The following is a 115,343-nucleotide window of genomic DNA, read 5'->3' on the forward strand; positions in this document are numbered from 1 at the left end:
GTACGACAATGGAAAACGATCGCTGGGGTAGAAGAATTCGTGCATTTCGAAAACTAAAAAGAATTCAGCAGGTCGAATTTGCGAAAAAAATTGGTATCTCTACTTCTATTTTAGGTAAAATTGAACGTGGAGACCGTTTGCCAACAGAAGAACAGTTACAAATCATAGCGGCAGCGCTTGATATAAATATGGACGAATTAAAAGGTGGAGAATAAGCTCCGACCATAATACTATTAACCAAACAGAGACGGCATTAGAATTAAGAACATTACTTAATACTGTAGTACAAGAATTTGAAGAACGAGAAGCAGCAGAAAAAGCTATCCATATTATTTAACAAATCTCCGAGTCGTCGCCTTTGAAGTGACGGCTTTTTTCTTTAGGAGCTAAAGGATTATGAAGTATTTACTAGTAAATGATGATAAAGACGTGAATCGTCAAGCAAAATTGTGTACAATAAGTACATTATGGACTGCATAGCGGAACAAAAAATGAGGAGTGAATATCGTGTCTGAAGAATTAAATGACCAAATTTTGGTGAGACGCCAAAAGATGGCTTCTATTAGAGAAAACGGCTTAGATCCATTCGGTGCCCGTTTTGAACGTACGCATTTATCAAACGAAATTAAAGAACAGTATGTGGATTTTACTAAAGAACAATTAGAAGAAGATTTACATGAAGTTGTAATCGCGGGTCGTATTATGACAAAACGCGGTAAAGGTAAAGCTGGTTTCGCGCATATTCAAGATTTAGGTGGACAAGTACAAATTTATGTTCGAAAAGATGCTATTGGTGAAGAAGCATACGAATTGTTTAAGCAAGCAGACCTAGGAGACATCGTAGGTATTCGCGGTAATGTTTTCCGCACTCAGGTAGGAGAACTTTCTGTTAAAGCATTAGAATTTACTTTCCTAACTAAATCATTACGCCCAATGCCAGAGAAATTCCATGGCTTAAAAGATGTAGAGCAACGTTATCGTCAACGTTACTTAGATTTAATGACAAGTGAAGAAAGTAAACAAACTTTCATTACTCGTTCAAAAATTATTCAGGCCATCCGCCGTTACTTAGATGGCAATGGTTACCTTGAAGTAGAAACACCAATGCTACACACAATTGCGGGTGGAGCAGCAGCTCGTCCATTCATTACGCATCATAATTCATTAGATATGGAATTATATATGCGTATCGCTATTGAACTACACCTAAAGCGATTAATCGTTGGTGGGCTTGAAAAAGTATATGAAATTGGTCGTGTATTCCGTAATGAAGGTATGTCAACGCGCCATAACCCAGAATTCACTATGATTGAATTATACGAAGCATACGCTGACTACCGTGATATCATGGCTCTTACAGAGAATTTAATATCTCACGTAGCACAAGAAGTTTTAGGTACAACTGATGTTCAATATGGCGATGATGTTATAAGTTTAGCGCCGGGTTGGACTCGTCTGCACATGGTAGATGCAGTTAAAGAAGCAACGGGTGTAGACTTCTGGGCTCCGATGTCAAAAGAAGAAGCGCGAGCACATGCAAAAGAACACGGTGTTGAAATTAAAGATTCTATGGAAGTAGGTCATATTATTAATGAATTCTTCGAACAAAAAATAGAAGAAACATTAGTTCAGCCTACATTTATCTATGGTCATCCAGTGGAAATTTCTCCATTAGCTAAGAAGAACCCTGAAGACGAGCGATTCACAGATCGTTTTGAATTATTCATTGTACGTCGTGAGCATGCAAATGCCTTTACTGAATTAAATGATCCAATTGATCAACGTGAACGCTTTGAAGCACAGCTTGCTGAAAAAGAAGCAGGTAATGATGAAGCGCACGAAATGGATGATGACTTCATTGAAGCATTAGAATATGGTATGCCGCCAACAGGTGGATTAGGTATCGGTATCGATCGCTTAATCATGTTGTTAACGAATTCACAAACTATACGTGATGTATTATTATTCCCTACAATGCGTCCGCGTGATTAAATACTAAGGTTTTCTTATAAAAAGACTCTAGTTAGTACTAGAGTCTTTTTTTATTTGCGTTCTATTAGAGTGGTTAGCTTTTTGTTTGAAAATTACTAAGAAGTTCATTACAATAGAAGACAAGCTATTTTTGTAAGTACCTAATGCTAACTAATAAATAAGGTTTTAATTTTTTTAAAAAAGGGGTTGCGTTGGAATTAATATAGTGATATATTAATTGAGTTGCTAATTTAGCTAACAAAACGATTTGAAGATAACTTAAAAAAGTTGTTGACACTGAGTGGATGATTTGATAAGATATAAAAGTTGCTGACAAACAAGCAACTACGACAATTTCGAAACAACGATTTGAAAATAACTCAAAAAAGTTGTTGACAACGAAATGTTATTACGATATAATGTTAAATGTCGCTAATGAAGTGGCGAACATAATGAACCTTGAAAACTGAACATGCAAGACGTTAATCAATAAATGTTTTGGACATCAACTTGTTGGTGGATCAAAACAAAAATAGATATCATCTTCGGATGATACGCTAGCAAAGCTAATGAGCTTTCAAACTACTTTTATGGAGAGTTTGATCCTGGCTCAGGACGAACGCTGGCGGCGTGCCTAATACATGCAAGTCGAGCGAATGATGAAGAAGCTTGCTTCTTCTGATTTAGCGGCGGACGGGTGAGTAACACGTGGGCAACCTACCTAGTAGATTGGGATAACTCCGGGAAACCGGGGCTAATACCGAATAATCCATTTTGTCACATGGCAAAATGCTGAAAGGCGGTTTCGGCTGTCACTACTAGATGGGCCCGCGGTGCATTAGCTAGTTGGTGGGGTAATGGCCTACCAAGGCAACGATGCATAGCCGACCTGAGAGGGTGATCGGCCACATTGGGACTGAGACACGGCCCAAACTCCTACGGGAGGCAGCAGTAGGGAATCTTCCACAATGGACGAAAGTCTGATGGAGCAACGCCGCGTGAGTGATGAAGGTTTTCGGATCGTAAAACTCTGTTGTAAGGGAAGAACAAGTACGTTAGTAACTGAACGTACCTTGACGGTACCTTATTAGAAAGCCACGGCTAACTACGTGCCAGCAGCCGCGGTAATACGTAGGTGGCAAGCGTTGTCCGGATTTATTGGGCGTAAAGCGCGCGCAGGTGGTTTCTTAAGTCTGATGTGAAAGCCCACGGCTCAACCGTGGAGGGTCATTGGAAACTGGGAGACTTGAGTGCAGAAGAGGAAAGTGGAATTCCAAGTGTAGCGGTGAAATGCGTAGAGATTTGGAGGAACACCAGTGGCGAAGGCGACTTTCTGGTCTGTAACTGACACTGAGGCGCGAAAGCGTGGGGAGCAAACAGGATTAGATACCCTGGTAGTCCACGCCGTAAACGATGAGTGCTAAGTGTTAGGGGGTTTCCGCCCCTTAGTGCTGCAGCTAACGCATTAAGCACTCCGCCTGGGGAGTACGGCCGCAAGGTTGAAACTCAAAGGAATTGACGGGGGCCCGCACAAGCGGTGGAGCATGTGGTTTAATTCGAAGCAACGCGAAGAACCTTACCAGGTCTTGACATCCCAATGACCGCTCTAGAGATAGAGTTTTCCCTTCGGGGACATTGGTGACAGGTGGTGCATGGTTGTCGTCAGCTCGTGTCGTGAGATGTTGGGTTAAGTCCCGCAACGAGCGCAACCCTTGATCTTAGTTGCCATCATTTAGTTGGGCACTCTAAGGTGACTGCCGGTGACAAACCGGAGGAAGGTGGGGATGACGTCAAATCATCATGCCCCTTATGACCTGGGCTACACACGTGCTACAATGGACGATACAAAGAGTCGCTAACTCGCGAGGGTATGCTAATCTCATAAAATCGTTCTCAGTTCGGATTGTAGGCTGCAACTCGCCTACATGAAGCCGGAATCGCTAGTAATCGTGGATCAGCATGCCACGGTGAATACGTTCCCGGGCCTTGTACACACCGCCCGTCACACCACGAGAGTTTGTAACACCCGAAGTCGGTGAGGTAACCTTTATGGGGCCAGCCGCCGAAGGTGGGATAGATGATTGGGGTGAAGTCGTAACAAGGTAGCCGTATCGGAAGGTGCGGCTGGATCACCTCCTTTCTAAGGATAATTACGGAAACAGATCTTGGATCTGTCGATTAACGTCTTGCGTTCAGTTTTGAAGGCTCATTGTAAAATGATCTTCAAAACCTTGTTCTTTGAAAACTGGATAAAACGACATTGAAGCAAATTAAGTAACACATTTTTTATTATTAAGTTTTTTAGGCTTAATAACTAACTTTTAGGTTAAGTTATTAAGGGCGCATGGCGGATGCCTTGGCACTAGGAGCCGAAGAAGGACGGCACTAACACCGATATGCTTCGGGGAGCTGTAAGTGAGCTTTGATCCGGAGATTTCCGAATGGGGGAACCCACTGTTCGTAATGGAGCAGTATCTTGACGTGAATACATAGCGTCTTGATGGCAGACCCAGGGAACTGAAACATCTAAGTACCTGGAGGAAGAGAAAGAAAAATCGATTCCCTGAGTAGCGGCGAGCGAAACGGGAATAGCCCAAACCAAGAGGCTTGCCTCTTGGGGTTGTAGGACACTCTATATGGAGTTACAAAGGAATGAGTTAAACGAAGCGGTCTGGAAAGGCCCGCCAGAGCAGGTAACAGCCCTGTAGTTGAAAGTTCATTCTCTCTTGAGTGTATCCTGAGTACGGCGGAACACGTGAAATTCCGTCGGAATCTGGGAGGACCATCTCCCAAGGCTAAATACTACCTAGTGACCGATAGTGAACCAGTACCGTGAGGGAAAGGTGAAAAGCACCCCGGAAGGGGAGTGAAATAGATCCTGAAACCATGTGCCTACAAGTAGTTAGAGCCCGTTAATGGGTGATAGCGTGCCTTTTGTAGAATGAACCGGCGAGTTACGATTACATGCGAGGTTAAGTTTTAGAAGACGGAGCCGTAGCGAAAGCGAGTCTGAATAGGGCGAATGAGTATGTGGTTGTAGACCCGAAACCAGGTGATCTACCCATGTCCAGGGTGAAGGTAAGGTAACACTTACTGGAGGCCCGAACCCACGTACGTTGAAAAGTGCGGGGATGAGGTGTGGGTAGCGGAGAAATTCCAATCGAACCTGGAGATAGCTGGTTCTCTCCGAAATAGCTTTAGGGCTAGCCTCGTGATAGAGAATCCTGGAGGTAGAGCACTGTTTGAACTAGGGGTCCATCCCGGATTACCGAATTCAGACAAACTCCGAATGCCAGTGATTTATGCACGGGAGTCAGACTGCGAGTGATAAGATCCGTAGTCAAAAGGGAAACAGCCCAGACCACCAGCTAAGGTCCCAAAGTAATTGTTAAGTGGAAAAGGATGTGACGTTGCTTAGACAACCAGGATGTTGGCTCAGAAGCAGCCATCATTTAAAGAGTGCGTAATAGCTCACTGGTCGAGTGACGCTGCGCCGAAAATGTATCGGGGCTAAACAATTCACCGAAGCTGTGGATGGACATCTTAGATGTCCGTGGTAGGAGAGCGTTCTAAGTGCTGTGAAGTCAGACCGGAAGGACTGGTGGAGCGCTTAGAAGTGAGAATGCCGGTATGAGTAGCGAAAGACGGGTGAGAATCCCGTCCACCGAATGACTAAGGTTTCCTGAGGAAGGCTCGTCCGCTCAGGGTTAGTCGGGACCTAAGCCGAGGCCGATAGGCGTAGGCGATGGACAACAGGTTGATATTCCTGTACCACCTATTTACCATTTGAGCAATGGGGGGACGCAGTAGGATAGGGTAAGCATGCTGTTGGTTATGCATGTTCAAGCAGTGAGGCGTGAAATGAGGCAAATCCCATTTCTATAACGTTGAGCTGTGATGACGAGGACGTATGTCCGGAGTTCCTGATTTCACACTGCCAAGAAAAGCCTCTAGCGAGGTAAAAGGTGCCCGTACCGCAAACCGACACAGGTAGTCGAGGAGAGAATCCTAAGGTGTGCGAGAGAACTCTCGTTAAGGAACTCGGCAAAATGACCCCGTAACTTCGGGAGAAGGGGTGCTCTAGTAGGGTGAAAGCCCGAGAGAGCCGCAGTGAATAGGCCCAGGCGACTGTTTAGCAAAAACACAGGTCTCTGCAAAACCGTAAGGTGACGTATAGGGGCTGACGCCTGCCCGGTGCTGGAAGGTTAAGAGGAGTGCTTAGCGCAAGCGAAGGTGCGAATTGAAGCCCCAGTAAACGGCGGCCGTAACTATAACGGTCCTAAGGTAGCGAAATTCCTTGTCGGGTAAGTTCCGACCCGCACGAAAGGCGTAACGATCTGGGCACTGTCTCAACGAGAGACTCGGTGAAATTATAGTACCTGTGAAGATGCAGGTTACCCGCGACAGGACGGAAAGACCCCGTGGAGCTTTACTGTAGCCTGATATTGAATTTTGATACATCTTGTACAGGATAGGTAGGAGCCAGAGATTCCGGAGCGCCAGCTTCGGAGGAGGCGTTGGTGGGATACTACCCTAGATGTATTGAACTTCTAACCCATGCCCCTTAGCGGGGTAGGAGACAGTGTCAGGCGGGCAGTTTGACTGGGGCGGTCGCCTCCTAAAGAGTAACGGAGGCGCCCAAAGGTTCCCTCAGAATGGTTGGAAATCATTCGTAGAGTGTAAAGGCATAAGGGAGCTTGACTGCGAGACCTACAAGTCGAGCAGGGTCGAAAGACGGGCTTAGTGATCCGGTGGTTCCGCATGGAAGGGCCATCGCTCAACGGATAAAAGCTACCCCGGGGATAACAGGCTTATCTCCCCCAAGAGTCCACATCGACGGGGAGGTTTGGCACCTCGATGTCGGCTCATCGCATCCTGGGGCTGTAGTCGGTCCCAAGGGTTGGGCTGTTCGCCCATTAAAGCGGTACGCGAGCTGGGTTCAGAACGTCGTGAGACAGTTCGGTCCCTATCCGTCGTGGGCGTAGGAAATTTGAGAGGAGCTGTCCTTAGTACGAGAGGACCGGGATGGACACACCGCTGGTGTACCAGTTGTTCTGCCAAGGGCATCGCTGGGTAGCTATGTGTGGACGGGATAAGTGCTGAAAGCATCTAAGCATGAAGCCCCCCTCAAGATGAGATTTCCCATTACGCAAGTAAGTAAGATCCCTCAAAGACGATGAGGTAGATAGGTTCGAGGTGGAAGTGTGGCGACATACGGAGCTGACGAATACTAATAGATCGAGGACTTAACCAAATTTTACTTAACTAACTTCAATGTAATTTATCCAGTTTTGAGAGAACAAGAAAAACTTTTTAAAAAAGTTAAAAAAACACTTGCTTTTAAAGAAGCGAAGTGATATAATAATTCTTGTCTTAAAAATAGTCTAGTGACGATAGCAAAGAGGTCACACCCGTTCCCATGCCGAACACGGAAGTTAAGCTCTTTAGCGCCGATGGTAGTTGGGGGTTTCCCCCTGTGAGAGTAGGACGTTGCTAGGCGAACAATATGGAGGATTAGCTCAGCTGGGAGAGCACCTGCCTTACAAGCAGGGGGTCGGCGGTTCGATCCCGTCATCCTCCACCATTTTTAATAAACATTGCCGGTGTAGCTCAGTTGGTAGAGCAACTGACTTGTAATCAGTAGGTCGAGGGTTCGACTCCTTTCGCCGGCACCATTCATTTCATATGAGCCATTAGCTCAGTTGGTAGAGCATCTGACTTTTAATCAGAGGGTCGTAGGTTCGAATCCTACATGGCTCACCATTTTAAAAAAACATTATATGCGGGTGTGGCGGAACTGGCAGACGCACTAGACTTAGGATCTAGCGCCGCAAGGCGTGGGGGTTCGACTCCCTTCACCCGCACCATAATTTTTAAGTTTATCAGCATATTGCGGAAGTAGTTCAGTGGTAGAACACCACCTTGCCAAGGTGGGGGTCGCGAGTTCGAACCTCGTCTTCCGCTCCAAAATATGCCGGGGTGGCGGAACTGGCAGACGCACAGGACTTAAAATCCTGCGGTAGGTGACTACCGTACCGGTTCGATTCCGGTCCTCGGCACCATTTCTTTTAATTTAATACAAGTGATAATATATGCGCCCGTAGCTCAATTGGATAGAGCGTCTGACTACGGATCAGAAGGTTGTGGATTCGACTTCTGCCGGGCGCGCCATTAACGGGAAGTAGCTCAGCTTGGTAGAGCACTTGGTTTGGGACCAAGGGGTCGCAGGTTCGAATCCTGTCTTCCCGACCATTATTACTTATACCCACACGGGGCCTTAGCTCAGCTGGGAGAGCGCCTGCCTTGCACGCAGGAGGTCAGCGGTTCGATCCCGCTAGGCTCCACCATATATATCTTATGAACCTTGAAAACTGAACATGCAAGACGTTAATCAATAAATGTTTTTGAACATCAACTCTGTTGGTGGATCAAAACAAAAATAGATATCATCTTTGGATGATACGCTAGCAAAGCTAATGAGCTTTCAAACTACTTTTATGGAGAGTTTGATCCTGGCTCAGGACGAACGCTGGCGGCGTGCCTAATACATGCAAGTCGAGCGAATGATGAAGAAGCTTGCTTCTTCTGATTTAGCGGCGGACGGGTGAGTAACACGTGGGCAACCTACCTAGTAGATTGGGATAACTCCGGGAAACCGGGGCTAATACCGAATAATCCATTTTGTCACATGGCAAAATGCTGAAAGGCGGTTTCGGCTGTCACTACTAGATGGGCCCGCGGTGCATTAGCTAGTTGGTGGGGTAATGGCCTACCAAGGCAACGATGCATAGCCGACCTGAGAGGGTGATCGGCCACATTGGGACTGAGACACGGCCCAAACTCCTACGGGAGGCAGCAGTAGGGAATCTTCCACAATGGACGAAAGTCTGATGGAGCAACGCCGCGTGAGTGATGAAGGTTTTCGGATCGTAAAACTCTGTTGTAAGGGAAGAACAAGTACGTTAGTAACTGAACGTACCTTGACGGTACCTTATTAGAAAGCCACGGCTAACTACGTGCCAGCAGCCGCGGTAATACGTAGGTGGCAAGCGTTGTCCGGATTTATTGGGCGTAAAGCGCGCGCAGGTGGTTTCTTAAGTCTGATGTGAAAGCCCACGGCTCAACCGTGGAGGGTCATTGGAAACTGGGAGACTTGAGTGCAGAAGAGGAAAGTGGAATTCCAAGTGTAGCGGTGAAATGCGTAGAGATTTGGAGGAACACCAGTGGCGAAGGCGACTTTCTGGTCTGTAACTGACACTGAGGCGCGAAAGCGTGGGGAGCAAACAGGATTAGATACCCTGGTAGTCCACGCCGTAAACGATGAGTGCTAAGTGTTAGGGGGTTTCCGCCCCTTAGTGCTGCAGCTAACGCATTAAGCACTCCGCCTGGGGAGTACGGCCGCAAGGTTGAAACTCAAAGGAATTGACGGGGGCCCGCACAAGCGGTGGAGCATGTGGTTTAATTCGAAGCAACGCGAAGAACCTTACCAGGTCTTGACATCCCAATGACCGCTCTAGAGATAGAGTTTTCCCTTCGGGGACATTGGTGACAGGTGGTGCATGGTTGTCGTCAGCTCGTGTCGTGAGATGTTGGGTTAAGTCCCGCAACGAGCGCAACCCTTGATCTTAGTTGCCATCATTTAGTTGGGCACTCTAAGGTGACTGCCGGTGACAAACCGGAGGAAGGTGGGGATGACGTCAAATCATCATGCCCCTTATGACCTGGGCTACACACGTGCTACAATGGACGATACAAAGAGTCGCTAACTCGCGAGGGTATGCTAATCTCATAAAATCGTTCTCAGTTCGGATTGTAGGCTGCAACTCGCCTACATGAAGCCGGAATCGCTAGTAATCGTGGATCAGCATGCCACGGTGAATACGTTCCCGGGCCTTGTACACACCGCCCGTCACACCACGAGAGTTTGTAACACCCGAAGTCGGTGAGGTAACCTTTATGGGGCCAGCCGCCGAAGGTGGGATAGATGATTGGGGTGAAGTCGTAACAAGGTAGCCGTATCGGAAGGTGCGGCTGGATCACCTCCTTTCTAAGGATAATTACGGAAACAGATCTTGGATCTGTCGATTAACGTCTTGCGTTCAGTTTTGAAGGTTTATAAAAACCTTATATTTTTCCGAAAAAGGGGCCTATAGCTCAGCTGGTTAGAGCGCACGCCTGATAAGCGTGAGGTCGATGGTTCGAGTCCATTTAGGCCCACCATTTTTCTTTTTTGGGGCCTTAGCTCAGCTGGGAGAGCGCCTGCCTTGCACGCAGGAGGTCAGCGGTTCGATCCCGCTAGGCTCCACCAATATTGTTCTTTGAAAACTGGATAAAACGACATTGAAGCAAATTAAGTAACACATTTTTTATTATTAAGTTTTTTAGGCTTAATAACTAACTTTTAGGTTAAGTTATTAAGGGCGCATGGCGGATGCCTTGGCACTAGGAGCCGAAGAAGGACGGCACTAACACCGATATGCTTCGGGGAGCTGTAAGTGAGCTTTGATCCGGAGATTTCCGAATGGGGGAACCCACTGTTCGTAATGGAGCAGTATCTTGACGTGAATACATAGCGTCTTGATGGCAGACCCAGGGAACTGAAACATCTAAGTACCTGGAGGAAGAGAAAGAAAAATCGATTCCCTGAGTAGCGGCGAGCGAAACGGGAATAGCCCAAACCAAGAGGCTTGCCTCTTGGGGTTGTAGGACACTCTATATGGAGTTACAAAGGAATGAGTTAAACGAAGCGGTCTGGAAAGGCCCGCCAGAGCAGGTAACAGCCCTGTAGTTGAAAGTTCATTCTCTCTTGAGTGTATCCTGAGTACGGCGGAACACGTGAAATTCCGTCGGAATCTGGGAGGACCATCTCCCAAGGCTAAATACTACCTAGTGACCGATAGTGAACCAGTACCGTGAGGGAAAGGTGAAAAGCACCCCGGAAGGGGAGTGAAATAGATCCTGAAACCATGTGCCTACAAGTAGTTAGAGCCCGTTAATGGGTGATAGCGTGCCTTTTGTAGAATGAACCGGCGAGTTACGATTACATGCGAGGTTAAGTTTTAGAAGACGGAGCCGTAGCGAAAGCGAGTCTGAATAGGGCGAATGAGTATGTGGTTGTAGACCCGAAACCAGGTGATCTACCCATGTCCAGGGTGAAGGTAAGGTAACACTTACTGGAGGCCCGAACCCACGTACGTTGAAAAGTGCGGGGATGAGGTGTGGGTAGCGGAGAAATTCCAATCGAACCTGGAGATAGCTGGTTCTCTCCGAAATAGCTTTAGGGCTAGCCTCGTGATAGAGAATCCTGGAGGTAGAGCACTGTTTGAACTAGGGGTCCATCCCGGATTACCGAATTCAGACAAACTCCGAATGCCAGTGATTTATGCACGGGAGTCAGACTGCGAGTGATAAGATCCGTAGTCAAAAGGGAAACAGCCCAGACCACCAGCTAAGGTCCCAAAGTAATTGTTAAGTGGAAAAGGATGTGACGTTGCTTAGACAACCAGGATGTTGGCTCAGAAGCAGCCATCATTTAAAGAGTGCGTAATAGCTCACTGGTCGAGTGACGCTGCGCCGAAAATGTATCGGGGCTAAACAATTCACCGAAGCTGTGGATGGACATCTTAGATGTCCGTGGTAGGAGAGCGTTCTAAGTGCTGTGAAGTCAGACCGGAAGGACTGGTGGAGCGCTTAGAAGTGAGAATGCCGGTATGAGTAGCGAAAGACGGGTGAGAATCCCGTCCACCGAATGACTAAGGTTTCCTGAGGAAGGCTCGTCCGCTCAGGGTTAGTCGGGACCTAAGCCGAGGCCGATAGGCGTAGGCGATGGACAACAGGTTGATATTCCTGTACCACCTATTTACCATTTGAGCAATGGGGGGACGCAGTAGGATAGGGTAAGCATGCTGTTGGTTATGCATGTTCAAGCAGTGAGGCGTGAAATGAGGCAAATCCCATTTCTATAACGTTGAGCTGTGATGACGAGGACGTATGTCCGGAGTTCCTGATTTCACACTGCCAAGAAAAGCCTCTAGCGAGGTAAAAGGTGCCCGTACCGCAAACCGACACAGGTAGTCGAGGAGAGAATCCTAAGGTGTGCGAGAGAACTCTCGTTAAGGAACTCGGCAAAATGACCCCGTAACTTCGGGAGAAGGGGTGCTCTAGTAGGGTGAAAGCCCGAGAGAGCCGCAGTGAATAGGCCCAGGCGACTGTTTAGCAAAAACACAGGTCTCTGCAAAACCGTAAGGTGACGTATAGGGGCTGACGCCTGCCCGGTGCTGGAAGGTTAAGAGGAGTGCTTAGCGCAAGCGAAGGTGCGAATTGAAGCCCCAGTAAACGGCGGCCGTAACTATAACGGTCCTAAGGTAGCGAAATTCCTTGTCGGGTAAGTTCCGACCCGCACGAAAGGCGTAACGATCTGGGCACTGTCTCAACGAGAGACTCGGTGAAATTATAGTACCTGTGAAGATGCAGGTTACCCGCGACAGGACGGAAAGACCCCGTGGAGCTTTACTGTAGCCTGATATTGAATTTTGATACATCTTGTACAGGATAGGTAGGAGCCAGAGATTCCGGAGCGCCAGCTTCGGAGGAGGCGTTGGTGGGATACTACCCTAGATGTATTGAACTTCTAACCCATGCCCCTTAGCGGGGTAGGAGACAGTGTCAGGCGGGCAGTTTGACTGGGGCGGTCGCCTCCTAAAGAGTAACGGAGGCGCCCAAAGGTTCCCTCAGAATGGTTGGAAATCATTCGTAGAGTGTAAAGGCATAAGGGAGCTTGACTGCGAGACCTACAAGTCGAGCAGGGTCGAAAGACGGGCTTAGTGATCCGGTGGTTCCGCATGGAAGGGCCATCGCTCAACGGATAAAAGCTACCCCGGGGATAACAGGCTTATCTCCCCCAAGAGTCCACATCGACGGGGAGGTTTGGCACCTCGATGTCGGCTCATCGCATCCTGGGGCTGTAGTCGGTCCCAAGGGTTGGGCTGTTCGCCCATTAAAGCGGTACGCGAGCTGGGTTCAGAACGTCGTGAGACAGTTCGGTCCCTATCCGTCGTGGGCGTAGGAAATTTGAGAGGAGCTGTCCTTAGTACGAGAGGACCGGGATGGACACACCGCTGGTGTACCAGTTGTTCTGCCAAGGGCATCGCTGGGTAGCTATGTGTGGACGGGATAAGTGCTGAAAGCATCTAAGCATGAAGCCCCCCTCAAGATGAGATTTCCCATTACGCAAGTAAGTAAGATCCCTCAAAGACGATGAGGTAGATAGGTTCGAGGTGGAAGTGTGGCGACATACGGAGCTGACGAATACTAATAGATCGAGGACTTAACCAAATTTTACTTAACTAACTTCAATGTAATTTATCCAGTTTTGAGAGAACAAGTTCTCTAAATAGTCTAGTGATGATGGCAAAGAGGTCACACCCGTTCCCATGCCGAACACGGAAGTTAAGCTCTTTAGCGCCGATGGTAGTTGGGGGTTTCCCCCTGTGAGAGTAGGACGTTGCTAGGCACATTAAAGCACAGCTGATTTAATCAGTTGTGCTTTTTTATATAGAAAATAGTTATAATAAATGTGGAAATCAAGGGTTATATTATGACTATTGTATTTAAAGGTTATAACAATCGATATGGGGAGTTATTTGGCAAGTATTAATTCACTGAAGAACCGATGAAATTTCCTTAATCGTCATTAGTCTCATTTGAGTTGTGTAAAACGGAAATAGATTTGCATCCAATTATTGCAATTTATAATGGGGGAATAGTAAGCTTCTTTGTTTTGCATAATATATTGGGTGTAAAGCCATACTTAAATAACTCCAAAATAATTTTATTTGGCTCTTGATCAACTGATATCTGTATCTTAGAAAAGGTTATGCAAAAAGTATACTATCTCAATTATAGATGTATATTAAAAAAATATAACTTATTCAATAGTTCTAGCAGTTAATGTTGGAAAAATAGTTGCACTGGAATTTTAAAGGAAAGTGGAATTTGTGTATAAAGGCATAAGAATTCTAATTGAAAATAGTCCATCAATGGTTATGAGATTTTCATTGTAATAGCCTTTAGGAGCATAATTGATATATGTTGGTAGTCTTACATTAGATTCTGATTAAAACGCTTTAAAACGCTTAAATAGGGCTTTTATGATAGTTAGAGTTACTGTAATAAAATATAGGTATATTTAAGTGCAAAAAAATTAAAACTTTTTTCCTTAAATAGCTTGAAATGTTTTAATATGCTGTTATAATAATATTTGTGTTCCACAAAAGTAACATCTAAAGAAGCGATAATATTATTGTTCCGAAGTAGCTCAGTGGTAGAGCAATCGGCTGTTAACCGATCGGTCGTAGGTTCGAGTCCTACCTTCGGAGCCATTTTTTTGTCTATGCTTCCATAGCTCAGCAGGTAGAGTGCTTCCATGGTAAGGAAGAGGTCACCGGTTCGAGCCCGGTTGGAAGCTTTCTATTATTTATCAAGAAGTAGAAATATATTGAATTTTGTTTAGTAAGATGAAATTTTTAATATTTTTTAAATAAAGTATTGCTTTTTTATTTAAAGGATGTTAATATAATTCTTGTCCTGTTTTAAGCAGTACAGCATTAATGGCCCCTTGGTCAAGCGGTTAAGACACCGCCCTTTCACGGCGGTAACACGGGTTCGAATCCCGTAGGGGTCACCATTTTTAAAAATTATTTTAGATATCCATGGAGGATTAGCTCAGCTGGGAGAGCACCTGCCTTACAAGCAGGGGGTCGGCGGTTCGATCCCGTCATCCTCCACCATATTTTTTTGTCGGAGGGGTAGCGAAGAGGCTAAACGCGGCGGACTGTAAATCCGCTCCTTCGGGTTCGGCGGTTCGAATCCGTCCCCCTCCACCATTTTTTATATAAAACATTCATTATTCATTGTTGGGGTATAGCCAAGCGGTAAGGCAACGGATTTTGATTCCGTCATGCCCTGGTTCGAATCCAGGTACCCCAGCCATTTTTAATTTTATGAGCCATTAGCTCAGTTGGTAGAGCATCTGACTTTTAATCAGAGGGTCGTAGGTTCGAATCCTACATGGCTCACTTTCATATAAAATTTCAACCTCTTTCTACACTTTGTAGAAAGAGGTTTTTTGTAGTTAATAGTATAAAAAATAAGGGATACCCCCTATACTCTCTAAGGAGCATTTTTAGTAGAGTGCGTAACTTTGTACAACTACTGATAAATTCAATTTAAAGGATAGTGCATTATCTACTTTAGTTACAAAGTGGTTCTATATTTAAGTGTTTGATTTTTTGTATAAATATTCAGAATTTTGTGGGGTTGAGCCAACATGATTGTAGCATTTACAATATAGGTAATTCACAAAGGGGGAATAAAATAATGCATAAATTAAATATTTCATTAATAGGTGTACCAATGGATCTTGGTCAAACACGTCGTGGGGTTGATATGGGGCCAAGTGCAATCCGATATGCGGGCGCTGTAGAAAGATTAGAAGCAATGGGTTATGAAGTGATAGATGAGGGGGATATTCAGATTGGGGTATCTGAGCGTGAAGTATCAGCCGATACAAATTTACGAAATTTATCAGCTGTAACTGAAGCCAGTACAAATCTTGCGAATAAAGTACATGATGTCGTTTCACAAAATCACTTTCCACTTGTACTAGGTGGGGACCATAGTATTGCAATAGGTACACTTGCAGGACTATCAGATCATTATGAGAACCTAGGAGTTATTTGGTATGACGCGCATGCCGATTTGAATACAGGTGATACTTCACCATCGGGTAATATTCATGGTATGCCACTAGCTGTAAGTATTGGGCTCGGCCATGAAAAACTTGTAAACATTCGTGACTATGCTCCAAAAGTGAAACCTGAAAATATAGTTATTATTGGTGCTCGCTCGGTGGATCCAGGTGAACGTGAATTAATAAAAGAAAAAGGTATCAAAGTGTACACGATGCATGAAATTGACAGAGTGGGGATGACTAAAGTTATTCAAGATGCAATTATTTACTTAAGAGGAAAATGTGTTGATGGATTGCATTTGTCATTGGATCTAGATGGAATCGATCCGCTTTATACGCCGGGTGTTGGGACACCTGTTCTAGGCGGTATTACATATCGTGAGAGCCATTTAGCGATGGAGATGTTATATGAATCAGAAATGATTACCTCCGCTGAATTTGTAGAAGTAAATCCAATCCTAGATGAGAGAAACAAAACAGCAGATGTAGCAGTTGCTTTAATGGGATCGTTATTAGGCGAAAAATTAATGTAATGTAAAGGGACGGGAATACCCGTCCTTTTATAATTGCCGAAAAGTGTAGGGTTTTTGAAAAATGGGAACTTATTGATAAGTAATTAAGTCTTGAATAGAAGAGTTTATTATGAATTTGGATCATTTTTACTTACATATTTGTTATAATTATGGAAGGAAGGTTTTTTGTAGTTATAAAAAAACTTTCGAAAAAATGAAACTTACACTATAAGCGACTCGTATATAGAATAGCAGCCGCATGGGCGGAGGGAAATCACGATGGACGCATTAATCAACAAGAGAATAAAACAAGTGCTGAAAGGCGATCAAAGTGCGTATTCTGATATTGTGAGCCTCTACCAGCAAAAGCTGTACCAAGTTTGTTATCGCATGCTTGGCAATCGACATGAAGCGGAAGATATAGCGCAGGAGGCATTTGTTCGTGCGTATATTAATCTTCACACTTTTGATTTGAATCGAAAATTTTCGACTTGGCTGTACCGTATAGCGACGAATTTATGTATAGACCGTATAAGGAAGAAGAAACCGGACTATTACTTAGATGCGCAAGTTGCTGGAACGGACGGTCTAGATATGTATTCTCAAATTTCCTCCTCAGATAGGCTACCTGAGGAAGAAGTAGAAAGAATGGAGCTGCAGGAGCGAATTCAATATGAAATTAGCCAGTTGCCAGACAAATATCGAACAGTCATTGTCTTAAAGTATATAGAGGAATTGCCATTGCAGGAGATTAGCGAGATTTTGGATATGCCACTTGGGACAGTCAAAACTCGAATTCACAGAGGGCGTGAAGCTCTGAGAAAGCAATTAGGCAATCTGTAGGAGGGATTTCACTATGAATGCGTGTCCAAAACATATTGGTGAATACATGCATGAATATTTAGATGGTGATATTAGTCGTGAACATGAAATCGAGCTAAAAGCACATTTGCAAAGCTGTGATAACTGTCGACAACATATGCAGGAGCTAAATAGCACAATTGCCTTTGTCAAAAGTGCTGCCGTCGTTTCAGTACCTCTGGATTTCAAGCAAAACGTTATGATTCGTCTACCTAAAGGAAGATCAGGAGCCGGTGTCCAAAGATGGCTACGTCGTCATCCTATATTCGTTGCAGCAGCAATGTTTTGTATTTTAATGAGCGCCTCACTTCTTACAGGCTTTAATGATAATAAGGAATTTTCTGTGACCAAACAGCCAAACTTAGTTGTAGAGGGGCAAACAGTCATCGTACCTGAAGGGAAGACTGTGACAGGTGATATCGTAGTCAAGAATGGAGATATCCTTGTAGAAGGTTCGGTAGATGGTAATATCACTGTAATTAATGGTCAATATATGGCTTCAACAGCAAATGTCACAGGTCAAATAGATGAGATTAATCAAGCATTTGAATGGCTTTGGTATAAAATTAAAAATGGTGGAAAAGAAATACTTTCATTTTTAGGCAAAAACGAATAGAACAAATGAAAAAGTCTACTGTTTGAGGTAGACTTTTCTGTTTCATCTCAGCAAGTAAAGTAAGAGTTGTGCTATACTGAACACATATGCACTCGCTAGAAAAGTGGGGGATCCACATGTCTTTTATTAATGAAATTTCACAATTTACCGACAATGTATGGATTAGAATGTTGATGAACATTCTGGACATTCTTTTAGTATGGTTTGTTATTTATAAAATTTTAACTTTAATAAGAGGAACAAAAGCTGTCCAATTATTAAAGGGAATATTCGTCATCATTATTATTCGTATAATTACTGTATATGCTGGCCTTAATACACTGGGATGGATGATGGAACAGGTTATCAATTTTGGTTTCCTCGCTATTATTATCATATTCCAACCAGAGTTACGTCGAGCACTTGAACAGCTTGGCCGTGGTAAGCTATTTGCACGTAGTAATTTACAAGAAGATGAAGAGCGTACACGCTTAGTAAGCGCGATGTCAAAATCCGTTAGTTATATGGCGAAGCGACGTATTGGAGCGCTTGTTTCAATCGAACGCGAAACAGGGTTGAATGATTATATAGAAACAGGGATTCCGATGTTCTCTGAAATCTCGTCTGAATTACTGATTAATATCTTCATACCTAATACACCATTACATGATGGAGCGGTAATCGTTCAAAAGAACAGGATTGCGGCTGCAGCTTGTTATTTACCATTATCAGAAAGTCCATTTATCTCGAAAGAATTAGGTACACGTCATAGAGCCGCTATTGGTATCAGTGAAGTGACTGATGCCATAACAATTATTGTATCAGAAGAAACGGGAGCAATTAGTTTAACGGTGAATGGAGATTTACACCGTGACCTTTCAATTGAAGAATTTGAAGCACGTTTACGTAAAGCGTGGTTTGGCCCCGAGCAAGAAGCAACAAATACCTCTAAGTGGAGCTGGAGGGGGAATAAAAAATGATGGATAAATGGATTGAAAGCCCATGGTTTTTAAGAATTACAGCCCTGACATTAGCCATGCTCCTATTCTTTACGGTTCAGCCAAAAGAAAAAGATAATTCCAATGGTTTCTCATCAGGGACACAAGCAGACGTGCTTCATAATGTACCCGTACAGGTTTACTATGATGATGAGAGTTTAATCGTTACAGGAGTTCCAAAAACCGTAGATGTTACGATCAAGGGTCCGATGGCTATCGTCCTACAAACGAAAGCAGTGAGTGATTATACTGTATTCGTGGATTTACGTAAGCAAACAATTGGGGAACATAAAGTAACTATTCAACATGAAAATTTTTCTGATAAATTATCAGTACAAATGGACCCATCTACAATTGATATTTCAATTGAAGAAAGGGTAACAAGAACATTTAAAATCGATCCGGAAATTAATGAAAGACTGCTGGCAGAAGACTATTTCGTGAAAAGTATGACAGCGAATCCTAATACGGTAACAGTTACTGGCGCTAAAAGTGCAGTAGATAGCATAAGCTATGTAAAAGCGACAGTTACTGGTGAGCAAGGACTAAAGAGTTCGTTTGAACAAGAAGCGAATGTCAAAATACTAGACCGTGATATGAATAAATTAGATGTCCAAGTGAAGCCAGCAAAGATTAAAGTGAATGTTGACATTGGGGAGTATACTAAGGAAGTACCTGTCGTCTTAAATCAAAAAGGGACACCAGGTAAAGATATCACGATAAAGTCATTGACGCCTATAACGAGCAAGATGACTTTATTCGGATCAAAAGCTGCTCTTGATAAAATGGAACAACTTAATGTTGATGTGGATGTATCTAAAATCAAAAACTCTGGTATCTTTAAAATAGGTATTGATAAGCCAGAAGGCATTTCACGGTTGTCTGAAGACAGCATTAAAGTCCAAGCTGTAGTTGAGAAAAATGAATCGAATACTAATGAAGAAGACGTAATTAAAGATGAAGAAAAAGAGACTGATCAGGAAGAGACTTCATCAACTATAGGTTCAAAAGAATTTAAGAATGTAGCTGTTGACGTTCGAAACCTAGATGAGGATTATAGTAGTAATTTTATTACACCTAAGAACGGTTTAGTTACATTAACTGTTCAGGGTGATGAAAAAGAGTTAGCAAATCTAGATATCAATGATTTCGATTTATATATTGAAGCAGCAGATAAGCACAATGGCAATCATAAGCTACCTATTCAAGTTGACGGACCAAGAAATTTGACCTGGTCACTTTCTAATAACATCGCCAATCTTCGAATAGAACGAATATCTTAAACGAATTTGATTGAAGGATCGTAGATAGTTTTGAAGGAGAGAACAAAATGGGTAAATATTTCGGTACAGACGGCGTCCGCGGAGTCGCCAATAGTGAGCTGACGCCTGAGTTAGCATTTAAACTCGGTCGCTTCGGCGGATACGTTTTAACGAAAGAAGCCACAGGACGTCCAAAAGTATTAATTGGTCGTGATACACGTATATCTGGACAAATGCTTGAAGGAGCACTTGTAGCCGGCTTGCTGTCAGTAGGAGCAGAGGTAATGCGCCTTGGTGTCATTAGCACACCTGGAGTGGCTTATTTAACACGTGTTATGAGTGGTCAAGCAGGAGTTATGATATCAGCATCTCATAACCCAGTCGCAGATAATGGTATTAAATTCTTCGGTCCAGATGGTTTTAAGCTTACTGACGAACAAGAAACTGAAATTGAAGCCTTATTAGACCAAGAACAAGATGATCTACCGCGCCCAACAGGTGGTGACTTAGGATCATTAAGTGACTATTTAGAAGGCGGTCAAAAGTACATTCAATACTTGAAACAGACAGTGGAAGAAGAGTTTACAGGTATTCATATTGCATTAGATTGTGCACATGGTGCAACATCTTCACTTGCAGCTCACTTATTTGCAGACTTAGAAGCAGATCTATCAACAATGGGCGCTTCACCAAACGGCTTAAACATAAACGAAGGTGTAGGTTCTACACATCCTGAAGAACTAGCTAAAATGGTTGTTGAAAAAGGCGCAGATGTTGGACTTGCATTTGATGGTGATGGTGACCGACTAATCGCTGTCGATGAAAAGGGTAATATCATTGACGGAGATCAAATCATGTATATTTGTGCTAAACACTTCCAGGGAAAAGGACGTTTAAACAAAGATACAGTTGTCTCTACGGTTATGAGTAACATGGGCTTCTATAAAGGTTTAGAAGAGCATGGTATGCAAAGTATCCAAACTGCAGTAGGTGACCGTTATGTTGTAGAAGCTATGCGCGAAGGGGATTATAACTTGGGCGGAGAGCAATCAGGGCATATAGTTTTCCTGGATTACAACACAACAGGTGATGGCTTATTAACAGGGTTACAACTTGTTAATGCAATGAAATCAACAGGTAAAACATTATCTGAGCTAGCAGCAGAGATGACGATTTTCCCTCAAAAGTTAATTAATATTCGAGTAACAGATAAATACGCTGTTACAGAAAATGAAAAAGTGGCAGCAGTAATTGCTGAAGTAGAGCAAGAAATGAATGGTAATGGTCGTATCCTTGTAAGACCATCAGGAACTGAACCATTAGTTCGAGTAATGGTTGAAGCATCAACAACTGAAAACTGTGCAGCTTATGCAGAACGAATTGCGGCTGTTGTAAAAGAAGAAATGGGATTAACTGAATAATAGAAGATTAGGGCAAGCATATTTCAAAATGCTTGCCCTTTTTGTATTTTAAATCATACGCAATTAACTAACTTCTTAACCTCATAACTCGAAGTTTATGAATGGAGTTATGTATAATGTTAAATTCGTAGTCCAATCATCAGATTACGTTGAAATTAAATGTTAATGTTTAATTTACTCCAAATGTGGAATAGTTTTAGTGTAGGGTTGATAATGTACCCTTATTCAACAAACAACTTAGGAGTGATTGGAAATGGCAAAAGTAGCAACAGTCATAACGAATATGTTTGAAGATGTGGAATTTACGGATCCTGCAAAAGCTATGAGAGACGCTGGACATGAAGTATTTACAATTGAAAATGAAGCAGGTAATCAAGTAGAAGGTAAGCATGGTGAAAAGGTGAAAATTGATTACGCCATTGATGATGTGAAATCAGAAGATTTTGATGCATTATTTATTCCAGGTGGATTTTCACCGGATTTGCTAAGAGCTGATGATCGATTCGTCAATTTTACAAAAGCGTTTATGGACGCAAGAAAACCTGTATTTGCAATTTGTCATGGTCCACAATTATTGATATCTTCGAAGACTTTAGATGGCCGTGGAGCAACTGGCTATAAATCTATTCGTGTAGATATGGAAAATGCGGGAGCTATTTATAAAGATGAGGAAGTATTCGTATGCCAAAATCAATTGGTAACAAGTCGAACACCTGATGACATTCCAGCATTCAATAGAGAATTACTAAAATTATTGAATAAATAATAATAAATCAACCGTTAATGTATATACTTTAACGGTTGATTTTAATAAAAATGGGGAACAAAAAATGCAATTTGAACGTATAATATAGTGGGAAATATTATTTTCCCTTGTAAACCTTTTCAAAGCATGTTTCTGATTGACTATGAATAGTGATTTAAGTATGATGAAGTTGCTGCTGTATAAAGAGATAATCTTTATACTAAAATAGTAGCTGCGCAGAAGGAGGAATCAAAAGTAGCGCATAAAACAAAGGAAAACAATTATAGCGCCAGCGCTGAAGAAATTGGACGACATAGATCTTCAGCAGACGAGGTGGAGGAGTATCGAAAGTTTCGGCGGATGCCTCCCGATCGCCATTGCCCGATCGAAATTTTGTTTATAAAACGTTTGAGTAATCGAACGGACAAAGAAGCAAAATGGCAAAGACACAGCAGCATAAGAACGTTTCCCCGACTTCTTAGGAAGACGAGGTATTCTTTCTTGCGGCTAATTTTGCAAACTTCGGAGGAATTTAATATGTGTGGAATTGTTGGATATATCGGCTTTTTGGATGCGAAAGAAATCCTTTTAAAAGGCCTTGAGAAATTAGAATACCGTGGATACGACTCTTCAGGTATAGCACTTCGTAATGAAGCTGGGATTACAGTCTTTAAAGAAAAGGGACGTATCGCTGACTTACGCGCAGTAGTAGAAGAAGATGTTTTAGCTAACACAGGAATTGGTCATACGCGCTGGGCAACTCATGGCGTGCCAAACCAACTAAATGCGCATCCACATCAAAGTGCATCAGGTAGGTTTACACTTGTGCATAACGGTGTTATTGAAAATTATCATTTATTACAAGAAGAATTTTTACAAGGCGTGGATATGAAATCTGATACAGATACAGAGGTTATTGTGCAGTTAGTTGAAAAGTTTGTGATTGATGGGATGACTACAGAAGAAGCATTCCGTCACACTTTAGCTTTACTACACGGTTCATATGCTATTGCTTTACTTGATGCAGCGGAAGAAGAAACAATCTTCGTCGCTAAAAACAAAAGTCCATTACTTGTAGGAATGGGTGAAGGTTTTAACGTCGTTGCATCTGATGCTATGGCAATGCTACAAGTAACAGATCAATTTGTAGAACTGCATGACAAAGAAATCGTAATCGTACGAAAAGAAGCTATGACGATTAAAAATCTAGATGGCACAGTAATAGAACGTGCCCCATATACAGCTGAGTTAGATATGAGTGACATTGAAAAGGGCACATATCCTCACTACATGTTGAAAGAAATCGATGAACAACCAAGTGTTGTCCGTAAAATCATTCAAGCTTATGAAAATGAACAAGGTGAACTTGCTATCGATCCTGCAATTGCAGAAGCATTGCATGAAGCAGACCGCCTTTATATTATTGCAGCAGGCACAAGTTATCACGCTGGTTTAGTAGGTAAAGAATACTTCGAGAAAATCGCACGTATTCCAGTTGAAGTGCATATCTCAAGCGAATTTGGCTACAATATGCCACTACTATCTGAAAAACCGTTATTCATTTTCATTACACAATCTGGTGAAACAGCAGATAGCCGCCAAGTATTAGTGAAAATTAAAGAGCTTGGTTATCCAACGTTAACACTTACAAACGTACCTGGTTCGACATTGTCACGAGAAGCAGATTATACAATGCTATTGCACGCTGGCCCAGAAATTGCTGTAGCCTCTACTAAAGCATATGTAGCTCAAGTAGCAGTACTAGCAATTGCGGCATATGTAGAAGCAAAATCTCAAGGGATAGCAGTAAAATTGGATCTGAAAAAAGAGTTAGCTATAGTGGCGAATGCAATTCAGTCAATCGTTGATTCTAAAGAAGTCTTTGAATTTGCATCTAAAGACTATTTGTCAACAACACGTAATGCATTTTTCATCGGTCGTAATATGGACTACTGCGTTAGTGTAGAAGGCGCATTGAAATTAAAAGAAATCTCATATATCCAAGCAGAAGGTTTTGCTGGAGGAGAACTAAAACATGGCACAATAGCTCTTATTGAAGAAGGCACTCCAGTAATAGCACTGGTTACACAAAAATCGGTAAGCCTGAACATCCGTGGTAACGTAAAAGAAGTCACAGCACGTGGTGCCAACCCATGTATCATTTCTATGGAAGGCATGGAACAAGAGGGCGACGCTATTGTCCTGCCACAAGTACACCCATTACTAACACCACTTATGTCAGTAGTGCCATTACAGCTTATAAGCTACTATGCGGCACTATACCGTGGTTGCGATGTAGATAAACCACGTAACTTGGCTAAGTCGGTAACGGTTGAGTAGGGAATAACTATTTTAAGAATAAAATCTAGATTTGTAATAAAGTCGTATCGTTTGTAAAAAAGATGTACTGTTTAAAACAAAGTTATACCGTTTTACCCCTTTGGATTTTTTATCTAAAGGGGTATTTTGTTGTAAGAGGGCTAACTTAATTAAGTAGTTAAGTGTAAACTGAATTTATAGAAATAATTGAATGATATATGGAAGTTTGTGAACAAATGTACTTAAACTAAAGGGGATATGCACTAATGAAAAATATTTTTAATCATATGCATACAGCAGAAGTTTTAAAGCGTATTGACAAATTGAGTTCAAATTCACAACCACAATGGGGAAAAATGGATGTGGCCCAAATGCTAGCGCATTGTTCATCTTTCCAAGACATTGCGATGGGAAATTCTTTTCCACCAAGGAGTTGGTTAGGAATAATAGTAGGGAGGTTTGCAAAACAAATCGTTTACAATGACAAAACATTACCCCGTAATATGTCTACTATTCCAACCATTTTGATTGCAGATGATAGAGAATTTGATGCAGAGAAAGAAAAGCTTAAACAAAAAATTATCACATTCCAAAAAAACGGACCAGAGAAGTGCACAACTCACCCGCATCCTTTTTTTGGGAAACTCACTTCTGAGCAATGGGGGAAAGGAATATACAAGCACCTTGACCATCATTTTAAACAGTTTGGAGTTTAAACATTGAAAAGCAAAATGAAATGATGTGCATCGCTAGTTAGTTGAATAAGGATTACTGAAATGATCAAACTTTTTTATACAAGCCAAACTTAAATCGGCTGGATAAGAATCCATTTTGATTAATCTTTTAATCAAAAGTCCTGTGTTGATATGCAGGGCTTTTTTTTATTAAACAATTGGGCACGTTTGTTGAGTTAACGTGCGTTCTTTGCTATTTTTAGCGTGCACACAAACACTATAAATAATAGTTTATAGAAATACAAATTAAATTATTTAAAATTACTAATTTCAAAAATTTAGGAGGTTTTTAACAGGAAGGATAGAATAGTATAAACTTAGAGAAGTTTAGGAGATCTTTTCAACTTCACCTTTGTTTTTTAAATAGTTTATTTGGGGGCTGCCTATGTGGAAAATATTAAAGACCTTTTTTGTCATAGAGAAATCAAATAAAAAAAATATTTTCTCGTGTCTTTTCGTGGCAGTATTTGTTTTTAGTTTGATTTTTTTTGTGAAAAATATGGATATAGGAAATTCAATAAAAGAGAAGTCCGATGAATATCAATCACTTTCTACAGCATTGGGTAAATTTCAAAATATAGATGCTACTGATAGTGGGAATGGTAGTGACTTGTATAAGAACTTAGTACGTCAGCAACAACTTGTAGCTAAGCAAAAGATGACAATACAAATGAATCTACCGAATGTGTTTTTGGATACAGCGATAGACCTTGCAAATTTAAAAGCTAAAGCATTTGATATGGAGGGATATGATGATGTTGCGAATTATCTACCTTCAAAAATAGACAACCAATTGGATAGTGTATTTTATCAATATATAAAGAAAATAGGAATGCCATTATCCATAGATTCATTATCGTACTTTCAATTTCTTGCGTATCTGTTTGGTGTGTTAGGTTCATTTTGGTTTATTTTCATGAGTATTTATTCGTGTGGAACCATGATAGAAGAATTCCAACATACGTCTTTACTTAAGGGGTATCCTATAACGTTTGATAAGTATGTATTAGCTAAATGTATTTCATCAATGCTAATAGTAGGTGTATTTCTTCTGGAGTTATTTGTGTGTAGCCTGCCATTGGTTTACTTTGAGGGATTAGGAAACCCTTCATATCCTATTGCTATCTTTAATGGTATTTTCGAAGTTTATCCAATTTACAAATACATAGGTATATCTATACTTTATATGATCTGTATTTCCATTTTTACAATTCTGTTATCAATAATTTTAAATGTTCTATTGAAGAATATGTATTTGACGCTGTTTTTAGAATTGTTATTGTTTATTTTCCCTATGCTATTTCCCAACATGATAAGTCTTGTGCCATTTAATCCATTTAATTATATGAATTTCCCTAGTTTATTGAATGGTCAGACTATTGAGCTTGCAAAACCAGTTGTCTTAAATAGTACACATGGCCTTATTTATATTGGAATGAGTATTGCCATAATGATGGTTTCTGTGAAGTTATTTTTGACTACTGGGAGACTAAAAAAGATATAGGGGAGTGAGATAATGTGGGCATATTTTAAGTTTGAATTTTTTCAGTTTATTAAAAATAAGAAGAACATCGCAATTTATGTTATTCTACTTTACTTCGCGTGCTATTACGCACTAAAAATAGTCCCGACATATAACCCTATTGAAAAAGTAGATGTAAGTGAAATTGAGGCACGGTATCTACCGAGAGCAGAATTTCTAAAAAACGTTGAAATTGATAAAGGGACACACTATTTAACAAGTTTTGGTGTTGCAATATATTCTGAATGGAATGAATATGATAAAGCAAGATTAGACGCTCTAAAAAAGCACAATCTGAAAGAGTATGCTGAGGCTACATCTAAGTGGTACAAGTATTCTGATGAGATGATTTACCCAAATGAAATGGGTGTCCTCAACTACAATCCTGGGTATTACACATATGGAAATAATTACGCAGTGATGGACGGGCATTATGCGTATTTATATTCTGCAAGTCGATACAAAGGATATACAGAAGGGAAATCAAATTTATCTTTAAATGTTTTCGAGGAAAGGACAGCGTTACAAACATTGCAACGTCTACTACACTCTTACCTGCCATTAATTCTCATAGTTAGCTGTATTCTCTTTACAGCGGATATCGTGTTGAAGGATCGACGGAATCCTACATTGTTACAAGGTTTGCCACTTTCAGATTGGAGAAAGTTAATTATTAAGGGAGGGGTTTCCTTACTGGGAAGCATCTTAACAATTATCCCGCTTTCTGTAGGTTTATTGATAATTGGTAGTCGAAATGGATTTGGTGATTTTGAACTACCAGTTCCGATTTATTTATCTGATGAAGGACTATTTTCAAATATAATGATGTGGCAATATTTTGTTCAAAACATGCTCTTCATTTTTTTCTGGTTTTTATTTATCATTTCTTTGCTCCTACTTGTAAGTATTACGTTAAAAAATGAGTTTGCAAATATATTAGTAGGTAGTATGTTTGTTATTGCTGAATTTATCTACTTTGAAAGAGGGCTTGGTGCCGTTAGGAATATTCAGTGGTATCCAACGAGTTATGTTCAGGTAGGACAGGTTATATCAGGCTATCGGAACTATCTTTATGGATCCGAAGTACTTACATTTGGAAGCGGGCTTACCGTAATGGGATTATGCACGTGTATTTTTCTGTTCTTTACTTTCTTAATTAGTAATCAAAAAAAGTTTAAATTACTTTAGTTGATAGAGATGGAGAGAAGATATGATTGAATTAAAAAATATTGGTGTTCAGTTTTCAGGTAGAGACATTTTAAAAGATGTTTCAGTGATGTTCAATGCAGGAGAAATTATTGGTTTAGTAGCTCCTAATGGGACGGGAAAATCAACTCTTATGAATGTCATCATGAATTATATCAATCCAAATAGAGGGAAGGTCATTTTAAATACTGAGTTAGAATATACGAATAAAAAGAACGAAGTAATAATCCATCAACTAGTATCCATGATGCCTGATCAAAGTGATTTATATAATTATATATCTGGAAAAGAGCACTTGAAAATTTATTCCTCAATGTGGAATAGTAATCCAAAGTTGATTGAAAGTACGATAAAAGAATTGGGAATGGCATCATATATAAATAAGAATACAGGGACGTATTCTTTGGGAATGCGCCAAAGACTTTGTTTTGCGATGCAAATTGTATCAGATACCCAAGTCATGCTTATGGACGAAGTGATGAATGGATTGGACCCTACTCATGTCGAACTTATTTCGCAAATACTAGTTAAAAAGAAGTCTGAAGGAAAAACGGTTATTGTAGCTTCCCATTTATTAGAGAATTTAGAGAAATATGCGGATCGTATTTTCTTTATGAAAAATGGAGAGTTAATACTTGTTAATGCCATATCTCCAGGATTTGAAGAAAGAGAAATCACAACCGTTCGAATAGCAGAAATGACTGATAGGATAAAGGAAGAGATTTCAAAAGAGTTTCCAGAAACAAAAGTACGATCATTGCCAAATGGCGCTACTTTACTAGATGTCCGTGGATATGATTCGGGGGAATTGGGAAATATTTTGGGATTTCTTAAAGAAAATCAAATAACAGAGTTTAGTTTTGGGAAAGTAACATTAAATGATATGTATTCAATGTATTATCAAGAAGGATGAGGTTATATGGAATTTAAACTTTTATAAAAATACCCCTTTGGATAGAGTTATCTAAAGGGGTATTTTTATATTTAAGAGAAAAATTTTTTTCATTTATTCACTTAGCTTCGTTCACTGTTAAAGCAGGCCGCGTTAGTGAAAATATCGCACATAGTAAAGCTATAATTACAATTGCTCCTCCAACAGGTGCTGTACTTGTGACGGTACCCGTTTGTTCTAGTACAATACCACCGATTGCAGATCCTAAAGAAATCCCTATTTGTAAGGCCGAATTGTTAAAGCTTTGCTGTATATCAGAAGTATTAGGATTAGTTTGAATAAGGTAATTTTGTTGAGGTGGAGCAAGACTCCAACTTAGTGCACCCCATATCATCATGACCACTATGAATAGGAAAAGCGAAATAGTTGAGTAAGGGAGCAAAAATAATACTAAGGCGAAGGAGCCAATAACTAGTAAAATACTTTTAGGTGCCCCTAGCCAATCTCCAAGTGCTCCCCCAAATGCCCCGCCACATACTGCTGAAATACCAAACAGTAAATAACAAATGCTGATCCAGTATTGGTTAAGATTTAAAGTGGATTCTAAGAAAGGAGTGAAATAAGCATAAATTGTGTAATGTCCTGCTAAAGTGAACATTGTTGCAAGATGTGCACTAGCAATTTTAAAACTTCCAAGTGCCTTTAGTTGCACAGATAGCGGCTTAACATCTCCTTTTGTAGGTATCGGTTCTAAAAATGTGTGAATGAGAATCATAGATCCGATTGATAAGAAACCAATCCCAAGAAATATTACTCGCCAACCAAAAGCATTGCTAATCAAAATACCAAGAGGTACTCCTAAAACAAGTGAAGAACTAATCCCCATATAAATAACGCCTATAGCTTTAGCTCTATGAGCAGGCGAAACAATCTTCGCTGTAATAGTTAACGATAGTACAATGATTAATGCAGTGCTCATTGCAGTTATAACCCTTGAAACCATTATTAAAGAGAAGTTAGGACTAAAATAAGTCATCAAATTTCCAATGAAAAATATAAATAGTGCAATAAGATACAAACGTTTCCTTTCAATTCTTGCAGTTAGTGTAAGAAGTATAGGCCCAGAAATAGCGAAAACAAGTGCAAATACGCTAATAAGCTGTCCTGCGGTACCAAGGGTCACATTTAAATCATCTGCGATAATTGGTAATATTCCACCTACAATTAATTCAACGAGTCCTACTGCGACAGTAGAAGCTGCGAGTATAAAAACTTTAAAATTCATTATAAAATTCTCCTTTTCCTACTAGATTGATAAAATAGAATACTTAGCTATTGACGGTGAAAAGTACTAACGAATTACTTTTCAGCTATACTCATCAATTTCAAATTGTTATTATATTTACCTGCGAATTGGTCGTCACCTAATATTGGAAAACAAAAAAACTCCTGACTACAAAAAATGAAAAGACATTTTCTGTAATCAGGAGTTTACGGTTCCTGGTAGAGACCCTCAAGCCGTATTATTGAGGTTATACATATAATTTCAATTAATTTCTAAGAAAATTTATCTGTTTTTCAGATTATCACACTAGTTGTTATTACTCAAGCATAAATTTCACATCATTCGACACGAGTATTGATAATAACATTAGAAAATTGCGCTAAATAAGGATGTTTCCATTCCAAATCTGACAAGTATGCTACGAGCTTTCTGTTCATTAAGAATAAAATATGCTTTTGCTGAGCACCTTTATTGAACTAACGATTCTTGTTAGTTTAACGAATGTTTACTTCCGATGTATTCAGTTTGTAAATTTGTATTTTTACTATGATTAGTATGAAAGCAAGGAGTGAAAATGCAATACCAACCCAGATTAAATTATGTATTCCAAAGTGAGAGATAAACCAACCACTGATAGTAGTTCCAATGGCAATACCAAGATTGGAAAATGAGACAAACAAGCTATTTCCGAATTCCGGAGCTTCTCTTGCCTCTGTCGTTAACCATGCTTGACTGACAATAAGCCCTCCAGAATGCACAGCCCCCCAAATGAATACGATCACAACCATCGGAATGGAAAAAGAACCGAGATAATAAGTAAATAAGTATATTACTACAAATAGTAGAGGGAACATGATAACGGTCTTTGTAATACTTTTGTGTAAAAAACCTCCAAATAAAAAATTCCCGAAAATCATAATTGTACCAAAGGCCATCAGCATGATGCTAATCCATGACCCGTTCATATGAGTCACTTGGCTTAGATATTCGGCAAAATAGCTGTACACAGAAAACATAGCTGCAAATATAAAAATAACTGTTACGATATTTAGCCACAATTGGGGCTTGCTTAATATCCCAAGCTGCTTACCATAAGACAATTTGTCCTTAACAGGCATGGAGGGAAGCCAAGACAGTATTCCTATGAAAGCAATTATACTAACAACGGCTCCAAATAGAAAACCCGCTTCTAGTGAAATCTTTTCTGCGAGATAAGAAGTCAAAGGAACACCAAATGCAAATCCGACCGTTATTCCAGAGAAAACTTTTGTAACTGCTTTGCTACTTTTTTCCGGAGAGACAAGTTTAGCTGCTGTCACGAGGGCAACTGAAAAAAATACAGGGTGAAAAATAGCAGGGATAATGCGGAAAACTAACATCACATCGAACATAGTTGTGTAGGCATAAACAATATTTGAAATTGCAAAAATAAAAACGGAAGTTAATAGAATGACTTTACGGTTAATACCAGAAGCAAGTAATGTCAGGAATGGACCTGAAATGGCAACGACTAAAGAAAATATACTTACAAGCAATCCGGCTTGTGAAGTCGAGATATTAAATTTTTCAGTAATCTGTGGAAGTACACCTATAATACCCATTTCTGTGGTAATAATGCCGAATACGCCTAAAGCTAGAATAATGATAAGCAACGGGTTAATTTTTTTCATTTTAAATGTAATCCTCCATCCATATATACATATCTGTATTTGTAGATATGTTAAAGTAAAAAAAGACCCCCTTCCTTTTATAGTTTCTTTTTGATGTACTCGGAAAATTCTTGTATAGTTTTTTCGTTCCGACGATAGTACGTCCACTTTCCAATTCGCTCAGATTCCAACAAGCCAGCTTTTTGCATAGTCAATAAATAACTGGAAATAACAGATTGTGCAAGTCCTGCTTTAGCTTGAATATCTCCTACGCATACACCAATTTGGAAATTGAGGTTTTGTTCTAAATAAGGTTTTTCATCAAAGAATTCCTCTGGACTTTTTAACCACAACATAATTTGACTACGAGTTTCATTAGATAAAGCTTTATAAATCAATAAAGGTTCCATGTATTTCATTATATCTATTTTTATAGATTTGTAAATATAAAAAAGAAATTGGGAAAGAAGTAGTAAATCGAATAAGACCTCATTATATGTGCGTGAAAACTTGGAATCATATTGACGTATTCTATGAAGCAATAGAACAGCATGAATTTTTAAAAAAATGTAGTGATAGGAATTCGATAAAAAAAACGATTGCTCAAGGGCAAATATAGCGTTTTCGTATATGTTCTTTATCGATTGACTTGCTCCAGTACAAACATAAAATAAAAACCTCTGCTCAATTAAATGTTAGCAGAGGTTTTATTATATCTTTTTATCGCATTAGAGAAGGGAGAGTATTTCTGAAATCTACCAACCTTCAATCTAGTTACTTTATTTAATACTAGGTAATAACTTATTTAACACTATCGCTACTATTGCCGCTGTTGCAACAGGTGAGCCAAATAAATATTGTACTGTAGTTGGCAAAGAATATAAGAAATCGTCAGGAAGTAGTGTTAACGCTAATGTTAAAATCATTGGTACAGCAATCACGTACATTTCCTTTTCACCAATTCGCTCATTTTTCATTACTTGTAAACCGCTAATTGCAATAATGCCACAAACGATAACGAATACACCACCGATTACGGCTGATGGAATGGCAGAAATTAATGCCGCTAATTTACCTGAAAATCCGAACAATACAAACCAAGCTCCGGCAGCCACAAAGACACGACGGCTTGCAATACCTGTGATAGAAATTACACCTGCATTCGTTGAGTATCCAGTTACAGGAGTTGAACCTAATAATGAAGCGATGAGACAGCCAATTCCTTCTCCGATAACTCCACGATTAATTTGTTTATCTGTTAATGGTTTATCGATTACATTACTTACAGCAAACCAAGTACCCGTTGTTTCAGCCATTAAAACAATATAAATAATAACCATTGTAATAATTGCAGAAATATTAAAAGTGAAACCGAAATCTGCAAAAGGGATTTGAGGCATGCTAAACCATTTTGCTTGTGAAACTGCGGATAAATCTAATACACCCATAAATTTAGCAGCAACACTACCTGCGATTAATGCAATAATCACAGAAGTAATACGGAAAACGCGACCTTTCTTACGGAAGAAAGAACCTAGCATAACACAAATAATTAGTACTACAGCAGATATAAGAGCTAAATAGATGTTTTGGTTGATCGTAGCTCCTGCCCCGTTATAGATATTATCACTTAAACCAACAGGCATTAATGAAAGGCCGACGACGAAGATAATTGTACCTCCGACAATTGGTGGAATGAAAGCTTTCACAATCTTATTGAAGACTCCAGTAAAGCCTAAAATGATTACTAAAATAGCCCCGATTAAACTTGCTCCTAACACCGAACTCCAACCTAGATCACCACCGCCACTTGCGGCATAAATACCAACAATTGCACCAAGCGGAACATAAGATGGGCCTTGGGCAATAGGTAGTTTCATACAGAAATAAGTTTGGACAATCGTTGCGATTCCTGCTGCTATAAAAGTCGATTGAATCAAAGCTGTTGACTGCCCCGATTGTAGACCGATTAACATGGCAATCAGGAAAGGTACTACATAGACGTCCATAGCCATTACATGTTGTAAACCTAGTAGGGCTGATTGCCCGAGTGATACTTTTTCATCGGGTAAAACGGTTAAATGCGGGGTATTGATTTTATCTTTAGCTAGCTTATTATTTTGCGTTTCCACTAAGATGCACACCTCAAAATTTTAAGTTTGTCTAATGCTTTCATTCCACAAATAATATTTCTATTTAAAATCTAATTATATTTCAGATTACTTTGTTCTTTCGTGAACTTTGTTTCCTTGAACCCAGACTTCACTAATGTTTTCTGGTCGAACAAGATACATAATCTTTTGGAAGATATCGTTTAAATCTTCATTCACATCAAAAATCGGTAGTTTTGCAGATGCTATTTTCGTATCGATGATTTGTGCATCCCAAGTATAGTTTTCTTCTAGGCGGCCTATAGGTAAGCTTAAACTTTCACCACCACCAGCAGTTGCTAAATAGAATGCTTCATTAATCGTGATACGTGAATTTGGTACACCGCGCGTTTCAGCTGGAAGCGACGTATCAACGCCATCCTCTAACATTCTAGACGACATGACAGCTTGTCTAGCGTTATCGAATAGACTTGGTGAAAAACCGCCAGAAACATCAGAACCTAAACCGATATCTACACCTTTTGAATGTAAATGAGCGATTGGAATGACGCTGTTAGCGAAATAAGCATTGGAGATTGGACAATGACCTACGGCAGTTCCTGTCTCAGCAAATAACTCTGCATCTTCATCATTTAAGAAATTACTATGTGCCATTACGGATTTATCGCCTAATAGACCGAAATCATGTAAGGCAAAGGCATCATTCTTTTTGAATCGGTCTTGTACATAACCATGTTCCCAATCACTTTCGCTGCAGTGAGATTGAACATGAGTATCGTACTTAGCAGCTAATTCTCCTAAACCTTTTAAAGCACCATCTGTACAGCTTGGTATAAAGCGTGGTGTCACAACAGGGTAAACACCTTGTTTTGTTGATTTTGCTAACTCTTTAACAGCTAAGATAAATTCTTCTGTGTCTGCTAAAGCTGTTTGTGTATCTGCATCACGATAAAAATCTGGATTTTGTTCTGGATCATCCATGACAACTTTACCAACTAGACCTCGTTGACCTTTTTTAGAACAAATTTCAGCTAGTAATAAGCTCGCTTCTTTATGAACAGTTGCAAAGTATAGTGATGTAGTTGTGCCATTAGCAAGTAGGGTACTGACTAAATCTTCATAAACCTCCTTTGCAAAATTTAAATCCGAAAACTTAGATTCGATTGGGAAGGTATATTTGTTCAACCAGTCATATAGAGGAATATCTAATGCAGTGCCAGATTGTGCCCATTGCGGTGCATGAACGTGTAAATCGATAAAACCAGGTAAGAAATACTGACCATCAGCTAATTGATGAAAGTTTTCTTTACCTTGATATGTATCTAGTAAAGTTTGATAATCGATATGTTCTGGTGCAACGACTTTTTCAATCATGCCGTCAGCATTAATGAAAAATAGATAATCTTTTAAAATTTGTACTTCTTTTGGTGACGTGCTAGAAAAAGCAGTCCCTTTAAAAATTTGCGTATATTCACTCATTAAAATCACCTTAATGTTCGTATTTTATTAATTATAACGATTATTATAGGGCATTTGGAGTGCTAAGTCTATAAAAAAGCGAATATATTAAAAATGAATCTATTGAATCTAGATGATAAATTACTCTGTTTTAGATAATAAATACTTTTTTGTAAATGGATTTAAAAATTCCCCCCCATAAATATTTGTGAGCTAATAAAACTTATTTAGCGTAGTGATACGAATATAAACAAAAAAGGCAATTCTTAAATCCTTAAAATTGCATATCTAACGCTCATTTCGATATGATAAACTCGTAGAACGTATTTTAGAATAGGAGTGAAGAAGATGTATCGTAAAGTAGAAGATTTCCTTGAAGATTGGACTGCCTCTTCAGCAAACGCATTGAGTGTATTTAAAGCATTGACGAATGACAAGCTAGGTCAAAGTATTGTAGAGGGGCATAGTACACTTGGATGGTTGGCTTGGCATTTAGTCGGTGCTGGAGCTGCATTTGGCCATTTTGCAGGACTTCAGATACCAGGACCTGGTCGTGATCAAGAAGCACCTACAGAAGTAACTGAAATAGTTGATGCTTACGAGCAAGTAATAGAGGCTTATAAAGTAGAAGCAGCAAAATTAACGGATGAAGCATTACTTGAAGAAGTTAATGGTTTCGGGGGACCGATTGCACGCGGTAAACTATTACGTGCAGTAATTGACCATCAAACACATCACCTTGGTCAAATGACAGTACTATTACGCCAAGCGGGATTAACAGTGCCAGGTGTAATGGGACCTACAAAAGAAATGCAAGCATAAAATCAATTTTTTGATGCAAAAGCTCACCTATTTTGGTGGGCTTTTATTGTACTTTTTATGAATATGATATCATTTTGAGAATGAAGCTGTAAAAAACACCTTTCATTAGATATTAAAGTTGCCTTACTAATAGTTTAACTATTAAAATAGGATAGATAAGCATGGTTTCTTATTCTATGTGTACTTTATCTTGTTTTATAGTTTATTCACCGATCAAACTCTTCCGCAATCTTCATCCTATGAAATGGCCTATCTTCTAAGTAGGCACAATTTGCAATACCTCCTGTAACAACACCTGTCAGATAGATATTATGGACATCTTTGTTATATGCAACTTAATTAATAGAATAGAGTTTTTTGTGTTGGTCATGGGTTGGTTTATACCTGTAAAACGGTTAACGCGTTTACCTGTCAATTTATTCCTTAACCTATATATAGGTGAGGGGTTTTTTGGAGAGGAATTTTTTATTATGAGGTGAGTTAAATGAAAAAGAAATTATTTAGTGTGTTAGTTTTAGTTGTTTTTATGTCTTCTTTTATGTTGGTTGGCTGTAATTTATTTAAATCCAATCCTTCAGATGGAGAAAGTAAAGAAGTACATGGAGAGAAAAAGGACGAGCTTGTGTTGGCATTTGACTCTGAGCCAGAGGCTGGCTTTGATCCAACGACTGGATGGGGACGATATGGTTCACCGCTGTTCCAAAGTACGCTTTTAAAAAGAGATGACAAACTTAAGATCGTGAATGATCTGGCAACAAGTTATAAAGTTAGTGAAGATGGTAAGGTTTGGACGGTGAAAATGCGTGAAGATGTGAAGTTTTCAGATGGTGAGCCACTAACTGCAGCCGATGTTGTTTTTACATTTGAAACAGCTATTAACAATGGATCCGTTGTAGATCTTAATGGAATGTCTAAAGTAGAAGCAGTGGATGATTATACAGTGAAATTCACATTAAAAGAACCGCAATCAACGTTTGTAAACTCTTTGGTTGCAACAGGAATTGTACCAAAACATGCATACGGAAAAGACTATGCTGAAAATCCAATAGGTTCTGGTCCTTTTCAACTCGTACAATGGGATAAGGGGCAGCAAGTTATTGTAAAGGCTAATCCGGAATACTATGATAAAAAGCCGAATTTTAAACAGATAACGTTTTTATTTTTAAATGAAGATGCTGCATTTGCTGCTGCACAAGCAGGGACTGTAGATCTAGCGTATATACCTGCAGCGTTTAGTAAGCAAAAGGTGAAAGGTATGAGGCTAGAAACAATACAAACAGTAGATAACCGGGGCATTGTTTTCCCGTTTGTAAAATCAGGTGATGTAAATGAAGCTGGTTTACCGATCGGCAATGATGTAACAGCAGATCCAGCTATTCGTCATGCTATAAATATTGGAGTAGATCGACAAGCGCTTGTAGACGGAGTGCTAGAAGGACATGGTACGCCAGCATTTACATCAGTAGATGGCCTTCCTTGGTGGAATTCTGAAACAGTGATTAAAGATGCTGATATGGATAGTGCCAAGAAGTTGTTAAGTGATGCTGGATGGAAAGATACAGATGGAGATGGAATTCTTGAGAAGGGTGCTTTAAAAGCTGAGTTCACACTGTATTACTTAGCGAATGATGCAATTAGACAATCACTTGCTATTTCTGTGGCTGATATGATGAAACCATTAGGAATTAATATCAAATTAGAAGGCGGGAGCTGGGACTTGATTGCTAAGAAAATGTATTCGAATCCTGTTCTAATGGGATGGGGCAGTCATGATCCGCATGAAATGTACAATATTTATAGTAGTGAGTCTGCTGGAATAGAGTATTACAATACAGGTTATTATCAAAATAAAACGGTAGATGAATATTTTGAAAAAGCCCTTAGCTCGAAAAGTGAAAAAGAAGCAATTGAGTTTTGGAAAAAAGCTCAATGGGATGGCACAACTGGTTTAAGTGCAAAAGGTGATGCTCCTTGGGCGTGGTTAGTAAATATTAATCACTTATACCTGGTGAAAGATGGACTTGATATCGGAGATCAAAGAATCCATGTTCATGGCCATGGCTGGCCTGCTACAGACAACATCGTTGATTGGAAATGGACGAAATAATCGTGCATAAATCTAAAGGTAGAAAGCTTGGATTATTTATATTGATGAAAGGTGTACGAATGGCTACGTTATTGGTAGCCATTTGTTTTATTTCCTTTTTATTAGTAAAAAACTCTCCGATTGATCCAATTCAAGCCTACATTGGTGCTGATATGTTGAAAGTGGGTCCTGAGCAACGAGAGAAGATTGCTGAGTACTGGGGGTTAGATCAACCAGTTATGGTGCAATTTTTAAGTTGGGGTTCTGCTGTACTAAAAGGTGATTTAGGGACTTCGATGATTTTTAGAAGACCTGTAAGTGAAATTATTGGTGAACGATTTTTAAATTCCCTAATTCTTATGCTAGCGGCCTGGCTGTTATCAGGTGTTATTGGCTTTGTCATGGGTGTTGTAGCGGCTATGAAAAAAGGAACTTGGATTGACAGGATGATTAAGTGGTACTGTTTCACGCTAGCTTCGACTCCTACTTTCTGGATGGGACTTCTAATTCTTATCGTTTTTGCAGTATGGCTAGGTTGGTTTCCAGTTGGAATGGGGGTGCCGGCTGGGGTACTTTCAGAAAATGTTACCATGGTCGATCGAATCCAGCATCTAATTCTTCCAGTACTGACACTTAGTATATTAGGCGTTGCTAATGTAGCGCTTCATACTCGCCAGAAGCTAATAGATGTTCTTGCTAGTGACTATGTATTGTTTGCAAGAGCGAGGGGCGAGCAAGGTTTTGTCTTGTTTTGGAGACATGGATTACGCAATGTTGCTTTGCCTGCAATTACCTTACAATTTGCTGCTTTTAGTGAATTATTTGGTGGAGCAGTATTGGCAGAGCAAGTGTTTTCTTATCCCGGTTTAGGACAAGCTACGGTAGAGGCAGGGCTTAGAGGGGACGTTCCTCTTTTATTGGGATTAGTTATATTTAGTACGATATTTGTTTTTGTAGGGAATTTGCTTGCTGATTTGAGTTATCAAGTATTAGATCCGAGAATGAGAGAGGTGAGGAAGTAATGATTCCAAGCCTGAAAAATACGAATAAGAGATTTCCACTGAATCTAAAACAACGGACGTTCTTTAAAATCCTAATTTCAATTGTCTTTTTAGTCATTGTTATATTGGGTGGTGTTTTACTTGATGAGGGGAGAATTATAACCAATTTGAATGAACGGAATTCTGCTCCTTCGCTAAATCATCTTTTTGGTACGGATTGGTTAGGGAGAGATATGTTTACGCGAACGGTAATGGGACTTTCTTTAAGTATAGGAGTTGGCTTAATTGGAGCAATTGGAAGTACTTTGATTGCTCTATTCCTTGGTATGGCGGCAGCAACAATGGGGAAAATGGCAGATCGTCTAATTTCATGGATCATTGATCTATTTCTAAGTGTCCCACATCTTGTAACCCTAATCCTTATTGCATTTACATTAGGTGGAGGATTTAAAGGAATTGTCATTGGATTAACCTTAACTCATTGGCCAAGTCTAGCTCGAGTCATTCGGGCAGAAGTTATGCAGGTTCGTTCCGCAGAATTTGTTCAAGTTTCTCAGAAGATGGGGAAATCCAGGTGGTGGATTGCATTACATCATATCCTTCCGCATATTGCACCGCAACTCTTAATTGGCTTTATGTTACTTTTCCCTCATGTTATTTTACATGAGGCTGCAGTTACATTTTTAGGCTTAGGATTATCACCACATGAGCCAGCCATAGGGATTATCTTATCAGAATCAATGAAGTATTTATCTTCAGGTATGTGGTGGCTTGCCTTCTTCCCAGGGCTTTGTCTATTGATTGTCGTGAGAACATTTGATCAAATTGGAGAAAATCTTAGATTGCTCATGACTCGGACGCATGATTAATCATAAATACTACGTGTAATATTAAGAGGAGTTAACAAATGTCTATTCTTGAAGTAGAAAATTTATCAGTATCTTTTAAACAATATACAGATGGATTTAAAGAGATAAATCATAAGGTGATTTCAAGTTTAAATGTAACTCTTGAAGCAGGCAAAATTTTAGCAGTTGTAGGTGCGAGTGGATCGGGGAAAAGTTTACTTGCACATGCCATTCTTGGAATACTTCCGAGCAATGCGAATTTTAGTGGCATCATTAAATATGAAGGTGAGGAATTAACACCTACTCGCCAAACTGCTTTAAGGGGGAAAGAAATCGCTCTTGTTCCACAATCAGTAAATTTTTTAGATCCCCTTATGCGTGTTGGAAGTCAGGTGCGTACTTCCGTTAAAAATGGGGATGCAGTATCGGCCCAACGTAAGGTTTTTGAACGTTATCATCTTGGAAAAGAAGTTGAAGATATGTATCCGTTTCAACTTTCAGGAGGGATGGCAAGGAGAACGCTTTTATCAACGGCTATGGTAAGTGATGCAAAGGTAATTATTGCAGATGAACCAACTCCAGGACTGGATCCTATTGTTATAAAAGAAGCATTAGATAACTTTAGAGAATTTGCCGATAACGGTTGTGCTGTTATGTTGATCACACACGATATTGAATCAGCTCTTCAAATTGCAGATAAAATTGCCGTGTTTTATGCAGGGACTACGGTAGAGGTAGCACCTGTAGAGGACTTTGTAGATAAAGGCGAGGCAATACGTCATCCTTATACTAAGGCATTGTGGAGAGCGTTACCTCAAAATGAATTTATACCAATTCCAGGTTCGCAACCGCATCCGAGTTCATTGCCACCAGGATGTTTGTTTGCACCACGTTGTGAAATGGCAACAGCTGAATGTCGACAAGCACCACCTAAAATGAGAGAACTTCGTGATGGAATGGTGAGGTGTATTCATGCAACTTGAAGCAAGGAACATAGGGTTTAGATATGGTGATGGTCCCTGGTTATTTCAAGGAGTCAATTTAACATTAGAACCGGGGGAGATTGTTGGTATCACAGGGCCAAGTGGACGTGGTAAAACTACTCTTTGCCGAATATTAGCTGGTTTTGAATCACCTATTGAAGGCGCTGTGTATTTTAATGGAGCTCCATTACCAAAGAACGGATACCATCCTGTTCAAATGGTCCTTCAACATCCAGAAAAAGCGATTAATCCACGGTGGAAAATGCATAAAATTCTTAATGAAGGTTATCAACCTGATAAAGAGTTGTTAGATATACTAGGAATTGAGCAAGAATGGCTATCACGCTGGCCGCATGAATTATCTGGGGGAGAGTTACAAAGGTTTTGCGTTGCAAGAGCACTGGGACCGAATACTCGTTATCTCATTGCAGATGAAATGACAACAATGTTAGATGCAAACACACAAGCTCAGATTTGGCATGCTGTAATTGAAATTGCTAAAAAGAGAGATATGGGAATAATTGTTGTTACACATGAATCTAATCTAATGCAAAGACTTTGCCATCGTGTGATTGATTTCAATAAAGGATAATAGAAAAGGAGGCCTCTTTATTGGAGACCTCCTTTTTTGATGGCATCATTTATAGTAAACAACATTTATAACTAATTGTTTTCTTTAATATCGTCTTCTTGTTCTGCCACTTTTTCATGGATTTCTGATTCAATTGCCTGAACAAGGTCATCTTCAAGCTTATGCTTAGGCTGAGGATGAAACCATTGAATTTCACCTTCGTGTACAAAGCCTTTGAATTCTTCTCCCTGCACTTGCAACGAAAATTGCTGCCGTTCATGTATACGGTCTTCAAATGCGGGTTTTATTTCAAGGTCTTTAATTTCTTTAGAAACACCATATTGCCTCATTAATGAGTGTATGGTTCTTTCAATGATTTCTATTTTATCTTCACCAATCATTTGCTTCGGATGAGGGTGGAGCCAGTGAATCTCACCTTCATGAAAATGTCCCTTAAATTCATCCCCTTGAACTTTGAAGGTAAATGCATGCCGTTCGTGGACACGATTCTCAAACACAGTTTCAACTTCAAAGTTTTCTAGTTCAGGTTTTGCATTCTTATTTTCAGGCATAAGTAATCCCCTCTCACGTAAGTTTCTATTTTTATTTTTTCTCTAGATTACTTTTGATATTCGGTACTTATAGAGTGAGTGCGATATCTAAGTATTCTATTCGTTTTATTATATAGGCTTTAATTGAGACTGTTGTTGAAAAGTGTACAGTTTGGGAGAATCCGATTTTATCTGCACAACTAGACACTTTAGGTTGTGAAGCTTTTATAGATATCGTATTGATGAATATGAAATTATCTTACCATATCTTTTAAAAGGAATAAATTACGCCAATTAGGTTAGTACTTCCGTAAAGAACTAGGAGTATGATTAGTCCACTTTTCACTAATGATTTTATGGCAGTTATTAAAGATTCGTTCAATTAGCTGGGTTGAATTCGCTAAAATTCTAATACTGAAGCCAGGTATAGCTAGTCTAGAAATCCCTATTTTAAAATCCGCTTCCTCCATTTGAATTGTTTCATAAAGTTCATCAAGGAGGGCGTTATCCGTATTTTCACTGACTGCAACCATAGAGCCTAAGTGAGTATATCCTTCCATAAAACCAAGCCCAGACAGGTTTTGATTGTTTGGAGTTAACTTAATATGATCAAACATACCAAGTTTCCCGTCTAAATAAATCTCAGTAACTAATTGAATGGTATCATAGCTGAATTTTCCACCGCTCGGAGACCATCCAGGGGTAAGAATATCTGTATAGAGAAATGTTGCACCATTTTCCATATGAATTACATTCTTCTGCTTATAACGAGCATTTTCATATGCAATCAATGGATCTGGAAGGTATTCTAAGTAACTTCCTTTTTTTAATGAAATAGTTGTTTCCTGATAAGCAAGGCTTTTCGGCGTTTTATATACTTTTGTTGCAGATTGCGTTGTTAGTGTTACCATTGCACCTTCGTTGGCTGATATCTCCATCTTGTATCGATCACCGTCTAAATAACCACCGCCGGGATTTAAAAGGTAATAGCAAACCTGTCCTGAATTATCGTGGTAAATCGGTCGCATAACTTTAAGTGCACCTTGGAAATATACATTCTTAGCGACAGTTTTCCCTTTTCGTTCTTCCAGGTCTAGAGATAAAACACCAGTCCAGTCTGTCATATTAATCTAAACCTTTTAAGAAAGCGTGTTTCTTAATCCAGTCAATTACTTCAGGAAGACCTTCATCGTTTTTTAGGTTAGTGAAAACGAAAGGTTTGTCACCGCGGAATACTTTTGTATCTTTCGCCATTACTTCAAGGCTGGCACCAACATGTGGAGCAAGATCCGTTTTATTAATGATGAACAAATCGGATTTAATCATTCCTTGTCCACCTTTACGAGGGATTTTCTCTCCTTGTGCAACATCAATAATATAAATAGAAAAGTCAACTAGTTCAGGACTAAAAGTAGCAGCTAGATTGTCGCCACCGCTTTCAACAAAAATAAGTTCAACGTCTGGATGACGTTCTACTAATTCATCGATGGCAGCGAAGTTCATAGAAGCATCTTCTCGAATAGCAGTGTGAGGACAGCCACCAGTTTCTACACCGATAATACGGTCTTCAGGCAGAACACCATTTTGAATTAAAAATTTTGCATCTTCTTTTGTATAAATATCATTTGTAACTACTGCCATTTTTATTTCGTTTTCAAGATGGCGTGTTAATTTTTCTACAAGCATTGTTTTACCTGCACCAACAGGTCCACCAACGCCAATTTTAATTGGTTCCATTAAAACACTTCCTTTTATTATTCGTTATTAAACCTTTAAGACATGAAAATACGAATATTGACACGTTCGTGATTCATTTGAGAAAGTTCTATTCCTGGAGAAACAATCCCGAAATCATCTTCTGTTAATTGCATGATACGATCAACTGCACTAGTTATTTCAGGTATAAACTTGTGAGAAATAGTTTGTCCTGCTGTTTGCCCAAGTGGTATAGCTCGTACCGCATTTTGTACTTGACTAGAAATAGCAGAGTACAAATAGTACTGAATCGCTTCGGACTTTGATACTCCAAGTCCATGAGCCACCATTGAAAAGACGATGGCAGGGTGACCAAACGAATTTTTATTTTTAATTTCTTCTTTGTATAGGGCAAGGACAGGCATTTCATAAAGAGAGTCTGTCAGTTGTAGCATTCTCTTTCCTATCATTTGAGTACCTTCTCGCGTTTCTCTCGGTAAGTTTTGAACAGTTAAGAGACGGTCAAGTTTCCAAATCTTATGGATGTCATCTTCTATAAGTGCTTCATAAGCGAGACGACAAGCAAGTCCATCAGAGTAAATGAGTTGCTCATGTAAATACACTTTAAGCCACTCGAAAAATGATTCCTGATCATGTACTTTATCTTCTTGTATATAACTCTCCAATCCAAAAGAATGACTGAAGGCTCCAGTAGGAAAATTAGAGTCACATAACTGGAATAAAGAAAGGATTTTGCTAGTCATGACTATGGCCTATATGACGGAAGGCTTGTTTTACTTTACGATCTTCTCGTTTAAAAGGAATACCTAGTTCTTGAAGTAACTCCTCAACTAAATAATCGTATTGAACCAACATGTCATTTCCCTCAAATTGAGCTGGTAAGTGACGATTACCAAGTTGGTGAGCAATAGTTCCCATCTCTTTAATATCCCTAGGACTGATGACAAGTAGATCATCGGATAAAACATCTATCACGATCATGTTTTTTTCGTCCATATACAAGACATCACCAGCGACAAGGTCACGAGGTGCTTTTAAGCGAATGCCAAGTTCGTTGCCATGATCTGTTTTAACACGTTGGATACGCTTCATTAAATGTGCGCTTTCCAAGTAGACTTTCTCCATATGGCGTTTTTTTATGTCATTTGGATCCATCTGTTCTAAGTTTGTTACGATTTCTTCAATTATCATTATTTTCCACCTCAGAATAAGAAATAGCGTTGCGCCATAGGTACCGTATCAACCGGGTCACAAGTCAGCAACACTCCGTTTACTTTTACTTCATATGTTTGTGGATCCACTGTAATATTTGGTGTTTCAGAATTTAATTTCATATCTTTTTTAGTTAACGTACGAATTCCGCCAACTGGGAGAATGATTTTATTAAGTCCAAGTTTTTCATGAACACCGTCATCAAATGCTGCTTGAGAAATGAAGGTTGCCGAACTTTTAGCTAAAGCTTTACCATGTTGAGCATACATAGGGCGGTAAATATATGGCTGTGGAGTTGGAATAGAAGCATTCGCATCTCCCATTAGTCCAGTAACAGCAAGTCCATTTTTAAGAACCATTTCGGGTTTCACACCAAAGAACCTCGGAGACCATAGTACTAAATCGGCCATTTTGCCAACTTCAATAGACCCTACATGTTCTGATATCCCATGTGTAATGGCCGGATTAATCGTATATTTAGCGATATAGCGTTTTGCTCGGTTGTTATCAGCGTGCTTGCTATCGCCTGATAGAAGTCCTCTTTGTTTTTTCATTTTGTCAGCTACTTGCCATGTGCGTAGAACGACTTCGCCGACACGCCCCATCGCCTGAGCATCGGAACTAACCATACTAAATACACCCATGTCGTGTAGGATATCTTCAGCTGCAATTGTTTCTCTTCTAATTCTAGAATCTGCAAAAGCAATGTCTTCCGGAACGGAAGGATTTAAATGATGGCAAACCATGACCATATCAAGATGTTCGTCGATAGTATTTATAGTATAAGGGAGGGTGGGGTTCGTTGATGATGGCAGAATGTTATGATAACCTGCCGATTTGATTAAATCTGGTGCATGACCACCGCCAGCGCCTTCAGTGTGATACATGTGAAGAACTCTGTCTTTTACAGCAGCCATAGTGTTTTCCATAAAACCACTTTCATTTAACGTATCTGCATGAAGTGCAACTTGAATGTCATATTCATCTGCTACTCTTAATGCGTAGTCGAGCGATGAACCAGTAGCACCCCAGTCTTCATGAACTTTTAAGCCAATCACACCAGCTCGAACTTGCTCAGTTAAAGGATCAATTGATGCGGCATGTCCTTTACCTGTAAACCCAACGTTTATAGGAAGACCTTCAGCAGCTTCTAACATACGGTGAATATTCCATTCACCCGGAGTAACCGTAGTAGCTTTAGAACCTGCAGCAGGACCTGTACCGCCACCGATTAGTGTTGTTGTTCCAGATGTTAACGCAATTTGTACTTGTTCGGGATTTATAAAGTGAACGTGTGTATCAATGGCACCAGCTGTAACAATTAAACCTTCGCCAGCAATTATTTCTGTTGATGCGCCAATGATAATATCTACATTATCCATAACAAGAGGATTACCACTCTTACCTATACCGAAAATCTTGCCATCACGGATAGCTAAATCGGCTTTACAAATACCTGTGTAATCTAAAATAATAACGTTTGTTATAACTGTATCCGCAACACCTTCTGCACGGGTTGCAAGAGGGTGTTGCCCCATGCCATCTCGAATGACCTTTCCGCCTCCAAAGACAACTTCTTCTCCGTAAGAAGTGTAATCTTTTTCGATTTGAATAAACAAATCTGTATCCGCAAGACGGACTGAGTCACCAGTAGTTGGTCCGTACATTTCAGCATATTGTTTTCGGGACATTTTAAAACTCATGATGCATCCTCACTTTCTAATTTGCCGTCTACTTTATTATTAAATCCATATATACGGCGTTCTCCTGCAAAATCAATAAGTGGTATTTCTTTTTCATCTCCGGGTTCGAAACGAACTGCCGCTCCAGCAGGAACATTCAATCTCTTGCCGTATGCTTCATTTCTATTAAATTGGAGTGCGTCATTTACTTCATAGAAGTGGAAATGTGACCCGACTTGAATAGGGCGGTCACCTGTGTTGATGACATTAACAGTAACTACCTCGCTGCCTTCATTACAGATAATCTCTTCTTCTTTTAAAATATATTCTCCTGGTCTCATATAGCAACCCTCCTTTTATCGTATTGGACTGTGGACAGTTACCAATTTAGTTCCGTCTGGAAAAGTTGCTTCAACCTGAATGTCATCGATCATTTCAGGGACTCCATCCATAACATCGTCTTGAGTTAAAATGGTAGCACCGTATTCCATTAGTTCTGCAACAGTCTTTCCATCCCTTGCCCCTTCCAGTACTTCATACGTAATAAGGGCAACAGATTCCGGATGATTTAATTTTAGACCTCTGTCCTTCCGACGCCTTGCAAGGTCAGCTGCCACTACTATCATAAGTTTGTCAATTTCGCGCGGCAATAAATGCATAGTTCAAACCTCCTAGTATAGATTTCAAATAATACAACTGTTTTTATTTGAAAGAAAGGTGAAGATTAACTTAAAAATAAAATAAATCTTTATATGTTTATTTTCTCCAAAAGCCCAGTAATTAAACCTTTCTAAAGAATTTTAACATACAAATAATTTGAGATGAAGTTTAACGCAATGCTTTTGGAACTAAAAATTAGGTTGATCGGGTTAATCGTCAATTAAAAATGATTTTAGGTTAGATATATGAATTCATACCTATATAAATATAAGGAAATATATATAGGTTTTAGGAGATATTAGCCTCATTGAAATGACTCTATCTGAGCTTTGTATAATTTTATAGTTGTAGATTGATACTAATTTTATTACAAAATACAATAACGATGTAACCATACTGAGATTACATTGAAATATCGCTGACATATTAAGTACGTAAAATATTACGTTAGAGAGGGGTTATCTGTATGAAAAAAATAATAGGTATAATAAGCATATTTGTGGTATTAGGTGTGGTTATATCAGTAGGCTATTATGGTTATGGGAAGTATAAAGAAACATTGGACTATAAAGGTAAAGTAGCTAAAGGTATTGAAATAACGATGAAAAATAAAATGCTAAGAGCTCAGGCTGGTAAGGAAGAATTATATTTAGAAACATTTAATAAAGGTGATTACACGTTAAAAAAACCTTATATCGTGCAAAATCCGTACGATATAGCCCCTTTGACTGCTCTAGTCATGTTCAACACAGAGCAACCAACAAAAGTATCTATTACTATAAAAGGACGAACAGAACAAACTGATATTACGCACCAATTTGAGGAATTTGAAAAGGTACATAGTATACCGGTGCTAGGTTTGTTAAGTGATACAAATAACGAAATGGTTATAACTGCTACTACGAAAGATGGTGCTGAAACATCAAGTACTATTCATATTCAAACGGAAGCATTACCATCGTACATAGGCAAGGTTGATATTAAGACACTAAATAAAAAAACCGTAGATATTGGTGAAGGCGAATTAACCTTCGTTGTACCAAGCACCAAGTATCCATTTGCTTTTGACGAAAGTGGAGATATTCGATGGTATAGTTCGAAGTATAACAGCCACATATTTAAAGAACTTAAAAATGGACATATATTATTTTTAACAAAAGAATCTATTCGCTCTAGAACTTATTCTGTATTAGTCGAAATGGATTATATGGGTAAGCTTTATCATGTCTATGATTTTAATAAGGCAAATGCTGCAAAAGAGGGAACTTCAAAGGAAAATGAAACAAAGGAATCATCAATGGTGCATCACGATGCAATTGAGCTTCCTAATGGTAATTTACTATTAACGGTAAATGATGATTCACAATATGTAGAAGATACGATGATTGAAGTAAATCGTGAAACTGGAGATATTGAGAAAGTGATTGATTTAAAAGAGATATTACCATTATCTTTCTACGAAAATTACCGTAATAATAAACGATCTGATGGAAAAGCTGACTGGTTCCACCAAAATTCAGTTGTCTATGATGAATCCGATGATAGCATTGTTATTTCAGGACGTAATCAGGATACTGTAATGAAGTTAGATTATAAAACAAACAAGATTAAATGGATCTTAGCTGCTGATGAAAATTGGCCTGCCGATTATCAAAAATATGTATTAAAAGAAATTGGTGATGTGAAATTTAATGCGGGGCAACATACAGCGACAATCATCCCAGATCAGGATAATAATGCTGATACAATAGATATTTTACTTTATGATAACAATGTTGTTGTGAATCGTGGAGATAAAGCTCTTTCTAAAAAATACAGTCGCGCTGCACAATATCGTATTAATGAAAAAGATAAAACTGTAGAAGAGGTTTGGTCATTTGGTGAACAATTTGGAGAAGCATACTTCACCAATATTGTAGGAAGTACTAGGTGGCTAGAAGATTCTTCGCATCGACTAATTAACTTTGGATTTTTAGATGGTGATACAAGAAGTAGTATTTTTGAAGTAAGTGAAACTGGTGATGTTGCGATGGAAGCTAATATTACTGGATTTCCAAAAGGGGCAAGGGCATATCGCGCTGAACGTTTAGATTTATATAATAAAAATTGGGAGTATTCATTAAATAAGAATGGGTTCTTCATAAAAGCGTATAAAAAAATCTTAGAATAAAAAAGATGGTTATTAAAAACTGTGAGATCAATTCTCACAGTTTTTTTGTGTTAAAAGAATAGAATAGCATTTAACATACGCACCAAATTGAAGGGCGGTAGTATTGTAAAAGAGGATTATGTTGAATCGATAACGAAATATAAAATGTAGCATAATTTAATTCATATAGATTTTTAACCTCACAATAGGAAGAGACAATTATGAATGAACAGTGGAAAATAACTTAAGGGAGAAGGTTTTACTATTGAAGCAAGCATTACTAGTGATTGATGCGCAACAAGAATTAATTGATGGTAACGAAAAAGAACAAAGTGTATTGAATAAAGAAAATCTGTTAGATAGAATCAATTCAATTATAGATAAGGCGATAGATTCGAATGCATTGGTCGTTTTTATAAGAGATAAAGATGTTGCTCAAGGTGAAGGTAAAGGATTTCAAATTCATAAAGAAATTAAAGTACCCGCTACTTCAAAGGTATTTGATAAGAAGGCTACAAATTCGTTTTATGGAACGCCATTACTGGCATTTTTAAAAGATCATGAAATAGAGCACATTGTTATTATGGGATGTAAAACTGAACATTGCATTGATACAGCTGTTAGAACTGCAACAATAAATCATTTCGATGTTACTTTAGTAGAAGATGGTCATTCAACAACAGATTCTTCAACTTTATCCGCTGAAAAGATAATAAATCACCATAACGAAATACTTCACGGTCATTACAATGTAGACAATTTCTCTGTTGTTAGAAATAGTAACGAAAATCTGTTTCAACCAACCCATAACAATTATAGATAAAAACTTAAGTTCAATTTCTGCTCGTATGGAATAAGGAGAAAAAAGGTGGAGGTATCATTATGTACGGAGTAATTAATTTTGAGGTATTTTTAATTACAGGAATTTTATTAAATTTAATTCCGGGTGCAGATACTATGTATATAGTAGGGAGAAGTATTTCTCAAGGGCGAAATGCAGGTGTGTATTCTGTATTAGGCATTTGTAGTGGATCCTTAATCCATACTTTGTTAGTTGCTTTTGGTTTATCAATCATACTTACAAAATCACTTATTCTATTTAATATTATCAAAATAGTCGGTGTAATTTATTTAGTCTATCTAGGTATTAAAATGTTACTTGATAAAACAAATTTAAGCTTAGATTCTTCAGGGTCTAATAAACAAAACAAAAGAAAAATATATATACAAGGGCTTTTGACAAGTCTTACAAACCCTAAAGTTGCTTTATTTTTCATCGCGTTTCTTCCGCAATTTATTGATACAAAGGCTGCTGGTCCTATACCATTTATCATTTTAGGACTCACATTTACATTCACTGGTTTAGTATGGTGTCTATTTATTGCTTATTTTTCTTCATTTATTTCCCGAAAAATAAGAGGCAGCGAAAGAATGGGAACGTATTTGAACAAAATTACAGGCATAATCTTTATCGGAATGGGTTTGAAATTGCTTCAGACAAAGTCACCTCAATAAATTTATTGTAAATTATAGTTAATGTTTTTAAATCAAGTATCCATTTCGGTATGGATGCTTTTTTAGTGTTTAGAGTAAAATGTTTGGGAGAAGTAAAGGGTAACGAGAAATATAAAATGAAAACAATTGAGATTACCCTTGATTAAATAATTTAATAATCTTTCAAAAGTAAGAATCCACTTCGATTAATTTTGAAGTGGATTTATTTTTATTTATTGCCTAATAATTTTTATCTAAAAAACATAAATTATAATATTGCGAAAACTAATCTAATTAGTTATTATAGAAATATGATTAGTTTTTTAGAAAAGGAGCTTGATAAATGATGAGAGTTACGAAAGTTGGAACAGTATTTCAATTATCTTTTATGCCAAGAATATTTCCGGTTAATTGTTATTTAGTGGAGGAAGAAAATGAACTTACATTGATTGATGCAGCCCTACCTTTCAGCACAAAGGGGATAATAGATGCTGCCAAGAGTATAGGCAAACCGATTACAAGAATTGTACTTACCCATGCACACAATGATCATATAGGTGCACTAGATGCGTTAAAAGAATTATTGCCAAATGCTCAAGTAAGCATTTCTTCTAGGGATGCTCTATTATTGGATGGAAATTCCACTTTGTTACCGAGTGAAAAAAACACACCAATTCGTGGTGGGGTTCCAAAGAACATAAAAACCAAACCTGATTTATTATTAGAAGATGGAGATCGTATAGGTTCATTAGAAGTGATCGCCACTCCAGGCCATACACCAGGTTCCATAACTCTTTTTGATACACGTAATCGTAGTCTAATTGCAGGTGATGCTCTCATTACTAGAGGCAAAGTGGTAGTGTCAGGTTTAATGAATCCTTTATTTCCTTTCCCAGCTTTAGCTACATGGGATAAACACATTGCTCTTGAAAGTGCAAAAAAATTAATTAATTATAAACCAAGTCTACTTGCTGTGGGGCATGGCAATATGCTAGAGCAACCTCGGACTAAAATGGAGCAAGCAATAGCTGCAGCAGAATTGAAATTTTAATAAACTAAATAGGAAGTGACATTAAAATGACTCGTCGTATGAAATTAGATTTATCAATTATTTTAGAAAAAACAACAGAACTAGTTGATGAGAATGGGGTAGATAAACTTTCACTAGGATCGTTAGCAGAGAAATTGGGGGTACGACCACCTTCTTTGTATAATCATTTTGAAGGATTAAATGGATTGAAGCAGAAGTTAGCCATACATGGTGTTGAAAAACTACATGAATATATGCTGCAAGCAGCAGTAGGAAAAGCAGGTGATGATGCAGTACGTGCAGTTAGTGCGGCATATATTCAATTTGTCAGAACCCATCCTGGGCTGTATGACGCAAGCAATCGTTTTGCTGATACTAACGATATAGAATTACAGCGTGCCCAGGAGTCAGTCGTAAAGCTGGTTGTGCAAGTATTACAAGCCTACAATTTAAACGATGAAACGGCGATTCATATGGTTAGAGGATTGCGAAGTATTTTACATGGATTTACATCTATTGAACATATGGGTGGCTTTGGAATGCCACTTGATATTGATGAAAGTTTTTTAATTCTTATCAATACTTTTATAGAGGGAATTCATTCTATTATAAGTAAGCGGGATAATGATCTACAAAATGACATCTAAACAGGAGAGGTTATTTCCAAAGAGTAGTATGCTCACACTGCTCTTTATGGAATAATTTAAGTACTTCTACATTGAAAAGTTTTATGTAGCTTTGGATAGGGTTTGCTACAATGATTTGCTCAAAAGATAGATGCAGATACTTTTAGGATGTTAAGGAAAAGGTTGTGTATCAAAAAAAATTAAATAAGGGGTAAACAAGATGAATGGTATGCAAGCAAACTCAACATTTACATTAACAGAAGCTAGTGAAAAGCCCTTCAGTGAATTTGAAGGTGGACCTAAACTTACAAAAGGAAATTTCAAAATGGCCTATGTAGGCGAACTTCAAGGTAAAAGTATTTTACAAGAGCTAAAATGTTATTTGGCTGATGGTTACGCTACGGTTTTTGGTTTTGAACAGTTCACAGGAAGTTTAGGTGCTCGCTCAGGAACCTTCTTATTAGAACATGTCGGTAAATTTGAAAATGGTGTACTTACATCAAAACGCAAAATTGTGATAGGTTCAGGAACTGGAGATTTAATTGGTCTCAAAGGTGAGGTGAATTTCCAGACTGGTAGCGCTGAACAGTTCGCAATTACATTAGAATACCGCTTTGAATGAGGATCTCTATTTGAAATTTCCCTTAAAGCAATTTTTTACATGTTTCTATAAATTTTGTTACGAGTGGGCTTTGTTTCTCATTTTTTCTTGTACATATAGCAATTTTATGTGTCACGTGGATACCTTGGACGTAAACTCTAGCTAATTGATTATTTTCTACATAATCACGTACAACAAGAGATGAAATAAAATTAGCACCGTAACCAGCCATTACTGAACGAATAGTTTCATTTAATCCGTTAAATTGCAAAGCGACTTTTGGTGGCTTCACTTGGTAGGTGTGACATAATGCAAAAAGGTGATCTCTCATTGAGCTACCTTCTTCACGCATAATAAAGGGTTCCTTAACCATTTCACCTAAAGAAATGCTCTGATTGGCATATGGGTGTTGAGGTGAAACAACAAACCAAAGCTCATCTTCAAATAATTCTTCCCATTCTACTTCCGCTGGTCTTTCTGATATGCCGCCACCATAAATAGCAACATCTGCTTTGTATTGCTTTAGTTGCTCAAAGGCTTCTTTAGTATTTGTTGTTGTTATGATTAAATTGATATCTTCATTTGCAGATTTAAAATTTGCTGCCCATTTAGGAATTAAGAAATTAGCAGGTAGATAGGTAGCTGCTATATGAATTGTCCCTGTTTTGGCAAGGCGATAGTCTTCAATGAATGATTCGATATGTCCTTCAAATGAAAAAAAACTCTTAGCTTTTTCAGCTAACTCCTCTCCAAATTCCGTTAAAACTACACCTCTTCCCTGTTGCTTGAATAAAGGAATACCTATTTCATATTCGAATTTTTTAATCTGGCTAGAAACGGCAGGTTGACTGATTCGCATTAATTCAGCTGCTTTAGTGAAACTGCCAGTCTGTGCGACTTGGTGAAACAATCTAAGTCCGTGTATATTCATATATCCCTCCAACTCATAAATAAAATTTATAGATATGTAAAAATAATATATTTTTTTTATGGTTTCTTCTAACATACACTAAATCTGTAAGCATGAAAATATGAATAGGAAATGGGGTAAAAATTATGGGGAATGACATGGTTTGGAATGAAGTGGATGAGTATTTTATTGAAAAACTAATACCATTTGATTCAACTCTGGAATGTGTTCTACATGTTAATAAAGAAGCGGGCTTACCTGAAATCGATGTAGCACCAACTCAAGGGAAGTTATTATATTTATTAGCTAAGATTAAAGGGGCAAAGAATATATTAGAAATTGGTACACTTGGTGGATACAGCACTATATGGCTTGCACGCGCATTACCTGAAAACGGAAAAGTTTATACGCTAGAGGCGGAGGAAGAACATGCAAAAATAGCGGAACGGAATTTTAAGCAAGCAGGGTGTCAGGATAAAGTAGAAGTAATTGTAGGTAAGGCACTTGATACATTGCCAAACATAAAAGAAAAAGGAATAGCCCCATTTGACTTAATCTTCATTGATGCAGATAAACCCAATAATCCGCATTACTTAAAATGGGCATTAGAGCTAGCTATGCCAGGGGCAATTATTATTGCGGATAATGTAGTGCGTGATGGAGAGGTAATTAACGAGACAAGCGAAGATGAACGAGTACAGGGCATACGCCAATTTATAAGCTTATTAGAAAACGAACCAAGAATTGAGTCTACGGCAATTCAAACAGTAGGATCTAAAGGGTATGATGGTTTTGTTATTAGTGTTGTAAAATAAGCGATAATTTTTAGTATGGATTGATCGAGCTGAGCATCAATCAGTATTCTTTATCTACAGTTTTTGTAACGTCTTTTGTGTTGTAGTATTTTATTTAGTGCACTTTAGAAAAGAAAATGTTCAAGGGGATCAGTAGAGGTTAATGAGGTATTTAGAAGACAAATTAAGGCGACATTTCTTTATATTGAAGAAAATGTCGCCTTTAGATTTGCAATTATTATCAATCTTACATTTTAAATTTGTTAACCAAATCCTGCAATTCAACTGCAAGATTAGACAATGATTTTGTAGAAGATGAGACTTCTTGCATCGCTGCTAATTGTTCTTCGGTTGTAGCAGCAACTCTTTGAGAATGCTCAGAAGCTTCTTTTGTAGCATGTGAATTATTGACGACTGTAGCAGCAACTTCTTGAGCACTAGCGGACATTTCCTCTACAGTAGCAGCCATATCGGTTACTTTTTCTTTCATAATTTCTAGCTCACCGACAATTTCCTTAAAGCTTGTATCGGTTTTGCTAACAATATTTAGACCATCTTGTACTTCAACTTTAACATGGTTCATGGACTCTGTTGAGCGAGACATGTTAAGTTGGATATCTTTTATTAAATTTGAGATTTGCTTAGAAGACCTCTGAGATTGTTCTGCAAGTTTGCGAACTTCCTCTGCAACAACAGCGAATCCTTTTCCATGTTCGCCAGCACGCGCGGCTTCGATAGCGGCGTTTAAAGCTAGTAAATTTGTTTGATCTGCGATATCAGTAATTACTTTAGAAATTTCGCCAATCTCATTTGAACTTGAATCAAGTAATCGCAGCACATCGCCACTTTCATTTACTTTTTGATTGATTGAATTAATTTGTTGTACTGTTTGTTCAACGTAGAGATTACCTTGTTGTGCCTGAGTCGTTATCATTGTGCTGGCTTCGGAAATTTCTGAAGCATTTTCGGCTAGATTTTGAATGGCTAACGTTACTTCTTCAAGTGATTGTGCACTTTCTTGTAGGCTGTTAGTGCTTTCTTCTGAGCCGTTTGCGATAAGCTGAATTGAATTTGTTATTTCTTCTGTTGCTTTGCTTGTTTCATCAGCGATAGCCGTTAATTGTTCTGATGATGCTGCCACATGTTCTGTCGATTGATTGATTTGACTTAGAAGCTCCTTCATAGTAGATTTCATAGTATTAAAATCATTCGTTAATAGACCAATCTCGTCATTTGTAGTAACTTTTACATCGTCCCCAGAAAAATCACCAGAAGCTGTTCGATTTAGTTCGTGGCTAATTTGAATAACTGGCTTCGTTAATCTTCTAGAGAAAAAGTAGGCAGCGATAATTCCTATGATTACAGCTAAACCTCCAATAATGCCAGTTGTAATCGCCACTTTTGAGGCACCATCATTAAATTCCTTTTCAAATGATTTTGCGGCAACTGTCCATCCCCAATTAGGTTCTTTCTGAGCATAAGCTATATTTCCTTCAATTTTATTGGTTTTTGCATTCATCCATTTGTAAGTAAAATAACCGCCTTTTTCTCCAGCCTCTAAAAGTTCTTTCCCGATGAATACACCGTCTTCTGTTTCTGTATTCATGAGTTCGGCACCTTCGTTTCGAGGATCCATCACGTTAACAGCGTTCTCGTCGACAGCATAAACAAAACCGTTACCTCTAATCGTATGTTCTTCTTTAATTGGGCGTATATTGTCGGCGTCTTTTTTTCCGTATAATTCAACTCTTAATTTTTCTTGAGCTTCCTCCAGTGTCAGGTTTCCTGCTTCAACTTCCTGATTTAATAGAGCGATCATAGCAATAACCATATTTGTGCTTTGCTGTAGTTCCTCTTTACCAGAAGCAGTTAATTCCTTTTTTGAAGTAGAGTATGTACTGATCCCAATGGTTATTGTAGGAATAATCAATAGAAGAGTGCAAAGTATTATTAATTTTCTTTTAAGTGATATTTTGACTTTTTTCATGGTTCATCTCCGATAATATTTTTTCTTTTACCTATATGTATATCGTGTTAATTTTTATAATAATAAGAGCAATTTTCAAATAGTATTGACATTTTTTATAATCCTAAAAAAATTTTGAAGGTTCTCTAGATAAATTGAATAGAGCGACTTATTACAGCAATTATTTGGGCATTTTTGCAACATAAATTTTTCTTAAGTATGCGAAAGCAAGGAATAATCAATTAAAAATAGCGCAACCTAACCTTACTGACATATAAAAAGGAGGAATTTAATTGAGTAAAATTTTACAACTATCTATGGTGGTACTACTTATGGGTTCTTTAGCTGCATGTGGGACGAGCAAGACTTCAAATGAAACGACCACAGATGAAACAGTTAAAGAGGAAACGACGAACAAAGGAAATGAAACCGTTAAGGAAGAGGAAACAACAACAGAAAAAACACCGACTAATAATGAACATAAATTAGAGTTGGCAGATGACGTTGCAGATAAAATTGCTGAAATGAAGGAAGTAGAAAAAGCAAATGTTATTGTAACGAATAAAAATGCTTATGTAGCGGTTACGTTGAAAAAGGGCGTAAACGGTGACAAAGCTGTTGAGGATAAGATTGCAGACCAAGCAAGAGCTGCAAATGCTGATTTCAAAAATGTATATGTGTCGTTGAATCCTGATTTTGTTAAAGAAATGACTCAATATGGAGAAAAAATCAGAGCGAATGAGCCGATTGAAGGATTCTTTGAAGAATTTTCAAACACGGTAAAAAGAGTATTCCCTGATGCTCGTTAAGTATAGCTGCAAGGAAGTAGTTTAACGAATCACAAGTACTTAGAGCTTGTTTTGATGCTTCTATTCAAAACAAGCTTTTTCTTTTTGAAATGTAAAGTGGAAACCAAAAACCTTTGAGTACATGGAAATAATCTATAAACTAATCTGTTGACAATGTAAAAAATCTCTGTTAAATTTATCTTAAATTCAAGATAAATGAATTCGAGATAATTAGTATTCTTCGAAAGGAGAAAAATATGATGCAAATAAATAATAATCTCAAAGCACTGACAGTATTACTAAGAGCATCACAGTCTGTTCAAGATGTTGTGAGAAAAGACATGCAACAGTATGGTTTAAATCAAACCGAATTTGCAGTCTTAGAATTGCTTTATCATAAGGGTGAACAGCCTATACAACATATTGGTAAAAAAATTTTAATTGCAAGTAGTAGTATTACTTATGTTGTAGATAAATTAGAGAAAAAAGAGTTAGTACGTCGAAGAGCTTGCCCTAATGACCGTCGAGTAACTTATGCAACGATTACTGAGTTAGGAAAAGTATTTATGGATAACACATTCCCTAAGCATGAAAAGAAAGTCAATACTATTTTTGAAGAACTATCAGAACAGGAATTAGAAGTTTTCATTGATCTTCTTAAGAGAATTGGGCTTCACGCAAAGGATATATAAATTTTTTTAATCATATATCTCGAAATCGAGATATATTGTGTAGATAAACTAAATACAATAATGGAGGAATATAATATGAACCATTTAAAAGGAATACATCACGTAACAGCTATCACAAGTAGTGCAGAAAAAAACTACGAATTTTTCACTTATGTTCTAGGAATGCGTTTAGTGAAAAAAACAGTTAACCAAGATGATATTCAAACGTATCATTTATTTTTTGCAGATGACAAAGGAAGTGCGGGAACAGATATGACATTCTTTGATTTCCCTGGCATTCCTAAAGGAGTACACGGTACAAATGAAATTTCAAAAACATCATTCCGTGTTCCTAGCGATACAGCGTTAGATTATTGGATAAAACGCTTTGATCGATTAGAAGTGGCACATACTGGTGTTGTTGAACAATTTGGCAAAAAGACTCTTTCTTTTGTAGATTTTGATGATCAGCGCTACCAACTAATTTCTGATGAGAACAATGAGGGAGTTTCTAGTGGTACACCATGGCAAGAGGGACCTGTCCCTCTAGAATATGCAATTACAGGATTAGGACCAATCTTTATTCGTATTGCTAATTTTGATTACTTTAAAGAAATGATGGAAAAGGCACTAGCATTTAAAGAAATTGCTCAAGAAGGATCATTCCATCTGTTTGAAGTTGGTGAGGGAGGTAACGGTGCTCAAGTTGTCGTCGAGTACAATACGATTCTTCCTCAAGCGCAACAAGGATATGGATCAGTTCACCACACTGCATTCCGAGTAGAAAATCGTTCTGTTCTAGAAGAATGGATTCATCGTATGGAAGGTTTCGGATTTAATACGTCAGGCTACGTTAATCGTCATTTCTTTGAGTCATTATATGTAAGAGTTGAACAAGGAATTTTATTTGAGTTTGCAACAGATGGTCCTGGCTTTATGGGAGATGAACCGTATGAAACACTTGGAGAAAAGTTATCGTTACCTCCATTTTTAGAACCAAAACGTGAGCAAATCGAAAAACTAGTTCGGCCAATTGATACAGTAAGAAGCACAAAAGAATTTATTAAAGAGTAGTAGAAAGATGCAACTATTTATTTTATGAGGTGAAAGAATTGGGTTTTATTGATAAGTTATTTGGAAAAGCTAGTAAAAATACAGAAGAAAATTTAGGAGGAAACAAAATGTTGAAAATAGGTATTGTTTTAGGAAGTACACGTGAAGGTCGAGTAAGTCCACAAGTAGGAGAATGGGTGAAAAGTCTTGCTGATCAACGTGGAGATGCAGAATATGAAATCATTGATATCGCAGATTTTAAATTACCGTTTTTAGGAGATCCAAATGGTGATACTCAAGGAATAAACGGTTGGTCGGAGAAAATTAATGGCTGTGATGGATTCGTATTTATCGTGCAAGAATACAATCACAGTATTACAGGCGCATTAAAAAATGCATTGGATTTACTACGTGCTGAGTGGAACAACAAAGCGGCAGGTATCGTAAGTTATGGTTCAGTAGGCGGGGCGCGCGCAGCAGAACATTTACGCGGAATTCTTGGAGAATTATTAGTTGCAGATGTTCGTGTCCATCCTGCATTATCATTATTTACTGATTTTGAAAACGGTAGTGTTTTCAAACCAGCCGACGTTCAAGCGGCTTCTGTTAATGATATGCTAGACCAAGTCATTGCTTGGAGTGGCGCATTAAAATCTTTACGTAAATAAAAGAAATGATAGCAGTAAAAGGAGGGAATAAAAAAATTCTCTCCTTTTTTAATAACTAAAGTCAATCAAATGACGAGTTCAATTACTTGCTATATTATCACTTGCGTAGTAAAGTGATAATAAGAACAACGATTCGGAGGAAAACATATGCGTAATAATACAATCGGGTCATTAATCTGGCTGCGTTTAATGCGTTTTACGAATCAAAGTAATCAATTGTCGAATGACTTTTTAAAACGTTTTGATTTAACAACCGCTCAATTTGATGTACTAATGCAAATTCGTATATATCAGCCCCTTACACAAAGTGAATTAGCTGAGAAGGTAACAGTTACGCAAGGTGGCATTTCGCGTATGCTAGCACGGCTTGAAAAAGAAAATTACATTGTACGTAAACAAGATTGGAAAACGAAAACAATTAACCTGACTGCGAAAGCAGAAGCTATTTTAGATCAAGCAATGCCAGAGCAACTAGCATTTCAAACGTCATTTTTTGATGACGTACTAAACGATGAAGAACAAAAAACTTTATATAAGTTAATGACACGTGTTCATAAATACAGTCAAAAAAGAGAATTACCGCCTGAGTAATTTTTTTTACATCATCATTTGACTAGTCAAGTTAAGGGGAGGAACAACTTTGCATACAATTTCTGGACATCATCATATTTCGATGATTACAAAAAATGCTCAATTAAATAATCAATTTTATCAAAAAGTATTAGGGCTACGTAGAGTGAAGAAAACAGTTAATCAAGATGACCCCAGCATGTATCATCTTTTTTACGGAGATTTAACAGGTAGTGCTGGAACGGAGTTATCGTTCTTTGAAATGCCTATTGCGGGAAGAACAGTTCGCGGTACAAATGCAATTACACAAATTGGTTTACTTGTTCCATCATTTGAAAGTCTTGAGTATTGGCAAAGACGCTTTGAGCTATTGGATGTAAAGTATGGAGAAATTACAAGTTATGCCGGCAGAGATGCGTTACATTTCGAAGACTTTGAAGGCTTACGAATGATTCTAATAAATAATAATGGCGAAGAAGTCCCTGAAAAATGGTCAGAATGGCAAGATTCTATCGTAGAGCCAAAGCATCGAATTTTAGGGATGGGTACAGTAGAAATAACGGTACGATACTTAGAACGTTTAGCGAAAACTTTAAAGGATATGTTTGGCTACGTAGAAGTAACGCGTTCTGAAACAGAAGCAATATTCCAATCTAAGGCTGGACAGTCATTTGGAGAGATTATTATCAAACAACAGGAAGGGCCAAGTGAAAAACCAGGTAGAGGGAGCATTCATCATCTAGCAATACGTGCAAAAGACGAAAGTGAGTTGCGCTATTGGGATGAAGTTATAAAAGAACGAGGCTTCCATTCAACAGGGATTGTAGACCGTTTTTATTTCCAAAGCTTATACTTCCGCGAATCAAATGGGATATTAATTGAAATTGCGACAGATGGCCCTGGTTTCACTGCAGATTCGACTGTAGAAGAGCTCGGGGGAAAATTAGATTTACCACCGTTTTTAGAAGAAAAACGTTCAGAAATAGAAGCAAAGTTAGTACCAATTGATTAAAAGGAGCGAATGAAAATGGAACAGTATCGTATTGATAAAGATAAAGGAATAGAATTTGGTTTATATTCAATTGGGGATCATTTAATGAACCCTCATACAGGTACTTTGATAAGTGCTGAACAGCGTATTCATGAATTGATTGAAGCAAGCAAGTTAGCTGATGAAGCGGGACTTGATGTATTTGCAGTTGGTGAAAGTCATCAACAACATTTTACAACACAAGCACATACCGTTATTTTAGGTGCGATTGCTCAAGCAACAAAAAACATTAAAATTGCTAGTTCTGCAACAGTATTAAGTACTTCTGATCCTGTACGTGTATATGAAGACTTTGCCACACTAGATTTAATTTCAAAAGGGCGAGCAGAAATTGTTGCTGGTCGTGGTTCACGTGTTGGAGCATATAGTTTACTTGGATATGATGTCCGTGATTATGAAGAATTATTTGAAGAAAAAATGGAGCTTCTATTGAAGTTAAACAATGAGGATAAAGTAACGTGGGAAGGACAGTTCCGTGCACCACTAAAAAGTGCATCCATTTTACCGCAACCCGAGGGTGGGCATATGCCGATTTGGCGTGCAGTAGGTGGACCACCTGCTAGTGCAATTAAAGCTGGATATGCCGGTGTACCGATGATGCTGACAACTCTTGGTGGTCCTGCTATTAATTTTAAAGTTTCTGTTGATGCGTATAGAGAAGCAGCTGAGCGTAGTGGTTTTGATGCTGCGACGTTACCAATTGCTACAACTAGTCTTTTTTACACAGCTGAAAGTACTCAAGATGCACTTCGCGAGTACTATCCACACGCTAATTCAGGCATGCTTGCTTTACGTGGTGGTGGCTATCCAAAACAACAGTTTGCTCAATCGACTGATTATCGTGATGCATTAATGATTGGTAGCCCACAGCAAATTATTGAAAAAATGCTCTATCAATATGAATTATTTGGACAGCAGCGTTTCATGGCACAAATAGATTTTGGTGGCGTACCATTCGATAAGATTGCGAAGAACATTGAACTTATTGCAACGGAAATATTACCTGCCGTTAAGAAATATACAGCGAAAAAGTAAGGAGTGTATATGATGAAAATTGTAGGAATCGCAGGCTCAAATGTAGGGTCAAAAACAAGAACAGCTATGGATTATACACTTAAAATAGCTAGAGAAAAATATCCAGATGCAGAAGTAACATTAGTAGATCTTGCTGAATATGAAATGGTCTTTAGCGATGGACGAAATTATTGGGACTACGAAGGGGATACAAAATATGTAACGGAAACAATAATGGCGGCAGATGCAATTATTATTGGTACACCGACATTCCAAGCATCTATCCCAGCTACATTAAAAAATATCTTTGACTTACTTCCAGTTAATGCTTTCCGAGATAAGGTGGTAAGTATGCTTGTAACAGCGGGCACAGCAAAACATTATTTAATGTTGGAACAGCAGTTAAAACCAATATTAGCTTATATGAAAGCACATATCGTCCAAACATATGTATTTATAGAAGAAAAAGATTTCCATAGAAAAGAAATCGTGAATGATGATGTCCTTTTCCGTATAGAGCGTTTAGTAGATGACACAGTACAGCTTGTGGATGCATATGTAGAAATTCGTAAAGCAAAAGATGCAGAATATGATTTTTAATAAAGTTAATTGAATACTAAACAAAAGTACTTTAAATGAAATAATAAATTTTCGGAAGTCCCCTATAAAACATTAAGTGTTTTATAGGGGATTTCTTCTTTGGAAAGAGAATTTCATGCCTTCATATATTTTATTGATATCCGATTGAACTGAGGTGCTGTAGCCATTAACTACTTTAATGAAGATAGTGATGCATAGGGGACAAAGAAACTTGTAGAAGCAGGAGGAGTTCGCTGTCTCTTGCTACCAGTCAAATGATTGTTAGTTTTTAGAAATAAAATATATAATGAAGGGAGAATAAGGAGGTTTTTTATTTTGCAAAATTTCACTTTTTGGAATCCTACGAAACTAATTTTTGGACAAGGGCAATTAGAGCAGTTAAAAACTGAAGTTCCAAAATTCGGTAAAAAGGTATTAGTTGTTTATGGAGGCGGAAGTATTAAGCGTAATGGCCTGTATGACAATGTAATGAATATGTTAAATGAAATTGGCTCAGAGGTTTTTGAGTTATCTGGAGTAGAACCAAACCCTCGACTTTCAACAGCTAGAAAAGGAATTGAGATTTGTAAAGCTGAGAACATTGATTTCATTTTAGCAGTAGGTGGCGGAAGTGTAATTGATTGTACGAAGCTTATTGCTGCAGGTGCAAAATATGACGGTGATGCATGGGATTTAGTAGTTAAAAAAGCATTTGCAACAGAAGCACTTCCATTCGGAACAGTATTAACTCTTGCTGCAACAGGATCTGAAATGAACGCTGGCTCTGTTATTACGAATTGGGAAACAAACGAAAAATATGGTTGGGGAAGTGCAGTGACATTCCCACAATTTTCAATTTTAGATCCTGTTAATACGTATACTGTTCCGAAAGATCAAACGATTTACGGAATGGTAGATATGATGTCACATGTGTTAGAACATTATTTCCATCTTGAAGAAAACACTCTTTTCCAAGATCGTATGTGTGAATCACTACTGTTAACGGTTATCGAAACTGCACCAAAGCTGTTAAATGATCTTGAAAATTATGAGTATCGTTCAACGATTTTATATAACGGTACTATGGCGTTAAATGGTATTTTAAATATGGGCTATCGTGGAGACTGGGCTTCGCATAATCTTGAGCATGCTGTTTCTGCAGTTTATGATATTCCACATGGTGGTGGACTTGCGATTCTATTCCCTCATTGGATGGAACACAATTTAAAAGTCAAACCAGCTCGCTTTAAACAATTAGCTGTAAGAGTATTTGGTGTTGACCCTGAAGGGAAAACTGATGAAGAAGCAGGGTTAGAAGGTATTCAAAAACTTCGCGAATTCTGGAACAGCATTGGTGCCCCATCACGACTAGCTGATTATGATATTGATGATAGCAAACTAGAAGTTATGGCAGATAAAGCTATGATTTATGGTGAATTCGGTAATTTTACAAAACTGAATAAAGAAGATGTAATGGATATTTATCGCGCATCATTGTAATGATAGAGAATTAGATTTTATATATTGAGCCATTGAGGGAATTATCTCTCAATGGCTCTTTTTTTATTTCTCACCATTATAGATGAATAGTGAAAACATCTTTAACCTTACTTACGAAGAATACTATCTTAAGATATAATAATGGATACCGAAATAATAGATTGATGATTCTAAAAAATCTGGTAAAAACATTTGGAACATTGTCAAAAGTAAAAGGAGATACAGGGATGCAGAGAGAATCACGTGCAAAAACAGCATTATTAATTACATTTGTGGTCATCGCTTGGGGAATGTGTTGGCCGATATACAAAATGGCTCTTAATTATACACCGCCTTTGTTATATGCAGGAATGCGTACATTATTTGGTGGTATTCTATTAGCCGGAATGTTATTACCACAATGGCGCAAAATCGAATGGAAAAGAAATTGGAAAGTTTATGTGATAGTTGGCTTGTTAAATACCGTTATATTTAATGGTGTTCAAACTGTTGGTCTACAATATTTACCATCAGGTTTATATTCCGTTATTGTTTATTTACAACCAGTATTAGTGCCAATTCTAGCTTGGATGTGGCTTAGCGAAACATTATCTGCCATTAAAGTAGTGGGGCTTGTTATAGGTTTCTTAGGAGTAGCTGCAGTATCGTTGGATGGTTTTACAGGTAATGTATCATTATTCGGTATAATGTTAGCGCTTATTACCGGTATTGGCTGGGCAATTGGCGTAGTTTATGTAAAAAAAACAAGTTCACAAGTACATGGGTTATGGCTTGTTGCACTCCAAAGTATCATGGGTGGAACAATTTTAAGTATGGGTGGTATAGCAACAGAACATATTTCAGATATAACATGGAATATTAGTTATATTAGTTGTTTATTATTTGGAGCAGTTATCGCAGTCCCAGGTGCTACGGCAGCATATTTCTATTTAATGAGTTCTGGTGAATCAAGCAAAGTAGCTTCTTTTACATTCTTAGTACCGTTAATTGCAGTTGTTATTGGTACACTGTTCTTAAACGAACCATTTACATATTCATTATTGTTAGGATTATTATTGATTTTAATAAGTATTTATTTAATTAATCGTCCTGAAGCAGGTTTTTCTTTTGTGCGGCGTGTAGAGCATAAGCATTTATAAAGTGTGGTTTTAATTAATATAGTAAACATTGCCTCAAATTGTGGATACTTAGTAATCCCTTTTTGAGGTTTTTATATGGAATTAAATAATCAAATACAACAGGGACATATGTCCTTTTCGAAATAAGTGTATTTGTTTTTTAATAGAGAGGACAGTTTGAATGGAGGAATGAAATATGCGAGGAGTGCTATTTGCGTTTTTAGGTGGAGCCTTTATTACGCTGCAGGGGGTAGCTAATGCGCGGATTAGCCAAGATATTGGCACTTGGCAAACTGCTACAATAACGCAACTAACAGGATTTATCATGGCTTTGTTGATCTTCCTCTTTGTCCGAGATGGAAACTTGCAAATGTTCAAGAAAGTGAAACCCTACTATTTGATTGGTGGAGCGTTTGCAGCCATAATTATTTTTAGTAACATTTCTGCCATTCATCGAATTGGTGTTACGTTAACTATATCAGCAGTACTCATTGCACAGCTTGGATTAACTTTTATTATTGATATTAAAGGTTTGTTTGGTATGGTAAAGCAACAGATGAAGTTACCACAATTTATCGGTATTGGAATGATGGTAGTGGGAGTAATTATTCTAGGTTTATAAGGAACGTTTAGAATGACTAAGATGAAAGTATAGGAGGTGGACATGATTCATGAAGAAAATAGAGAATCATGAGCAACTCAATAACTATTTAAAAGAGTATCAATTAGAGTCTATATTCAATAAATCTTTGATAGAGCATTTAGCGTTGTATAGTTTCGAACAGGGTGAGGATATTTGTTCACAGGGAGATACATCACAATACCTTTATATACTTGTAAAAGGGAAAATCAAAATTTTCACTAGCTCTTCGGAAGGTAGAAAATTAATACTTTCTTTTAAGACGCCACTTTATCTAATTGGCGATATTGAATACGTTCAAGATATAGATATTATTAATACAGTTGAAGCTGTTTCACCTGTTATTATGATTGGTATTCAATATCAATGGCTAAAAAAATTCGGGAGTGAATATACGCCATTACTGCGATTTTTACTCGAAACCGTCACAAGGAAATTTTATATAAAATCCAATTTTTTAAGCTTCAATTTACTATATCCAGTAGAAGTCAGATTAGCTAGTTATTTATTGTCCATTTCTTTTTATGATTCTGATGCAAATAATGATAGTGGATTAAGTATAAATCGATTAAGGGATGTAGCGGATTTAATCGGAACGAGTTATAGGCATCTAAATCGAGTTATCCAGCAATTATGCGCTGAGGGGCTGATTGAACGTACGAAAGAGTCAATCATCGTGATAAATCGTGACGCATTGAGTACGCTTGCCAATCACAATATTTATGAATGAATTAAATATAGAGGGGAGTAGCTACGATGGTTGTCGGATTAATATTAGCGCTTGTAGCAGGTTCATTAGTTGGTTTGCAAAATATTTTTAATAGCAAAGTGAATGAACATACAGGCTCTTGGGCTTCAACGACATTGGTGTTAGGAATGGGGTTTTTAGCATCACTAACGATGGGACTAATTATTGAAGGTGTAAACTTATTTAATATACAAAATATGCAGCTATGGTATTGGTTCAGCGGGCTAATAGGTGTCGGAGTTGTTACCTGCATTTTGAATGGTATCAAATCTCTTGGTCCGACATACGCGATTTCAATTGTACTAACATCACAACTTAGCTTTGCATTATTATGGGACTCACTAGGTTGGTTCGGTCTAGAGCAAGTTCCTTTTACATTCCAGCAGTTACTAGGCGTTCTAGTCATAGCTGGTGGTATCATTGTATATAAATTTGGTGGTAGAACAGTAGAGACGGGGGAGCAATTTTGAAAAAATATCAGACATTATTATTTGATGTAGATGATACGTTATTAGACTTCGGAGCAGCGGAGAAAGAGGCGTTATACTTACTTTTTAAAGATCAAAAATTACCTTTAACGAAAGAGATTGAAGAGCGATATAAAGAAATTAATCAAGTTCTTTGGAGTTCTTTTGAAAATGGCGAAATTGATCGTGATGAGGTAGTAAACACGCGCTTTGCTCTTCTATTCAAGGAATATGGTAAAGAAGTGGATGGAGCCTTATTAGAAAGGAATTATCGAATTCATTTAGAAGAAGGACATCAGCTTATAGAGGGGGCATTGGAATTAATCACAGGCCTACAAGACAAATATAATTTATATATAGTGACGAACGGTGTTTCCAAAACACAGGACAAGCGCCTAAGAGCTTCAGGATTACATACGTTATTTAAGGATATTTTCGTTTCAGAAGATACAGGTTTTCAAAAACCGATGAAGGAATACTTTGATTACGTCTTTGCACGAATTCCAAACTTGGTGAAAGAAAATACTTTAATTATCGGGGATTCTCTAAGTTCGGATATTAAAGGTGGACAGTTAGCAAATATTGATACATGTTGGTTTAATCCACATATGAAGTTAAATAATACTGAAATTATGCCAACGTATCAGATTCAAAATCTTGATGAGTTATATCAAATACTAGATAGTAAATAAAAAAGGGTTAGAGCGCTCGAAAATACAGCCTTAAAGCTGAAAAATCGGGCGTTTTTATGTGCATAAAAATGGGGATGTGAGAGGATTATAGAAGAGAGAATAAATGATAATTCTCTTTGGTGAAAACGGGAATTGAATGAATGCTTGTAAATCTGAAAGGACTATGACAGTATATAAGCATGCAAGCCACAACTTATATAATTTTAATATGTCAAACTCGTAATAGCTATGTTTGCAGAGCACTATAAATCTCTATAGTGGAAAGTGGACTAAAAAGAACGGAGGAAAAACACGATGTTAGATTTACCAAATTGCCCGAAATGTAATTCAGAATACACTTATGAAGATGGCAGTCTTTTTGTCTGCCCAGAATGTGCACATGAATGGACTTTAGAATCTGAAGAGAGTGAAGATACAAAAGTCATCAAGGATGCTAATGGAAATGTCTTAAACGATGGTGATTCGGTTACTGTTATTAAGGACCTTAAAGTAAAAGGTAGCTCTTCTGTTTTGAAGATAGGTACAAAAGTAAAGAGCATTCGCTTAGTTGAAGGCGATCATAATATTGATTGTAAAATTGATGGTTTTGGAGCAATGAAATTAAAATCGGAATTCGTTAAAAAGATTTAATATCAGATTTCGTATTGGAGAATTCATTTTGAGTAGTAATTTATCAAAATGAGTTCTTTTTTATTTCACTGAGTTAAATAATTTTGAAAGACAACAAATGCAGGCATAGCTACGTTAAGGGCCCATTACTTATTAGCACCAACATAACTCGTCCTTTATTCGTTGCCTTTTTCGGAGATTATCCATTTTTAACTTAATTGTAGGAAGACTTATCAGCAATCTGGACACGTTCCCTCTTATTTTTAAATTTGGGGCTTACCAAAATGATTTTGCGGATTCTTTATTAGAACCAAATCATGAGCATTTCGTAAAGAGGGACGCTTATGATTATGAAACTATAGAATCAGCTCATATCAAATTAATCTACATGATGTTCAATAAACTCAAAAAAATCGGGAGTTCGTATTTCTTGCAAATAACTTAATTTCTCTAGAATCTTCATACTGATCTCTTGTTCCAAATCTTCTCGCTCTTGCATACGAGTGTTAATCAAACTTTTCTTAATAGCAGGTCTAAAGATTTCTAGTAAGCGCTCTAGATCTTTGTTTTCTACTTCATACAAGATTTGATTTTCCATTAAGTTCCCCCATTTCTTTCTAAAAATCTATCTAAAGAGCATTGAAAAAGCATAGTATTTTGTGTAAAAAATGATTGCTATTTAAAGTAGATTATCACTATAACAAACGTGAATTGAATAAGTAATTCTCCATTTTATTTTTCCTATTTGCATGCATTTCTTAATTTTTTTAAAGCAGCTTGATGGTTATATGAGATAGTTTGTTCTGATTCGTTTAATATTTTTGCTATTTGTTTATTGTTAAAATTGTGAATGTAGATTAATTCCAAAATACGTAATTGCTTGTTTGACAGCAACTTCATCTTTGAATTTAGATGAGCATTAGCAATATAGTCACTAATATTTTTTTGTTTTTGTTGAAAATTAATAAAAGTTGTATCCTCATCAGTAGACATTAGAAGATCCATTAATAGGTGTTTTTCCTGGGCGATGGATTCTTCAGTTACGCCGGGAATAGGAAGGTTTTTTTTATAATAGTTACGTAATTTTTTATCAAATTCAATTGCAGAAAAGTGGATAGTTTTTGAGATATAAGAAATTAGAATAATGTTTTTATAATATCTGCGAAAGGATGCATTTAGTTGTTCGATACTATCTTTATCCATGTCATTGATTGCCTTATTAAAAATACGTTGGTTATCACCACTTTTTAAGAATTCTTTCATAATAGGTTGTTTCATCATAGCATCATATTTCTTGAAAAATTCTTCTTCTCTAACTGTCATCATCTACACTCCTCCTTTCATGCGAAAGAGAAATATAAAGCAAATTGATCGAGAAATAGTATTATGAATTTTAGAATTTTTAGGGAGCAAAAGTGGTGTTTGAATTATTATTTACACTACTAGTTTATGGGTTAATTTAGTAATTATGTTAATTTTAACGATATCACATAAGTTTGAAATGAAAATGTATCTTTTTTATCATTTTTAGCGAAAAACGCATATCATTATTAAAAATGAATAACGATTTTTAGTAATGGGACTTCCCGCTTTTTATAAAAAAATTACTAGATAGTATATTTCTACTACTAAATTACATTGAAAGGGTCATAATTTTTCTGTTTTGCCCTTTTACATCATGAATTGTCTAGTAATCGTCGATGTTGTTTTCATATATTATGACCCTTTCCATAATCATGGCCTGATTAGTTAAGACAAGAGATTCTATTGTTTAATTCACCCTTTTTTTTTCTGAACAATTACTTCACGGAGATAGTCTAATCCAACTGTTAATCGCTCTAGTTTTTTTTCAAAACGTATTAAAAGATATATTGTCATTACAATTGGAAATCCAAAATTTGAGATTAAATAAACCCAATCTGCATCGGTTCCCATATTAACCCCTCCTAGTTTAATTGGATAAAGCCATTACCCACTTGACTGATAGGAAAATCCATTTTTCTTGAATGACTACTAAAATATCTTTCTATTTGTGATGGGAGTAGCATTTGATCATATTTTTGTATGAGATTTAAAACTAGTGCAACTGCTCCAGAAGCGTGTGGAGCTGCCATTGAAGTACCGGTTAATTTCACGTATTGCCCATTTAAATGAGTAGATAAAATTTCTTCACCGGGTGCCATGAATTTTAGGTTTAGATTAGTATGAGAAAAGACAGAAGGAACTAAATCATTATTTACAGATCCTATCGAAAGTGTTTCTTCATAAAAAGCCGGATATGAAATTTCGTATGTTTCAGAATCACCATCACCGCCATTCCCAGCTGCAGCAACAATAATAATACCTGCGTCATATACATTTTTAATCGCTTTATATAATTCGTTTGTATGTGTAGGACCGCCTAATGACATATTAATCACACTTACTTTCTCACCATTAGGACCTGTCCACTTCATTGCATAATCCAAAGCTTCAATTAATTGGTCATAAGAACCAGCCCCTCTTTTATCTAATACCTTTAGGATGAGTAAGTTACATTTAGGTGCTACACCTATAACACCCACGCCATTATTTCTAGCTCCTATAATCCCAGCAACATGTGTACCGTGGCCATTATGATCTTCAAAAATGCTTGGCTCACCATTATCATCATCTGTAAAATTATATCCGCCGATAATGGAGTCTGTTAAATCAGGGTGATGTGTGGCAATACCCGTATCTAGAATGGCCACAACGACTCCACTACCTTCGGAAGCCTCTGACCAAACTTCTCTTGCTTTGATGAGATCTACTCCAGGAGGAACAATTTCTGAATCATTATAAAATGATAAAATTTTGTATTTTCCTAATTCAATTTTCGGCATATTACCCATCCTTTTCATATTAGTTTTTTGTACAAAAGAAATTCCCTCGACGCTTGGCAAATCATAATGAATACAGCAATGTCTCGACCAATATTTCCTAGGCAATGTTTAATTTGTTTCTTTGAATTCCTCCTTTATTATCCGTTATATTCTATAAAGAGGTATTTAGAATAAATTATCAAAATAGTTAATCAATTTAGTTCTAATATCACTATAGCAAAAGTAAAATTGGATGCTTACATAGAATGTCCAGGAAATTTAGGGGGGATAGGAGAAAATAAAGTGCGCGATCTTCGTTTTACTTGGGATAAATGTAGAGATTCTATTTTGATAAATTAATTTCCAAGTAGATTCTTTTCTTGAATAATATACAAGTTGTCAGGTGTTTTATATAATTGAATGTAATTATATGTAATTAGTTAGGATGGTGAGGATCAATGGAACCTAAATGGCTTCAATGGGCGAAACAGCTTCAATCTATCGCACAGGCGGGGTTAACTTATTCAAAGGATGTCTACGATTTGGAAAGGTTTGAGCTAATAAGGGAAATTAGCGTAGAAATGCTGTCGTATCAAACAGGAATTGATAAGACGAGAATAAAGGATTCATTTGCAAATGAAACTGGTTATGCCACTCCGAAGGTAGATATAAGGGCAGTCATTTTTCAAGATAATAAATTATTAATGGTTAAAGAAAATGCTGATGGTGATTGGGCACTACCAGGGGGATGGGCTGACATTGGACTGACGCCAAGTGAAGTTGCAGTAAAAGAAGTAAAAGAAGAATCAGGGTTTGATGTAAAGGCAGTTAAATTATTAGGCGTACTAGATAAGAAATGTCATCCACATCCGCCGTCTCTTTATCATGTTTATAAAATGTTTATTCAATGTGAAATAATTGGAGGAGAACCAATGCAGGGTATTGAAACCAATGCAGTGGCGTTTTTCTCTGAAAATGAGTTGCCATCTTTATCAAAAGCCCGGAATACACAATCTCAAATTGAATGGATATTTAAAAGTCTAAATAATCCACAAGAACCCGTTTATTTAGATTAATTTATATAATAGTAATTTAATAATTAATCAAGTGGATTAAAAATAACTAGTAAATAAAATTGTTTTATAGCAAATGGATGAGGTGATTCGATGCAGCAATTATTTGTTGGTAAAATGAATATCGATTTTGCAAGGGAAATTTTAAGTTGGAGATATGAAGCACCATATGATTTTTACAACAATGATTTAGATACAGATTCATTAAATGAGATGCTAGAAAATCCATATTATTCAATAGCAGATGCTAATGGACAATTGGTTGGTTTTTATTGTATTGGACATTCAGCGCAAGTACCAATTGGTTCTCTATTTGGTGCCTATGAAGAGGAAAGAGTTGATATTGGTATAGGAATGAAGCCTGGATTAACAGGTAAAGGGAATGGTTATTCCTTCTTTGCATTCATACTTAACCATATTCAAAATACAAATTTTTTACCATTACGTTTAACTGTTGCTAAATTTAATCATAGGGCTATTCATTTGTATGAAAAACTTGGCTTTACTAAGTTGATGGAATTTAGTAACGACTCAACAGATTTTATCGTAATGAATAAGCAGGGGAATCTATAATGGTTAAGGAAATGGAAAATAGTCAAAAATTATCTCGGTTCTTTAAAGAAATGACTATATTATAAAAGGAGTAATTTCAATGGATAAGGAAAAATTACAAGAAATTTGTGAACGATTACCAGGTGTAACGCATGATTATCAATTGGATTGGCTAGCGGATCGTTATCATGTAGGTGGTAAGATGTTTGCAATGTTAGGTGGAGATGCTGAAAGAAAGCCCATCATAACTTTAAAATGTGAGCCTAATCGGGCTGTAGAGTTACGAGAGACTTACAAGAGCATTGTTCCAGGGTATTATATGAATAAAACGCACTGGAATTCATTATACTTGGAATCAGATTTAACTATTGATATATTCGAAAATTTAATTGTACATTCGTATAATTTAGTTTTTGAGAAATTAACTAAAAAAGCACAAAAAGAAATTGTTGCAGAATAACATATAAAGCACTTTAATAATAAATCTAATTGGTACTTTGACTTCCATACATTCAAACCGTAAAATAAATTATTACGGGAACCGAAAAATATTGGATGTTAGAGGGTAGAGTAATTTGAAAGAGGGCCAGTCGAGAAAGGCACAGCGCAATTTGTACACCTTTCTAGTGAGTAAGATGTTGACGTCACTTGGTTTTGGCGTATTTAATTTTGGAATGAGTTTATACATATTATCAGTTACGGGTTCAGCACTTAGCTTTGCAACGAATATTCTATTTAATGTACTCCCGCGTGCTTTAGCAGCACCAGTTGCGGGGTATGTGGCGGATCGTTTCCCAAAGAAGCGTGTTGTTATAACGAGTATGGTTGGTATTAGTTTGTCAGTGGGTATTTTGATTGTTTATACGTTGATGTACGGAATATCAGTACCTGCCATATATACAATTACGGCGATATTTTCTACATTCGGAGCGTTTAATGGGATTGCTTTTTCAAGCTCTATACCGAATTTAGTCGGTAAGGAACGTTTACAGAAGGCGGTTTCTTTTAATCAGGTGTCGCATTCTATCGGAGCAATTGGTGGGCCATCTATTGGAGGCATGTTATTTGGATTTGTCTCAATGGAAGTGTTCCTGATGACGATGTTTATAGCCTATGTCATCGCGTTATGTTTAGAAGCTACAATGGACTTTACATTGTTTGAAGTACCTGTGAAGAAGAGAAAAGAATCGATGGTAGCGAGTATGAAGGAAGGATTCCAGTATTTACGTACAAAGCCACTTGTGCAAACGTTATTGATGACCACACTATGGATGAATTTTTTCTTTTCTGCCGTTAGTGTGGGGCTCGTATTTATCTTAGTTGAAAAGTTAAGTATACCATCAACTCAAGTAGGTATTATTCAAGGGGCTGGAGCGATTGGTATGCTTGTCGTTTCTATTTATTTATCTACTCGCAGCGATTTGAAATCACCTTTGCATTTTGTAAAGCGTGCTGCATTTATGATGTGTGCAGTTGTTGCTAGTATTACAATTCCTTTATTTATGAATTTTAATGGTATTAGCACTTTCATTTTTTATATGGTGTTAATGATTTTGTTTTCAGCAATGGGTGTTTGTGCGAATACGCCGATTGGTATAGTGCTTCAAAGATCGATCGATGATGAATACCGTGGCCGAGTATTTGGTATTATCGAAACGTTATCGGTTGGTACAGGTCCTATTGGTGCATTAATTTTTGGTGCGTTATTTGATTATGTCGATGCTAAAGTAATTTTACTTTGTGTGAGTATTGCATTGACGCTATGTATTACATATCTCATGAGAAAATCTAATATTGGTGTTCCTGGGAATGAGCTTGTTTAGTATTGATTAATTGAAAAGTTAGAGGTTATTTAATAAACGTACCAAAATAGGCGAGTAAACTAGAATAGTTTGTTTTCAGTTTGAAGTGGCTTCTCATTGAGAAAAGTCACTTTTTATTTGTGAAAAAATATTTATTTACTTTTCTAAAACTTGGGAGTAATATTACATCAGTTTCAAATTTCTAAATCGCTGAAGTGAAACACGGGGGACCCATTTTCGTGGATTGCAATGTAATCCTAGGGGTGAATCCTTTAAAGAAGGTAGGGCTACTCAAGGCCCGAATCCGACAGCTAACCTCGTAAGCGTTATATGAGAAGGAAGGTGGAGCTTGTTAGACAGAAATCCTAATGTCTACAGGTCTATTTGTTGATGACCTGTAGGCTTTTTTTATTCTCTAAAAGTAAAAAATCCTCTAGATTGGGTGAGAAAAATGAAAGCCTCATTGAAAAGAATGTTGATTGGTAGACCTTTGAAATCGACTGAATTGGGTGAACAAAGGTTAAATAAAACGAAAGCGTTGGCGATCCTTTCTTCAGATGCTTTATCTTCTGTAGCGTATGGTCCTGAGCAAATATTGATCGTTTTAGTGACAGTGGGAGCAGCTGCGCTATGGTATTCGATACCCATTGCGTTTGGCGTCATCATTCTTTTAACAGCACTTATACTGTCATATCGCCAAATTATTTATGCCTATCCTCATGGGGGAGGGGCTTATGTTGTATCGAGGGAAAATCTCGGGGTTAATCCAGGTCTTGTTGCTGGTGGTTCATTATTAGTCGATTATATATTGACGGTGGCTGTTAGTGTATCTGCTGGAACAGATGCTATAACATCAGCACTACCAGGCCTCCATGATTATAATGTAGAGATCGCAATTGTATTCGTTATCTTACTAACGATTTTGAATTTAAGAGGCGTGACGGAATCAGCTTCTGTTTTAGCATATCCAGTGTACTTATTTGTGTTAGCGTTATTTATCTTGATTGGCGTAGGAATCTATAATGTTGTGACAGGTAATGTTCCATCGAATTTGCATACATCAATTGGTACCCCTGTCGCAGGGCTGAGCTTGTTTATTTTATTGAAAGCTTTTGCTTCAGGTAGTTCTGCTTTAACTGGTGTCGAGGCCATTTCGAATGCCATTCCAAATTTTAAAGAACCTGCACCTGTAAATGCTGCAAAAACTTTAATGGCAATGGGTGGTTTACTAGCGATTTTATTTTCGGGTATTGTTTTCCTAGCTTTTTATTACGGTATCACACCGAGCGCGACATCAACTGTTGTATCCCAAATCGCTGAAGTAAGCTTTGGGCGTAATCTGGTCTATTACTTCATTCAAGGAACAACAGCGTTAATATTAGTTCTTGCTGCAAATACAGGGTATTCTGCGTTTCCTCTACTAGCTGTAAATCTATCAAAAGATAAATTTATTCCTAGAATGTTTCAAATAAGAGGAGATCGTTTAGGATATTCTAATGGAATTATTTTATTGAGTTTGGCAGCAATTCTATTAATCATCGTATTTAATGGTACTACTGAGAATTTAATTCCTTTATATGCTGTTGGGGTTTTTATACCTTTCACATTGTCTCAAACGGGAATGATTGTGAAATGGATAAGAGAAAAACCTCAAGGCTGGGTAACAAAACTAATCATCAACTCGGTTGGAGCGGTGATATCATTTGTTGTAACAATTGTATTTTTCGTGACAAAGTTACCTGCTGTATGGCCAGTGTTTATTTTCTTACCAATCATTATCTTTGCTTTCCACCGTATAAAAAAACATTACGATTCGGTGGGACCGCAGCTTAGATTAATAGCTGATGAAGAAATTCCACCAATCGAAGGTAATGTTATTATTGTTCCTGTCGCAGGTATTACGAAGGTTGTAAGAAATTCATTAAATTATGCCAAATCGTTGTCTGCTGATCAAATTATTGCAGTATATATTGCATTTGAAAGAGAGGATACGAGAAAGTTTGAGGAACAGTGGAAGAAGTGGCAACCCGATGTGAAGTTGGTGACATTGTACTCTCCTTATCGCAGTATTGTGCAACCATTAACGAAATTCATAGACAAAGCTGAAAGACTTGCGAGCAAGTCGAACTATCAAGTCTCTGTCATTATTCCACAATTTTTACCTAAGAAAGGTTGGCAAAATATTCTCCACAATCAGTCGAGTCTGTTAATACACACCTCTTTACTGTATCGGAGAAATGTAGTTCTCATCACAGTTCCATATCATTTGCAAAAATAAAAGAGGGTTTTATAAAGTTTTACTGAATATATAATACAAAGAAAATCCTTATCCTTATAGCTTAAATGAATTAAAGTCCTGTATTTAATTACAGGGCTTTAATTTTATTTGTAAAAAAAAAGTCTAAAGATAAAAAAGGAGAAATTATGATTATTTTAATTAATGGCGCCTTTGGTGTTGGGAAAACAAGTGTTGCTGAACAATTGCATGAGAATTTAGAAGAGAGTATTATTTTTGATCCAGAAGTAGTGGGATTTATGCTCAGACATATGTTACCAAATGATATAAAAGAAAAAGAGGCTCCTAGTGGAGATTTTCAGGATTTTATTTTATGGAGAAAATTATTTGTCGAAACAGCCAGATGTCTTCATGAGCAGTATGGGAAGGCGTTGATTATTCCAATGACTATTAGGAATTTTGAATACTTCACTGAAATCATGAATGGCTTATATAAAGTAGATAAAGAAGTGTATCATTTCTGCTTAACAGCTACTAAAGAGACAATTCATAAACGTTTGTTAGAACGAGGAGAAGTTATAGGAGATTGGTGTTTTCGGCAGACAGATAAATGTTTAGCAGCATACGAAAACAATGACTTTTCGCATTATATTAATACGGAGAACAAAGGTTTAACTGAAATAATCAAGGACCTTGTTGAGAATTTAAATTAATGTTTATATATGAAAATGAATTGGCAAAGGGCGGTTTCCATGAATATTCAAGGTATAAATCACCTCTTATTTTCGGTTTCAAATTTAGAAAAATCCATTGAATTTTATCAAAATGTATTTGATGCAAAGTTATTAGTAAAAGGGCGCTCTACAGCATATTTTGATGTTGGTGGTATGTGGGTAGCATTAAATGTAGAAGAAGATATATCCCGCAATGAAATACACCAGTCCTATACTCACATAGCATTCACAATAAAAGATTCGGATTTCGATGAAATGTATGAAAGCTTAGCAATTTAAATGTAAATATACTATCTGGTAGACTAAGAGATCAACGAGATAAGAAATCTATCTATTTTACAGATTTAGATGGTCACAAGTTCGAATTTCATACAGGTACATTACAAGACAGAATGGATTATTACATACAGGATAAAAAGCATATGGAATTTTTTAATGACAGTAAACCAGAATAGGGAGGGGAGATGCTGAGATGACAACAGATGTTTACTTTGTAAGGCATGCGCATTCAGTGTATACACCGGATGAATTAACACGACCTTTATCAGAAAAAGGGCTAAGAGATGCCAAACACATTTTAGAAAAGCTTAAATTGAAGAAAATTGATACATTCATATCTAGCCCATATAGAAGAGCCATTCAAACAATTGAACCTCTAGCAAGATACAATAAAGCTGAAATTAAACTAAATGAGACTTTTCAAGAGCGTAAGCTAGCTCAAGGAGAAGTAAAGGATTTTACTGCAGCAATAACAAAAGTTTGGCAAGAACCAGATTTCACATTTGATGGTGGAGAATCCAATCTTAAAGCTCAAGCCAGAGGTATAGAAGGTTTAATGGATGTTTTACATACCTATCAAAATCGTAATATTGTGATTGGAACACATGGGAATTTGATGGTGTTAATCATGAATTACTTTGATGGAAAATATGATTTTACATTTTGGAAAGAGCTACAAATGCCAGATATTTATAAGTTGTCATTTGATGGTGTGAATTTAATGAAGATAGAACATATTTATTAGAGGGAGATTAGTAGATGAAAATAATCGATACGACTGAATATTTTTTAGAAAATTACAATCCAACGATTAGCTTTTTAAAAGGATACTACGAAAAGTTTCCTAAAGTATTTCAAGAGTATTTTTTGTATCACTGCAAAGATACAGAAGTACGTCATTTACAATCGATTAGTAAATATGAAAATGATTTCAAACGTATTAGATTAGTTAGAGAAACAATCGTTCCAATTATTGAAAGAGTAGAATTAAGCTATAAAGAAAAATATGACGTGGAGTATCCATTGGATGTAAAATTATTGATTGGTGGATATGGTTCTAATGCTTATACATATAGAGAAATTATTCCTGATATTAGTTTTGCGCTTGAGAAATTATCTCCAGAAATTAATCATTTAGAATATATTGTGGCACACGAGTTTGGCCATGCTACACACAATATTATTTCAGATAAGAACAAAATCGATTGGACAATTATCGATTGGGGTAGCCCCCTCACTTGGTTAAACCAAGAAGGCGCCGCTACGCATTTGTCTCGCCAGGCTGTACCAAATCTATTGCCACACCAGTATTTTTCTTATGATGAGGATGGGTTAGAATGGTTATTGTTTGCTCAGTTAAATTTTGATGACATAAAAAAGGCTTTTCGTGAAGATTATCAAAAATTAAACTCCAAGGAATTGTTTCGCGAGTGGTTTTCTATTAACGGTGGGAAGAGATTCGAACACACGCGCCTTGCGTACTTTTTAGCTGATAATTTCTTTCAAAAGCAAGTAGTTAATTTAGGAGAAATTGGAGCAATTACTGCGTGGGGAAGAGATAATTTTAAACAAATGGTTGAGCAATGGTTAAATGAATTATAATGAAGTAATCGCAGGAATATCATGTAATCCGACATCTAAGTCACCTACCAATGTTCGAATGGTAGGTGGCTTTTTAATTTCTGCTGCAGGTGTTTCAGTGTTCATGGCATAATGTACACAGTGACAAATGAGGGGAATTAATGGAGGATGTTATGGATTTAAAGCAAATTTTAATTGATTGGGTATCGATGCCTATAATAGAACGTAAAACTCTAATTGCTGAGCAGGGCGACGAGTTGTTATCCAATATGTTACAGGAAATAGGTTCTGTCGATGCAGAATTACGTGATCAACTGATTTATAGAACTTTTATGGAGATGCTTGGGGAGCATTTACTCTCACACGAGCAAATGCAATATTTGTATAAAGAGATTGTATCGGAACAATATTTGTTTTTCCAAATTGGTGACGAACAGACTGATACAGTATTAACCCGTTCTTTTTCGGCGTTGTTGTTGACAGGTATTTTAACAACAGATGCAGAATTAAAATTCTTACCTAATGAAGCATTGTCTACATATCTAGAAAAAAGCGGTCATTATTTACAAAAGGAACGTGATGTTCGAGGGTTTTTAGATGGTAAGGGATGGGCACACAGTATTGCTCATGGAGCTGATTTAGCTGCCGCAACGGTTCGTCATCCTGCCTTTGAATTGCGTATGGCACCACCGATACTGCAAGCAATTAAAGCATGCCTATGGAAAAATGCCGTCTATATAGATGATGAAGAAGAGCGTTTAATCATTGTGATAGAAGAAATGGTGAGAAAAGGTGTTTCAGAAGAAGTACTCATTGAATGGGCTGAGCAAGTTTTTGATAAGCTAGATCATCATCTATATAGCATAGGGTATGATCCATCGTATTTTAAAGCAAGAACTTGTACACTTCATTTTATGAAAACATTATATTTTGCATTGAAAATTAATAAGAGTATGCCTAAATTAGAAGGTGTTGTATATATGCAAATCGCTAAACATTTTAAATTAGGTTAATTAGGAAGGATTATTTAACTATTTTATAAATTGTGTAAGAAAGTTTGAATTTTGCTATATAGGGAACGGTACATACTAGTTGGGGAAAATATTCAAAACGTATTTTCAACTAGGAGGGTGCAGAGTAATAATGAATAGTAAAAAAAGTTTAATAGGAATACTATTACTAGTTTTTGCATTAACATTAGCTGCGTGTACTGGTAATAATGAAAAAACAGATAAGAAGATAAATGATAAAGAAATGAATATGGACCATTCTGTATCAGCGGAAATACCAGCTGATTTAAAAGAAGAGGAAAATCCAAAATATAAAGTTGGAAGTAAAGTGATTATCGAAACAAGTCATATGGATGGGATGAAGGGTGCAGAAGCCATAATAGTAGGAGCTTTTAATACAAATGTCTATGCTATTTCATATACGCCTACAAATGGTGAGGAAAAAGTGAAGAATCATAAGTGGCTTATTCAACAAGAAATTGTTGATTCGGGTGATAAATTACTAAAACCTGGTACAGAAGTTAAGATAATGGCTTCACATATGGAAGGCATGTATGGTGCTGCTGCCAAAATCGACTCTGCAGAACCAACAACTGTATATATGGTTAATTACAAACCTACTACGGGTGGTAAAGCAGTGGAAAATCATAAGTGGTTAACAGAGAATGAAATAAAAGCTAAATAATATTTGCCCTTTAGATTGCTAAATCTGAAGGGTATTTTTTATTTAGGTAGAATAATAATTCTAAGACTTACAAAGTAGAGGAAGTGAAAATTATAATATGTATTTACTACTTTCGATTTTTTACACCTCTATAGATTGTTAAAGTTAAACTCAAAAAAGGGGAAGTTTATATAGAGTATTAGAATCTAAATGATTCTGCAGAAATTATTAAAGAAGTTAAGACTTTCTATAAAATTCGAATCGCTATTTGAGTGTTGAGATGCAAGTCATGCATCTTATAGCTTATAGAAGGACGGGGGATGAATGAGCGCATTAAAAAGAGGAGCAGCATTAATAGGGTGTATATGGTTACTTGGTGCTTGTAGTATTGCAGAAAAAGCTATTGATAAACCGATTGAACAGCAAGTTACGTTTACAGGAAAAAATATGATGAAATACCCTAAGTTAACCGCAAGGGAAGAAACTATATTAGATAGAACTACGGAACAATATCTTATTTATGAATACCAAATAGATAAATCTTACAATCACTTAAGATTATGGGTAGAGGCATATGAAAAGGGGAAGTTAGCCGATTCAGAAGTGTTACTCCTTAACTCTGAAGTAAAAGGTAGTGGTACCATCATTATGAATACAATTAAAAAAACTGAATCCAATGCAGAAAATATATTAAGTTTGAGTGTAACCTCTGGTAATGGAAGTAACTCAAGTAGTATAAGAACTCAGCTTCCAAAAATGCCATCCGAACCGACTTTTACGGTATGGAAAAGTACAATTGCAGCTGAGAAAAATATTGAGTCTGAAATGATTTTAGGTTATATGATTCATGGATATTCTAATGAAACAGAACCTCACAATTATGAGGAAATTAGCGAGAATCCCCAAAAATTGATTAAAGAGCTATCGGCTAATAAAGAAGTTTATATATTAAAAAGTAAATTTATAAAAAAGTAAAATGACAGTGAAAAGGAGACACGGTAATGAACCGTGTCTCCTTATTTAAGTTGTTCTTAATGTTGTGTTTAATGTTGTTCTTAATGTTAACTGGCCATTTTTCATTTCATAAATTTTATCGCAATAAGATAAGATACTTTCATCGTGTGTTACCATCACAGCTGCTTTATTTTTTTCCTTTACCTCTTTTGCAATGAGTGCAACGATTTCGCTACTACGCTCAGAATCAAGGCTAGCAGTTGGCTCATCAGCAAGAATAATATCAGGATTGTTCATTAATGAACGTGCAATCGCGACACGTTGTTTTTCACCACCAGATAGATGCTGTACATATTGATTTGCGCGATGATCAAGACCAACTGACTTTAACAGTTCATCTGCTCTCTGTTGTGTTTCTTTATTCCAAGAGCCTGCAAGATCAGCTACTAATTTAAGCTGATCTTTTACTTTTAAATAAGGAACTAGATTAGAAGCTTGGAATATATAGCCGATTGAACGTAAGCGTACTTCTGCTTTTTGTTTGTCATTATAGTTTGCTATATTCTCACCGTTAACGATCAATTCACCGCCATCTGGGCTCAGAAGTGCGCCTGCAATAGATAGTACTGTACTTTTACCTGAACCTGATGGACCGAGTATAGCAATAAGCTCACCTTTAATTGCTTGGAAATTGAGGTCGTGTAAAATCTCAACTTCCTGTTCACCGTCTTGAAATACTTTACGAATATTTTTTAATTCTAATGGAATTTTAGTCATTATTCTGCCCTCCCCATAGCTTGTAAAGGATCCGCTTTTACAATGCTAGCACTTGAAAGTAACGCACCGAAAATCGACACGATAAATAAAACACCAGAGTATATAAGGATTAGACCAAAGTCAAAGACGAATGGAATACCCTTTGGCATAATAGCTTGCAAGATTGCTGCAAAACCGATTGCTGCACCAATACTTACAATGGATAGGATAATTACTTGGATAATTGTAGAACCAATGAGGAAATTATTTTTTGCCCCAATTGCTTTTAAGACACCAAATTGGTTAACTTTTTGAATCGTCATAATATAGAAGAAGGCTGTTAAAACGAATACTGCTATTACGATTAGAAATGCCAACATCATGAATAATGATTTTTGTTCAGCATCGTAACCAGGTATTCCTTTAATAACATCGCCTTTTTCTGCCCAAACCCCATCTTTTATAGTAGATGAAACTTCTTCTTGTAAATCTTTATTAGCATCCTTTATAACAATCGTGTTATAAGATACTTTTTGTTTTGATGGAAAAAGGTTTTCCCAGTTTTCTTTGTTTACAAAAGCTACTGGAGTATGACTGAACGTTTGCTTCTCGGTAAAACCAACTACTGTATAAGTAATATCTGAGTTTTCTTCGTATAATTTATCGCCGATTTCAATTCCTTGTTTTTTTAACGAGTCATCGGCAACAATTGTTGGCCCTTTAGATGATTTAATAGTTGAGCCTTCAGTCACTTTAGGCATTAGGAAGCTATTTGGGTCAATTCCCATCATGCTTACATCGACTTTTTTATCTGAGTTTACTTCCTTTAAAGAAAGCATTTGTAGACCGACTGTTTGTAAGTTTTTATTGTCTTTTATATCCGATAATACTTTTTCATCAAAGCGAGAGCGATCGAGGCGATTGTCTGCATCTTTGTCTAAGTAAAATGCATGTGCATTCATGTTCTGAATAGAAGATGCGTTATCTGATGACAAACCGTTAGCCAATCCGCTAATGATAAACACCAACGCCGCAACGAAAAACATGATAAAACCGATCAATGAATATCTAAGCTTGAAAAACCGAATTTCTTTTAATGAAAGAGAAAACATATCTACTTCATCCTCCTGTTCTTGGTTACATTCATAATGTACATCTTGAATATGAACGGAAGATGAATAAGAAATTACAAAAAAAGTCAGTTATTATTTATGGAGAAGTCCACAAGATAATAACTGACAATATTATTGAATGGGTAATGTCACAGAAAAGATCGTACCTTTATTTTCTTCACTTATAACATTTATTTTCCCATTATGCAATTTGATGATGGATGAAACGATGGATAAACCAAGTCCAGAGCCTTCAACAGAATGGGTTCTTGAAGTATCTACGCGGTAGAACCGATCGAATATCCTATCAATTTCATTCTCTGATAAACCTATCCCTTTATCCTGGAAAGTGACGATAATGGATGAATCTTTTTTTGCTATTGCTATATCAATGCTACCATTTTCTTTATTGTACTTTATCGCATTCGTTAAGAGGTTGTCCCATACGGTGTTGAGTAGTAAAGGGTCGCCTACTATTTCGAAATCTGGTAGAGAATAACTAAGCATAATTCCTTTTTCTCCAACAGCCCATTGATACTGGCGGACAAGTTCTTTAAGTTGCTCTGCTATATTGAATGATTTTTTCTTCATAATATCCTCATTCTGATCTAAAGATGAGAGGAGTAGTAGTTGCTTAGTTAGAGTAGAGAGTCTTTCAATTTCCCCATTTATAACTGTAATATACTTTTCTTTATCTTCTGATGGCAGTTCATCTTTTCCCAATAAGTTTGTATATCCTTTGATATTCGAAAGTGGAGACTGGATATCATGGGAAATATTTGAGATGAATTCTTTTCGAATATCATCAAATTGTTCTAATTGGTTTGCCATATGAGAGAAGCTATTCGCTAGCTTTCCTAATTCATCACTGCGATTTATATCGAGTTCTACATTAAATTTCCCTTCGGCTAACGAGTTCGTCGCTTTTGTTAATTTAGTAATAGGATTTACTAAATATTTTGTACTGATGATTACCATTAAAATACTTAGTATTATTGTTGATGCAAATAGCCAACCAAATAAAATATGCATCTCATTGAAAAGGAGTTTTATGTCTGGTCTAAGGAAGAGTGCATATTGTTTGTTATCATGTGTTAATGGTACTCCAATCGTATTTCTCAATTCATTTGCAAAAAAACCAGTGACAAATGTTTCTTGTGGGAAATGAAGAAGTCCGTGATAAACCTCATTATTTAATACTTGATCAATTGTAGAATTTGGCAATTCCTTCACGCGAAAATCTGCACCAAAATAAGTACCTTTTCGAGATGTATCAACCAAGTATAGTTGATAACCGATGAATGACAGATTTTCGAGATAGTCCTTCAAGTCAGTGGTCGGATGTTTTTCGGCAAATTCAGCAATATCTAAAGCAATTTGTGTATTCTTTGCATCGTTAAATGGTTTTAGCTTTTGTTGATAATAAGTGTTGGATATAAAGAATGATAGCATGCCACTTAGGAGCATAATGCCAATCGTCAACATAATGAATTTAAAGTAGAGGGATCTCATATACTTTTGTCCTCCAATAAGTAACCGATCCCGCGTACAGTCTTAATATGAATGGTATCTGTTAGATCTGAAAATCGCTCACGTAGCCGTTTAATATGAACATCGACCGTACGATCATCACCTGCAAAGTCTAATCCCCAAACTTGTTCAATTAAATGCTCCCTAGAAAATACTTGTTTAGGATGAGACATTAAAAAATACATCAATTCAAATTCTTTCAATGGTAAAAATATTGTGCGATTACCAATTTGCACTTCATAATTTGATTTATTTATTGAGATGTCACCTAGACGAACAACAGAATTCTCGACTTGTTTATCGTAACGGCGTAATAATGCCTTAATACGAAATAATAATTCTTGTGGTTCAAATGGCTTTACAAGATAATCATCTGTACCGGAGTCATAGCCTTTTTCCTTATCGGTAATTTGGTTTTTAGCAGTTAGTAAGATAACAGGAATGTCATACTGCTGGCGTATTTCTTTTGTTAAAGAATAGCCATCCATATAGGGCATCATTACATCGATAATTGCTAAATCACAGAGTATTCCTTTAAGAATGCGCAATGCTTCCACACCATCACTTGCTTTATATACATGGTATCCAGCATCTTGTAAATGCACCTCTACCAAATTTAGAATATTAACATCATCATCCACAATTAAAATGCTGGTCATTTATTTAGCCCCTCCAATTAATAACGGTACCTTTGTCTAATAATCATATATTACTTTAGTAAATAATTGAAATCACAAGATGAGGTCATCAATTTTTGTTGACATGAAACCAAATGGTTGTATATAATTTCGATACGAAACCAAATGGTTATATATTTATGATAGGAAAAGGAGAATATCAATGACAAACAATAAGCAAGAGACATTACAAGATATAAAACAAACAGTACTCGTAAATGCACCGATTCAAAAGGTGTGGGATTATGTATCGACGGCAGAAGGAATTGAAGCTTGGTTTATGCCAAATAATTTTAAATTGGAAAAAGGATATGAGTTCCAAGTGCAATCTCCGTTTGGACCTTCACCTTGTAAAGTAATCGAGATCAATGAACCAAATCGCTTATCTTTTGAATGGGATATTGATGGCTGGGTTGTGACTTTCATTTTAAAAGCATTAGGGGAGAAAACCGAATTTACGCTTATTCACGGTGGATGGAAGTATGCAGATACTATTGTAACGAAAGCACAACAGCCAAGCTCTATTATTCGAGATACCATGGAACAAGGTTGGGTTGGAATTGTTCAGCATAAATTCAAACAAGTGGTTGAAGGCTAAGTATGTCAGCTGAAGAAAAGTATGATGTGTTCCAAGCAATTGCTGATCCAACGCGCAGAGAAGTATTACATTTATTAGCTACAAAGGAACGATCCATTGCAGAAATTACTATGCATTTTGATATGAGTCGTACAGCAATAGCAAAGCATCTTCATGTACTTGCAGATGCGGAGCTTGTACGTGGTACAAAAGTGGGTAGAGAGAAAATCTTTATGCTGCAACCAGAACCATTAACAGAATTGAAGCAATGGCTAGCCTTCTATGAGCAGTTTTGGAATAACAAGTTAACAAAATTGAAGTATGTTGTAGAAAATGAGACTATGACAGATACAGAGTAGTTGTTAAATGTAATAACTATTCAACTGATAGTAACAGTAGCGAAAGGGTGGTAAAAATGACAAAAGTGACGCCATTTTTAATGTTTCAAGGGAATGCTGAGGAAGCCATGAATTATTATGTTTCTTTAATTCCAGATTCAAAAGTTTTACATATTACCCGTTATGGGGCTAATGAAACTGGAACTGAAGGTAGTGTAATGAAAGCTGCATTTTCATTGAAAGGTCAGGAGATTTTGTGCATTGATAGTAATATAAAACATGATTTTACATTTACGCCATCATTTTCTCTTTATATTACTTGTGATTCAGAGAAGGAAATAGATTATTTATACGGCAAGTTATCTGATGGAGGAAGTGAGTTAATGCCATTAGGTAATTATGGCTTTAGCAAAAAGTTCGGTTGGCTTGCTGATCAATTTGGTGTCTCTTGGCAACTTACATTTGAGTGATTTAATAATGAGTTAAAAATTTCTTTAATAGGTATCAAAATTTTCAAAGAAAAAAGGTTTTGCCCCAAGATTGAGGTGGGGCAAAACCTTTTCTTTGTATTAAGCTTGTAAAAGTGCTTTATCTTTTCGACCGTGTAGAAAATAATATAGAACAATTGAAATTAAGATGACTATTACCATTGAAAGAAATAGGTGGCGATAGCCAAATACAGGTACTAGGAAGCCGAGTAAATAAGGGCCTACACCGAGACCAAAATCGTAAAATATAAAATAAGTGGATGTTGCTAATCCTAATCGATGATTCGGTGTAACTTTAATCGCAAGTGCTTGGGCAATGGAATTAAAGTTACCATAGCCTAGACCGATTAATGCTGCAGCTAAAAGCAGAATAATACCTGAGCTTGCTTGACTGAATAATGTCATGCCGATTGCGAAGATAATTAGACTTGGATAGACGATTATGTTGGCACCTTTAGTATCCATTAAGCGTCCAGTAAATGGTCTTGAGAGTAATATAACAATGGCATAAATAAGGAAGAAGTAACTACCTGCAGTGACTAGATTAATAGACTCTGAATAAAATGATAAGAATGACATAACTCCTGAATAACTAAATCCGATGACTAGAGCTACGAATGAGATAGGAACTGCTTTCGTTTCTATAAAGTTTGAAAGTTTAAATCCTGAATTAGAAGCTTTTTCGGTTTGTGAAGATTTAGTCGCTACTTGTTGTGGTACTTTTACTAGTAAGAAAGTAGCTAAGCAGATGAAAGATAACCCTAAATTGATTAAGAAAATCATATAGAAATCTGGGAAGATTTGAGTGAGTAAAATACCAACAAATGGTCCTACTGCCGTTGCCATAATGGCGCTCATACTATAATAACCAATACCCTCACCACGTCGTGTAGGAGGAATTAGTTGGGCAATAATTGTACCTGTTGCAGTACTTGCAATCCCAACAGAGAGCCCATGAAGGAAACGGTTTGCTAGTAAAAGTGGTAGATTAAATGCACCAAAGTACAATGCTGTAGTAGCTGAAAAAGCAATTAGTCCGATTAATAATGTTTTTTTACTACCTACGTCGCCAATGATTCGGCCAGTAACTAGACGACCCATTAAGGTACCAATAATGAAAATACTAGATACTAAACCGGCCATGCTAGTTGAAGCGTTAAATTCTGATTTTGCAAATGATGCAATAGTGACCATCAACATGAAAAAAATTAATGTAATTAAAAAGTTAATTAATGAAACAATGATAAAATCTTTTGTCCATAGTTTTTCTTTAGACATTCGTCATTCGCATCTCCTATTTTAATAGATTATTTCTTACCGTCTCGAGGACTTTACTAACAATGATTTGCTCTTCTACACTTATGCCTTCTAATGCATCAAGCTGAAATTGTTCTATTGTTACTTGTACATCTTTACACACATCGTGCCCAAATGAAGTTAACTGTACTTTTTTTTCACGTTTATCCTTACCTGGTACGGTAGTTACATAATCAAGTTCAATTAATTTTTGAATCATTCTAGTAGTAGTTGGTTTTTCTACATTCAAGGAATTAGAAATTTCAACAAGAGTAAGTGATTTTTCACTAATGAGTAATCGTAGGATAGCCCATTGAGAGCTATAAAGTTGATGGCTCGCCAAATAAACGTTCAATTTATTAATGAAAGGGCGGTACATCATTCGGTATTCATGGAAAAAAGATTGATGTGGTTGCATGTCGAAATATCCTCCATATAGTTAGTTAGGTTAAGTAACTATTAAAATACTAAACCTTTTTTAACCATTTGTCTAGAAAAGGTTAAAAAAAGTACAAAAAAATGCCCAGACTTTTTAAGGCCTAGGCATTTATCTATAGTTTTACACTTTAAACTCTTGAATCATGTCTTGTAATTCTTGAGCATTTGTACTTAAATCTTCAGCAACTGAGTTAACTTGGTTCATCGAAGTAGTTTGTTCTTCAATAGATGAAGAGATTAATTTTATATTATCCGATGAATCTGATGCTCCGCTTGCAATTTCAGTAACAGATGCGGAAACTTGTTCAGCACTAGCGGAAATTTCTTCTGATGTAGCGGAAATTTCCTCTACTTGGACAGTGATTGATTCAATAGCAGAAGATATAGTTTTGAAAGCTACTCCTGCTTCGCCAATAACTAGAACACCATCTTGTACAGAGGTTAGACCTTCACTCACAGCGGAAGCAACGTTTTTAGTGTCAGTTTGAATTTCTTCAGTAAGTGTTACAATTTGAATCGCCGACTTTTTCGACTCTTCTGCAAGTTTACGAACCTCATCTGCTACAACAGCAAAGCCTTTACCATGTTCGCCTGCACGAGCTGCTTCGATTGCTGCATTTAGTGCAAGTAAATTTGTTTGGTCTGTAATATCCGTAATAACATGTGTAATGGCGCTAATCTCTTCAGACTGTTTGCTTAATTTTCCAGTTAGCTCAGCGATTAAATTAGTAGAGTTAGAGATGATTTGCATCTGATTTTGCGCAACATCGATTGTTTCTACACCATCTTTTGCAGTCGTAGTCATATTAACGGTATTTTGATGTAATGTTTGGGTTGCTTCAGCTATACGCTGAACACCAGCTGCTGTTTCATCCATTGCTACAGCACTTTCTTTCGCTGCCGAAGCAGAAATAGAAGCGATATCTGCAGTTTGGTGGATACGTATTGCTACTTCGCTCCCAGCTGCAGTAATTTCCTCAGTACTAGCTGACAATTCCTGTGAAGAAGCAGAGAGATGCTCACTGTTTGTTTGAATATTATGGATGAGGCCTCGCAAATTGACCTTCATATTGTTGAAGACGTTTGCCAATGTACCAATTTCATCTTTAGATTTGTATGTAATATCCGATTGAGATAGATCACCCGTTGCAATAATCTCAGCAGATTGAACTACTGCTTTTAATGGCTTTGTTATCGACTTTCTAACAAAGCTAATGAAAAATACACCTAGAACTAAGCTAACTATTAGAGCAGCTATGGAACTCCATAGAGATTGCTTAAGAAGAGCCTTTAATCCATCGCCGGTAATTTGTAACTTCTCTTTTTGGTACTGAATGATTTTGTTAGATGATTCTAGAAGATCTTTGCTTGCGCTCGTAGCTGTTGTATCAACGATTTGGATTGCAGCGTCTTTATTACCGTTATCAAATTCTTTCAATGCACTTGCTACTGCAATATTAAAATCATCATTAAATTTAGTCGTTTCTTTTAAATAGCCTTTCATTTCCTCGGAACGAGATATTTGAGATAATTCAGCAATTTTATCGCTAACTAAGTTTTGATAAGTATGTAAATTATCAAGTCTTACGTCAATGTCTTGTATGAAATATGAACGCAAAGAAGAGTCTTGCATTGCTAGACCAAATTGGATATCTTTTGTGATTTCTATTTGAACAAAACGGTGATCAATTGCTTCCTCAACTTGTGATTGGATTTTAGAATATTGATAGTAAGATAAAACAATTATTAAAGCTAATAAACCAACAAGATTGAGAAATCCTATATTTAATTTTTTGCCGACGGACATATCCTGGAACCTTCTCCCTTTTTTAGATTTAATATAATAATTACTTTGATGGAAAAACAATGAATAGTCAACAAGTATTAGTCTAAAAGATATAAAGTATAGGGAATTGTAATTAGTTTATTGTCATATTCTTTTATCGTTTTAAAAGTCTTAATTTGAAGTAGTTGCTTTAAAAATTCCTTCTTTCTACGAAAAATGCTACTCTTATTTGTAGGGAATATTCTAAAAATTAACGAGAGTGGGATATAATATGTCTATAGATAATGGGAATCGTGTGTTACCTTTTGAACAAGTTGTGAACTTCAGAGATATGGGGGGATACCCTGCGGCAGATGGTCGCAAAGTGAAGTACGGAGTATTTTACCGCTCGGGCGAGTTACATAAGATGACTACAGCTGACCATGAACTTTTTAAAACTTTAGGAATTAAAACGGTTTTCGATTATCGAGATGATAAAGAGGCAGAAGCGAAGCCTGATCCCCTGTTAGAAAATGTACACAATGAGCGAATTCCTGCTAAAGGTGATGTAGGGTTTAAAATGCCAACTTCTTCTTTGAAGGAAATGGATAATCGAGCGTTTCTACAAACTGTTAATGCAGACGTATTTACGGAGCTCTATGGACATTTACCGTTGGATAATCCATCGTATAAGCGTTTAATGGACATTATCCAGGATCCTGAAAATCTTGGATTATTACATCATTGTGCGGTAGGGAAGGATCGCACAGGTGTGGGTGGAGCACTTATTTTACTTGTCTTAGGTGTAGATGAAGACGTTGTAATGCAGGATTATTTAATAACAAATGATTGTATGAAGCCAGTACAAGATGCGATGATTCCTATGTTATCGCAACATTTAAATTCAGAACAATTACAGCATTTTGGTGATATTATGAGTGCTAAAGAGAGATATTTACAAGCTACTTTTGATGCCATTAAAAAGCGTTATGGAAATTATAGTACATTTTTTGAAAAAGAATTTGGGCTGACAGAGGTAAAAAGGAAGGCAATACAAGAATATTGTTTGGAATAATTTTATAAAGTAAACTTAAAACTCTCTATTACCGGGAAATTAATAAGGTAATAGAGAGTTTTAATATTTTTAGATTTTAAATTTATGAACGGCGCGGTGCAGTGTTTCTGCCATTTGAGCATTTACTTGGTCTACAGATGTAACAATGTTCTCAAAAGCTTCACCTTCATTTTCGAATGTTGTTGCACTGTCTTTTAAGTTGCCATAGCTGATAGCGGTTGATTCAGAGGTGTCTGATGAATCGGTTTGAATTGTTTCAATACGAGTTCTAGATAAATTAATAGTAATTATATTATATATATCTTCTGTGTTTTAAAACTAGTAATAACTGAATAAAGGTTAAAAATATGATAAATGGTATGATATAAATTAATTAACATAATATTAAAATTATAGGAAAGGTTGTAATGTTATGAATATAGCGGCAATGTTCAAGATGACTATTGCGATGGCGTTATTCGGTTCTATCGGTTTTTTTACAGTGAATACAGGAATTCCAGCAGAGGAGCTAGTATTCGTCCGCTGTATTTGTGCGACATTATTTTTAGGAGGAATATGGTTTTTTACTGGCGGTCATAAAACAGAACAGTGGTCACGTAAGGAAATAATCCAGACACTTATTTGTGGTGTGTTTTTAGTATTAAACTGGGTGTTTTTATTTAAAGCATTTCAAGACATGTCTATTTCAGTAGCTATTACGATTTATAATTTAGCGCCTATTTTTGTGTTGATTATGGGGAGTTTATTTTTAAAGGAAAAAATGACAGTTCAAGCGATCTTAGCCGTTATTGTATGTTTCCTTGGTAGTATTTTTATTATCGGATTAGATCAGTTTACATCTTTTAAAGCATTGTTCACTTCAGGGTTTGTCTGGGCCATGTTGTCTGCAATTTGTTACGCATTAACGATGTTTGTAGGAAAGGGCATAACTCACTTAAGTGCCTATGCAATGACGTTTGTACAGACAGCGGTTGGGATTGTCATTTTATTACCGTTTATGGATTATGGGGTATTTGAAGGACTGACAACTTCAAATTGGATGTACATTTTAGGGACGGGGTTAATACATACTGGCTTTGTTTATTATTTATTTTTTGATAGCTTACGCAAGTTGCCGACAATTGTGGTGTCTGCATTAGTTTTTGTTGATCCAGTTGTTGCAATTTTATTGGATATTGCAATTTTAGATTTCCGACCTACTTTGATACAAACTGCTGGAATAGTACTTATTTTCGCAGGTATTATTTATACGCTAGTTAAGCCAAGTAAGAAGATTGCTGAATTGTCACAAGTATAAAAAGAGCTGTCCCAGGTTATATGGGACAGCTCTTTTGAGTCTTAGACTTCTTTTATCATTAATACATGTTCAATACCTGCATCTAGGAAAATATCAGATGCCACGTGATAGCCTAATTTTTCATAGAAACCTTGTGCTTGAACTTGGCCATCCAATTTCACTTTAGAAGCACCTAATTCTTTTGAAGCGATATCCTCTAAAGCTTGAATAATAACTCTGCCTAATCCAAGTTTACGATATTCTTCAAGAATAGCGACACGTTGTATTTTGCCAACACCTTCAACTAAGCGGATACGGCCAGTGCCGACTGCTTGATCTTCATCATCTGTAACAAGAATATGGTGGCATTCTCCGCCAAGATGGTCGAATTGATCGATTTCCTCTTCAGCAGGTACTTTTTGTTCCTCTACAAATACTTTAACTCGAATATCAAATGCTTTTTGCAAGTCTTCTTGTGTTGTGATTTTGTGCGTTTTCATTATAATTCAGCTCCTCTACTTTTCTATTCAGAAATTGGGTTAGTTCTATAAGTTATTTTAACAGGTGCTGTGTTAAGAATCTCTATTAATTGTTCTGCCATGTATGAGGAGGAGTGTTGAAACCCCTCCTTCACCCACTCTATCATCATGCCTAAAATAGCATATGAAGTATAACTGGCAAGTAAATTATTATCTATTTTATTATTAGTGTTAGTATATATATTCGAAAGATCTTCTAGAGCTAGTCTTTTCAACTCTATACAAATTCTATTTTGAAAGCCATATAAAACATTTGATTTAACTATAAGCGTGTAGAAACTTGAGTGTTTTTCAACATGTTCGAAAATTTTCACAGCAGATGAATTGAGTTCTCTAATTACAAATTTTTTTACTTGTTTATACGGTTCACGATAGGAAATAATTAAATCTGCCACAACATCCTCAATAATCTCATTCAATAGCTCTTCTTTGTAATGATAATGTTTATAGAAGGTACCGCGGTTGAGATCTGCAAGTTGTACAATATCAGTAATAGTGATAGCTTTGAAATCCTTATTTTGCATTAAAGAAAGTAAGGATTCTTTTAATGCTATTTTAGATTTAATAATTCGTTTATCAACTATAGAATTTTTTGTAGACATAAACGTGCCTCCGCTGTTCAATATTTTAGATTAATGAACAAATACCTAATCAACTGTTGCTTATTCAACAAAAGTCCTGTGATTTGCTGATTGAATGGCGTATCTAAACCACATTATACTATAAATAGATGAGGTGTATTAAACATCTGTTGATTACTATAATAGTAGGGGGAAGTCTATATGAAACTTCAAGGACAGGTTGCAGTTGTAACAGGAGCTGCTTCAGGGATGGGTAAAGCAATTGCGACTTTATATGCACAAGAGGGAGCAAAGGTAATCGTATCAGATATTAATGCAGAAGCTGCGGATGTAGCGGTTGCGGAAATTAAAGCTAATGGTGGGGAAGCAACAGCAGTAGTGGCAAATGTAGCTAAAGAAGAAGATATTCAGAACTTAATCGATACAACAGTGAGCCTTTATGGAACAGTTGATATTCTTGTAAATAATGCTGGAATAATGGACAATTTCGAAGCAGCAGCTGATATTGAAGATAATCAATGGGAGAGAATTTTTGCTATTAATACAACGAGCGTAATGCGTGCGACACGTAAAGTTTTACCTATTTTCTTAGAAAAGAAAAAGGGAACAATTGTAAATGTCGCGTCGGCAGGTGGCTTAAACGGAACTCGCGCAGGAGCAGCTTATACAGCTTCCAAACATGCAGTTGTTGGTTTCACGAAAAATACGGCGTTCATGTATGCAAATGATGGAATTCGCTGTAATGCGATTGCACCGGGAGCAGTAGAAACAAATATTAATAGTTCAATGACGAACATTAATGAATTTGGTGTTGGACGAGCAATGTCAGGATTAAATATTAACCCACGAGTTGGTCAACCGGATGAAATTGCAAAAGTAGCATTATTCTTAGGATCTGAGGACTCTAGCTTTGTAAATGGAACAGTAATTGTTGCAGATGCAGGTTGGACAGCTTACTAATATATAGAAATAAGACACCGTTTCCTAATAGAAACGGTGTCTTATTTAGTCTTGACCGACAATGGTACTTCTTCTATCAAGTAAGGTAACATCTCTCCACACACCATTTAACTGACCAAAGCGTTCGCGTACGCCAACCTCCCTGAAGCCGAATTTCTGATGTAGATGTATGCTCGAGGCATTCTCAGAGAAAATTTGTGCCTGGATTGTCCAAATACCACTCTTTTCACTTTCTTCGATACATTTTTTTAATAGCTTAGTACCAACGCCCATTCCTTGAGCACGATTACTAATATATATGCTATCCTCTGTCACACCTTTGTGGAATGTATTATTGGAAAAGGGGCTAAGTGCAATCCATCCAACAATTTCTCCATCCACACGTGCGACAAAACGACATTCATTTAAATGTCCAGCGTCCCATTGCTCCCATGTAGGAGGAGTGGTGCGAAATGTTGCATTACCGCCTTCAATCCCTTCAATAAAAATAGCTCTAACTTGGTCCCAATCGGTGGGTTTCATTGCATCAATCATCACTTGTTCTGCCATATGGTTGCCTCATTTATAATAGATTTCAATGCTTGAAAATATTATATTCCATAAAGCGCAGAAAAAGTTTAATTATCTGAAAATATATTAAGAAACGAGTTTTAGTCCGACTGCTGCACTTAGCACCATCGTAATGAAAACAATACGTTTCCAATCTTTTGATTCACCAAAAAAGAAAATCCCAATCAATGCTCCGCCAGATGCGCCGATTCCTGTCCAGATAGCATAGGCAGTGCCCATAGGAATTGTATTCATAGCATACGATAGACAAGAAAAGCTAATTGTAAAGCCAGCGATTAGGCTTAACATAATAGTTGCTTTCTTTTCATACTGCCATTTGTTCATCATTGCTACTCCGAAAACCTCACAAAATCCTGCTACAATTAACGCGATCCAAGCCATTATTCTGCCTCCTCTTTTTTATCATCTGTGACAATCTTCAATCCCATCACACCGATAAGCAATAAAATAATGAGTAAAATTTTCGAGATTTTAAATGGCTCATCGAAAAACAAAATGCCTGTAATGACAGTTCCAGCAGTACCAAGTCCTACAAAAACGGCATATACCGTGCCAACAGGAAGATAACGTCCTGCTACTAGTAATAAATAAAAGGTAAAGACTATGGCAAACGCAGTACCTCCCCAAGTCCAAACATCATATGAGTGTTTTAATCCGATAACCCATAACACTTCAAAAACAGACGCAACAATTACAATTAACCAATGTTTGTTCAACTCATTCATCCTTTCTAATTTTCGATAAAAAAAGCCCAAGAGATACTGAATTATCAGTAGTCTCCCAGGCTTTTATCCTTCCGTGGCATAGCTATATAGCTATGAGATTTCTCTCGGACCAGGCTAGCAATATGCTACGGAACCCTAGAAATCATTGTTGTATCAAGTTAATTAAATTGTAATAAAAAGGGGCGGGAAATTCAAGTGAGAAGGTTATTAATCGAGATAACCGCGTTCACCAAATGGTTCTAATTTAGCAATCCATTGCTCTTCAAGTTTTGCTAATTCTCTCTTCGTATCGAAGAATCCTTCTTCTTTTTTCTTCAACACTTCAAGAATTTCAATTTCAAATGAAGTTTCACCAAATTTGTTCCAATCTGCTTGTAGAGCCTTATTAGTATGGTTATTCATCTTCAGCATAAATTGTACACCATTTAATCTCTTTAAATTATTTGTACTGCCGATATAGATTTTTTTATTTGCTGTGTTAGTAATTTTATAAACACCTGATTGGATAGGGGTTTCTTTATAAAGTTGTTTGAGTTCTTTTTGACGGTCCACTATTAACTACCTGCTTTCTTTATTTTTTAATCCAATATGCACTGCCATCTGCTTTACGATCTAAAAAGCCATATTCGATTAAATAGCGACGAATCATAGCATAGTCGTCATGGATTGGCATGAGAATAGCATTAATTTCTTTTTCTGTATAAGTACTTTCCATCTCAAAGCGATTTGTAATTTCACGTAGGATAATAAGTTTTTGTTTTTCCTTTTTCGGAAAGCGTAACAAAGGTCCATTTGTGCCTTCAGGGAAAAGTTTATTTAAAACTTCATCCTGCTCTTTGTTGGTGATATTATAACGGTCATCAACCATCGTAGCAGTTTTGTGTACAGGTACGAATGTAGGTGCATTCATATCTTTTTCTTTTAATAGCTCCATCATGACTAAAAACGTTTTTGCTTGGCGTTCCTTTTCCTTTAAGGCAAATCGATGATGACGGATTGTAGAGGCACTACCGATTTCTAATTCTTGCTGTACTTCAGCATCAGTTTTCCCTGCATAAAATAGACCTAATAAATTGCTTTGATGCTCAGTGAGGCCGGTCATCTTTTTATTAAGTCCGATTAAATATGCAAAAACAGATTGATGTGTTTCTTTAATATGCATTTGCATATATTTCTCTGCTTCATACAGTACGTCATTTTGAGGATAAATAATTCCCTTTTCTATTTTTTCTCCACAAAGAAGGCAAGTGTAACAATGTGCATCTTCTGAATAGCCCTTTTTTAGTTGATCGATTGATGCATTCCAAAATAGTTCTGAGTTCTCCATATTTAAACACCTTCAATTCTTGATTTTTATTTTTAAACTTTTATATATAATGTTTGTTTATTTATAAACATATTACATAATCGTTTGTTATTTGTCAATGATTAACAATCTGATTATAATGGAGAGAATAGATAAGGATAATTATGTTAAAACGATTCAAAATGCAGATGGAGAAGATGTGGAAGGCGAGAGCTTCTCGTTAATATTTTAGTAATTAGCTTCTAAACTGAAGTGTTGATAAGAAATGAACGATTTAAGTTGAACCATTAAAAAATTGATTTGGGAGTGAAATAATATGCTTTTACATACAAATGTTAGCGGTGAAGGAGAAACTATTGTTTTTTTACATACAGGTTTGCAAACGGGGAAATTAGATTTCGAATATCAACAAGCATTTTTTAATAAGAATTATAAAGTTATATCTCCTGATTTAAGAGGCCATGGGCAATCCACATCGAATGATTTTACTAACTATTTTAATGTATCAGCAAAAGACCTATTAGAAACTTTTGATCACTTAGGGTTAGATCGGGTTCACCTGGTAGGTGCTTCATTGGGCGCAATTGTTGCGACTGTTTTTGCTAAATTATATCCAGAAAGGTTATCCTCATTAATTATTTCGGGCATAACTCCTGAAAAACCAGAAAATTGGTTATCGTTGCACGAACAGGATGTTGCATTTCAATCACAGCTTTTACAGAATGAAGAAACTTTAGCTTACTTTAACTCAATACATACATCTGATTGGCTTCAAATGATTTATTTGGTTCGTGATGTGAATTGGTACCCATTTGAAATAACGAGAGAGTTAGCTTATTTAAATTGCCCCACACTACATTTAGCAGGTGAAGGTCAGATAAATGAAGTGAAGGGTGCAATTAACTATGCACAAAAGAATAAAAATATTCATCCAGCAATCATTCCGTTTGCAGCTCATCTAGTTCATAATGAACAGCCAGAAGTTTATACAATTTTGATGGAACAGTTTTTGACGAAAATAAAAAAGGCGCTAAAATAGCGCCTTTTTTAGCCCTTAATCTGAATCTGATAATCTTCAAACCAAGTATGAATTTGCGCTAAATAGGCGAGAAGCTGAGGACCGGCCATTAATTGCCCAAACCAAGGGACTTTAAATGAAGTGCCACCGGATTCTATGAGGCTATCTAGACGTTTACGGTCAAAGAATTCATGTAGGATTGAGTTTTTATCTTGGAGAATTTCTTTAAGCCATTGTTGGACACCAGCTGTGTAAGCAGGGTGATATGTTTTTGGATATGGATTCTTTTGTCGATAGAGCACTTCTTTTGGCAAAAGCTCTTCCATTGCCTTTCGCAAAAGGCCTTTTTCCATATTACCTGTTGATTTCATTTCCCAGGGAATATTCCACATATATTCAACGAGGCGATGGTCTGCAAACGGAACTCGCACTTCAAGACCCGCACCCATACTCATACGGTCCTTGCGCTCTAATAATGTCGTCATAAACCAAATCATGTTGAGATAGAACAATTCACGTCGTTTTGCGTCTTCTGGTGCTTCTCCGTCAAGTCGAGGTGTTTCGGCAATTGATACTTCATAGGCATTTTGCATATAGTCTGGGATATTAAGCTTTTGCTGCCACTCAGTGCGTAGAACAGATTCTCGTTCATCAATTGATCGAATCCATGGGAAGCTGGAGAAAGACTGTTTAAACCAAGGATAACCTCCAAATATTTCATCTGCACATTCACCTGACAAACCAACAGTGAAGTCTTTTTTAACTACTTTTGCAAACCATAATAATGATGAGTCCACATCAGCCATACCTGGAACATCACGTACATGCACTGCTTCTTTCAAATAATCAATGAGCTCTTGTTGTGTAATTATTTCTGAATGATGTACGGTTTTAAACGTTTCGGTCATTTTTTGAATCCAGAAAGCATCTGTGGAGACTTGAAAATCATTCGATTCAAAAAACTTAGCATTATCTTCGTAATCTATGGAATAGGTATGAAGAGCTTCTTTACCATCTTTTTTATATTTATTTGCTGCTATTGCTGTAATGATACTGGAATCTAATCCTCCTGATAAGAAAGTACATAGGGGAACATCGGAAACGAGTTGTCGCTCCACTGCATCTGTCACAAGGTCACGCACATTGGTCACGGTCTGTTCAAAGGAATCTGTATGCTCTGAACTTTTAACATTCCAGTATCGCCAAATACGAAGACCGCTTTTCGTAAAAGTAAGCGCGTGAGCAGGACGTAATTCATGTATATTGTTGAATATTCCTTTGCCTGGAGTACGAGAAGGTCCCAGACTAAAAACATCAGCGAGTCCATCGTGTTTAATGATTGGTTGAATATCTGGGTGTGCAAGTAGAGCTTTTATTTCAGAGCCAAATAATAAGCCACTGTTTTGTTCTGTATAAAAAAGTGGTTTTACGCCAAGTCGATCTCGCGCAATGAAGAGCTTTTCAGAATTATCATCCCAAATAGCAAAGGCGAAGATTCCATTTAGATGATCGACACATTGTTCCTGCCATTCAATATAGCTTATTAGTAAAACTTCAGTATCTGAGTTAGATGAAAAGTGGTAGCCGCGCTTTTGTAGTTCACGACGCAATTCGTCTGTATTATAGAGTTCTCCATTATAGGCCATTGTGTAGTTAGTGCCGTTTTTTGAGCGGGTCATTGGTTGCTCGCCACCACTTGGATCGATGACGATGAGCCTTTGATGTCCAAATGCTGCATGTGTTTCAGTCCAAATATTTTCTGCATCTGGGCCCCGTTTTTTTAATGTTTTAGTCATGGTATGTAAAACATTTTGATGCAATCGTAAATCCTTTTTGAAATTTACCCATCCTGTGATACCACACATCATTTCACATCCTCTGCTTCTAGTCGTTACATAATGTATGCAAACTGGGCGGAGGATGTGCGTGTGTTATTGTTCTTTTTCTTTCATATGTTCAATATGCTTTGCACCCCACGCTTGCATTGTTGTTAAAATAGGCTGGAGTGTCATCCCATATTCGGTGATTTGATATTCTACTTTTGGAGGTACTTGTGGGTATACCGTACGTGTTAGGATATCTTGTTCTTCTAATTCACGTAGATGCATTGTGAGCATTCGTTGAGTGATATCTGGAATGAGTTTTTTTAATTCATTAAATCTAAGTGCTTCGCCATGTAATAAGTGATCTAAAATAATAGGTTTCCATTTGCCGACAATCATGTTTAGGGCAACGACCATTTGGCATTGACTCGGATTTTTTTGTCCGTTTAACATGTGTAACCTCCCATTAGTATCCTTTTTGATACTATGTTTAATTAATGTGCCTACTTACAATTAGTAACTAGATACATCATAATTGAATTTGGTTAAGAAATATACATTAATTGGAGGATTTAAAGTGACTAAAAAAGATTTTGCAACAGCTGTAGAGGAACGTCGTAGCATATATGTAATTAATAATGAAGCAATCGTATCTGATGAACGTATTCAAGAAATTGTTGAACATGCAGTAAAACATACCCCATCTTCATTTAATTCTCAAACAGCTCGTGCAGTTGTTTTGTTAGGTGAGCAACATTCAAAATTATGGAGTATCACGACTGAAACTTTGCGCCAAGTTGTACCGGCTAATGATTTTTCACCAACTGAAGAAAAAATGAACATGTTCGGTGCAGGTTATGGTACTGTGCTATTTTTTGAAGACCAATCTATTGTAAAAGGCTTGCAAGAGAAATTCCCTTCATATGCTGATAACTTCCCAATTTGGTCTTTACAATCATCAGGTATGGTGCAATATGTAGTATGGACTGCATTAGAACAAGAAGGTTTTGGTGCCTCATTACAACATTACAATCCATTAATTGATGATGAAGTGAAAAGCGAGTGGAATATTCCTTTAGATTGGAAATTACTTGCTGAAATGCCTTTCGGTAAACCGGTTGTTGCAGCTGGGGAAAAACAATTTTCCCCTGTTGAAGACCGAGTGAAAGTCTTTAAATAAATTATAGATTTTAAAGCTGCTCCTAATTACGAATTCGGAGCAGCTTTTTTGTTGTTTATGCGAATCAAGTACTCTATAAAAGTTCTACTCAATTAATTAGAAATTTCCCCTTTGGCGTGATATCTGAAAATCAGTTAATATAGAGTAGTTGTAGTTTAATATGAAAGGAAGTAGATTATGAGTCAAAATCGTAATCAAAATATAGAAGAGATTAGTACAGCTAAATTGATGTGGCAACTTACTCGCCCACATACATTGACAGCGACATTCGTACCAGTCATTCTAGGGACAGTGCTTGCTGTGTTTGATGTAAGAATAGACTTGCTATTATTTGTAGCAATGCTTGTGTGCTGTTTAGCACTACAGATTGCAACAAATTTATTCAATGAATACTATGATTTCAAACGTGGATTAGATACAGCTGATTCTGTAGGGATTGGTGGTGCCCTTGTACGGCACGGTACTAAACCTTCTACAGTACTAGCTTTTGCATTAGCGCTATATGGAGTTGCTGTTGTACTTGGTATTTTTATTTGTATGAATAGTAGTTGGTGGCTAGTAGCGATAGGTGCAGTAGGAATGGCAATCGGTTACTTATATACCGGTGGACCATACCCAATAGCATATACACCGCTTGGGGAACTGTTTGCAGGTCTTAGTATGGGGATTGGATTTGTATTAATTTCATACTTTATACAAGCTGGAACCGTTAGTATGACTAGTTTATTAGTGTCGATTCCACTAGGGATATTAGTTGGAGGCATTAATATGTCGAACAACATACGTGATATTAAGGAAGATACAATTGGTGGGCGTAAAACACTAGCTATTTTACTAGGACGTGAAAAGGCTGTAAATTTACTAGCGTTTTCATTTGTCGTGTCCTATGTATGGATAATTGTACTTGTTATTATTGGTACGGTTAGTCCATGGTTACTTGTTGTATTTATAAGTATTCCGAAACCAATACAGGCAATTAAGGCATTTAAAGAGGGTGTAAATGATCCTGCTAAGCAGGGGATTGCAATGAAATCGACTGCACTGACGAATACATTCTTTGGATTTTTATTGTCGGTAGGACTAGTATTAAGTTACTTATCCTAAATTAAAAACTGTCTAACAATCAATTGAGATTGTGGACAGTTTTTTTATGGGCATATTCAGTGCTTTTGTAATTGATGGGCAAACTTTGTTTCCTTTAGGCGAGCTGCAATAATACAACCAAACAAAGCACCGCTAACGCTTGATACAAGAAAAGCAGGCATAAAGAATAGAACCGTAAATGAAGTGCCCATTAAAATTTTGGCATATGGTACTGCCACCAATGAAGCGAGTATACCAGTACCAACAGCTTCTCCCACGGCCGCTAGCCATACTTTACCGTAATGCTTGTAGAGCATGCCTGCTAAAAAGGCTCCGATCATACTACCAGGAAATGCGAGTAATGAACCAGTGCCGGTTATTAGCCGAATAAGTCCTGCAAAAAATGCAATTAGAACAGCGGGGCCAGGTCCTAGCATTACAGCAGCTAGGACATTTACAGCATGTTGAATAGGATAAGCACGTGCAATACCTGCTGGAAATGATACAAAAACAGATCCTGCAACGGCAATAGTGACAAACATAGCTATTGCCGTTTTGCGTGAAGTCATGTAATTTTCGCCACCTGTTGTAAGACATGTAGTAATTGTCGTGTGGCTACAAATGGTTCTTCATGTGTTGCGATAGCAGAGATGAGCGAAACACCATCTGCTCCTGCTTTGATAACTGTTTGACAATTATCAATTGTGATACCACCAATACCAACAATAGGTAAGGAAGGATAAGTAACAGCCGTTTGTTCAATTAAAGTTGTACCAGCAGGGTAATTAGCATCTGGCTTGGAGGTAGTAGCGAAAACTGGTCCAATACCAACATAATCAGCACCTGCATTTATTGCAGCAGTCACCTCTGTTAATGAATGAGTGGAAACACCTAGAATTTTATTTAGACCAATCTTTTCTCGTACTGCATTAGCACTAGTGTCATCTTGGCCGACGTGCACACCATCTGCATCTAGAGCGATTGCTAAGTTTACATCGTCATTGACAATGAAAGGTATATGATATTTTTTACAAAGGGCTTGGCATGCTTTAGCAAAATTTAATTTATCTTCCCCGGTGAGTGCATTTTCTCCCTTTTCTCTGAATTGAAAGAGGGTAATGCCGCCACGAAGAGCTTCTTCTAAAACAACGAGCGGGTCGTGTTCTTCGACATTTTGACTCCCCATAATGAAATATAATTGAAGTTGTTCTCTATTCAATGATCATAACTTCCTTTCGAGACTTTTCTGAAATTTTACGATAGGCCCAATGATTTGTCGGGCCATGACCAGTGCCCAATTGTAGTCCATTCGCTATAGCGGCCTGTATAAAATATTTCGCATCGATTACTGCATCTGAAGCGGTGAAACCTTGTGCCAAACGAGCTGCAATAGCGGCTGAGAATGTACAGCCTGTACCGTGTGTATCTTTCGTGTCGATTCTTTCAGAACGCATAATGAATCGTTCACCTTTTGCTGATAAAAATAAATCCTCCGCATAATCTTTTGTATCGCGGTGCCCACCTTTTAAGACAACGGCTTTAGCACCCATTGTAATTAGCTGGTTTGCAGCATTCTCTACATCACTATCTGATCTAATTGTTAAACCTGTGAGTACTTCAGCTTCAGGAATATTAGGTGTAATAATGGTTGCGAGTGGTAGTAGCTCATTTTTCATCGAGTGAACAGCTTCATTTAATAGAAGTGATGCCCCGCCTTTTGCAATCATGACTGGATCAATGACGAGCATTGGAAGGTCATAACTTTTTAATGTTTTAGCTACTCCGTGGATGATTTCTGCTGAAAAAAGCATCCCAGTTTTAATAGCTCCTACTTTAAAGTCATCAAGGACAGCTTTGATTTGGCTGACTACATTGTTAACTTCTAAGGCATAAACGTCGTGAACACCTAGTGTATTTTGTGAAGTCACTGCTGTGATTGCAGACGTACCAAATGCACCAAGCTCTTGAAATGTTTTTAAATCGGCTTGGATACCTGCACCACCACCACTATCGGAACCTGCGATTGTCATAGCAACACTTGTCATATTTGAATATCCTCTTTTTCTACAATTTTAATATTGTCACGTAAATCTTCTGAAGTAAGAGAATATAAACTGTTAATCATTTCAACTGCAAATGTGCCCGGAGCATTGGCTGTTTTTGCAGCCCTTTCTCCAACTTGTTTGTAAAATGAGAGAGCATTAGCTGTTGCTTGCAAATGATGGCCTTCAGAAACAGCAAGAAATGCACCCGTCACCGCGCTAAGCAAGCACCCGGAGCCTGTAATTAGTGGCATTAAGTCATGCCCACCATCTATTTGAATTATCGTTTGGCCATCGGTTACGGAATCCTCAACACCAGTGACTGCAACAATACAGTTAAGCCGTTTAGCAACTTGTTTAGCAGTCAGTTGTACATCTATTTGACCTTCACCAGCATCAGCTCCCCTTGATTGCCATTCGATATTACCGAGTGTAGCAAGTTCACCTACATTACAGCGGATAGCCGTCACCTGGACTTCCTTTAAAATGGTTGTCACGGAGTTCCTACGAAACTCACTAGCACCTACGCCAACTGGGTCAAGAACAACGGGAATACCTTTTTTGTTGGCACTTTTACCGGCCTCAATGATGGATAAAACAGTTCCTTGATCAAGAGTACCGATGTTAAGAACTGTACAGTCTGCTAGAGCAGCCATGTCAGCTACTTCCTCGATTCCCTCTGCCATCATAGGGGAAGCACCTAGAGCGAGAAGACCATTAGCTTGGAAATTGGCAACAACGATATTGGCAATATTGTGGACTAGCGGTTTTTTGACACGTAACTTTTCAAGAAAATGTTGTTGACCCATTATTTAGTCAACTCCTTTTCGTAATACCCAATTGTCCATTGTTCTTTCGTCCATGCCATTTCCCAGAAATGCCATTCATAATAACTACTTTTACGGAAATGTTCTTTTAGTTGTTGAATACGTGCAGGAGGTAAGTCTTCGGCAAGTTCATTCATGCGATTAATTTGTTCTTCTACTAATTCTCCGAACCACTCAGAACCATATGTTTGAATCCATTTATCATAAATAGGGTGATTAGGTTTTGAATCTTTTAGGCGTTCACCGATTTCATAGTAAAGCCAGTAGCAAGGAAGTATTGCAGCAAGAGTATCTGCTAAATCACCATTGTTTGCAGAACGATACATATGAGATACATATTCATATGCTGTCGGTGCAGGCTCAAATGCCGTAAGCTCTTCATCTGTAATTTCTAACATAGTAAAAAATTGCTCATGAAGTGACAACTCAGCGATACATGTAGATTCAGCATGTTTGGCAAAACGTTGTGTAGTATGTAAATCATTTGCCTTTACTGCTCCTAGTGCTTGCACCTTTGCAAAGTGGGTTAAATAATAAGCATCTTGTTGTACGTAATATTGAAAAATATCGAGTGGCAAAGTACCTGCTGCTAATGATTTTACAAACGGATGTTGAAAGCTACCTTCCCATAAATCATTACATTCTTGTCTTACTTCTTCACAAAATGTCATCTTTATGCACCCCAAATTCTTTTGTTTTTGAAAACAAAAAGCCGCCCCTGATCTGTGTCAGTAGGCGGCGAGCAATCATTTTCAATAAAACAAAATAGACTGATAGCGCCACTTCCCTCCGCTGGTATGAGCCAGATCAGGTTCTAAGGGTCCGCAGCATTCTGCGTCTCAGCCAATTAAATGACTCCCCTAGTGGTTAAAAAGCGATTTAGTTTTCAACATCAATATAACATAATTATTGGAATTAGCAAGGTGCAATTAAGCAAAGTAAATAGATTGTAATAAATGGTATTAGGTCATAGAAATGAGCCGAATTCTATGTTAAGATACAAATTGTCTGAATTTTATAGTGGGAAGCAAGGTGTTTAGATGGGGGCAACAGCAACTGTGAAAGAGCCTGAAGTGAAATTAAATTTATTTCATTTAACTTGGCCGATTTTTTTAGAAGTATTTTTATTTATGTTAATGGGGCTTGCTGATACATTTATGCTGAGTGCATTGTCTGATGATGCAGTATCAGGAGTAGGAGCGGCCAATCAATATATTCATATAGCAATATTAATTTTAGAAGTAATAGGAAACGGAGCATCGATTGTTGTTGCTCAATATTTAGGGTCTAAGCGTTATTTGGAAGCAGCTAAAATTTCAGCACTAGCCGTTTCCTTGAATTTAGTTATTGGGTTAATAATGAGTGTCGCTTTCGTGATTTTCTCGAAAAATATTATGATTGCAATGAATTTACAAGGTGATGTTCTTGAGTACGCTAGTAAATATTTATTCATTGTTGGGGGAGCTATTTTCCTACAAGCAATCATCAACTCGTTAGCAGCGATTATTCGTGTGCATGGTTGGACTAAACAGACGATGTATGTATCACTTGGAATGAATATTTTTCACGTAATAGGAAACTATGTTTTGATTTTCGGTAAATTTGGCTTCCCTGAATTAGGAGTACAAGGTGCGGCAATTTCATCGGTCGTCAGCCGTGTTTTAGCTCTACTAGTATTCTTTTGGCTATTGTATCAAGCGCTAGAGGTACGTATTAAATTGCAATACTACGTGTCGTTATCAAAAGAATACATCGGTAAGATTTTACAAATTGGGCTACCATCTGCATTTGAGCAGGTGATGTACCAAGGCTGCCAAATTGTCTTCTTATACTATGTAACGTATTTAGGTGCAGAATCACTAGCAGCTCGGCAATATGCTTATAATATTTCAATGTTCACCTATTTATTTGCCATAGCAATTGGTACAGGAACTGCTATTATGGTTGGCCGATATGTTGGAGCTAATGAAAAGGATGCAGCGTATAAACAGTTATGGGTTAGCATAAGATGGGCGATTATATTCACATTAGTGATGGTCACAGTGGTCGTTATTTTCCGCTATCCATTGATGCGTCTATTTACTGATAATCCAGAGGTTATAAAAATTGGTGCGGCAGTGTTAGTGTGTAGTATTTTGTTAGAAACAGGACGTACATTTAATATTACGATTATTAATTCATTGCGTGCTTCAGGTGATGCCAAATATCCGTTAATCATTGGATTTTTCTCGATGGTTTGTATGAGCTTACCACTAGGTTATTTACTTGTATTCCAATTAGACATGGGTTTAATAGGTGTGTGGTTGGCAATTGCAGCAGATGAATGGTTCCGAGCTATTCTTGTTTTCTTTAGATGGAAAAGTCGCCGCTGGGAAAGATATGCTCTCGTTGCACCTGATAAAACGAAATAAATTGATTAGATGCGAATTTTGTAAGAAATATATTAGTATTTCTTGATATTTTAATCGCTGATGGCATAAGTCATCAGTGATTTTTTTTATTGTAAAAAGATTACTTACTGTTCGTAATAATTCCTATTATCAAGATGTTTATGCACGCCTCTTGATATTTTATCCTTAGCCAATCAACACTTTGTTTTGTATACTTGGTAAAGAAGATTAATGAACGAGGTGTTTGGCATGGCATTGCCGAGAAAAGTAGCGAGTGCTAATTATATGAGAGAGAATCAAGAGCTGTTCGCTTGTCCAATTTGTGGGGGTGAGATGACGGTGACGGATGATTGTAGTGTTGTTTGTGATAATAGACATTCTTTCGATATTGCAAAACAAGGCTATGTAAATTTCATGACACATGCTGCGACTTCAATGTATGGCAAAGATTTATTTGAAGCGCGTAAGCAGGTTATTGAAAGTGGATTGTATGCACCGATGCATACAGAGGTTTGTGATTTACTGAAGCAGATGAATACTAATGTTGCCGTATTAGATACAGGTTGCGGAGAAGGATCACATTTAGCAAGTATTAAAAATAAATTCGAGGAGCAATCTGATAACAGCTTTGTTGGAGTAGGTATTGATATCGCAAAAGAAGGAATTATTGCAGCAGGACGGAATTATAATGACATGATTTGGTGTGTCGGCGACCTAGCAAAAAGTCCGTATCAACAAGTGAGTTTTAATGCAATATTAAATATTTTATCACCTGCAAATTACACTGAGTTTAAACGACTTTTGAAGCCGAATGGGTTGGTTATTAAAGTTGTACCACAAAGTGGATATTTACAGCAATTACGTGCTTTATTCTTTGCAGATTCTGAAAAGGAATCTTATTCAAATGAACTTACTGTAGAGCGGTTCAAGGAGAATTTCCAAGAGGTTGAAGTAAAGCGTATTACACAAACAATAGCAATAAATCAGGAGTTGGTGCCTTTATTAATGCATATGACACCAATGGGCTGGCATCAAAAAAGTGATGATGTAACCACAAATTTAACTGAAATTACGATTGATTTAGATATATTAATTGGGAAAATGTAAAACCGTCCTCCGCCTTTATTAGCGGGGGATATTTTTATTTAGAAACTTTTTCCTTATATTAGACGTAATAGTAAAGAAGGAGTGGTTGGATGTATTTAAAGATTGAAGCGCCACAGCGCTGTATTTCGAGAGAAGCTGTAAAGGTTTGGCGTATGACTGAAACATTAACAAATACAGGGATTATAGCTGTACTTGGAGTCCTCTACTATTTACATATTCACTTTGAGTGGAAAGAATGGATTGGATGGATTGTCTTAGCGCTTATAGTAGCAACTTTCTTGACTGCAATTTGGGAAATCTTTTTTAAACCGAGTTTTATGCAAAAGTATTGGCGTTATGATGTAAATGAGGAATTTATTCAATTAAAGTATGGGGCTTTTAAAGAAGTTAATGAATTAGTTCCAATGACAAAGGTGCAGTCTGTAGAATTAATTCAAGGGCCGTTAATGCGCAAATACGATTTGTATTCAATTCAGATTGGTACTATGGGAACAGAACATGTAATCCCTGCCGTTTCTAAGAAAGAGGCATTTGAATTACGGGATCAAATTGCGCATTATGCAAAAATTAAGGAAGTGGAATGATGACGCAACCATTGAAAAGATTACATCCGCTTGTACTAATATTCGATCTGTATAAACTAGTTAAAAGTAATATAATCTTTTTTATATTTCTTTTTTTATTAAATATGGGTTCTGAAAAATGGTGGATTCAAACAGCGAAATGGATATTCTTGGGCTATGTTGTGATAATGCTTTTTTTAAGTATTGGTAAATGGATAACATATAGATATGTGATAAAGAATGATGCTTTCTATATTAAGTCGGGGATTTTTTCGAAAAGTGAGAGGACTATTCCATTTTTAAAAGTGCAGAATGTCCAACGCCAAACGACTGTTTTTCATAAAATTTTTAAAGTAACGTCATTAACTCTAGAAACAGCAACTGTTGGTGATGAAAGCTCCATTACATTTGACGTAATTTCTAGAGTAGAAGCAGAAAGTATAGAGAGCGCAGTTACAGAAACACGTGAACGGAAGGAAATTATTGAACAATCATCAGATGAGTTGTTTGAAGAGCAAGTTGTGGTTGTAGAACCAGAGAAGAAAGATAAAAAAGTGATCCATTTTACACCGACAAAAAAGGATTTGGTGAAGGCGTCTTTTACTTCACTTAGTTTTTTAATTTTAATTCCAATCATTTTTAAACTGGATGATGTTATTAAGCTCGATGTATTTAGAGATGAAGTGACGAATACTTTGAAATGGGGGTGGGCAATCTTAGCGGCTATATTAATGGGCGTACTACTTATTTCCATTGCGATTGGTATGGTTCATACCTTTATTAAGTATGGCAAGTATGAAATTTCATCGGATACTCAGAAGGTTTATATTAAAAAAGGTGTCTTAGATGAATCAATTTTTTCAATTCGCAAAGAGAAGATACAGGCTGTTGAGATTTCGCAATCTTTCATGAAGAGACTTCTCGGACTAGCTGAGGTAAAACTAATTAGTGCCGGAAACACTACAATTGGGGAGGTAGAGTCGAATACACTTTATCCATTTTTACCCGTGAGAAAGGCATATACATTGATAAGTGAGTTACTTCCAGATTATCAAGTAGTAGAAAGTATGCATGAATTGCCGAAAAAAGCATTTTGGATTCGTATGATTCGTCCAAGCTATATTTGGCTTATTGCAACGGCATTAATTTGGTATTTCAAGCCTTCATTGTGGTGGGTTTCTGTAGTATTACTTCTAATTATATATTCTTCACGCATATTAGATTATAAAAATAGCCGATATTTACTGAATCAGTCATTTATTCAAATGAAAACAGGTGGATTTTCTACTGTATTATTTATTACAAAACGTAGTCAAGTTATTGAAGTGAAGACAGAACGGTCGAAGTTGCAACGGTACTTCAAGTTAGCTTCAATTAAAACGGTAAACCGAGCAAAACCAGTGCTACATAAGGAGCTTCTTGATGTGCCTCATGAGGCTGCATCTGAGTTTTACAGCTGGTATGTAGATAGAACCAAAGAAGTCAAAATGCAATAAGTAGTTTTAATGCGCATAGAGTGGGAATAATGGAAGAAGAGGTGAATGATTATGAAATATGTAATTATTGGCGGGGATGCTGCGGGTATGAGCGCAGCTATGGAAATTGTACGTCGCGATAAACAAGCAGAAGTTACAACATTGGATAAGGGGCATATTTACTCTTATGGACAATGTGGTTTGCCCTATGTTATTTCTGGACGAATCCCATCGACAGACAATGTGATCGCACGGAGTGTAGAAACTTTTCGAACGAAATATGGTATTGATGCTAGAACAGGGCATAATGTAACAAATATCAATTCAGAGGCGAAAATAGTATCTGGTGTTGTGCTTGAGACGGATGAAAGCTTCCATATTCCATATGACCGTTTACTTATTGCTACGGGTGCTAACCCTATTTTCCCCGACTTTGAGGGTTATGAATTAGCTGGGATTCATACGTTAAAAACTATTCCTGATACAAAGGCTATTTTAAATGATTTGAATGATTCTGTTAAACAGGTAACCATCATTGGAGGTGGTTACATAGGTTTAGAAATGGCTGAAAGTTTAGTGGAACTTGGGAAAAAGGTACGTATTATTCAACGTGGTAATCAGTTAGCTAATATATTTGATCGAGATATGGCAGAGCTCATTCATGAAGAGGCAAGACAAAATGGGATTGAATTAATTTTCAATGAAGAAGTGAAAGGCTTTAAAGGAAAAGATCATGTGCAAACAGTTGTGACTGACAAGGGAGAGTATGAGACTGATTTTGTACTAGCAGCAATTGGTGTAAAACCTAATACAAACTTTCTTGATGGAACCGGTATGCACATGACTTCAAAGGGCGCGATTCTGGTAAATCCATATATGGAGACAAGTCTTGAAAACGTTTATGCCGCTGGCGATTGTGCTAGTCATTTTCATCGTATTAAGCAGAAGGATGATTATATCCCACTTGGCACTACTGCGAATAAACAAGGGCGTATTGCAGGTATGAATATGGCCGGTGGTGCAAATACGTTCAAGGGTATCGTAGGAACCTCTGTTGTGAAATTCTTTCATATAACTTTAGGTCGAACAGGATTATCTGAAAAAGAGGCAGTGGAGCTGGGATTCGACTACGAAGTTCATAAGCAAAAAGCGAAAGATATTGCTGGTTATTACCCTGGAAACCAGGAAATGCAATTGAAGCTTATCTATGAAAAAAAGACGCAGAAATTGTTTGGAGCACAGATTATCGGTGGAAATGGTGTAGATAAACGTATTGATGTTTTTGCTACAGCTCTTTATCACGAGATGACGCTGAATGATTTATTGGACTTGGATCTTGCTTATGCACCACCTTTTAACGGAGTTTGGGATCCGATTCAACAGATAGCAAAAAGAAAGTCATGAGATAAACAGTTGGTTTTAGTCCAACTTCTATATAAAGTGAAAATCCGTAGAGGCATTAAGCTTCTACGGATTTTCTTCGTGTTAATACTAGTATGAATTTTAAAAGGATGAGAAATGTGACAGCACCTGCTGTATCTAACATTACATCTTGAAAAGTAGCTGTTCGACCGGTTGTAAAATATTGATGAAGTTCATCAAGTGCCGCTAATGAAAATGTCAGAAGGGCTGCGGTGAATAGGCGGAATTTATGTTTAGGTAAAGCAATAAATATTGTTATCGCTATCAATCCGAACATGCCAAAATGTGCAGCTTTTCGGATTAAGAATTCTAAAAAGTAATAATAGCCGCGCTCGTCTACTGATACAATTATGCCCCAATAGGGAATTTCAAATAGGGATAATAGAGGTCTCAATGGTTCATTTGGAAACCACTCACGTAATGTTGGTACGATAGTTTGCTGCTCATAGCTCTGACTAGATGAGATGAAAATGACTAAGAGTAACATGAGTAATGGAATTAATTTTTTCATATAAGAACCATACCATAAATCGACAGGATTTTCAGTCGGCGTAATGAAAATGCTAATTATACTGTAACCTTTTGTAATCTTATGAAAGATGTTATGCTAAAAAAGCACTTAAATGATAAAGGACGTGTTAGAATGCCCGGACGTAATGAACCGTGTCCATGTGGTAGTGGTAAGAAATACAAAAAATGCTGTGAGAAGAAAGAAGCAGTCACAGTAGAAACTGTATACGCAGAAGAATTAGAACGAGTATTGCAAACATTTTATGATAAGTATCCGTTACGTAGCGACATTCCTGAGTTTGCTGAAGTAGCGAAGAAATGGCATGATGCAGTCGGCAAATATTTATTAGAAGATATGATTGAAGCCATTGCATTAGATGCATATTTCTTCCATGATAAAACGGATATTTGGCAAGGGTATTTGCAAAAAGTGAAAAAAGAAGTAGTACGCCCCTCGACTTTAACTGTATTAAACACTTGGGATCATCCAACAATGATGGTTGCTGAAGTAACAGCAATTGAAGAGAATTATATGGTGGTGCGAAATATTTTAACAGATGAAGTTGTACATTTGCGTCGTGAAAGTGACAAGCCTGTTCCTGTAGGCGTGCATGTGTTCTGCTTTATCTTGCCAGACGGCTCAAATAAAGAATCGCATTATTTAGCGGTATCAAGTATGATTTTCTTCCCGAAAGATCATCAAGCTGTATTCGGAAAATTAGCAGATACTTTTAAAGCACAATCGGCTTTAGACGAAGAAGCTTATTGGAAAGGAAATAGCCTAAGCTTCTGGAAAGAGCTAGGTGAAGCTGGCTTTGAAGGTGGAGAATTTACTGATTTTGAATCGGATGTATTTTTACGTGTTCTAGAGTTTTTAGAAGGCAAAGGACAAGACCCAAGACCAATTCTTGAAATTGTAGAAGATTATGTTGTAGAGCGCCAACCGAAAGCGCGTAAGGCTGTTGCAATTGCAGCAGGTGCCATTCGTTTTGGTGAAGAACAAAA

At 37.1% G+C, this 115,343-nt stretch carries 110 protein-coding genes, 18 tRNA genes, 6 rRNA genes, 1 pseudogene and 4 riboswitches (2 of these 139 only partly in view); of the genes and pseudogenes, 94 read left to right on the forward strand and 41 right to left on the reverse strand.

Annotated features, from left to right (window positions below):
* The 39 genes from folK to MHH85_RS20735 form a co-directional block, all read left to right on the forward strand.
* On the forward strand, nucleotides 1–57 hold the 3' portion of the coding sequence (gene folK, locus MHH85_RS20545) for a 2-amino-4-hydroxy-6-hydroxymethyldihydropteridine diphosphokinase (RefSeq protein ID WP_340708342.1). The gene continues 465 nt to the left of window position 1, outside the view; the window shows 57 of its 522 coding nt (coding positions 466–522); its start codon lies off the left edge, out of view; it ends in the stop codon at nucleotides 55–57.
* Nucleotides 9–215, forward strand: coding sequence for a helix-turn-helix domain-containing protein (locus MHH85_RS20550; RefSeq protein WP_193737838.1), 207 nt, complete (start codon nucleotides 9–11; stop codon nucleotides 213–215). The genes folK and MHH85_RS20550 overlap by 49 nt, the downstream gene beginning before the upstream one ends.
* Before the next feature lie 292 nt (nucleotides 216–507).
* Complete coding sequence (lysS, locus tag MHH85_RS20555) at nucleotides 508–1,992, forward strand: lysine--tRNA ligase (protein ID WP_193737837.1); 1,485 nt, start codon at nucleotides 508–510, stop codon at nucleotides 1,990–1,992.
* Nucleotides 1,993–2,558: 566 nt separating this feature from the next.
* Nucleotides 2,559–4,111: ribosomal RNA gene (locus MHH85_RS20560) — 16S ribosomal RNA — on the forward strand.
* A gap of 184 nt (nucleotides 4,112–4,295) precedes the next feature.
* Nucleotides 4,296–7,225: ribosomal RNA gene (locus MHH85_RS20565) — 23S ribosomal RNA — on the forward strand.
* 129 nt (nucleotides 7,226–7,354) lie between these two features.
* Nucleotides 7,355–7,470: ribosomal RNA gene (gene rrf / locus MHH85_RS20570) — 5S ribosomal RNA — on the forward strand.
* A 9-nt stretch (nucleotides 7,471–7,479) separates the two neighbouring features.
* Nucleotides 7,480–7,555: transfer RNA gene (locus MHH85_RS20575), tRNA-Val, on the forward strand.
* 15 nt (nucleotides 7,556–7,570) lie between these two features.
* Nucleotides 7,571–7,646, forward strand: a tRNA-Thr gene (locus MHH85_RS20580).
* 12 nt (nucleotides 7,647–7,658) lie between these two features.
* Nucleotides 7,659–7,734 (forward strand) — tRNA-Lys (locus MHH85_RS20585).
* A gap of 19 nt (nucleotides 7,735–7,753) precedes the next feature.
* A tRNA-Leu gene (locus tag MHH85_RS20590) sits at nucleotides 7,754–7,838 on the forward strand.
* A 25-nt stretch (nucleotides 7,839–7,863) separates the two neighbouring features.
* Nucleotides 7,864–7,938, forward strand: a tRNA-Gly gene (locus tag MHH85_RS20595).
* A 6-nt stretch (nucleotides 7,939–7,944) separates the two neighbouring features.
* A tRNA-Leu gene (locus MHH85_RS20600) sits at nucleotides 7,945–8,033 on the forward strand.
* Nucleotides 8,034–8,065: 32 nt separating this feature from the next.
* Nucleotides 8,066–8,142: transfer RNA gene (locus tag MHH85_RS20605), tRNA-Arg, on the forward strand.
* 4 nt (nucleotides 8,143–8,146) lie between these two features.
* A tRNA-Pro gene (locus MHH85_RS20610) sits at nucleotides 8,147–8,223 on the forward strand.
* Nucleotides 8,224–8,242: 19 nt separating this feature from the next.
* Nucleotides 8,243–8,318: transfer RNA gene (locus MHH85_RS20615), tRNA-Ala, on the forward strand.
* 147 nt (nucleotides 8,319–8,465) lie between these two features.
* Nucleotides 8,466–10,018: ribosomal RNA gene (locus MHH85_RS20620) — 16S ribosomal RNA — on the forward strand.
* Nucleotides 10,019–10,114: 96 nt separating this feature from the next.
* Nucleotides 10,115–10,191 (forward strand) — tRNA-Ile (locus MHH85_RS20625).
* 12 nt (nucleotides 10,192–10,203) lie between these two features.
* A tRNA-Ala gene (locus MHH85_RS20630) sits at nucleotides 10,204–10,279 on the forward strand.
* A 96-nt stretch (nucleotides 10,280–10,375) separates the two neighbouring features.
* Nucleotides 10,376–13,305, forward strand: a 23S ribosomal RNA gene (locus MHH85_RS20635).
* A gap of 62 nt (nucleotides 13,306–13,367) precedes the next feature.
* Nucleotides 13,368–13,483 (forward strand): 5S ribosomal RNA (rrf, locus tag MHH85_RS20640).
* Together the 16S, 23S and 5S rRNA genes with 11 tRNA genes alongside form the textbook arrangement of a ribosomal RNA operon.
* Before the next feature lie 793 nt (nucleotides 13,484–14,276).
* Nucleotides 14,277–14,351 (forward strand) — tRNA-Asn (locus MHH85_RS20645).
* Between the two features lie 13 nt (nucleotides 14,352–14,364).
* Nucleotides 14,365–14,437: transfer RNA gene (locus MHH85_RS20650), tRNA-Thr, on the forward strand.
* A gap of 144 nt (nucleotides 14,438–14,581) precedes the next feature.
* Nucleotides 14,582–14,656 (forward strand) — tRNA-Glu (locus MHH85_RS20655).
* Between the two features lie 27 nt (nucleotides 14,657–14,683).
* Nucleotides 14,684–14,759 (forward strand) — tRNA-Val (locus MHH85_RS20660).
* Nucleotides 14,760–14,771: 12 nt separating this feature from the next.
* Nucleotides 14,772–14,855 (forward strand) — tRNA-Tyr (locus MHH85_RS20665).
* A gap of 31 nt (nucleotides 14,856–14,886) precedes the next feature.
* Nucleotides 14,887–14,961, forward strand: a tRNA-Gln gene (locus MHH85_RS20670).
* 13 nt (nucleotides 14,962–14,974) lie between these two features.
* Nucleotides 14,975–15,047, forward strand: a tRNA-Lys gene (locus MHH85_RS20675).
* Between the two features lie 301 nt (nucleotides 15,048–15,348).
* On the forward strand, nucleotides 15,349–16,254 hold the full coding sequence (gene rocF / locus MHH85_RS20680) for an arginase (RefSeq protein ID WP_193737836.1): 906 nt from the start codon (nucleotides 15,349–15,351) through the stop codon (nucleotides 16,252–16,254).
* A gap of 258 nt (nucleotides 16,255–16,512) precedes the next feature.
* Entirely contained in the window at nucleotides 16,513–17,076 is a 564-nt protein-coding gene (gene sigW, locus MHH85_RS20685) for an RNA polymerase sigma factor SigW (protein WP_053418994.1), read from the forward strand.
* Nucleotides 17,077–17,089: 13 nt separating this feature from the next.
* On the forward strand, nucleotides 17,090–17,710 hold the full coding sequence (locus MHH85_RS20690) for an anti-sigma factor family protein (protein WP_193737835.1): 621 nt from the start codon (nucleotides 17,090–17,092) through the stop codon (nucleotides 17,708–17,710).
* A 116-nt stretch (nucleotides 17,711–17,826) separates the two neighbouring features.
* A complete protein-coding gene (gene cdaA / locus MHH85_RS20695; protein ID WP_193737834.1) occupies nucleotides 17,827–18,669 on the forward strand; it encodes a diadenylate cyclase CdaA in 843 nt (280 codons plus the stop codon).
* Nucleotides 18,666–19,970 (forward strand): CdaR family protein, encoded by a 1,305-nt coding sequence (locus MHH85_RS20700; RefSeq protein ID WP_340708344.1) that lies wholly within the window; start codon nucleotides 18,666–18,668, stop codon nucleotides 19,968–19,970. Before cdaA ends, MHH85_RS20700 begins: the two co-directional genes overlap by 4 nt.
* Nucleotides 19,971–20,017: 47 nt before the next feature.
* Nucleotides 20,018–21,370: a phosphoglucosamine mutase gene (gene glmM / locus MHH85_RS20705; protein ID WP_340708345.1), complete on the forward strand. Its 1,353-nt coding sequence runs from the start codon at nucleotides 20,018–20,020 to the stop codon at nucleotides 21,368–21,370.
* A gap of 253 nt (nucleotides 21,371–21,623) precedes the next feature.
* The gene (locus MHH85_RS20710) at nucleotides 21,624–22,136 is read left to right on the forward strand and encodes a type 1 glutamine amidotransferase domain-containing protein (RefSeq protein ID WP_340708346.1); all 513 of its coding nucleotides are present in this window, start codon (nucleotides 21,624–21,626) and stop codon (nucleotides 22,134–22,136) included.
* Nucleotides 22,137–22,652: 516 nt separating this feature from the next.
* A complete protein-coding gene (gene glmS / locus MHH85_RS20715; RefSeq protein ID WP_340708347.1) occupies nucleotides 22,653–24,455 on the forward strand; it encodes a glutamine--fructose-6-phosphate transaminase (isomerizing) in 1,803 nt (600 codons plus the stop codon).
* Nucleotides 24,456–24,700: 245 nt separating this feature from the next.
* Nucleotides 24,701–25,150, forward strand: coding sequence for a DUF1569 domain-containing protein (locus tag MHH85_RS20720; RefSeq protein ID WP_340708348.1), 450 nt, complete (start codon nucleotides 24,701–24,703; stop codon nucleotides 25,148–25,150).
* A gap of 403 nt (nucleotides 25,151–25,553) precedes the next feature.
* Entirely contained in the window at nucleotides 25,554–26,672 is a 1,119-nt protein-coding gene (locus tag MHH85_RS20725) for an ABC transporter (RefSeq protein ID WP_340708349.1), read from the forward strand.
* 12 nt (nucleotides 26,673–26,684) lie between these two features.
* Nucleotides 26,685–27,878, forward strand: coding sequence for an ABC transporter permease (locus MHH85_RS20730; protein WP_340708350.1), 1,194 nt, complete (start codon nucleotides 26,685–26,687; stop codon nucleotides 27,876–27,878).
* Nucleotides 27,879–27,900: 22 nt separating this feature from the next.
* Nucleotides 27,901–28,809 carry an ATP-binding cassette domain-containing protein gene (locus MHH85_RS20735; protein WP_340708351.1) on the forward strand — a complete coding sequence of 303 codons (909 nt, stop codon included), beginning with the start codon at nucleotides 27,901–27,903 and terminating at the stop codon, nucleotides 28,807–28,809.
* Nucleotides 28,810–28,906: 97 nt separating this feature from the next.
* Here MHH85_RS20735 and MHH85_RS20740 read toward each other — a convergent pair whose 3' ends face one another.
* From MHH85_RS20740 to guaD, 5 genes are all read right to left on the reverse strand, one after another.
* The gene (locus tag MHH85_RS20740; RefSeq protein WP_340708352.1) at nucleotides 28,907–30,073 is read right to left on the reverse strand and encodes an MFS transporter; all 1,167 of its coding nucleotides are present in this window, start codon (nucleotides 30,071–30,073) and stop codon (nucleotides 28,907–28,909) included.
* 175 nt (nucleotides 30,074–30,248) lie between these two features.
* Nucleotides 30,249–30,348, reverse strand: a riboswitch (purine riboswitch).
* Between the two features lie 219 nt (nucleotides 30,349–30,567).
* Nucleotides 30,568–31,743, reverse strand: coding sequence for an MFS transporter (locus MHH85_RS20745; RefSeq protein ID WP_340708353.1), 1,176 nt, complete (start codon nucleotides 31,741–31,743; stop codon nucleotides 30,568–30,570).
* A 77-nt stretch (nucleotides 31,744–31,820) separates the two neighbouring features.
* Complete coding sequence (locus MHH85_RS20750; RefSeq protein WP_038186545.1) at nucleotides 31,821–32,132, reverse strand: ArsR/SmtB family transcription factor; 312 nt, start codon at nucleotides 32,130–32,132, stop codon at nucleotides 31,821–31,823.
* 369 nt (nucleotides 32,133–32,501) lie between these two features.
* On the reverse strand, nucleotides 32,502–33,854 hold the full coding sequence (locus tag MHH85_RS20755) for a uracil-xanthine permease family protein (RefSeq protein WP_340708354.1): 1,353 nt from the start codon (nucleotides 33,852–33,854) through the stop codon (nucleotides 32,502–32,504).
* 87 nt (nucleotides 33,855–33,941) lie between these two features.
* Nucleotides 33,942–35,312, reverse strand: a complete 1,371-nt coding sequence (gene guaD, locus MHH85_RS20760; RefSeq protein ID WP_340708355.1) for a guanine deaminase — start codon at nucleotides 35,310–35,312, stop codon at nucleotides 33,942–33,944.
* Nucleotides 35,313–35,639: 327 nt separating this feature from the next.
* Between guaD and MHH85_RS20765 the strand changes: the two genes are divergently transcribed.
* The 6 genes from MHH85_RS20765 (at nucleotide 35,640) to MHH85_RS20790 (ending at nucleotide 41,623) form a co-directional block, all read left to right on the forward strand.
* Nucleotides 35,640–36,113: a DinB family protein gene (locus MHH85_RS20765; RefSeq protein ID WP_340708356.1), complete on the forward strand. Its 474-nt coding sequence runs from the start codon at nucleotides 35,640–35,642 to the stop codon at nucleotides 36,111–36,113.
* 484 nt (nucleotides 36,114–36,597) lie between these two features.
* Nucleotides 36,598–38,220, forward strand: a complete 1,623-nt coding sequence (locus MHH85_RS20770) for an ABC transporter substrate-binding protein (RefSeq protein ID WP_340708357.1) — start codon at nucleotides 36,598–36,600, stop codon at nucleotides 38,218–38,220.
* 59 nt (nucleotides 38,221–38,279) lie between these two features.
* On the forward strand, nucleotides 38,280–39,221 hold the full coding sequence (locus tag MHH85_RS20775; RefSeq protein ID WP_409351186.1) for an ABC transporter permease: 942 nt from the start codon (nucleotides 38,280–38,282) through the stop codon (nucleotides 39,219–39,221).
* Nucleotides 39,221–40,069 carry an ABC transporter permease gene (locus tag MHH85_RS20780; RefSeq protein WP_340708359.1) on the forward strand — a complete coding sequence of 283 codons (849 nt, stop codon included), beginning with the start codon at nucleotides 39,221–39,223 and terminating at the stop codon, nucleotides 40,067–40,069. Before MHH85_RS20775 ends, MHH85_RS20780 begins: the two co-directional genes overlap by 1 nt.
* Before the next feature lie 38 nt (nucleotides 40,070–40,107).
* The gene (locus tag MHH85_RS20785; protein ID WP_340708360.1) at nucleotides 40,108–41,031 is read left to right on the forward strand and encodes an ABC transporter ATP-binding protein; all 924 of its coding nucleotides are present in this window, start codon (nucleotides 40,108–40,110) and stop codon (nucleotides 41,029–41,031) included.
* On the forward strand, nucleotides 41,021–41,623 hold the full coding sequence (locus MHH85_RS20790; RefSeq protein WP_193737817.1) for an ABC transporter ATP-binding protein: 603 nt from the start codon (nucleotides 41,021–41,023) through the stop codon (nucleotides 41,621–41,623). Before MHH85_RS20785 ends, MHH85_RS20790 begins: the two co-directional genes overlap by 11 nt.
* A 71-nt stretch (nucleotides 41,624–41,694) precedes the next feature.
* On the opposite strand, the gene MHH85_RS20795 is transcribed toward MHH85_RS20790, so the two are convergent.
* The 8 genes from MHH85_RS20795 to MHH85_RS20830 form a co-directional block, all read right to left on the reverse strand.
* Nucleotides 41,695–42,174: a hypothetical protein gene (locus tag MHH85_RS20795; protein WP_193737816.1), complete on the reverse strand. Its 480-nt coding sequence runs from the start codon at nucleotides 42,172–42,174 to the stop codon at nucleotides 41,695–41,697.
* A gap of 278 nt (nucleotides 42,175–42,452) precedes the next feature.
* Nucleotides 42,453–43,277 carry an urease accessory protein UreD gene (locus MHH85_RS20800; protein WP_340708361.1) on the reverse strand — a complete coding sequence of 275 codons (825 nt, stop codon included), beginning with the start codon at nucleotides 43,275–43,277 and terminating at the stop codon, nucleotides 42,453–42,455.
* A gap of 1 nt (nucleotide 43,278) precedes the next feature.
* A complete protein-coding gene (gene ureG / locus MHH85_RS20805) occupies nucleotides 43,279–43,890 on the reverse strand; it encodes an urease accessory protein UreG (RefSeq protein ID WP_053419016.1) in 612 nt (203 codons plus the stop codon).
* A 35-nt stretch (nucleotides 43,891–43,925) separates the two neighbouring features.
* On the reverse strand, nucleotides 43,926–44,612 hold the full coding sequence (locus MHH85_RS20810) for an urease accessory protein UreF (protein ID WP_340708362.1): 687 nt from the start codon (nucleotides 44,610–44,612) through the stop codon (nucleotides 43,926–43,928).
* Complete coding sequence (ureE, locus tag MHH85_RS20815; RefSeq protein ID WP_340708363.1) at nucleotides 44,605–45,060, reverse strand: urease accessory protein UreE; 456 nt, start codon at nucleotides 45,058–45,060, stop codon at nucleotides 44,605–44,607. Before ureE ends, MHH85_RS20810 begins: the two co-directional genes overlap by 8 nt.
* An 11-nt stretch (nucleotides 45,061–45,071) precedes the next feature.
* Nucleotides 45,072–46,784 carry an urease subunit alpha gene (ureC, locus tag MHH85_RS20820; protein WP_340708364.1) on the reverse strand — a complete coding sequence of 571 codons (1,713 nt, stop codon included), beginning with the start codon at nucleotides 46,782–46,784 and terminating at the stop codon, nucleotides 45,072–45,074.
* A complete protein-coding gene (gene ureB / locus MHH85_RS20825) occupies nucleotides 46,781–47,104 on the reverse strand; it encodes an urease subunit beta (protein WP_340708365.1) in 324 nt (107 codons plus the stop codon). Before ureB ends, ureC begins: the two co-directional genes overlap by 4 nt.
* Nucleotides 47,105–47,119: 15 nt before the next feature.
* Nucleotides 47,120–47,422: an urease subunit gamma gene (locus tag MHH85_RS20830; RefSeq protein WP_053419021.1), complete on the reverse strand. Its 303-nt coding sequence runs from the start codon at nucleotides 47,420–47,422 to the stop codon at nucleotides 47,120–47,122.
* Nucleotides 47,423–47,889: 467 nt separating this feature from the next.
* Here MHH85_RS20830 and MHH85_RS20835 point away from each other — a divergent pair, with 467 nt between their 5' ends.
* From MHH85_RS20835 to MHH85_RS20860, 6 genes are all read left to right on the forward strand, one after another.
* Complete coding sequence (locus MHH85_RS20835; RefSeq protein WP_340708366.1) at nucleotides 47,890–49,593, forward strand: aryl-sulfate sulfotransferase; 1,704 nt, start codon at nucleotides 47,890–47,892, stop codon at nucleotides 49,591–49,593.
* A gap of 244 nt (nucleotides 49,594–49,837) precedes the next feature.
* Nucleotides 49,838–50,395, forward strand: coding sequence for a cysteine hydrolase family protein (locus MHH85_RS20840; protein WP_340708367.1), 558 nt, complete (start codon nucleotides 49,838–49,840; stop codon nucleotides 50,393–50,395).
* A gap of 59 nt (nucleotides 50,396–50,454) precedes the next feature.
* Nucleotides 50,455–51,087, forward strand: coding sequence for a LysE family translocator (locus MHH85_RS20845; RefSeq protein ID WP_340708368.1), 633 nt, complete (start codon nucleotides 50,455–50,457; stop codon nucleotides 51,085–51,087).
* A gap of 325 nt (nucleotides 51,088–51,412) precedes the next feature.
* Entirely contained in the window at nucleotides 51,413–52,117 is a 705-nt protein-coding gene (locus MHH85_RS20850) for an MBL fold metallo-hydrolase (protein ID WP_340708536.1), read from the forward strand.
* Between the two features lie 26 nt (nucleotides 52,118–52,143).
* Nucleotides 52,144–52,743 carry a TetR/AcrR family transcriptional regulator gene (locus tag MHH85_RS20855; RefSeq protein WP_340708369.1) on the forward strand — a complete coding sequence of 200 codons (600 nt, stop codon included), beginning with the start codon at nucleotides 52,144–52,146 and terminating at the stop codon, nucleotides 52,741–52,743.
* Between the two features lie 199 nt (nucleotides 52,744–52,942).
* Entirely contained in the window at nucleotides 52,943–53,344 is a 402-nt protein-coding gene (locus MHH85_RS20860) for a DUF3224 domain-containing protein (RefSeq protein WP_340708370.1), read from the forward strand.
* A 22-nt stretch (nucleotides 53,345–53,366) separates the two neighbouring features.
* On the opposite strand, the gene MHH85_RS20865 is transcribed toward MHH85_RS20860, so the two are convergent.
* Nucleotides 53,367–54,254 carry a LysR family transcriptional regulator gene (locus MHH85_RS20865; protein ID WP_340708371.1) on the reverse strand — a complete coding sequence of 296 codons (888 nt, stop codon included), beginning with the start codon at nucleotides 54,252–54,254 and terminating at the stop codon, nucleotides 53,367–53,369.
* A 125-nt stretch (nucleotides 54,255–54,379) separates the two neighbouring features.
* Here MHH85_RS20865 and MHH85_RS20870 point away from each other — a divergent pair, with 125 nt between their 5' ends.
* Nucleotides 54,380–55,048, forward strand: a complete 669-nt coding sequence (locus MHH85_RS20870; protein WP_340708372.1) for an O-methyltransferase — start codon at nucleotides 54,380–54,382, stop codon at nucleotides 55,046–55,048.
* A 226-nt stretch (nucleotides 55,049–55,274) separates the two neighbouring features.
* Here MHH85_RS20870 and MHH85_RS20875 read toward each other — a convergent pair whose 3' ends face one another.
* A complete protein-coding gene (locus MHH85_RS20875) occupies nucleotides 55,275–57,014 on the reverse strand; it encodes a methyl-accepting chemotaxis protein (RefSeq protein WP_340708373.1) in 1,740 nt (579 codons plus the stop codon).
* 272 nt (nucleotides 57,015–57,286) lie between these two features.
* Here MHH85_RS20875 and MHH85_RS20880 point away from each other — a divergent pair, with 272 nt between their 5' ends.
* From MHH85_RS20880 to MHH85_RS20950, 15 genes are all read left to right on the forward strand, one after another.
* The gene (locus MHH85_RS20880; protein ID WP_193737804.1) at nucleotides 57,287–57,802 is read left to right on the forward strand and encodes a YhcN/YlaJ family sporulation lipoprotein; all 516 of its coding nucleotides are present in this window, start codon (nucleotides 57,287–57,289) and stop codon (nucleotides 57,800–57,802) included.
* Nucleotides 57,803–58,038: 236 nt separating this feature from the next.
* Nucleotides 58,039–58,473 carry a MarR family winged helix-turn-helix transcriptional regulator gene (locus tag MHH85_RS20885; protein ID WP_193737803.1) on the forward strand — a complete coding sequence of 145 codons (435 nt, stop codon included), beginning with the start codon at nucleotides 58,039–58,041 and terminating at the stop codon, nucleotides 58,471–58,473.
* Between the two features lie 75 nt (nucleotides 58,474–58,548).
* Complete coding sequence (locus MHH85_RS20890) at nucleotides 58,549–59,526, forward strand: ring-cleaving dioxygenase (RefSeq protein WP_340708374.1); 978 nt, start codon at nucleotides 58,549–58,551, stop codon at nucleotides 59,524–59,526.
* Between the two features lie 107 nt (nucleotides 59,527–59,633).
* On the forward strand, nucleotides 59,634–60,173 hold the full coding sequence (locus MHH85_RS20895; protein ID WP_340708375.1) for an NADPH-dependent FMN reductase: 540 nt from the start codon (nucleotides 59,634–59,636) through the stop codon (nucleotides 60,171–60,173).
* 147 nt (nucleotides 60,174–60,320) lie between these two features.
* A complete protein-coding gene (locus MHH85_RS20900; RefSeq protein WP_193737800.1) occupies nucleotides 60,321–60,764 on the forward strand; it encodes a MarR family winged helix-turn-helix transcriptional regulator in 444 nt (147 codons plus the stop codon).
* A gap of 49 nt (nucleotides 60,765–60,813) precedes the next feature.
* Nucleotides 60,814–61,755 (forward strand): ring-cleaving dioxygenase, encoded by a 942-nt coding sequence (locus MHH85_RS20905; RefSeq protein ID WP_340708376.1) that lies wholly within the window; start codon nucleotides 60,814–60,816, stop codon nucleotides 61,753–61,755.
* 15 nt (nucleotides 61,756–61,770) lie between these two features.
* Complete coding sequence (locus tag MHH85_RS20910) at nucleotides 61,771–62,829, forward strand: LLM class flavin-dependent oxidoreductase (RefSeq protein WP_340708377.1); 1,059 nt, start codon at nucleotides 61,771–61,773, stop codon at nucleotides 62,827–62,829.
* A gap of 12 nt (nucleotides 62,830–62,841) precedes the next feature.
* The gene (locus tag MHH85_RS20915; protein WP_340708378.1) at nucleotides 62,842–63,408 is read left to right on the forward strand and encodes an NADPH-dependent FMN reductase; all 567 of its coding nucleotides are present in this window, start codon (nucleotides 62,842–62,844) and stop codon (nucleotides 63,406–63,408) included.
* A gap of 315 nt (nucleotides 63,409–63,723) precedes the next feature.
* Nucleotides 63,724–64,887: an iron-containing alcohol dehydrogenase gene (locus MHH85_RS20920; RefSeq protein ID WP_193737796.1), complete on the forward strand. Its 1,164-nt coding sequence runs from the start codon at nucleotides 63,724–63,726 to the stop codon at nucleotides 64,885–64,887.
* 227 nt (nucleotides 64,888–65,114) lie between these two features.
* Nucleotides 65,115–66,026, forward strand: a complete 912-nt coding sequence (locus tag MHH85_RS20925) for a DMT family transporter (protein ID WP_340708379.1) — start codon at nucleotides 65,115–65,117, stop codon at nucleotides 66,024–66,026.
* A gap of 175 nt (nucleotides 66,027–66,201) precedes the next feature.
* Nucleotides 66,202–66,627: a DMT family transporter gene (locus tag MHH85_RS20930; RefSeq protein WP_340708380.1), complete on the forward strand. Its 426-nt coding sequence runs from the start codon at nucleotides 66,202–66,204 to the stop codon at nucleotides 66,625–66,627.
* Nucleotides 66,628–66,676: 49 nt separating this feature from the next.
* On the forward strand, nucleotides 66,677–67,375 hold the full coding sequence (locus tag MHH85_RS20935; RefSeq protein ID WP_340708381.1) for a Crp/Fnr family transcriptional regulator: 699 nt from the start codon (nucleotides 66,677–66,679) through the stop codon (nucleotides 67,373–67,375).
* Nucleotides 67,376–67,401: 26 nt separating this feature from the next.
* Nucleotides 67,402–67,863 (forward strand): DMT family transporter, encoded by a 462-nt coding sequence (locus MHH85_RS20940; RefSeq protein ID WP_340708382.1) that lies wholly within the window; start codon nucleotides 67,402–67,404, stop codon nucleotides 67,861–67,863.
* A complete protein-coding gene (locus tag MHH85_RS20945) occupies nucleotides 67,860–68,552 on the forward strand; it encodes a YjjG family noncanonical pyrimidine nucleotidase (RefSeq protein WP_340708383.1) in 693 nt (230 codons plus the stop codon). Before MHH85_RS20940 ends, MHH85_RS20945 begins: the two co-directional genes overlap by 4 nt.
* A 294-nt stretch (nucleotides 68,553–68,846) precedes the next feature.
* Entirely contained in the window at nucleotides 68,847–69,182 is a 336-nt protein-coding gene (locus MHH85_RS20950; RefSeq protein ID WP_076034731.1) for a zinc ribbon domain-containing protein YjdM, read from the forward strand.
* Between the two features lie 358 nt (nucleotides 69,183–69,540).
* On the opposite strand, the gene MHH85_RS20955 is transcribed toward MHH85_RS20950, so the two are convergent.
* The 4 genes from MHH85_RS20955 to MHH85_RS20970 form a co-directional block, all read right to left on the reverse strand.
* On the reverse strand, nucleotides 69,541–69,759 hold the full coding sequence (locus MHH85_RS20955; protein WP_193737790.1) for a helix-turn-helix domain-containing protein: 219 nt from the start codon (nucleotides 69,757–69,759) through the stop codon (nucleotides 69,541–69,543).
* A gap of 143 nt (nucleotides 69,760–69,902) precedes the next feature.
* Nucleotides 69,903–70,487 carry a sigma factor-like helix-turn-helix DNA-binding protein gene (locus MHH85_RS20960; protein ID WP_193737789.1) on the reverse strand — a complete coding sequence of 195 codons (585 nt, stop codon included), beginning with the start codon at nucleotides 70,485–70,487 and terminating at the stop codon, nucleotides 69,903–69,905.
* A gap of 450 nt (nucleotides 70,488–70,937) precedes the next feature.
* Nucleotides 70,938–71,096 carry a YvrJ family protein gene (locus MHH85_RS20965; protein ID WP_038186458.1) on the reverse strand — a complete coding sequence of 53 codons (159 nt, stop codon included), beginning with the start codon at nucleotides 71,094–71,096 and terminating at the stop codon, nucleotides 70,938–70,940.
* An 11-nt stretch (nucleotides 71,097–71,107) separates the two neighbouring features.
* Entirely contained in the window at nucleotides 71,108–72,025 is a 918-nt protein-coding gene (locus tag MHH85_RS20970; protein ID WP_340708384.1) for a S8 family peptidase, read from the reverse strand.
* Between the two features lie 437 nt (nucleotides 72,026–72,462).
* Between MHH85_RS20970 and MHH85_RS20975 the strand changes: the two genes are divergently transcribed.
* The 12 genes and pseudogenes from MHH85_RS20975 (at nucleotide 72,463) to MHH85_RS21030 (ending at nucleotide 82,910) form a co-directional block, all read left to right on the forward strand.
* A complete protein-coding gene (locus MHH85_RS20975) occupies nucleotides 72,463–73,080 on the forward strand; it encodes an NUDIX hydrolase (protein ID WP_340708385.1) in 618 nt (205 codons plus the stop codon).
* A 90-nt stretch (nucleotides 73,081–73,170) separates the two neighbouring features.
* Nucleotides 73,171–73,650: a GNAT family N-acetyltransferase gene (locus MHH85_RS20980; RefSeq protein WP_340708386.1), complete on the forward strand. Its 480-nt coding sequence runs from the start codon at nucleotides 73,171–73,173 to the stop codon at nucleotides 73,648–73,650.
* Between the two features lie 79 nt (nucleotides 73,651–73,729).
* Nucleotides 73,730–74,089, forward strand: coding sequence for an MmcQ/YjbR family DNA-binding protein (locus MHH85_RS20985; protein ID WP_340708387.1), 360 nt, complete (start codon nucleotides 73,730–73,732; stop codon nucleotides 74,087–74,089).
* Nucleotides 74,090–74,204: 115 nt separating this feature from the next.
* Nucleotides 74,205–75,452 carry an MFS transporter gene (locus tag MHH85_RS20990; RefSeq protein WP_340708388.1) on the forward strand — a complete coding sequence of 416 codons (1,248 nt, stop codon included), beginning with the start codon at nucleotides 74,205–74,207 and terminating at the stop codon, nucleotides 75,450–75,452.
* A gap of 177 nt (nucleotides 75,453–75,629) precedes the next feature.
* A riboswitch (cyclic di-AMP (ydaO/yuaA leader) is annotated at nucleotides 75,630–75,773 on the forward strand.
* A 109-nt stretch (nucleotides 75,774–75,882) separates the two neighbouring features.
* Nucleotides 75,883–77,709: an APC family permease gene (locus MHH85_RS20995; protein ID WP_193737784.1), complete on the forward strand. Its 1,827-nt coding sequence runs from the start codon at nucleotides 75,883–75,885 to the stop codon at nucleotides 77,707–77,709.
* Between the two features lie 146 nt (nucleotides 77,710–77,855).
* A complete protein-coding gene (locus MHH85_RS21000; protein WP_340708389.1) occupies nucleotides 77,856–78,380 on the forward strand; it encodes an AAA family ATPase in 525 nt (174 codons plus the stop codon).
* A 39-nt stretch (nucleotides 78,381–78,419) separates the two neighbouring features.
* Nucleotides 78,420–78,856, forward strand: a pseudogene (gene fosB, locus MHH85_RS21005) (metallothiol transferase FosB).
* Between the two features lie 17 nt (nucleotides 78,857–78,873).
* Complete coding sequence (locus tag MHH85_RS21010) at nucleotides 78,874–79,425, forward strand: histidine phosphatase family protein (RefSeq protein WP_340708390.1); 552 nt, start codon at nucleotides 78,874–78,876, stop codon at nucleotides 79,423–79,425.
* Nucleotides 79,426–79,439: 14 nt separating this feature from the next.
* Nucleotides 79,440–80,282, forward strand: coding sequence for a hypothetical protein (locus MHH85_RS21015; protein WP_340708391.1), 843 nt, complete (start codon nucleotides 79,440–79,442; stop codon nucleotides 80,280–80,282).
* Between the two features lie 152 nt (nucleotides 80,283–80,434).
* Entirely contained in the window at nucleotides 80,435–81,274 is an 840-nt protein-coding gene (locus tag MHH85_RS21020; RefSeq protein ID WP_340708392.1) for a DUF2785 domain-containing protein, read from the forward strand.
* Nucleotides 81,275–81,404: 130 nt separating this feature from the next.
* On the forward strand, nucleotides 81,405–81,956 hold the full coding sequence (locus MHH85_RS21025) for a YdhK family protein (protein ID WP_340708393.1): 552 nt from the start codon (nucleotides 81,405–81,407) through the stop codon (nucleotides 81,954–81,956).
* Nucleotides 81,957–82,259: 303 nt separating this feature from the next.
* Nucleotides 82,260–82,910 (forward strand): hypothetical protein, encoded by a 651-nt coding sequence (locus tag MHH85_RS21030; protein ID WP_340708394.1) that lies wholly within the window; start codon nucleotides 82,260–82,262, stop codon nucleotides 82,908–82,910.
* 45 nt (nucleotides 82,911–82,955) lie between these two features.
* Here MHH85_RS21030 and MHH85_RS21035 read toward each other — a convergent pair whose 3' ends face one another.
* From MHH85_RS21035 to MHH85_RS21050, 4 genes are all read right to left on the reverse strand, one after another.
* Nucleotides 82,956–83,657, reverse strand: a complete 702-nt coding sequence (locus MHH85_RS21035; RefSeq protein WP_340708537.1) for an ABC transporter ATP-binding protein — start codon at nucleotides 83,655–83,657, stop codon at nucleotides 82,956–82,958.
* Nucleotides 83,658–83,665: 8 nt separating this feature from the next.
* Nucleotides 83,666–84,757 (reverse strand): ABC transporter permease, encoded by a 1,092-nt coding sequence (locus MHH85_RS21040; RefSeq protein WP_340708395.1) that lies wholly within the window; start codon nucleotides 84,755–84,757, stop codon nucleotides 83,666–83,668.
* Nucleotides 84,758–84,889: 132 nt separating this feature from the next.
* Entirely contained in the window at nucleotides 84,890–86,269 is a 1,380-nt protein-coding gene (locus MHH85_RS21045; protein WP_340708396.1) for a HAMP domain-containing sensor histidine kinase, read from the reverse strand.
* Nucleotides 86,266–86,946, reverse strand: coding sequence for a response regulator transcription factor (locus tag MHH85_RS21050; protein ID WP_340708397.1), 681 nt, complete (start codon nucleotides 86,944–86,946; stop codon nucleotides 86,266–86,268). Before MHH85_RS21050 ends, MHH85_RS21045 begins: the two co-directional genes overlap by 4 nt.
* Nucleotides 86,947–87,127: 181 nt before the next feature.
* Here MHH85_RS21050 and MHH85_RS21055 point away from each other — a divergent pair, with 181 nt between their 5' ends.
* The 3 genes from MHH85_RS21055 to MHH85_RS21065 are packed head-to-tail and all read left to right on the forward strand — an operon-like array spanning nucleotide 87,128 to nucleotide 88,349.
* On the forward strand, nucleotides 87,128–87,562 hold the full coding sequence (locus MHH85_RS21055) for an SRPBCC family protein (protein ID WP_193737772.1): 435 nt from the start codon (nucleotides 87,128–87,130) through the stop codon (nucleotides 87,560–87,562).
* 2 nt (nucleotides 87,563–87,564) lie between these two features.
* A complete protein-coding gene (locus tag MHH85_RS21060; protein ID WP_193737771.1) occupies nucleotides 87,565–87,900 on the forward strand; it encodes an ArsR/SmtB family transcription factor in 336 nt (111 codons plus the stop codon).
* A gap of 56 nt (nucleotides 87,901–87,956) precedes the next feature.
* Nucleotides 87,957–88,349, forward strand: coding sequence for a VOC family protein (locus MHH85_RS21065; protein WP_340708398.1), 393 nt, complete (start codon nucleotides 87,957–87,959; stop codon nucleotides 88,347–88,349).
* A gap of 99 nt (nucleotides 88,350–88,448) precedes the next feature.
* On the opposite strand, the gene MHH85_RS21070 is transcribed toward MHH85_RS21065, so the two are convergent.
* From MHH85_RS21070 to MHH85_RS21080, 3 genes are all read right to left on the reverse strand, one after another.
* Nucleotides 88,449–89,645, reverse strand: a complete 1,197-nt coding sequence (locus MHH85_RS21070) for an MFS transporter (protein WP_340708399.1) — start codon at nucleotides 89,643–89,645, stop codon at nucleotides 88,449–88,451.
* A 16-nt stretch (nucleotides 89,646–89,661) separates the two neighbouring features.
* The gene (locus MHH85_RS21075; protein ID WP_227751951.1) at nucleotides 89,662–90,081 is read right to left on the reverse strand and encodes a MarR family winged helix-turn-helix transcriptional regulator; all 420 of its coding nucleotides are present in this window, start codon (nucleotides 90,079–90,081) and stop codon (nucleotides 89,662–89,664) included.
* Between the two features lie 141 nt (nucleotides 90,082–90,222).
* Complete coding sequence (locus MHH85_RS21080) at nucleotides 90,223–91,908, reverse strand: methyl-accepting chemotaxis protein (RefSeq protein ID WP_340708400.1); 1,686 nt, start codon at nucleotides 91,906–91,908, stop codon at nucleotides 90,223–90,225.
* Nucleotides 91,909–92,158: 250 nt separating this feature from the next.
* Between MHH85_RS21080 and MHH85_RS21085 the strand changes: the two genes are divergently transcribed.
* A complete protein-coding gene (locus MHH85_RS21085; protein ID WP_340708401.1) occupies nucleotides 92,159–92,941 on the forward strand; it encodes a tyrosine-protein phosphatase in 783 nt (260 codons plus the stop codon).
* 412 nt (nucleotides 92,942–93,353) lie between these two features.
* Nucleotides 93,354–94,238 (forward strand): DMT family transporter, encoded by an 885-nt coding sequence (locus tag MHH85_RS21090; protein WP_340708402.1) that lies wholly within the window; start codon nucleotides 93,354–93,356, stop codon nucleotides 94,236–94,238.
* 41 nt (nucleotides 94,239–94,279) lie between these two features.
* On the opposite strand, the gene MHH85_RS21095 is transcribed toward MHH85_RS21090, so the two are convergent.
* Nucleotides 94,280–94,717, reverse strand: coding sequence for a GNAT family N-acetyltransferase (locus MHH85_RS21095; RefSeq protein WP_193737763.1), 438 nt, complete (start codon nucleotides 94,715–94,717; stop codon nucleotides 94,280–94,282).
* A 23-nt stretch (nucleotides 94,718–94,740) separates the two neighbouring features.
* Nucleotides 94,741–95,358: a TetR/AcrR family transcriptional regulator gene (locus MHH85_RS21100; RefSeq protein WP_193737762.1), complete on the reverse strand. Its 618-nt coding sequence runs from the start codon at nucleotides 95,356–95,358 to the stop codon at nucleotides 94,741–94,743.
* Between the two features lie 180 nt (nucleotides 95,359–95,538).
* Here MHH85_RS21100 and MHH85_RS21105 point away from each other — a divergent pair, with 180 nt between their 5' ends.
* The gene (locus MHH85_RS21105) at nucleotides 95,539–96,297 is read left to right on the forward strand and encodes an SDR family oxidoreductase (RefSeq protein WP_053419073.1); all 759 of its coding nucleotides are present in this window, start codon (nucleotides 95,539–95,541) and stop codon (nucleotides 96,295–96,297) included.
* Between the two features lie 45 nt (nucleotides 96,298–96,342).
* Here the strand turns inward: MHH85_RS21105 and MHH85_RS21110 are convergent, their stop codons facing one another.
* The 5 genes from MHH85_RS21110 to MHH85_RS21130 all read right to left on the reverse strand — a co-directional run bounded on the left by MHH85_RS21110 (nucleotide 96,343) and on the right by MHH85_RS21130 (nucleotide 98,919).
* Nucleotides 96,343–96,846: a GNAT family N-acetyltransferase gene (locus MHH85_RS21110; RefSeq protein WP_340708403.1), complete on the reverse strand. Its 504-nt coding sequence runs from the start codon at nucleotides 96,844–96,846 to the stop codon at nucleotides 96,343–96,345.
* Between the two features lie 87 nt (nucleotides 96,847–96,933).
* The gene (locus tag MHH85_RS21115; RefSeq protein WP_053419075.1) at nucleotides 96,934–97,248 is read right to left on the reverse strand and encodes a DMT family transporter; all 315 of its coding nucleotides are present in this window, start codon (nucleotides 97,246–97,248) and stop codon (nucleotides 96,934–96,936) included.
* Entirely contained in the window at nucleotides 97,248–97,583 is a 336-nt protein-coding gene (locus MHH85_RS21120; RefSeq protein WP_053419076.1) for a DMT family transporter, read from the reverse strand. The genes MHH85_RS21115 and MHH85_RS21120 overlap by 1 nt, the downstream gene beginning before the upstream one ends.
* A gap of 59 nt (nucleotides 97,584–97,642) precedes the next feature.
* Nucleotides 97,643–97,742: riboswitch (guanidine-I (ykkC/yxkD leader) on the reverse strand.
* Between the two features lie 57 nt (nucleotides 97,743–97,799).
* The gene (locus MHH85_RS21125; RefSeq protein ID WP_340708404.1) at nucleotides 97,800–98,144 is read right to left on the reverse strand and encodes a GIY-YIG nuclease family protein; all 345 of its coding nucleotides are present in this window, start codon (nucleotides 98,142–98,144) and stop codon (nucleotides 97,800–97,802) included.
* Between the two features lie 19 nt (nucleotides 98,145–98,163).
* Nucleotides 98,164–98,919, reverse strand: a complete 756-nt coding sequence (locus MHH85_RS21130; protein ID WP_340708405.1) for a DUF2087 domain-containing protein — start codon at nucleotides 98,917–98,919, stop codon at nucleotides 98,164–98,166.
* 295 nt (nucleotides 98,920–99,214) lie between these two features.
* Here MHH85_RS21130 and MHH85_RS21135 point away from each other — a divergent pair, with 295 nt between their 5' ends.
* Nucleotides 99,215–99,937: an alpha/beta fold hydrolase gene (locus tag MHH85_RS21135; protein ID WP_193737760.1), complete on the forward strand. Its 723-nt coding sequence runs from the start codon at nucleotides 99,215–99,217 to the stop codon at nucleotides 99,935–99,937.
* Nucleotides 99,938–99,945: 8 nt separating this feature from the next.
* Here the strand turns inward: MHH85_RS21135 and asnB are convergent, their stop codons facing one another.
* The gene (asnB, locus tag MHH85_RS21140; RefSeq protein WP_340708538.1) at nucleotides 99,946–101,781 is read right to left on the reverse strand and encodes an asparagine synthase (glutamine-hydrolyzing); all 1,836 of its coding nucleotides are present in this window, start codon (nucleotides 101,779–101,781) and stop codon (nucleotides 99,946–99,948) included.
* A 66-nt stretch (nucleotides 101,782–101,847) separates the two neighbouring features.
* Nucleotides 101,848–102,192: a winged helix-turn-helix transcriptional regulator gene (locus MHH85_RS21145; protein ID WP_340708406.1), complete on the reverse strand. Its 345-nt coding sequence runs from the start codon at nucleotides 102,190–102,192 to the stop codon at nucleotides 101,848–101,850.
* A gap of 124 nt (nucleotides 102,193–102,316) precedes the next feature.
* Between MHH85_RS21145 and MHH85_RS21150 the strand changes: the two genes are divergently transcribed.
* Nucleotides 102,317–102,919, forward strand: coding sequence for a nitroreductase family protein (locus tag MHH85_RS21150; RefSeq protein WP_193737759.1), 603 nt, complete (start codon nucleotides 102,317–102,319; stop codon nucleotides 102,917–102,919).
* 177 nt (nucleotides 102,920–103,096) lie between these two features.
* Nucleotides 103,097–104,023, forward strand: a complete 927-nt coding sequence (locus tag MHH85_RS21155; RefSeq protein ID WP_340708407.1) for a 1,4-dihydroxy-2-naphthoate polyprenyltransferase — start codon at nucleotides 103,097–103,099, stop codon at nucleotides 104,021–104,023.
* Between the two features lie 56 nt (nucleotides 104,024–104,079).
* Here MHH85_RS21155 and thiW read toward each other — a convergent pair whose 3' ends face one another.
* From thiW to tenA, 5 genes are read right to left on the reverse strand one after another with little or no spacing between them, the layout of a single operon-like run.
* Nucleotides 104,080–104,571, reverse strand: a complete 492-nt coding sequence (thiW, locus tag MHH85_RS21160; protein WP_340708408.1) for an energy coupling factor transporter S component ThiW — start codon at nucleotides 104,569–104,571, stop codon at nucleotides 104,080–104,082.
* A complete protein-coding gene (gene thiE / locus MHH85_RS21165; RefSeq protein WP_340708409.1) occupies nucleotides 104,568–105,221 on the reverse strand; it encodes a thiamine phosphate synthase in 654 nt (217 codons plus the stop codon). Before thiE ends, thiW begins: the two co-directional genes overlap by 4 nt.
* Nucleotides 105,214–106,047, reverse strand: a complete 834-nt coding sequence (gene thiD, locus MHH85_RS21170) for a bifunctional hydroxymethylpyrimidine kinase/phosphomethylpyrimidine kinase (RefSeq protein WP_340708410.1) — start codon at nucleotides 106,045–106,047, stop codon at nucleotides 105,214–105,216. The genes thiE and thiD overlap by 8 nt, the downstream gene beginning before the upstream one ends.
* Nucleotides 106,044–106,853 (reverse strand): hydroxyethylthiazole kinase, encoded by an 810-nt coding sequence (gene thiM, locus MHH85_RS21175; protein WP_340708411.1) that lies wholly within the window; start codon nucleotides 106,851–106,853, stop codon nucleotides 106,044–106,046. The genes thiD and thiM overlap by 4 nt, the downstream gene beginning before the upstream one ends.
* Complete coding sequence (gene tenA / locus MHH85_RS21180) at nucleotides 106,853–107,542, reverse strand: thiaminase II (RefSeq protein WP_340708412.1); 690 nt, start codon at nucleotides 107,540–107,542, stop codon at nucleotides 106,853–106,855. The genes thiM and tenA overlap by 1 nt, the downstream gene beginning before the upstream one ends.
* A gap of 96 nt (nucleotides 107,543–107,638) precedes the next feature.
* Nucleotides 107,639–107,743: riboswitch (TPP riboswitch) on the reverse strand.
* 168 nt (nucleotides 107,744–107,911) lie between these two features.
* Here tenA and MHH85_RS21185 point away from each other — a divergent pair.
* From MHH85_RS21185 to MHH85_RS21205, 5 genes are all read left to right on the forward strand, one after another.
* A complete protein-coding gene (locus MHH85_RS21185) occupies nucleotides 107,912–109,282 on the forward strand; it encodes an MATE family efflux transporter (protein WP_340708413.1) in 1,371 nt (456 codons plus the stop codon).
* Between the two features lie 228 nt (nucleotides 109,283–109,510).
* Entirely contained in the window at nucleotides 109,511–110,368 is an 858-nt protein-coding gene (locus MHH85_RS21190) for a putative RNA methyltransferase (protein WP_340708414.1), read from the forward strand.
* 89 nt (nucleotides 110,369–110,457) lie between these two features.
* Entirely contained in the window at nucleotides 110,458–110,952 is a 495-nt protein-coding gene (locus MHH85_RS21195; protein WP_340708415.1) for a PH domain-containing protein, read from the forward strand.
* Complete coding sequence (locus MHH85_RS21200; RefSeq protein ID WP_340708416.1) at nucleotides 110,952–112,427, forward strand: PH domain-containing protein; 1,476 nt, start codon at nucleotides 110,952–110,954, stop codon at nucleotides 112,425–112,427. Before MHH85_RS21195 ends, MHH85_RS21200 begins: the two co-directional genes overlap by 1 nt.
* Before the next feature lie 51 nt (nucleotides 112,428–112,478).
* Nucleotides 112,479–113,810 (forward strand): CoA-disulfide reductase, encoded by a 1,332-nt coding sequence (locus MHH85_RS21205; protein WP_340708417.1) that lies wholly within the window; start codon nucleotides 112,479–112,481, stop codon nucleotides 113,808–113,810.
* A gap of 55 nt (nucleotides 113,811–113,865) precedes the next feature.
* On the opposite strand, the gene MHH85_RS21210 is transcribed toward MHH85_RS21205, so the two are convergent.
* Nucleotides 113,866–114,339, reverse strand: coding sequence for a VanZ family protein (locus MHH85_RS21210; RefSeq protein WP_193741102.1), 474 nt, complete (start codon nucleotides 114,337–114,339; stop codon nucleotides 113,866–113,868).
* Nucleotides 114,340–114,471: 132 nt separating this feature from the next.
* On the opposite strand from MHH85_RS21210, the gene MHH85_RS21215 reads away from it, so the two are divergent.
* A protein-coding gene (locus MHH85_RS21215) for a YecA family protein (protein WP_340708418.1) crosses the window boundary here: on the forward strand, nucleotides 114,472–115,343 show its 5' portion. The gene runs 121 nt beyond the window's last position; 872 of the gene's 993 nt are visible here — the first part of the coding sequence; it begins with the start codon at nucleotides 114,472–114,474; its stop codon lies off the right edge, out of view.

Origin of the sequence: Viridibacillus sp. FSL E2-0187 (genome assembly GCF_038006425.1) — a bacterium.
GTDB lineage: Bacteria > Bacillota > Bacilli > Bacillales_A > Planococcaceae > Viridibacillus > Viridibacillus arvi.

What these genes read in the sequence shown, in the direction of transcription:
- MHH85_RS21030 (WP_340708394.1), top strand. Translation starts at nt 82,260, where the DNA reads ATGAGCGCATTAAAAAGAGGAGCAGCATTAATAGGGTGTATATGGTTA.
- MHH85_RS20740 (WP_340708352.1), bottom strand. Translation starts at nt 30,073, where the DNA reads ATGAATTTTAAAGTTTTTATACTCGCAGCTTCTACTGTCGCAGTAGGA.
- MHH85_RS21040 (WP_340708395.1), bottom strand. Translation starts at nt 84,757, where the DNA reads ATGTTTTCTCTTTCATTAAAAGAAATTCGGTTTTTCAAGCTTAGATAT.
- MHH85_RS21115 (WP_053419075.1), bottom strand. Translation starts at nt 97,248, where the DNA reads ATGGCTTGGATCGCGTTAATTGTAGCAGGATTTTGTGAGGTTTTCGGA.
- ureC (WP_340708364.1), bottom strand. Translation starts at nt 46,784, where the DNA reads ATGAGTTTTAAAATGTCCCGAAAACAATATGCTGAAATGTACGGACCA.
- MHH85_RS21105 (WP_053419073.1), top strand. Translation starts at nt 95,539, where the DNA reads ATGAAACTTCAAGGACAGGTTGCAGTTGTAACAGGAGCTGCTTCAGGG.
- ureE (WP_340708363.1), bottom strand. Translation starts at nt 45,060, where the DNA reads ATGATAATTGAAGAAATCGTAACAAACTTAGAACAGATGGATCCAAAT.
- MHH85_RS21135 (WP_193737760.1), top strand. Translation starts at nt 99,215, where the DNA reads ATGCTTTTACATACAAATGTTAGCGGTGAAGGAGAAACTATTGTTTTT.
- thiM (WP_340708411.1), bottom strand. Translation starts at nt 106,853, where the DNA reads ATGGGTCAACAACATTTTCTTGAAAAGTTACGTGTCAAAAAACCGCTA.
- MHH85_RS21065 (WP_340708398.1), top strand. Translation starts at nt 87,957, where the DNA reads ATGACAAAAGTGACGCCATTTTTAATGTTTCAAGGGAATGCTGAGGAA.
- tenA (WP_340708412.1), bottom strand. Translation starts at nt 107,542, where the DNA reads ATGACATTTTGTGAAGAAGTAAGACAAGAATGTAATGATTTATGGGAA.
- glmS (WP_340708347.1), top strand. Translation starts at nt 22,653, where the DNA reads ATGTGTGGAATTGTTGGATATATCGGCTTTTTGGATGCGAAAGAAATC.
- MHH85_RS20895 (WP_340708375.1), top strand. Translation starts at nt 59,634, where the DNA reads ATGTTGAAAATAGGTATTGTTTTAGGAAGTACACGTGAAGGTCGAGTA.
- MHH85_RS20810 (WP_340708362.1), bottom strand. Translation starts at nt 44,612, where the DNA reads ATGACTAGCAAAATCCTTTCTTTATTCCAGTTATGTGACTCTAATTTT.
- MHH85_RS20795 (WP_193737816.1), bottom strand. Translation starts at nt 42,174, where the DNA reads ATGCCTGAAAATAAGAATGCAAAACCTGAACTAGAAAACTTTGAAGTT.
- MHH85_RS20745 (WP_340708353.1), bottom strand. Translation starts at nt 31,743, where the DNA reads ATGAAAAAAATTAACCCGTTGCTTATCATTATTCTAGCTTTAGGCGTA.
- cdaA (WP_193737834.1), top strand. Translation starts at nt 17,827, where the DNA reads ATGTCTTTTATTAATGAAATTTCACAATTTACCGACAATGTATGGATT.
- MHH85_RS20885 (WP_193737803.1), top strand. Translation starts at nt 58,039, where the DNA reads ATGATGCAAATAAATAATAATCTCAAAGCACTGACAGTATTACTAAGA.
- MHH85_RS21055 (WP_193737772.1), top strand. Translation starts at nt 87,128, where the DNA reads ATGACAAACAATAAGCAAGAGACATTACAAGATATAAAACAAACAGTA.
- MHH85_RS21100 (WP_193737762.1), bottom strand. Translation starts at nt 95,358, where the DNA reads ATGTCTACAAAAAATTCTATAGTTGATAAACGAATTATTAAATCTAAA.
- MHH85_RS20975 (WP_340708385.1), top strand. Translation starts at nt 72,463, where the DNA reads ATGGAACCTAAATGGCTTCAATGGGCGAAACAGCTTCAATCTATCGCA.
- MHH85_RS20780 (WP_340708359.1), top strand. Translation starts at nt 39,221, where the DNA reads ATGATTCCAAGCCTGAAAAATACGAATAAGAGATTTCCACTGAATCTA.
- MHH85_RS21080 (WP_340708400.1), bottom strand. Translation starts at nt 91,908, where the DNA reads ATGTCCGTCGGCAAAAAATTAAATATAGGATTTCTCAATCTTGTTGGT.
- MHH85_RS20770 (WP_340708357.1), top strand. Translation starts at nt 36,598, where the DNA reads ATGAAAAAGAAATTATTTAGTGTGTTAGTTTTAGTTGTTTTTATGTCT.
- MHH85_RS21015 (WP_340708391.1), top strand. Translation starts at nt 79,440, where the DNA reads ATGAAAATAATCGATACGACTGAATATTTTTTAGAAAATTACAATCCA.
- ureG (WP_053419016.1), bottom strand. Translation starts at nt 43,890, where the DNA reads ATGGAACCAATTAAAATTGGCGTTGGTGGACCTGTTGGTGCAGGTAAA.
- MHH85_RS20785 (WP_340708360.1), top strand. Translation starts at nt 40,108, where the DNA reads ATGTCTATTCTTGAAGTAGAAAATTTATCAGTATCTTTTAAACAATAT.
- MHH85_RS21085 (WP_340708401.1), top strand. Translation starts at nt 92,159, where the DNA reads ATGTCTATAGATAATGGGAATCGTGTGTTACCTTTTGAACAAGTTGTG.
- MHH85_RS21045 (WP_340708396.1), bottom strand. Translation starts at nt 86,269, where the DNA reads ATGAGATCCCTCTACTTTAAATTCATTATGTTGACGATTGGCATTATG.
- MHH85_RS21090 (WP_340708402.1), top strand. Translation starts at nt 93,354, where the DNA reads ATGAATATAGCGGCAATGTTCAAGATGACTATTGCGATGGCGTTATTC.
- MHH85_RS21145 (WP_340708406.1), bottom strand. Translation starts at nt 102,192, where the DNA reads ATGTTAAACGGACAAAAAAATCCGAGTCAATGCCAAATGGTCGTTGCC.
- rocF (WP_193737836.1), top strand. Translation starts at nt 15,349, where the DNA reads ATGCATAAATTAAATATTTCATTAATAGGTGTACCAATGGATCTTGGT.
- MHH85_RS20750 (WP_038186545.1), bottom strand. Translation starts at nt 32,132, where the DNA reads ATGGAACCTTTATTGATTTATAAAGCTTTATCTAATGAAACTCGTAGT.
- MHH85_RS20965 (WP_038186458.1), bottom strand. Translation starts at nt 71,096, where the DNA reads ATGGGAACCGATGCAGATTGGGTTTATTTAATCTCAAATTTTGGATTT.
- MHH85_RS21210 (WP_193741102.1), bottom strand. Translation starts at nt 114,339, where the DNA reads ATGAAAAAATTAATTCCATTACTCATGTTACTCTTAGTCATTTTCATC.
- MHH85_RS20985 (WP_340708387.1), top strand. Translation starts at nt 73,730, where the DNA reads ATGGATAAGGAAAAATTACAAGAAATTTGTGAACGATTACCAGGTGTA.
- MHH85_RS21190 (WP_340708414.1), top strand. Translation starts at nt 109,511, where the DNA reads ATGGCATTGCCGAGAAAAGTAGCGAGTGCTAATTATATGAGAGAGAAT.
- MHH85_RS21130 (WP_340708405.1), bottom strand. Translation starts at nt 98,919, where the DNA reads ATGGAGAACTCAGAACTATTTTGGAATGCATCAATCGATCAACTAAAA.
- MHH85_RS21110 (WP_340708403.1), bottom strand. Translation starts at nt 96,846, where the DNA reads ATGGCAGAACAAGTGATGATTGATGCAATGAAACCCACCGATTGGGAC.
- MHH85_RS20720 (WP_340708348.1), top strand. Translation starts at nt 24,701, where the DNA reads ATGAAAAATATTTTTAATCATATGCATACAGCAGAAGTTTTAAAGCGT.
- MHH85_RS21020 (WP_340708392.1), top strand. Translation starts at nt 80,435, where the DNA reads ATGGATTTAAAGCAAATTTTAATTGATTGGGTATCGATGCCTATAATA.
- MHH85_RS21050 (WP_340708397.1), bottom strand. Translation starts at nt 86,946, where the DNA reads ATGACCAGCATTTTAATTGTGGATGATGATGTTAATATTCTAAATTTG.
- MHH85_RS20550 (WP_193737838.1), top strand. Translation starts at nt 9, where the DNA reads ATGGAAAACGATCGCTGGGGTAGAAGAATTCGTGCATTTCGAAAACTA.
- MHH85_RS20910 (WP_340708377.1), top strand. Translation starts at nt 61,771, where the DNA reads ATGGAACAGTATCGTATTGATAAAGATAAAGGAATAGAATTTGGTTTA.
- thiW (WP_340708408.1), bottom strand. Translation starts at nt 104,571, where the DNA reads ATGACTTCACGCAAAACGGCAATAGCTATGTTTGTCACTATTGCCGTT.
- MHH85_RS20800 (WP_340708361.1), bottom strand. Translation starts at nt 43,277, where the DNA reads ATGACAGACTGGACTGGTGTTTTATCTCTAGACCTGGAAGAACGAAAA.
- MHH85_RS21155 (WP_340708407.1), top strand. Translation starts at nt 103,097, where the DNA reads ATGAGTCAAAATCGTAATCAAAATATAGAAGAGATTAGTACAGCTAAA.
- asnB (WP_340708538.1), bottom strand. Translation starts at nt 101,781, where the DNA reads ATGTGTGGTATCACAGGATGGGTAAATTTCAAAAAGGATTTACGATTG.
- MHH85_RS20710 (WP_340708346.1), top strand. Translation starts at nt 21,624, where the DNA reads ATGGCAAAAGTAGCAACAGTCATAACGAATATGTTTGAAGATGTGGAA.
- MHH85_RS20845 (WP_340708368.1), top strand. Translation starts at nt 50,455, where the DNA reads ATGTACGGAGTAATTAATTTTGAGGTATTTTTAATTACAGGAATTTTA.
- MHH85_RS21195 (WP_340708415.1), top strand. Translation starts at nt 110,458, where the DNA reads ATGTATTTAAAGATTGAAGCGCCACAGCGCTGTATTTCGAGAGAAGCT.
- MHH85_RS20855 (WP_340708369.1), top strand. Translation starts at nt 52,144, where the DNA reads ATGACTCGTCGTATGAAATTAGATTTATCAATTATTTTAGAAAAAACA.
- MHH85_RS21075 (WP_227751951.1), bottom strand. Translation starts at nt 90,081, where the DNA reads ATGCAACCACATCAATCTTTTTTCCATGAATACCGAATGATGTACCGC.
- MHH85_RS20960 (WP_193737789.1), bottom strand. Translation starts at nt 70,487, where the DNA reads ATGATGACAGTTAGAGAAGAAGAATTTTTCAAGAAATATGATGCTATG.
- MHH85_RS20915 (WP_340708378.1), top strand. Translation starts at nt 62,842, where the DNA reads ATGAAAATTGTAGGAATCGCAGGCTCAAATGTAGGGTCAAAAACAAGA.
- MHH85_RS20765 (WP_340708356.1), top strand. Translation starts at nt 35,640, where the DNA reads ATGTATCGTAAAGTAGAAGATTTCCTTGAAGATTGGACTGCCTCTTCA.
- MHH85_RS21095 (WP_193737763.1), bottom strand. Translation starts at nt 94,717, where the DNA reads ATGAAAACGCACAAAATCACAACACAAGAAGACTTGCAAAAAGCATTT.
- MHH85_RS20940 (WP_340708382.1), top strand. Translation starts at nt 67,402, where the DNA reads ATGGTTGTCGGATTAATATTAGCGCTTGTAGCAGGTTCATTAGTTGGT.
- MHH85_RS20870 (WP_340708372.1), top strand. Translation starts at nt 54,380, where the DNA reads ATGGGGAATGACATGGTTTGGAATGAAGTGGATGAGTATTTTATTGAA.
- MHH85_RS20890 (WP_340708374.1), top strand. Translation starts at nt 58,549, where the DNA reads ATGAACCATTTAAAAGGAATACATCACGTAACAGCTATCACAAGTAGT.
- MHH85_RS20835 (WP_340708366.1), top strand. Translation starts at nt 47,890, where the DNA reads ATGAAAAAAATAATAGGTATAATAAGCATATTTGTGGTATTAGGTGTG.
- MHH85_RS21025 (WP_340708393.1), top strand. Translation starts at nt 81,405, where the DNA reads ATGAATAGTAAAAAAAGTTTAATAGGAATACTATTACTAGTTTTTGCA.
- thiD (WP_340708410.1), bottom strand. Translation starts at nt 106,047, where the DNA reads ATGACAAGTGTTGCTATGACAATCGCAGGTTCCGATAGTGGTGGTGGT.
- MHH85_RS20955 (WP_193737790.1), bottom strand. Translation starts at nt 69,759, where the DNA reads ATGGAAAATCAAATCTTGTATGAAGTAGAAAACAAAGATCTAGAGCGC.
- MHH85_RS20875 (WP_340708373.1), bottom strand. Translation starts at nt 57,014, where the DNA reads ATGAAAAAAGTCAAAATATCACTTAAAAGAAAATTAATAATACTTTGC.
- MHH85_RS20690 (WP_193737835.1), top strand. Translation starts at nt 17,090, where the DNA reads ATGAATGCGTGTCCAAAACATATTGGTGAATACATGCATGAATATTTA.
- MHH85_RS20725 (WP_340708349.1), top strand. Translation starts at nt 25,554, where the DNA reads ATGTGGAAAATATTAAAGACCTTTTTTGTCATAGAGAAATCAAATAAA.
- MHH85_RS20700 (WP_340708344.1), top strand. Translation starts at nt 18,666, where the DNA reads ATGATGGATAAATGGATTGAAAGCCCATGGTTTTTAAGAATTACAGCC.
- MHH85_RS21185 (WP_340708413.1), top strand. Translation starts at nt 107,912, where the DNA reads ATGGGGGCAACAGCAACTGTGAAAGAGCCTGAAGTGAAATTAAATTTA.
- MHH85_RS20730 (WP_340708350.1), top strand. Translation starts at nt 26,685, where the DNA reads ATGTGGGCATATTTTAAGTTTGAATTTTTTCAGTTTATTAAAAATAAG.
- MHH85_RS20935 (WP_340708381.1), top strand. Translation starts at nt 66,677, where the DNA reads ATGAAGAAAATAGAGAATCATGAGCAACTCAATAACTATTTAAAAGAG.
- glmM (WP_340708345.1), top strand. Translation starts at nt 20,018, where the DNA reads ATGGGTAAATATTTCGGTACAGACGGCGTCCGCGGAGTCGCCAATAGT.
- MHH85_RS20775 (WP_409351186.1), top strand. Translation starts at nt 38,280, where the DNA reads ATGGCTACGTTATTGGTAGCCATTTGTTTTATTTCCTTTTTATTAGTA.
- ureB (WP_340708365.1), bottom strand. Translation starts at nt 47,104, where the DNA reads ATGAGACCAGGAGAATATATTTTAAAAGAAGAAGAGATTATCTGTAAT.
- guaD (WP_340708355.1), bottom strand. Translation starts at nt 35,312, where the DNA reads ATGAGTGAATATACGCAAATTTTTAAAGGGACTGCTTTTTCTAGCACG.
- MHH85_RS21070 (WP_340708399.1), bottom strand. Translation starts at nt 89,645, where the DNA reads ATGTCTAAAGAAAAACTATGGACAAAAGATTTTATCATTGTTTCATTA.
- MHH85_RS21000 (WP_340708389.1), top strand. Translation starts at nt 77,856, where the DNA reads ATGATTATTTTAATTAATGGCGCCTTTGGTGTTGGGAAAACAAGTGTT.
- MHH85_RS20980 (WP_340708386.1), top strand. Translation starts at nt 73,171, where the DNA reads ATGCAGCAATTATTTGTTGGTAAAATGAATATCGATTTTGCAAGGGAA.
- MHH85_RS20925 (WP_340708379.1), top strand. Translation starts at nt 65,115, where the DNA reads ATGCAGAGAGAATCACGTGCAAAAACAGCATTATTAATTACATTTGTG.
- MHH85_RS21200 (WP_340708416.1), top strand. Translation starts at nt 110,952, where the DNA reads ATGACGCAACCATTGAAAAGATTACATCCGCTTGTACTAATATTCGAT.
- sigW (WP_053418994.1), top strand. Translation starts at nt 16,513, where the DNA reads ATGGACGCATTAATCAACAAGAGAATAAAACAAGTGCTGAAAGGCGAT.
- MHH85_RS20950 (WP_076034731.1), top strand. Translation starts at nt 68,847, where the DNA reads ATGTTAGATTTACCAAATTGCCCGAAATGTAATTCAGAATACACTTAT.
- MHH85_RS21010 (WP_340708390.1), top strand. Translation starts at nt 78,874, where the DNA reads ATGACAACAGATGTTTACTTTGTAAGGCATGCGCATTCAGTGTATACA.
- MHH85_RS21205 (WP_340708417.1), top strand. Translation starts at nt 112,479, where the DNA reads ATGAAATATGTAATTATTGGCGGGGATGCTGCGGGTATGAGCGCAGCT.
- MHH85_RS20995 (WP_193737784.1), top strand. Translation starts at nt 75,883, where the DNA reads ATGAAAGCCTCATTGAAAAGAATGTTGATTGGTAGACCTTTGAAATCG.
- MHH85_RS20930 (WP_340708380.1), top strand. Translation starts at nt 66,202, where the DNA reads ATGCGAGGAGTGCTATTTGCGTTTTTAGGTGGAGCCTTTATTACGCTG.
- MHH85_RS20970 (WP_340708384.1), bottom strand. Translation starts at nt 72,025, where the DNA reads ATGCCGAAAATTGAATTAGGAAAATACAAAATTTTATCATTTTATAAT.
- MHH85_RS20790 (WP_193737817.1), top strand. Translation starts at nt 41,021, where the DNA reads ATGCAACTTGAAGCAAGGAACATAGGGTTTAGATATGGTGATGGTCCC.
- MHH85_RS20850 (WP_340708536.1), top strand. Translation starts at nt 51,413, where the DNA reads ATGAGAGTTACGAAAGTTGGAACAGTATTTCAATTATCTTTTATGCCA.
- MHH85_RS20735 (WP_340708351.1), top strand. Translation starts at nt 27,901, where the DNA reads ATGATTGAATTAAAAAATATTGGTGTTCAGTTTTCAGGTAGAGACATT.
- MHH85_RS20860 (WP_340708370.1), top strand. Translation starts at nt 52,943, where the DNA reads ATGAATGGTATGCAAGCAAACTCAACATTTACATTAACAGAAGCTAGT.
- MHH85_RS20830 (WP_053419021.1), bottom strand. Translation starts at nt 47,422, where the DNA reads ATGCATTTATTGCCGCGCGAAATTGACAAACTTATGATAGTAGTGGCA.
- MHH85_RS20900 (WP_193737800.1), top strand. Translation starts at nt 60,321, where the DNA reads ATGCGTAATAATACAATCGGGTCATTAATCTGGCTGCGTTTAATGCGT.
- MHH85_RS20865 (WP_340708371.1), bottom strand. Translation starts at nt 54,254, where the DNA reads ATGAATATACACGGACTTAGATTGTTTCACCAAGTCGCACAGACTGGC.
- MHH85_RS21060 (WP_193737771.1), top strand. Translation starts at nt 87,565, where the DNA reads ATGTCAGCTGAAGAAAAGTATGATGTGTTCCAAGCAATTGCTGATCCA.